General features: G+C 61.9%; 81 protein-coding genes, 1 tRNA gene and 3 pseudogenes. 61 read left to right on the forward strand and 24 right to left on the reverse strand.

What is annotated here, in order from left to right:
- Window positions 1-179: 179 nt before the first annotated feature.
- Complete coding sequence (locus tag CAY82_RS21925; protein WP_087503038.1) at window positions 180-1,370, reverse strand: glycosyltransferase family 1 protein; 1,191 nt, start codon at window positions 1,368-1,370, stop codon at window positions 180-182.
- A gap of 177 nt (window positions 1,371-1,547) precedes the next feature.
- Between CAY82_RS21925 and CAY82_RS21930 the strand changes: the two genes are divergently transcribed.
- Window positions 1,548-2,864 carry a PAS domain-containing methyl-accepting chemotaxis protein gene (locus CAY82_RS21930; RefSeq protein WP_087503039.1) on the forward strand — a complete coding sequence of 439 codons (1,317 nt, stop codon included), beginning with the start codon at window positions 1,548-1,550 and terminating at the stop codon, window positions 2,862-2,864.
- Window positions 2,865-2,957: 93 nt separating this feature from the next.
- Here CAY82_RS21930 and cysZ read toward each other — a convergent pair whose 3' ends face one another.
- Window positions 2,958-3,686: a sulfate transporter CysZ gene (gene cysZ / locus CAY82_RS21935; protein WP_087503040.1), complete on the reverse strand. Its 729-nt coding sequence runs from the start codon at window positions 3,684-3,686 to the stop codon at window positions 2,958-2,960.
- 331 nt (window positions 3,687-4,017) lie between these two features.
- Here cysZ and trxB point away from each other — a divergent pair, with 331 nt between their 5' ends.
- Complete coding sequence (trxB, locus tag CAY82_RS21940; protein WP_025337720.1) at window positions 4,018-4,980, forward strand: thioredoxin-disulfide reductase; 963 nt, start codon at window positions 4,018-4,020, stop codon at window positions 4,978-4,980.
- A gap of 78 nt (window positions 4,981-5,058) precedes the next feature.
- Here trxB and nadC read toward each other — a convergent pair whose 3' ends face one another.
- Window positions 5,059-5,907, reverse strand: a complete 849-nt coding sequence (gene nadC, locus CAY82_RS21945; protein ID WP_025337721.1) for a carboxylating nicotinate-nucleotide diphosphorylase — start codon at window positions 5,905-5,907, stop codon at window positions 5,059-5,061.
- A gap of 242 nt (window positions 5,908-6,149) precedes the next feature.
- Here nadC and CAY82_RS21950 point away from each other — a divergent pair, with 242 nt between their 5' ends.
- The 3 genes from CAY82_RS21950 (at window position 6,150) to ampE (ending at window position 9,958) form a co-directional block, all read left to right on the forward strand.
- The gene (locus CAY82_RS21950; RefSeq protein WP_087503041.1) at window positions 6,150-8,297 is read left to right on the forward strand and encodes a DUF1631 domain-containing protein; all 2,148 of its coding nucleotides are present in this window, start codon (window positions 6,150-6,152) and stop codon (window positions 8,295-8,297) included.
- A 261-nt stretch (window positions 8,298-8,558) separates the two neighbouring features.
- The gene (ampD, locus tag CAY82_RS21960) at window positions 8,559-9,131 is read left to right on the forward strand and encodes a 1,6-anhydro-N-acetylmuramyl-L-alanine amidase AmpD (RefSeq protein WP_087503042.1); all 573 of its coding nucleotides are present in this window, start codon (window positions 8,559-8,561) and stop codon (window positions 9,129-9,131) included.
- Window positions 9,128-9,958 (forward strand): regulatory signaling modulator protein AmpE, encoded by an 831-nt coding sequence (ampE, locus tag CAY82_RS21965; RefSeq protein WP_087503043.1) that lies wholly within the window; start codon window positions 9,128-9,130, stop codon window positions 9,956-9,958. Before ampD ends, ampE begins: the two co-directional genes overlap by 4 nt.
- Before the next feature lie 156 nt (window positions 9,959-10,114).
- Here the strand turns inward: ampE and CAY82_RS21970 are convergent, their stop codons facing one another.
- Window positions 10,115-10,891, reverse strand: coding sequence for a TatD family hydrolase (locus CAY82_RS21970; protein WP_087503044.1), 777 nt, complete (start codon window positions 10,889-10,891; stop codon window positions 10,115-10,117).
- A 2-nt stretch (window positions 10,892-10,893) separates the two neighbouring features.
- Window positions 10,894-11,889 carry a catabolite repressor/activator gene (cra, locus tag CAY82_RS21975; protein WP_087503045.1) on the reverse strand — a complete coding sequence of 332 codons (996 nt, stop codon included), beginning with the start codon at window positions 11,887-11,889 and terminating at the stop codon, window positions 10,894-10,896.
- Between the two features lie 284 nt (window positions 11,890-12,173).
- Between cra and ptsP the strand changes: the two genes are divergently transcribed.
- The 3 genes from ptsP to CAY82_RS21990 are packed head-to-tail and all read left to right on the forward strand — an operon-like array spanning window position 12,174 to window position 17,710.
- Window positions 12,174-15,026 carry a phosphoenolpyruvate--protein phosphotransferase gene (gene ptsP / locus CAY82_RS21980; RefSeq protein ID WP_087503046.1) on the forward strand — a complete coding sequence of 951 codons (2,853 nt, stop codon included), beginning with the start codon at window positions 12,174-12,176 and terminating at the stop codon, window positions 15,024-15,026.
- Window positions 15,027-15,974 (forward strand): 1-phosphofructokinase, encoded by a 948-nt coding sequence (gene pfkB, locus CAY82_RS21985; protein ID WP_087503047.1) that lies wholly within the window; start codon window positions 15,027-15,029, stop codon window positions 15,972-15,974.
- Window positions 15,971-17,710 carry a PTS fructose-like transporter subunit IIB gene (locus CAY82_RS21990; RefSeq protein ID WP_087503048.1) on the forward strand — a complete coding sequence of 580 codons (1,740 nt, stop codon included), beginning with the start codon at window positions 15,971-15,973 and terminating at the stop codon, window positions 17,708-17,710. Before pfkB ends, CAY82_RS21990 begins: the two co-directional genes overlap by 4 nt.
- A gap of 121 nt (window positions 17,711-17,831) precedes the next feature.
- Here the strand turns inward: CAY82_RS21990 and CAY82_RS21995 are convergent, their stop codons facing one another.
- The gene (locus CAY82_RS21995) at window positions 17,832-18,053 is read right to left on the reverse strand and encodes a DUF3820 family protein (RefSeq protein WP_015268980.1); all 222 of its coding nucleotides are present in this window, start codon (window positions 18,051-18,053) and stop codon (window positions 17,832-17,834) included.
- Window positions 18,054-18,256: 203 nt separating this feature from the next.
- Here CAY82_RS21995 and CAY82_RS22000 point away from each other — a divergent pair, with 203 nt between their 5' ends.
- Window positions 18,257-18,727, forward strand: coding sequence for a PA2169 family four-helix-bundle protein (locus CAY82_RS22000; protein ID WP_087503049.1), 471 nt, complete (start codon window positions 18,257-18,259; stop codon window positions 18,725-18,727).
- Here CAY82_RS22000 and CAY82_RS22005 read toward each other — a convergent pair.
- The 8 genes and pseudogenes from CAY82_RS22005 to norR form a co-directional block, all read right to left on the reverse strand.
- On the reverse strand, window positions 18,724-20,214 hold the full coding sequence (locus CAY82_RS22005; RefSeq protein ID WP_087503050.1) for a sensor domain-containing diguanylate cyclase: 1,491 nt from the start codon (window positions 20,212-20,214) through the stop codon (window positions 18,724-18,726). The genes CAY82_RS22000 and CAY82_RS22005 overlap by 4 nt on opposite strands.
- Window positions 20,215-20,390: 176 nt before the next feature.
- A complete protein-coding gene (locus CAY82_RS22010; RefSeq protein WP_087503051.1) occupies window positions 20,391-21,725 on the reverse strand; it encodes an OprD family porin in 1,335 nt (444 codons plus the stop codon).
- 205 nt (window positions 21,726-21,930) lie between these two features.
- Window positions 21,931-22,155 (reverse strand): hypothetical protein, encoded by a 225-nt coding sequence (locus CAY82_RS22015; protein ID WP_087503052.1) that lies wholly within the window; start codon window positions 22,153-22,155, stop codon window positions 21,931-21,933.
- A gap of 306 nt (window positions 22,156-22,461) precedes the next feature.
- Complete coding sequence (locus tag CAY82_RS22020) at window positions 22,462-23,196, reverse strand: YkgJ family cysteine cluster protein (protein WP_087503053.1); 735 nt, start codon at window positions 23,194-23,196, stop codon at window positions 22,462-22,464.
- Between the two features lie 167 nt (window positions 23,197-23,363).
- Window positions 23,364-24,263: a chemotaxis protein gene (locus CAY82_RS22025; RefSeq protein WP_087503054.1), complete on the reverse strand. Its 900-nt coding sequence runs from the start codon at window positions 24,261-24,263 to the stop codon at window positions 23,364-23,366.
- A gap of 378 nt (window positions 24,264-24,641) precedes the next feature.
- On the reverse strand, window positions 24,642-25,727 hold the full coding sequence (locus CAY82_RS22030; RefSeq protein ID WP_087503055.1) for an RHS repeat-associated core domain-containing protein: 1,086 nt from the start codon (window positions 25,725-25,727) through the stop codon (window positions 24,642-24,644).
- Between the two features lie 92 nt (window positions 25,728-25,819).
- Window positions 25,820-25,963, reverse strand: a pseudogene (locus CAY82_RS26345) (chemotaxis protein CheV); the annotation flags it as partial.
- 83 nt (window positions 25,964-26,046) lie between these two features.
- Entirely contained in the window at window positions 26,047-27,600 is a 1,554-nt protein-coding gene (norR, locus tag CAY82_RS22035; RefSeq protein ID WP_087503056.1) for a nitric oxide reductase transcriptional regulator NorR, read from the reverse strand.
- Window positions 27,601-27,754: 154 nt separating this feature from the next.
- Between norR and hmpA the strand changes: the two genes are divergently transcribed.
- The 13 genes from hmpA (at window position 27,755) to CAY82_RS22105 (ending at window position 40,924) form a co-directional block, all read left to right on the forward strand.
- Complete coding sequence (hmpA, locus tag CAY82_RS22040) at window positions 27,755-28,933, forward strand: NO-inducible flavohemoprotein (protein ID WP_087503057.1); 1,179 nt, start codon at window positions 27,755-27,757, stop codon at window positions 28,931-28,933.
- A 460-nt stretch (window positions 28,934-29,393) separates the two neighbouring features.
- The gene (locus CAY82_RS22045) at window positions 29,394-29,900 is read left to right on the forward strand and encodes a disulfide bond formation protein B (protein WP_039613829.1); all 507 of its coding nucleotides are present in this window, start codon (window positions 29,394-29,396) and stop codon (window positions 29,898-29,900) included.
- A gap of 559 nt (window positions 29,901-30,459) precedes the next feature.
- Entirely contained in the window at window positions 30,460-31,404 is a 945-nt protein-coding gene (gene cyoA / locus CAY82_RS22055; RefSeq protein ID WP_087503058.1) for a ubiquinol oxidase subunit II, read from the forward strand.
- A 3-nt stretch (window positions 31,405-31,407) separates the two neighbouring features.
- Complete coding sequence (gene cyoB / locus CAY82_RS22060) at window positions 31,408-33,426, forward strand: cytochrome o ubiquinol oxidase subunit I (RefSeq protein ID WP_087503059.1); 2,019 nt, start codon at window positions 31,408-31,410, stop codon at window positions 33,424-33,426.
- Between the two features lie 3 nt (window positions 33,427-33,429).
- Window positions 33,430-34,053, forward strand: coding sequence for a cytochrome o ubiquinol oxidase subunit III (gene cyoC, locus CAY82_RS22065; RefSeq protein WP_063911281.1), 624 nt, complete (start codon window positions 33,430-33,432; stop codon window positions 34,051-34,053).
- Window positions 34,053-34,385 (forward strand): cytochrome o ubiquinol oxidase subunit IV, encoded by a 333-nt coding sequence (cyoD, locus tag CAY82_RS22070; RefSeq protein WP_003259128.1) that lies wholly within the window; start codon window positions 34,053-34,055, stop codon window positions 34,383-34,385. Before cyoC ends, cyoD begins: the two co-directional genes overlap by 1 nt.
- Before the next feature lie 11 nt (window positions 34,386-34,396).
- Window positions 34,397-35,284, forward strand: coding sequence for a heme o synthase (gene cyoE / locus CAY82_RS22075; protein WP_016484944.1), 888 nt, complete (start codon window positions 34,397-34,399; stop codon window positions 35,282-35,284).
- Window positions 35,285-35,618: 334 nt separating this feature from the next.
- Entirely contained in the window at window positions 35,619-36,827 is a 1,209-nt protein-coding gene (gene alaC, locus CAY82_RS22080) for an alanine transaminase (protein ID WP_087503060.1), read from the forward strand.
- Between the two features lie 113 nt (window positions 36,828-36,940).
- The gene (locus tag CAY82_RS22085) at window positions 36,941-38,068 is read left to right on the forward strand and encodes a hypothetical protein (protein WP_087503061.1); all 1,128 of its coding nucleotides are present in this window, start codon (window positions 36,941-36,943) and stop codon (window positions 38,066-38,068) included.
- Between the two features lie 159 nt (window positions 38,069-38,227).
- Window positions 38,228-38,611 (forward strand): YkgJ family cysteine cluster protein, encoded by a 384-nt coding sequence (locus tag CAY82_RS22090; protein ID WP_087503062.1) that lies wholly within the window; start codon window positions 38,228-38,230, stop codon window positions 38,609-38,611.
- A 357-nt stretch (window positions 38,612-38,968) separates the two neighbouring features.
- Window positions 38,969-39,220 (forward strand): DUF3077 domain-containing protein, encoded by a 252-nt coding sequence (locus tag CAY82_RS22095; protein WP_087503097.1) that lies wholly within the window; start codon window positions 38,969-38,971, stop codon window positions 39,218-39,220.
- A gap of 588 nt (window positions 39,221-39,808) precedes the next feature.
- Window positions 39,809-40,372, forward strand: coding sequence for a GNAT family N-acetyltransferase (locus tag CAY82_RS22100; protein WP_087503063.1), 564 nt, complete (start codon window positions 39,809-39,811; stop codon window positions 40,370-40,372).
- Window positions 40,373-40,384: 12 nt separating this feature from the next.
- Entirely contained in the window at window positions 40,385-40,924 is a 540-nt protein-coding gene (locus tag CAY82_RS22105) for a hypothetical protein (RefSeq protein ID WP_087503064.1), read from the forward strand.
- Between the two features lie 325 nt (window positions 40,925-41,249).
- Here the strand turns inward: CAY82_RS22105 and mnmH are convergent, their stop codons facing one another.
- Together mnmH and selD are read right to left on the reverse strand one after the other, a co-directional pair.
- On the reverse strand, window positions 41,250-42,362 hold the full coding sequence (mnmH, locus tag CAY82_RS22110; RefSeq protein WP_087503065.1) for a tRNA 2-selenouridine(34) synthase MnmH: 1,113 nt from the start codon (window positions 42,360-42,362) through the stop codon (window positions 41,250-41,252).
- Window positions 42,362-43,396: a selenide, water dikinase SelD gene (gene selD / locus CAY82_RS22115; RefSeq protein WP_087503066.1), complete on the reverse strand. Its 1,035-nt coding sequence runs from the start codon at window positions 43,394-43,396 to the stop codon at window positions 42,362-42,364. Before selD ends, mnmH begins: the two co-directional genes overlap by 1 nt.
- A gap of 126 nt (window positions 43,397-43,522) precedes the next feature.
- Between selD and CAY82_RS22120 the strand changes: the two genes are divergently transcribed.
- From CAY82_RS22120 to phnE, 4 genes are read left to right on the forward strand one after another with little or no spacing between them, the layout of a single operon-like run.
- Window positions 43,523-44,377, forward strand: a complete 855-nt coding sequence (locus CAY82_RS22120) for a putative selenate ABC transporter substrate-binding protein (protein WP_087503067.1) — start codon at window positions 43,523-43,525, stop codon at window positions 44,375-44,377.
- A gap of 20 nt (window positions 44,378-44,397) precedes the next feature.
- The gene (locus tag CAY82_RS22125; RefSeq protein WP_087503098.1) at window positions 44,398-45,192 is read left to right on the forward strand and encodes a phosphonate ABC transporter ATP-binding protein; all 795 of its coding nucleotides are present in this window, start codon (window positions 44,398-44,400) and stop codon (window positions 45,190-45,192) included.
- Window positions 45,186-46,013, forward strand: a complete 828-nt coding sequence (locus tag CAY82_RS22130; RefSeq protein ID WP_087503068.1) for an ABC transporter permease — start codon at window positions 45,186-45,188, stop codon at window positions 46,011-46,013. The genes CAY82_RS22125 and CAY82_RS22130 overlap by 7 nt, the downstream gene beginning before the upstream one ends.
- Window positions 46,010-46,777, forward strand: coding sequence for a phosphonate ABC transporter, permease protein PhnE (phnE, locus tag CAY82_RS22135; protein WP_087503069.1), 768 nt, complete (start codon window positions 46,010-46,012; stop codon window positions 46,775-46,777). The genes CAY82_RS22130 and phnE overlap by 4 nt, the downstream gene beginning before the upstream one ends.
- 140 nt (window positions 46,778-46,917) lie before the next feature.
- Here the strand turns inward: phnE and CAY82_RS22140 are convergent.
- The 3 genes and pseudogenes from CAY82_RS22140 to CAY82_RS22150 form a co-directional block, all read right to left on the reverse strand.
- Window positions 46,918-47,172 (reverse strand): annotated as a pseudogene (locus CAY82_RS22140) (bestrophin family ion channel); the annotation flags it as partial.
- A 36-nt stretch (window positions 47,173-47,208) separates the two neighbouring features.
- The gene (locus CAY82_RS22145; protein ID WP_087503070.1) at window positions 47,209-47,697 is read right to left on the reverse strand and encodes a GNAT family N-acetyltransferase; all 489 of its coding nucleotides are present in this window, start codon (window positions 47,695-47,697) and stop codon (window positions 47,209-47,211) included.
- Window positions 47,698-47,804: 107 nt separating this feature from the next.
- Window positions 47,805-48,914, reverse strand: a complete 1,110-nt coding sequence (locus CAY82_RS22150) for a GlxA family transcriptional regulator (protein ID WP_087503071.1) — start codon at window positions 48,912-48,914, stop codon at window positions 47,805-47,807.
- A gap of 99 nt (window positions 48,915-49,013) precedes the next feature.
- On the opposite strand from CAY82_RS22150, the gene CAY82_RS22155 reads away from it, so the two are divergent.
- From CAY82_RS22155 to CAY82_RS27160, 6 genes and pseudogenes are all read left to right on the forward strand, one after another.
- Window positions 49,014-49,886: an ABC transporter substrate-binding protein gene (locus CAY82_RS22155; RefSeq protein WP_087503072.1), complete on the forward strand. Its 873-nt coding sequence runs from the start codon at window positions 49,014-49,016 to the stop codon at window positions 49,884-49,886.
- Between the two features lie 77 nt (window positions 49,887-49,963).
- Complete coding sequence (locus CAY82_RS22160; protein WP_087503073.1) at window positions 49,964-50,752, forward strand: amino acid ABC transporter ATP-binding protein; 789 nt, start codon at window positions 49,964-49,966, stop codon at window positions 50,750-50,752.
- Window positions 50,752-51,408 (forward strand): amino acid ABC transporter permease, encoded by a 657-nt coding sequence (locus tag CAY82_RS22165; RefSeq protein WP_013971001.1) that lies wholly within the window; start codon window positions 50,752-50,754, stop codon window positions 51,406-51,408. The genes CAY82_RS22160 and CAY82_RS22165 overlap by 1 nt, the downstream gene beginning before the upstream one ends.
- Window positions 51,405-52,088 carry an amino acid ABC transporter permease gene (locus CAY82_RS22170; RefSeq protein WP_087503074.1) on the forward strand — a complete coding sequence of 228 codons (684 nt, stop codon included), beginning with the start codon at window positions 51,405-51,407 and terminating at the stop codon, window positions 52,086-52,088. Before CAY82_RS22165 ends, CAY82_RS22170 begins: the two co-directional genes overlap by 4 nt.
- 4 nt (window positions 52,089-52,092) lie before the next feature.
- Window positions 52,093-53,520 (forward strand): amidase, encoded by a 1,428-nt coding sequence (locus CAY82_RS22175; protein WP_087503075.1) that lies wholly within the window; start codon window positions 52,093-52,095, stop codon window positions 53,518-53,520.
- Window positions 53,521-53,826: 306 nt separating this feature from the next.
- A pseudogene (locus CAY82_RS27160) lies at window positions 53,827-54,560 on the forward strand (alanine racemase); the annotation flags it as partial.
- 121 nt (window positions 54,561-54,681) lie between these two features.
- On the opposite strand, the gene CAY82_RS22185 reads toward CAY82_RS27160, so the two are convergent.
- The 3 genes from CAY82_RS22185 to CAY82_RS22195 are packed head-to-tail and all read right to left on the reverse strand — an operon-like array spanning window position 54,682 to window position 57,276.
- Window positions 54,682-55,584 (reverse strand): transporter substrate-binding domain-containing protein, encoded by a 903-nt coding sequence (locus CAY82_RS22185; RefSeq protein ID WP_087503076.1) that lies wholly within the window; start codon window positions 55,582-55,584, stop codon window positions 54,682-54,684.
- 27 nt (window positions 55,585-55,611) lie between these two features.
- The gene (locus CAY82_RS22190; RefSeq protein ID WP_087503077.1) at window positions 55,612-55,962 is read right to left on the reverse strand and encodes a RidA family protein; all 351 of its coding nucleotides are present in this window, start codon (window positions 55,960-55,962) and stop codon (window positions 55,612-55,614) included.
- Window positions 55,963-55,989: 27 nt separating this feature from the next.
- Window positions 55,990-57,276 carry a D-amino acid dehydrogenase gene (locus tag CAY82_RS22195; RefSeq protein WP_368681559.1) on the reverse strand — a complete coding sequence of 429 codons (1,287 nt, stop codon included), beginning with the start codon at window positions 57,274-57,276 and terminating at the stop codon, window positions 55,990-55,992.
- Window positions 57,277-57,338: 62 nt separating this feature from the next.
- Between CAY82_RS22195 and CAY82_RS22200 the strand changes: the two genes are divergently transcribed.
- Window positions 57,339-58,244 carry a LysR family transcriptional regulator gene (locus CAY82_RS22200; RefSeq protein WP_087503079.1) on the forward strand — a complete coding sequence of 302 codons (906 nt, stop codon included), beginning with the start codon at window positions 57,339-57,341 and terminating at the stop codon, window positions 58,242-58,244.
- A 342-nt stretch (window positions 58,245-58,586) separates the two neighbouring features.
- On the opposite strand, the gene CAY82_RS22205 is transcribed toward CAY82_RS22200, so the two are convergent.
- Window positions 58,587-58,671 (reverse strand) — tRNA-Leu (locus CAY82_RS22205).
- A gap of 107 nt (window positions 58,672-58,778) precedes the next feature.
- Here CAY82_RS22205 and queA point away from each other — a divergent pair.
- The 6 genes from queA (at window position 58,779) to CAY82_RS22235 (ending at window position 64,843) form a co-directional block, all read left to right on the forward strand.
- On the forward strand, window positions 58,779-59,828 hold the full coding sequence (queA, locus tag CAY82_RS22210) for a tRNA preQ1(34) S-adenosylmethionine ribosyltransferase-isomerase QueA (RefSeq protein ID WP_087503080.1): 1,050 nt from the start codon (window positions 58,779-58,781) through the stop codon (window positions 59,826-59,828).
- 14 nt (window positions 59,829-59,842) lie between these two features.
- The gene (tgt, locus tag CAY82_RS22215) at window positions 59,843-60,958 is read left to right on the forward strand and encodes a tRNA guanosine(34) transglycosylase Tgt (protein WP_013971009.1); all 1,116 of its coding nucleotides are present in this window, start codon (window positions 59,843-59,845) and stop codon (window positions 60,956-60,958) included.
- Between the two features lie 42 nt (window positions 60,959-61,000).
- Window positions 61,001-61,336 (forward strand): preprotein translocase subunit YajC, encoded by a 336-nt coding sequence (gene yajC / locus CAY82_RS22220; protein WP_003259111.1) that lies wholly within the window; start codon window positions 61,001-61,003, stop codon window positions 61,334-61,336.
- A gap of 63 nt (window positions 61,337-61,399) precedes the next feature.
- Complete coding sequence (secD, locus tag CAY82_RS22225) at window positions 61,400-63,262, forward strand: protein translocase subunit SecD (protein ID WP_087503081.1); 1,863 nt, start codon at window positions 61,400-61,402, stop codon at window positions 63,260-63,262.
- Window positions 63,263-63,272: 10 nt separating this feature from the next.
- Window positions 63,273-64,181: a protein translocase subunit SecF gene (gene secF, locus CAY82_RS22230; protein WP_087503082.1), complete on the forward strand. Its 909-nt coding sequence runs from the start codon at window positions 63,273-63,275 to the stop codon at window positions 64,179-64,181.
- A gap of 119 nt (window positions 64,182-64,300) precedes the next feature.
- On the forward strand, window positions 64,301-64,843 hold the full coding sequence (locus tag CAY82_RS22235) for a glycine zipper 2TM domain-containing protein (protein ID WP_087503083.1): 543 nt from the start codon (window positions 64,301-64,303) through the stop codon (window positions 64,841-64,843).
- Between the two features lie 186 nt (window positions 64,844-65,029).
- On the opposite strand, the gene suhB is transcribed toward CAY82_RS22235, so the two are convergent.
- Complete coding sequence (suhB, locus tag CAY82_RS22240; RefSeq protein WP_003257850.1) at window positions 65,030-65,848, reverse strand: inositol-phosphate phosphatase; 819 nt, start codon at window positions 65,846-65,848, stop codon at window positions 65,030-65,032.
- 151 nt (window positions 65,849-65,999) lie between these two features.
- Here suhB and trmJ point away from each other — a divergent pair, with 151 nt between their 5' ends.
- From trmJ to CAY82_RS22350, 22 genes are all read left to right on the forward strand, one after another.
- Window positions 66,000-66,755 carry a tRNA (cytosine(32)/uridine(32)-2'-O)-methyltransferase TrmJ gene (gene trmJ / locus CAY82_RS22245; protein WP_087503099.1) on the forward strand — a complete coding sequence of 252 codons (756 nt, stop codon included), beginning with the start codon at window positions 66,000-66,002 and terminating at the stop codon, window positions 66,753-66,755.
- Window positions 66,756-66,758: 3 nt separating this feature from the next.
- Window positions 66,759-67,544, forward strand: a complete 786-nt coding sequence (gene cysE / locus CAY82_RS22250) for a serine O-acetyltransferase (protein ID WP_087503084.1) — start codon at window positions 66,759-66,761, stop codon at window positions 67,542-67,544.
- Window positions 67,545-67,723: 179 nt separating this feature from the next.
- Complete coding sequence (gene iscR / locus CAY82_RS22255) at window positions 67,724-68,215, forward strand: Fe-S cluster assembly transcriptional regulator IscR (RefSeq protein WP_008092572.1); 492 nt, start codon at window positions 67,724-67,726, stop codon at window positions 68,213-68,215.
- 46 nt (window positions 68,216-68,261) lie between these two features.
- Window positions 68,262-69,476: an IscS subfamily cysteine desulfurase gene (locus tag CAY82_RS22260; RefSeq protein WP_087503085.1), complete on the forward strand. Its 1,215-nt coding sequence runs from the start codon at window positions 68,262-68,264 to the stop codon at window positions 69,474-69,476.
- A gap of 46 nt (window positions 69,477-69,522) precedes the next feature.
- Entirely contained in the window at window positions 69,523-69,909 is a 387-nt protein-coding gene (iscU, locus tag CAY82_RS22265; RefSeq protein ID WP_003248539.1) for a Fe-S cluster assembly scaffold IscU, read from the forward strand.
- A 28-nt stretch (window positions 69,910-69,937) separates the two neighbouring features.
- Window positions 69,938-70,261, forward strand: coding sequence for an iron-sulfur cluster assembly protein IscA (gene iscA, locus CAY82_RS22270; RefSeq protein ID WP_003257854.1), 324 nt, complete (start codon window positions 69,938-69,940; stop codon window positions 70,259-70,261).
- Between the two features lie 8 nt (window positions 70,262-70,269).
- Entirely contained in the window at window positions 70,270-70,791 is a 522-nt protein-coding gene (gene hscB / locus CAY82_RS22275) for a co-chaperone HscB (RefSeq protein ID WP_087503086.1), read from the forward strand.
- 42 nt (window positions 70,792-70,833) lie between these two features.
- Window positions 70,834-72,696 carry a Fe-S protein assembly chaperone HscA gene (gene hscA / locus CAY82_RS22280; RefSeq protein ID WP_087503087.1) on the forward strand — a complete coding sequence of 621 codons (1,863 nt, stop codon included), beginning with the start codon at window positions 70,834-70,836 and terminating at the stop codon, window positions 72,694-72,696.
- Window positions 72,697-72,699: 3 nt separating this feature from the next.
- Window positions 72,700-73,041 carry an ISC system 2Fe-2S type ferredoxin gene (gene fdx, locus CAY82_RS22285; protein WP_063911316.1) on the forward strand — a complete coding sequence of 114 codons (342 nt, stop codon included), beginning with the start codon at window positions 72,700-72,702 and terminating at the stop codon, window positions 73,039-73,041.
- 10 nt (window positions 73,042-73,051) lie between these two features.
- Window positions 73,052-73,252 (forward strand): Fe-S cluster assembly protein IscX, encoded by a 201-nt coding sequence (gene iscX, locus CAY82_RS22290; protein ID WP_023382209.1) that lies wholly within the window; start codon window positions 73,052-73,054, stop codon window positions 73,250-73,252.
- A gap of 88 nt (window positions 73,253-73,340) precedes the next feature.
- Window positions 73,341-73,772, forward strand: a complete 432-nt coding sequence (gene ndk, locus CAY82_RS22295) for a nucleoside-diphosphate kinase (RefSeq protein ID WP_023382208.1) — start codon at window positions 73,341-73,343, stop codon at window positions 73,770-73,772.
- Between the two features lie 24 nt (window positions 73,773-73,796).
- Window positions 73,797-74,942: a 23S rRNA (adenine(2503)-C(2))-methyltransferase RlmN gene (gene rlmN, locus CAY82_RS22300; protein ID WP_087503088.1), complete on the forward strand. Its 1,146-nt coding sequence runs from the start codon at window positions 73,797-73,799 to the stop codon at window positions 74,940-74,942.
- A gap of 14 nt (window positions 74,943-74,956) precedes the next feature.
- Window positions 74,957-75,718, forward strand: coding sequence for a type IV pilus biogenesis/stability protein PilW (gene pilW / locus CAY82_RS22305; protein WP_087503089.1), 762 nt, complete (start codon window positions 74,957-74,959; stop codon window positions 75,716-75,718).
- Entirely contained in the window at window positions 75,715-76,764 is a 1,050-nt protein-coding gene (locus tag CAY82_RS22310) for a RodZ family helix-turn-helix domain-containing protein (protein WP_087503090.1), read from the forward strand. Before pilW ends, CAY82_RS22310 begins: the two co-directional genes overlap by 4 nt.
- 3 nt (window positions 76,765-76,767) lie before the next feature.
- Window positions 76,768-77,877: a flavodoxin-dependent (E)-4-hydroxy-3-methylbut-2-enyl-diphosphate synthase gene (gene ispG / locus CAY82_RS22315; protein WP_003257869.1), complete on the forward strand. Its 1,110-nt coding sequence runs from the start codon at window positions 76,768-76,770 to the stop codon at window positions 77,875-77,877.
- Between the two features lie 25 nt (window positions 77,878-77,902).
- Window positions 77,903-79,192: a histidine--tRNA ligase gene (gene hisS, locus CAY82_RS22320; RefSeq protein ID WP_075043833.1), complete on the forward strand. Its 1,290-nt coding sequence runs from the start codon at window positions 77,903-77,905 to the stop codon at window positions 79,190-79,192.
- Window positions 79,193-79,231: 39 nt separating this feature from the next.
- On the forward strand, window positions 79,232-79,870 hold the full coding sequence (locus CAY82_RS22325; protein WP_087503091.1) for a tetratricopeptide repeat protein: 639 nt from the start codon (window positions 79,232-79,234) through the stop codon (window positions 79,868-79,870).
- Window positions 79,871-81,013: an outer membrane protein assembly factor BamB gene (gene bamB, locus CAY82_RS22330; protein WP_087503092.1), complete on the forward strand. Its 1,143-nt coding sequence runs from the start codon at window positions 79,871-79,873 to the stop codon at window positions 81,011-81,013. It abuts the gene before it with no gap.
- A 117-nt stretch (window positions 81,014-81,130) separates the two neighbouring features.
- On the forward strand, window positions 81,131-82,594 hold the full coding sequence (gene der, locus CAY82_RS22335) for a ribosome biogenesis GTPase Der (protein WP_087503093.1): 1,464 nt from the start codon (window positions 81,131-81,133) through the stop codon (window positions 82,592-82,594).
- A gap of 295 nt (window positions 82,595-82,889) precedes the next feature.
- On the forward strand, window positions 82,890-83,912 hold the full coding sequence (locus CAY82_RS22340; RefSeq protein WP_087503094.1) for an RHS repeat-associated core domain-containing protein: 1,023 nt from the start codon (window positions 82,890-82,892) through the stop codon (window positions 83,910-83,912).
- A gap of 171 nt (window positions 83,913-84,083) precedes the next feature.
- Window positions 84,084-85,232, forward strand: coding sequence for a pyridoxal phosphate-dependent aminotransferase (locus tag CAY82_RS22345; RefSeq protein WP_087503095.1), 1,149 nt, complete (start codon window positions 84,084-84,086; stop codon window positions 85,230-85,232).
- Window positions 85,220-86,011 carry an amidohydrolase gene (locus CAY82_RS22350; RefSeq protein ID WP_087503096.1) on the forward strand — a complete coding sequence of 264 codons (792 nt, stop codon included), beginning with the start codon at window positions 85,220-85,222 and terminating at the stop codon, window positions 86,009-86,011. The genes CAY82_RS22345 and CAY82_RS22350 overlap by 13 nt, the downstream gene beginning before the upstream one ends.
- Window positions 86,012-86,211: the final 200 nt, after the last annotated feature.

Consider the following 86,211-nt stretch of genomic DNA (forward strand, 5'->3'; position numbering starts at 1 on the left):
CCACCTTGCGAAAGCCCCGGTTGCCCTCTAGGTAAGCGGTGATAGCCGTGAGCTTGAACTGCTCTGTGTATTTACCCATAGATCCCCCACGGGTTGGATTGGTGTCCAACTTCTTGGGGGCAGTCCAAAATGTGGGAGCGGGCTTGTCCCGCGAAGCGCCGCGCGGGCGGCGCTCGGTCTTACAGGCGCTGCACATATTGCGTCGAACGCTCAGCCGCCCCCCCGCTTTGCCGACAGGCACTGTACAGATACCCCTCGAACTGCTCGACAATCCCTGGCCAGCCCTGGCGGCTGGCATGCTGACGCGCATTCAGCCGCACCCGGCGTAACGTCTCCTCTTCTTCCAGCAGCCAGCAGGCAGCGTCGATGAACGCCGCCTGATCCCCCGGCATGGCCAGTGCGCCGCTATGACCATGGCGAAGGTGTTGCGCAGCGGCCGCCTCGTCGTACGCGACCACCGCCAACCCCGAGGCCATGGCTTCGAGCACCACATTGCCAAAGGTTTCGGTCAGGCTCGGAAACAGGAACAGGTCACCGCTGGCATAGTGTTCGGCCAGCACCTCGCCACGCTGAGCACCGCAGAAAACGGCATCCGGCACCTGCTGTTCGAGGGCGGTACGCTGCGGGCCGTCACCCACCATGATCAGGCGCAGGCGCTTGTGTGGATAAGTCTTCTGCAGAGCCTCCAGGCTTGGGCGCAGCAAGCCCAGGTTCTTTTCCGCCGCCAGCCGCCCGACATGCAGCACGGCGATGTCATCCGGGCCAAGCCCCCAGCTTTTCCGTAATGCGGGGCTGCGCCGTGCCGGGTTGAACAGGCAGGCATCGACCCCTCGGGCCAGTAGTTCCAGGCGTTCGAAGCCGCGGCGTTCAAGCTCCAGGCGCTGGCTGAGGCTAGGTACCAGGGTGATCGCCGTGCGCCGATGGAACCAGCGTAGGTAGTGGGTGAGCAGGCGCGTCAGCAGGCCCAGCCCGTACTGGCCGGAATACTGCGGGAAGTTGGTGTGGAAGCCGCTGACCACCGCTACCCCCAGGCGCCGGGCCGCGCGCAGTGCACTGAGCCCCAGTGGCCCCTCGGTGGCGATGTACAGCACATCCGGACGTTGCCGGCGCCAGCGGCGCAACAGCTTGTGCATCGACACCTCGCCCCACTGCAAGCCCGGGTAGCCGGGCAGGGGCCAGCCACGACACAGCATGAGGTTCGGTTCGTTGTGCGCCGGTACTTCACCAGCCTGGCGCGGGCGCACCAATTCGATCTCATGGCCGCGTTGGCGCAACCCTTCGCTCAGGCGGCCAAGGGTATTGGCCACGCCGTTGATTTCGGGTGGGAAGGTTTCGCTGACCAAGGTGATGCGTAGGGCGGGTGTATTCATGACAAAAAGTTTCCGCCTGCTGGGTTGCGCCAATGTGACTGCCATGTGACGTAAAGATGACACCTGATCGCCGACGCTTTTTGCTCTGTGAATTTTTCCTTGCAGGCCGCTCAAGAGGGGCCACCGACAGCCGATGCAGATGCATTCGACTACCTGATGCGCTCCAGGAGAGCGGTGATGTTCAACAACAAGCTCAAGCAAGAAATCCGGCAGCTACGCGAAGACCTGATGTCCATCGAGCAGGTCAAGAGTAGCCTCGACAGCGAGATGCTGGTACTGCAACTCGATCCCCAGGGGCGGATCGAGATGGTCAACGGCAACTTCGAGAGCGAGATGCTCTACCGTGCCGAACAATTGCTTGGACGCAACATCGAGGACATCGTCCCTGCCCATGTGAAGACGCTGGATTTCTACCAGCGCATGAAAGGCGCGATCAGCCGCGGTGAACACCTGAACGGTGCATTCCGACTGCTGCGCGGCAATGGCCAGGAAGCCTGGTTAAGGTCGATCCTGCAGCCGGTCAAGAACAGCGAGGGGCAGATCAAGTATTTCACGCTGCACTCCAGCGACCTTACCCGCACCATCGAGACCTCCCGTGAGCACGAAAGCCTGATCAAGGCGCTGATGCGCTCCACCGCCGTGATCGAATTCGACCTTGATGGCATCATCCTTACCGCCAACGAACGGTTTCTGGCCACCGTCGGTTACCGCCTGGAGCAGATCCGTGGCAAGCATCACCGCATGTTCTGCGAGCCGGAGGAAGCCAACTCGGCCGGCTACCAGGCATTCTGGGACAAACTGCGCCGTGGCGAGTACGTTGCCGAACGCTTCAAGCGTATCGATGCCCATGGCCGGGTGGTCTGGCTGGAAGCTTCGTACAACCCGATCTTCGATGCCCATGACGTGCTGTACAAGGTGGTCAAGTTCGCCACCGTCATCACCGAGCAAGTCAATCAGGAGCAGGCGGTGGCCGAGGCGGCGGATGTCGCCTACAGCACCTCACTAGGTACCGATGCCAGCGCCCGCAAGGCCACCGATGTGGTCACCCAGAGCGTCAGCGTGATGCGCGGGCTGGAAGCTTCGATGCAAGAGGCGGCAGAGGGCATCCAGGCGCTGGATACCCAATCGCGGGTGATCGGCTCGATCATCAAGACCATCAGCGACATTGCCGGGCAGACCAACCTGCTGGCGCTCAACGCGGCCATCGAAGCGGCCCGCGCCGGCGAGCAGGGGCGGGGGTTTGCCGTGGTTGCCGATGAAGTACGCCAGCTGGCCTCGCGTACCAGCACCGCCACCGAGGAAATCGCACGGGTGGTGCAACAGAACGAGCAACTGGCCCAGGCTGCAGTGGCGATCATCGACACCAGCAAGCGCCAGGCCGAGCAGGGGCTGGCACTGGCGGACGAGACAGGGAGCGTGATTGTCGAGATCCAGGACGGGGCAAAGCGGGTGGTGGATGTGGTGGGGCAGTTTTCCAGCCGGTTGGGGCAGTAAGACCAAGATCAGACGCGGTCTGCTTTTTGTGGGAGCGGCCTTGTGTCGCGAAAGGGCCGCTCCTGCAGGGGACCGCGCAAGGTCCGAGAGGGATCAGTTCCGCTCCCGCACCCAGAACAACGTAGCCCCCGCCACCGCCGCCGGCATCATCAGCACGTTCACCAGCGGAATCATCAACGCCAGGTAGGTAATGCCGCCAAAGCCCAGCGACTGCCAGCGCTTCTGGCGCAGCCAGGCGAGCATGTCCTGCCAGCTCATCTTGTTGTTGTCCGCCGGGTAGTCGATGTACTGGATCGCCATCATCCACACCCCGAAGATCAGCCAAAGCGGCGCCGCTACCACGTTGACCACCGGGATCAGCGACAGAATGAACAGACCGATGGCTCGCGGCAGGAAGTAGCCCAGCTTGCGCATTTCGCGGCTGAATGTGCGCGGCACCATGGCTACCAGCTCACCCCAGCTGAAGGCCGGGAAGTTGTCTTCGCCACGCACCACCACCTCGACCTTTTCCGCCAGAAAGCCGTTGAACGGTGCGGCAATGATGTTGGCTACCAACGTGAAGGTGAAGAACACCATCAGTACCAGCAAGGCAACGAACAGCGGCCAGAGGATGTAGCTGAGGAAGCTCAACCAGTCAGGCAACGTTGGCATCAGGGCGTCGAGCCACAGGCTGAACTGGTGGCCAGCGAAGTAGATCAGGCCACCGAACAGCAGCAGGTTGACCGCCAGTGGCAGCAGCACGAACAACCTCAGGTTGGGGCTCAGCACCAGTTTCAGGCCTTCGCGCAGGTACTGGGGGCCAGAGAGGACAGGGGCTTGCATCAAGACACTCCGCAGAGAAAGAAAACGCGTCGACCTTACCGAGTTTGGCGCGCCGACGAAAGGCGGCTGGCAAATGGGAAATCGGACGTAACAAAAGCTTGGCAGTCGTGGCTATCGATAAAATCGCTGGATAGGCGATGCCTATGAGGTGGATTGTCTAAGGATATTTCCTTAATCTTTGCGACCTCGCTACAGTGCGCTCAACTTTCCACTTTTCGGGCCTGCGCGTTGTAGCCTTCCCCAAGTGCTGCGTGGGCCCTTTTTAATTTTCCAGCTGGCGCAGCCGGTATACCGAAGCCGGCCCCTGCGGCCCGCTCGACAGGAGTTCGACATGTCTGAAGTACGTCATTCGCGCGTCATCATTCTCGGTTCCGGCCCTGCCGGTTACAGCGCCGCGGTGTATGCCGCCCGTGCCAACCTCAAGCCACTGCTGATCACCGGCATGCAGGCTGGCGGCCAGCTGACTACCACCACCGAAGTCGACAACTGGCCGGGTGACCCCCACGGCCTGACCGGCCCGGCCCTGATGCAGCGCATGCAGGAGCACGCCGAGCGTTTCGAAACCGAAATCGTCTTCGACCACATCAACGCCGTCGACCTGGCCAACAAGCCGTTCACCCTGCAGGGTGACAGTGGCAAGTACACCTGCGACGCGCTGATCATCGCTACTGGCGCCAGCGCCCGCTATCTGGGCCTGCCGTCGGAAGAAACCTTCATGGGCAAGGGCGTTTCGGCCTGTGCCACGTGCGACGGTTTCTTCTACCGCAACAAGCCGGTTGCCGTGGTTGGCGGCGGCAATACTGCCGTGGAAGAAGCGCTGTACCTGGCCAACATCGCCAGCAAAGTGACCTTGGTGCACCGTCGCGATACCTTCCGTGCCGAGAAGATTCTGGTCGACAAGCTGCACGCCCGTGTGGCCGAAGGCAAGATCGAGCTCAAGCTCAACGCCACCCTGGACGAAGTGCTGGGTGACAACATGGGCGTGACCGGTGCTCGCCTGAAGAACAACGACGGCAGCAGTGACGAAATCAAGGTCGACGGCGTGTTCATCGCCATTGGCCATACCCCGAACACCTCGCTGTTCGAAGGCCAGCTGACTCTCAAGGACGGCTACCTGGTGGTCAACGGCGGCCGTGAAGGGAATGCCACCGCCACCAACGTCGAGGGCGTGTTCGCCGCCGGTGACGTGGCTGACCACGTTTACCGCCAGGCCATTACCTCGGCGGGTGCCGGCTGCATGGCGGCATTGGACGTGGAGCGTTACCTGGACGGGCTGGCCAACGCCTCGTTCTGATCCAAGAGCGTCGGGGGCGCAAAGCGCCCTCAATAAAAAACCGGCTATGAAGCCGGTTTTTTTGTGCCCGCAATCAGCTCACAGGCTCAAGCGCATCGACAGGTCCACCGCCTTCACATCCTTGGTCATGGCACCAATCGAGATGTAGTCCACCCCGGTCTCGGCAATCACTCGCAAGGTCGTCTCGTTGACACCGCCACTGGCTTCCAGCTTGGCCTTGCCCGCGGTAATGCGCACTGCTTCGCGCATCTCTTCAAGGTTCAACTCGTCGAGCATGATGATGTCGGCACCAGCGGCCAGTGCCTGGCGCAGTTCGTCCAGGCTTTCCACTTCGATTTCCACCGGCTTGCCCGGCGCAATGCGGTGCGCCGCCGCCACTGCTTCGGCTACACCGCCGCTGGCGGCGATGTGGTTTTCCTTGATCAGGAAGGCGTCGTACAGGCCGATGCGGTGGTTGTCGCAACCGCCGCAGGTCACTGCATATTTCTGCGCCAGACGCAGGCCCGGAAGGGTCTTGCGGGTGTCCAGCAGGCGCACCTGGGTGCCTTCCACCAGGTCGGCCAGGAAGCGCGCACGGGTAGCGACACCCGATAGCATCTGCAGGAAGTTCAGTGCACTGCGCTCACCACTGAGCAGCGAACGTGCGGGGCCCTCCAGATGGAACAGCGGCTGGTTGGCCGTGGCGCGCTCGCCATCGGCCACCTGCCAGTGTACTGCCACGCGCGGGTCGAGTTGGCGGAATACGGCATCGACCCAGGCGGTGCCGGCGATCACACAGTCTTCGCGAGTGATGATTGTCGCCTTGGCCAGGCGCTCGGCCGGGATCAGCTGCGCGGTGATATCGCCACTGCCGATGTCCTCCAACAGCGCGCGGCGCACATTGGCTTCGATTTCAGCGGTCAGGTCGGCAAGGCGTAGGTTCGGCATGGTCGGCTCCACAAGCTAGATGCCCGCGATTATAGGGCAGGGGGCCAGTGTGTACAGCCGCCTTGGCGATGACCTTTGGTCGGTCGGTGTGAGCAACCAGGATAAATCAGAGTCACTAGCCAGCCCGTGAAACGACGCTGGCAGCTGTGCGGATTTTTACCGATAATGGCGACCAGTATTTGGCGTCATGACTTTGACGATCTTCAGCCCCTTCGGGCGAGACACCCTGCAAGGAGTACAGGATGCAAAAAGAAGGCAAGGTGGTGCCCTTGGCGGCAGCCATCGATCGAGGCGGGCGTGCGCCTCTGCCTTGCCTTCCGGTGTTGCTCCTGCAGGTGCGCGACAAGGCCGCCTTGCAATTGCGTCAGGGCCTGCAGGGCTTGTTCGACAATGCCGACGACACCCTCTTCGAGATGGCCGACAAGGCCTTCGATCGCAGTGACCAGAACCTGTACTTCGAGGCCATGCGCGACCTGCGCCTGAAGCGCAAGAGCATCGAGCGCGGTTTTCTCGACACGTTCCATGATGCCTTTGCCCGTATCGGCCAGGTCGACCTGCTGGCGCACCTGGTCGAGCTGGGTAACCTGCGCAGCAAGGCCCAGGTGGAGCGGGCCGCCGCGATCGAAGGCATGGTCGCGCGGGTGCTGTCACGCGACGGCATTGCCCTGCAGCAACTGGGCCTGCGCTTGCAAGCACTACTCGACCGCCCCCTGCATGAGCAGCACAATCCGCTGGGGCCCGCTGCGCTGTGCGGCTACTTCCTTGACGCCGGCCGCAACCTGGGGGTTGGCCTGCGGGTCAAACTGGTCCTGCTCAAACTGTTCGAGCGCTATGTGCTGCGCGATGCCGATGTGATCTATGGCGAAGCCAACCAGTTGCTGGCTGCCGCCGGTGTGCTGCCCGAGTTGCCACCGGCACCGCGCCGACGAGCCGAAGACCGGCGTATGAGCGCAGGACGCGGGCCGGCGAAGCTGGGACACGAGGTGGGCGCGGACGCAGCAGGGCAGGCTTTCTTTGCCTCGTTGCAAACACTGCTGGCCCCGGCGCGTGGGCAGTTTGCGCCTCGTTTGCAGGCGGTGGCCACCGCCCAGCCAATCAGCACCGCCGACCTGCTGCGCCTGCTTTCGCATTTGCAGCACTACGTGCCCGCTACCCATGAGGCCGACGATTTCGAGCTTGGCCAACAGCTTGAACAATTGCTGCTGCGGGTCAGTGTACGCAGCGGCACACGCCGGCGCATCGATGTGGCCGACGAGGACATGATCAACCTGGTTGGCCTGTTGTTCGACTTCATCCAGAACGACGACAACTTGCCGGCCAGCCTGCGCGCGCTGATCGCTCGCCTGCACATTCCGCTATTGAAAGTGGCCCTGCTGGACAAGGGGCTGTTCAGCCGGGCCAGCCACCCGGCCCGCCGGCTGCTCAACGAAATGGCCGGCGCGGCCATCGGCTGGGAATGCGCCGGCGATGGCCTGCGCGACAGCCTGCACCTGCGGGTGGAGCGCATCGTCCAGCGCCTGCTCAATGATTTTGCCGAAGATGCCAGTCTCTTCGCCGAACTGCTCGAAGACTTCCTCGCTTTCAACCAGGATGAGCGGCGGCGCAACGAGTTGCTCGAGCAACGCACCCGCGACGCCGAAGAAGGGCGCGCCCGGGCCCGGCAGGCCAGGCAGCAGGTGCAGCACGCGCTTAACCAGCGTCTGCGCGGCCGGATATTGCCGCAGGTGGTGGTGCAGATGCTGGTGCAGGCCTGGAGCCAGGTGCTGCTGCTGGCCTTGCTCAAGCAGGGTGAGGCGTCCCAGGCCTGGCGGGATGCCTTGCAGACGATGGACACGCTGCTGGCCAGCATCACCCCGCCGCATGAGCCGCAAGCCTTGCTGCAGCAAGTGCCGGGTTTACTCAAGGCGCTGCGCGATGGTCTGGCCAGCGTGGCCCTGGACTCGGCGGCGACCCGCGAGTTTTTCCTGCAACTGGAGCAGTTGCACTTGCGTGCCTGCACGGGTACCACAGTGCAGCCCGGCAGCGGGGGCCAGCCCCTGAGCGACGTACTGGTAGCCGAGGACATCGTGCTGGCGATTGCCGAAGAGCCCGCATGCGCGCCGTTACAGGTTGCCGACGTGCAGACTGCAGCGCTGTGCCAGGTGCAGCGTCTGCGTATCGGAACCTGGGTCGAAGTGCTGGACGAGGACGAACTGCTGCGCTGCAAACTGGTGGCGCGCATCGACAGTAGCGACCGGCTGGTGTTCGCCAACCGCACCGGCATGAAAGTGCGCGAATGGAACAGTGCCAGCCTGGCCCAGGCACTGCGTCGGGGCGACGTGCGGGTGCTGGATGACGGGCTGTTGTTCGAGCGGGCGCTGGAGGCAGTGCTCGACGGGCTGCGGCGGTAGGCGGAACTGTCTTGCGCAATATCTGCAAGCAGGCACGATCCCTGTGGGAGCGGGTTCACCCGCGAAGAATCCAACGCGGTGCATGGCACCGGCTGCGCCGGTGTTCGCGGGTGAACCCGCTCCCACAGGTGCCCTGCTGAATCAATGAGTTATGTGCAGCTCTATGAGAGCTGCTGCCGGTATTACATTCATTCACATGCAAACGCTGTTGGCCGCAGGGCATACTGTCAACCTGTTCACGGCGCTTTCAGGATCTGCCCCATGCAATTGGACCGTGCCACTGGCTGGTTCCACGGAATCGGAATCACCCACTGCCCCTCGCCGAATTTCAATTCCCGCCCCGAAGGCGAATCGATTTCCCTGCTGGTGATTCACAACATCAGCTTGCCCCCGGCCTGCTTCGGTACCGGCAAGGTCCAGCAATTCTTCCAGAACCGCCTGGATCCCGACGAACATCCGTACTTCGCCAGCATCAACCACCTGACCGTGTCGGCACACCTGTTCGTCGAGCGTGACGGTGCGGTGACCCAGTTCGTGTCACTGCTCGACCGCGCCTGGCACGCCGGTGTGTCGTGCTTCGACGGGCGTGAAGGCTGTAACGATTTTTCCATCGGCATCGAGCTGGAAGGCACCGATGACCTGCCCTATACCGATGCCCAGTACGCGGTACTGGAGCAACTTACCCGGCATATCCGCGGTGCCTGGCCGGCCATCGTCCTGGACCGCATCAAGGGCCATAGCGATATTGCCCCGCAGCGCAAGACCGACCCCGGCCCGGCCTTCGACTGGCCGCGCTACCGCGAAGCACTGCAGCAAAACGAGGACAAGGCATGAGTTTTCTGGTGTTGTTGCTGGCGCTGTGGGTCGAGAAGTTCTCGGCCTTGCGCCATCAGGTGCAGCGCGATGGGTTCTTCCTTGGCGAACTGGTACGCCTGGAGCGCAGCGGCAAGGTGCACCCGTGGTGGACGCTGGCCATCCTGGTGTTGGCACCGGTAGCACTGCTGGTGTTGCTGCTGCATGTGCTGGACCCGGTGGCGTATGGCTTGCTGGCGCTGCCGGTGCACCTGCTGGTGCTGATCTACAGCCTGGGGCGCGGCGATGCCAAGGCATCGCTGGGGCCGTTCCGGGATGCCTGGCGGCGCGGTGATGACCAGGCCGCGCTGCACGTGGCCGAACGCGACCTGGGGCTGGTGGCCGATGAGCCGCACAGCCTGTTGGTACGGGTGCAGGGCAACCTGCTGTGGCAGGTGTACCAGGGCTTTTTCGCGGTGATCTTCTGGTACTTCGTGCTGGGCCCAGGCGCAGCGCTGGCCTACCGCCTGCTGGCGTTGTGTGGCGAGCATGGCAAGCAACCGACATTGAAGGCCCGTGCCGAGCAGCTGAGGCATATCATGGACTGGCTGCCGGTGCGGGTGTTGGCCTTGAGTTTTGCCCTTGTCGGCAATTTCCTCGCGGTCACCCGGGTAATGCTGCACGAGGTGCTCAACTGGCACATCAGCGCCGGCCACCTGGTGGCGCGGGTGGGGCGCATTGCCGATGACATTCCCGAGGAAGAAGACAGCCAGCGCGGGCTGGGGCGGCTGGACAGCCTGTGGGAACTGCTGCTGCGCTGTGCGGTGCTGTGGTATGCCGGGTTTGCGCTGTGGACGGTGCTTGTCTGAAGCCAGGCGCATTCTTTTGTGGGAGCGGCCTTGTGTCGCGAAAGGGCCGCAAAGCGGCCCCAGCAATTCGTGCGGTGGGGTTGAAAGTCCGGGGCTGCTACGCAGCCTTTTCGCGACACAAGGCCGCTCCCACAAAAATCGCGGTCACCTTGAAACTTACCAGCCAAACAACTCGCAAGCATTGCGGGTGCTGGCTTCAGCCAGCTCCGCGACATCCACACCCATCACCTGCGCCAGCGCCCCGGTAATCTCCGGCAGGTGTTCCGGGCTGTTCCTCACCCCGGGGAACATAACCGGCGCCATGTCCGGCGCATCGGTCTCCAGCACCACGCTGTCCAGCGGCAACCGCGTCAGGGTCTTGCGCAGCCGCAGCGCCTGCGGCCAGGTAGCCGCACCGCCAAGCCCAAGCCGGAATCCCAGCTTGATGTACTCGCGGGCCTCTTCATAGCTGCCGGCAAACGCATGTATCACCCCCGCCCGCGTCGGCTTGTAGCGCTTGAGCGTGGCGATCACCTGGGCATGGCTGCGGCGTACGTGCAGCAGGGCGGGCAGTTCGAAGTCGCAGGCCATCTGCAGTTGCGCTTCGAACAGCTCCTGCTGACGGGCCTTGTCCAGATCCTCGAGGTAATAGTCCAGGCCAAACTCGCCCACGGCACACAGCCGTGGGTCGCTGTGCAGGCGCTCCAGCCAATCGCGCAGCTGCGCCAGGTGCTCCGGGCGATGCTGGTCGAGGTAGATCGGGTGCAGGCCGAGCGCTGCGAACAGGCGCTGATCGGCGCAAGCCAGGTCCCACACCCGCTGGAAATTCGCCTGGTACACCCCCAGCACCACCATCCGCTCCACCCCGCGCGCCGCCGCGTTGGCCAGCAGGCGCGGGCGGTCGGCGTCGAAGTCGGGGAAGTCCAGGTGGGTGTGGGTATCGATCAGGCGCATGCTCAGGCTGCTGTAATGCGTTGCTTGAACGTTCGACCGACGGCGTGCACGCCAGGTTCGTAGCGTTTGTCCTCGATCGCGGCCAGTGCCAGCTCCAGGGCGGTGGCGGCAATCAGGCCATGCTGCTGGGCCATGGCATTCACCGGCAGTGGCAGGAAGTCGAGCAACTGGTTGTCGCCGAAGGTACCCAGCTGCAGCTGGCGCGAGTCGGCAGGGTGCGCCTGCAGGGTGTCGAACACCCCTTGCAGCAGCACGTAGGAGGTGGTCACCAGGGCATCCGGCAGGCCGCCGAGGTCATCGATCAGCTGCTGCATCAGGCGCTGGCCGCACTCACGGCTGAACGCTTCGCCCTGATAGCGACGAACTTCGCCGGCATAGCCCTGCAGGGCTTCGTCGAAGCCGCCGGCACGTGCCTGGCTGACCGACAGCTCTGGGCGTGCGCCAATCAGCGCGATGCTGCGCGGGGCAGCGCTCAGCAGGCTGGCGGCCAGTTGGCGGCTGGCGTCGCGGTCGTCGCTAATCACCGAGCAGAAGTGTGCAGGGTCCAGGCGGCGGTCGATGGCAATCACCGGCAGGCCTTTGTCCTGCAGCTCGCGGTAGCTGTCATCTTCCGGCGGCAGGCAGCTGGCGACGAACAGCGCGTCACACCGGCGGGCGCGGAACAGCTGCTGCAACTGGCGCTCGCTATCGGGCTGGTCGTCGCTGCTGGCGATCAGCAACTGGTAGCCGCGGGCGCGGGCACCTTGTTCGAGCTGCTTGGCGATGCGGGCATAGCTGGGGTTCTCCAGATCCGGGAGAATGAAGCCCAGGGTGCGGGTATGCCGACTGCGCAGACCTGCGGCCTGCGGGTTGGGGGTGAAGCCGTGGGCTTCGACCACCGCGCGTACCCGCTCGACAGTGCTGTTGCTGATGCGCTGCTGTTCGGCCTTGCCATTGATGACGTAGCTGGCAGTGGTCACGGACACACCGGCCAGACGGGCGATATCGCTGAGTTTCACCGAATTTTCCTTGTTATTACCGGGGCTGGCTGTGAGGCCTGACCGGGTAGTTTGACCCGGCGAGGGCGCCACGCGCAGACGACCATTGTCGCAATTGTCCGACAGGATGGGGCTTTTTCCTCGGCAGATTATCGAGTAACGTGGCCGCCTGGTCAGATTAATCGTTTCAGCCGCCGAATTTTCTGCCTCGGCTGCCATCTGTGCAAGGCTGTTGAACTGGCCGTTCATGTGAATTTCACAACAATACTCCAGTACCCGACCGGGAACTGCAAAAGGAGAAGGTCATGCTCGAGCTCGCCAAGGAGCAGATAGCCATGGGCCAGAAGGCCGCCGACAAGGCCGAGGCATTGCGCCTGCTGGCCGACCGGCTGGTCGCTGACGGCCTGGTCGCCGAGGGTTACCTGCAAGGGCTTCAGGCCCGTGAGGTACAAGGGTCCACCTTCCTTGGGCAGGGCATTGCCATCCCCCATGGCACGCCGCAGACTCGTGACCTGGTGTACGCCACCGGCGTGCGTCTGTTGCAGTTTCCCGAAGGCGTGGACTGGGGTGATGGCCAGATGGTCTACCTTGCCATCGGAATCGCCGCCCGTTCCGACGAGCACCTGCGCCTGCTGCAACTGTTGACTCGCGCCCTGGGCGAGACCGACCTGGCCGAAGCACTGCGCCGCGCAGGTTCCGCCGAGGCGTTGCTGAAACTGTTGCAGGGCGCGCCACAGGAACTGGCGCTGGATGCGCAGCTGGTCGGCCTGAACCTGCCGGCCGAAGACTTCGATGAACTGGCCTGGCGTGGCGCCCGCCTGTTGCAGCGTGCCGATTGTGTCGACAGTGGTTTTGCCGCCGTGCTGCAGCAGGCAGAACCGCTGCCGCTGGGCGAGGGTCTGTGGTGGCTGCACAGTGAGCGCCAGGTGCGCCAGCCGGGCCTGGCGTTCATCACCCCGCAACAGCCGCTGCGTTACCGCGACCAGCCGCTCAACGGCCTGTTCTGCCTGGCCAGCCTCGGTGCTGCCCACCAGGCGTTGCTCGAGCGCCTGTGCGAAGTGCTGATCGAAGGCCGCGGACAGACGCTTTACCAGGCCTCCAGCAGCCGTGCGGTACTGGAAGTGCTGGGTGGCGAGGTGCCGGCGGACTGGCCTAGCGTGCGCGTCGTGCTGGCCAATCCGCACGGTTTGCATGCCCGCCCGGCAAAGGTATTGGCGCAACTGGCCAAAAGTTTCGAGGGGGAAATCCGTGTACGCCTGGCCGATAGCGTGCAGCCGGGGGTGTCGGTAAAGAGCCTGAGCAAGTTGCTCAGCCTAGGCGCCCAACGTGGCCAGACGCTGGAACTGGTGGCTGAGCCAGGCATCGCCGCCGATGCCTTGCCGGTGTTGCTGGCCGCCATCGAACAAGGCCTGGGCGAAGAAGTGGAACCACTGCTGCAGAGCACGGCGGCCGTCGCAAGCGCAGCGGCCGAAGTGCTGCAAGCGCCCGAAGCCGGTAGCCGCATCCACGGCGTGGGTGCGGCGCCTGGTATTGCCAGTGGCCCGGCGCATGTGTGTGTCGAGCGTGAGTTTGACTACCCCCTGCGTGGCGAGTCGTGTGCCCTGGAGCGGCAGAAGCTGCGTGAAGCCGTGGCGACTGTGAATGGTGAGCTGCAGGCCTTGGCCCAGCGCAGCGACAAGGCCATTGGCGAAATCTTCGTCACCCATCAGGAAATGCTCGCCGACCCGGCCCTGACCGACGATGTCGAGCTACGCCTGGGCCAAGGCGAAAGCGCTGCGGCAGCGTGGATGGCGGTGATCGAGGCGGCGGCACGCCAGCAGGAGTCGCTGCACGATGCCTTGCTCGCCGAACGTGCTGCCGACCTGCGTGACATCGGCCGCCGCGTGTTGGCGCAGTTGTGCGGCGTGCAGGACCAGGCTGAACCCGAGCAACCCTACGTGCTGGTGATGACCGAAGTCGGCCCGTCTGATGTCGCCCGGCTGGACCCGAGCCGCGTTGCCGGTATCGTCACCGCCCAGGGCGGCGCCACCGCCCACAGCGCCATCGTCGCCCGTGCCCTGGGCATCCCGGCGGTGGTGGGCGCGGGGGCGTCGATACTGCTGTTGGACAGTGGCACGCCGTTGCTGCTCGATGGCCAGCGTGGTGTGGTCAGCGTGGCGCCGGCGGCGGATGAACTGCAGCGGGCCCTGGCCGAGCGCGACCAGCGCGAACAACGCTTGCAGGCTGCCTGGGCCAACCGCTTCGAACCGGCGGTCACCCGCGATGGTCACGCCGTCGAGGTGTTCGCCAACATCGGCGAGAGCAACGGTATTGCCAAGGTGGTGGAGCAGGGCGCCGAAGGCGTGGGCCTGCTGCGCACCGAGCTGATTTTCATGGCCCACCCCCAGGCCCCGGACGTGGCTACCCAGGAAGCCGAGTACCGCCGCGTGCTCGATGGCCTCGATGGACGGCCGCTGGTGGTGCGCACCCTCGATGTCGGTGGCGACAAGCCGCTGCCGTACTGGCCGATCGCTGCCGAGGAAAACCCGTTCCTCGGCGTGCGTGGGGTACGTCTGACCCTGCAGCGCCCGCAGGTGATGGAAGACCAGTTGCGCGCCTTGCTGCGCGCTGCTGACCAACGCCCGCTGCGCATCATGTTCCCGATGGTCGGCCAAGTGCACGAATGGCGCGAAGCGCGGGCCATGGTCGAGCGCCTGCGCGCCGAGATCCCGGTAGCCGACCTGCAACTGGGCATCATGGTCGAAGTGCCCTCGGCAGCGCTGTTGGCACCACAGCTGGCGCGTGAAGTGGACTTCTTCAGCATCGGCACCAATGACCTGACCCAATACACCCTGGCCATCGACCGTGGCCACCCCAGCCTCTCGGCCCAGGCCGACGGCCTGCACCCGGCGGTGCTTAGCCTGATCGACATGACCGTACGCGCCGCCCACGCCCATGGCAAGTGGGTGGGCGTATGCGGCGAACTGGCGGCTGACCCGCAGGCGGTGGCTGTGCTACTGGGCCTGGATGTGGACGAACTCAGCGTCGCCGCGCGCAGCATTGCCGAAGTCAAGGCCCTGGTCCGCCAGGCCGATCACCAGACGGCCCGCGCCCTGGCGCGCGAGGCCCTGCAACAGGACAGCGCCGCAGCGGTTCGCGCGCTGGTGGAGCGTTACTGAATGGCCAAGATCCTCACTCTCACCCTGAACCCGGCGCTGGATATCACCATCGGCCTGGATACCCTGCGCCCGGGGCAGGTCAACCGCAGCCAGGTGCAGCAGAGCCACGCCGCAGGCAAGGGACTGAACGTTGCCCAGGTACTGGCCGACCTGGGGCACAACGTCACTGTTGGCGGCTTCCTCGGGTGCGATAACCTGCAGCCGTTCGAGGCACTGATCGACTGGCGCGGCTTCGCCGACTGCTTTGTCCGCGTGCCGGGCGAAACCCGCAGCAACATCAAACTGGTCGAGGCCGATGGTCGTGTCACCGACATCAACGGCCAAGGTCCGGAAGTCGACGAAGCGGCACGCAGTGCATTGCTGTGCCGTCTGGCGCAGATTGCCCCGGGCCATGATGCGGTAGTGGTGGCTGGTAGCCTGCCGCGTGGCGTCAGTGCCGACTGGTTCCGCCAGTTGCTCGAGCAGCTCAAGGCGCTAGGCCTCAAGGTGGTCCTGGACAGCAGCGGCGAAGCCCTGCGTGCGGGCCTGCAGAGCGCGCCCTGGCTGGTCAAACCCAATACCGAAGAGCTGGGCGAGGTGCTTGGCCTGGCTGTGGATAACCCGGCGCAGCAGCGCGCCGCTGCCGAGCGCCTGCTGGCCAGCGGCGTCGAACACGTGGTGGTGTCGGCGGGCGAACAGGGCGTCAGCTGGTTTGCCCGCGACCTGGCCGTGCATGCTTGCCCGCCCAAGGTACAGGTCGCCAGCACGGTGGGCGCAGGTGATTCACTGGTGGCCGGCATGGTCCATGGGCTGCTGCAGGGCGAAGCTCCTGCGCAGACCTTGACCCGTGCCACCGCGATTGCCGCCCAGGCTGTTACTCAGGTTGGTTTCGGCATCCGTGACCGTGAGCAACTGGCGCTTCTGGAAGCCGCCGTGCAACTGACAGAACAACAAGAGGGTTGCCGATGAACATTGCCATTGTCACTGCCTGTCCCAACGGCCAGGTGTCGAGCGTGCTGAGCGCGCGCTTGCTGTCCGCCGCTGCCCAGCGGCGGGGCTGGAGCACCAGCGTCGAGGTGCAGGATGCCGGCCACCCCGAGCGGCAACTGAGCGCCGCACAGATCGCGGAGGCCGACTGGGTGTTGGTGGTCAGCACCGGCCCGGTGGACCTGGCCCGTTTCGTCGGCAAGCGCGTGTATCAGAGCACGCCGTCCCAGGCTTTGGCCGACCGCGAGGGCTTCCTCGATGAAGCGGCGGCCAGCGCCCAACTGTTAGCCACAGTGCCAGGTAGCCCGGCCGAAGCTGGCAGCGCTGGTGCACGCATCGTCGCCGTCACTGCTTGCCCGACTGGCGTCGCGCATACATTCATGGCCGCGGAAGCCCTGCAGCAGGCCGCGCAGCAACTGGGATACCAGTTCACCGTCGAGACCCAGGGCTCGGTCGGTGCGCGCAACCCCTTGTCTGCCGAAGCCATCGCCGCCGCCGATGTAGTACTGCTGGCCGCTGACATCGAAGTGCCCACAGCGCGCTTCGCCGGCAAGCGCATCTACCGTTGTGGCACCGGTATCGCCCTCAAGCAAGCCCGTGCCACCCTGGACAAGGCCCTGGCCGAAGCCAAAGTTGAAAACAGCAGCGATGCCGCAGCGACGACCACCTCAGCCAAGGGCGAGAAGACCGGCGTATACAAGCACCTGCTCACCGGCGTCTCGTTCATGCTGCCCATGGTGGTGGCTGGCGGCCTGCTGATTGCCCTGTCGTTCGTATTTGGTATCGAGGCTTATAAAGAAGCGGGCACCTTGCCGGCCGCGTTGATGCAGATCGGCGGCGAAGCTGCGTTCAAGCTGATGGTGCCGCTGCTGGCGGGCTATATCGCCTGGTCCATCGCCGACCGCCCGGGGCTGGCCCCGGGCATGATCGGCGGTCTGCTGGCCAGCACCCTGGGTGCCGGTTTCATCGGTGGTATCGTTGCCGGTTTCCTCGCCGGTTACAGTGCCAAGGCCATTGCCCGCTGGGCGCGCCTGCCCAGCAGCCTGGAAGCACTCAAGCCGATCCTGATCATTCCGCTGCTGGCCAGCCTGTTCACCGGCCTGGTGATGATCTACGTGGTCGGCCAGCCAGTGGCGGCGATGCTGGAAGGCCTGACGCACTTTCTTGACAGCATGGGCACCACCAATGCCATCCTGCTGGGCCTGTTGCTGGGTGGCATGATGTGCGTCGACCTGGGTGGGCCGATCAACAAGGCCGCCTATGCCTTCTCGGTGGGGCTGCTGGCCTCGTCGAGCTATGCGCCGATGGCGGCAACCATGGCCGCCGGCATGGTGCCGCCGATCGGCCTGGGTATCGCCAGCTTCCTGGCCCGACGCAAGTTCGCCCAGAGTGAGCGCGAGGCTGGCAAGGCGGCCCTGGCGTTGGGCCTGTGTTTCATCTCTGAAGGGGCGATCCCGTTTGCCGCCAAGGACCCGCTGCGGGTGATCCCGGCCAGCGTGGCCGGTGGGGCACTGACCGGGGCTTTGTCGATGTACTTCGGTTGCAAGCTGATGGCGCCGCATGGTGGCCTGTTCGTGCTGCTGATCCCCAATGCGATCAATCATGCGCTGCTGTACTTGTTGGCGATCGTGGCGGGTAGCCTGCTGACGGCGGTGGTGTATGCGGTGATCAAGAAGAGCGAGCGGGTGGAGCTGGCGGTAGCGCCGGTGAAGGGCTAGAGATTTCAGTTGGCCTCACTGGCCTCTTCGCGGGTGAACCCGCTCCCACAGGTACTGCACAGGCATCAGGTCCGGCGTTTCCCTGTGGGAGCGGGTTCACCCGCGAAGGGGCCGGAACAGGTCAACGCCCGTGCTTCTGCCGCAACGGCACCAGCAGATCACCCAGCCCGTTGTGGTCGATCTCATGCATCAACGCCAGCAACCCACCCAGTTCCCCCGCCGGAAAACCTTTGCGCGCAAACCAGGCCAGATAATCCCCCGGCAGGTCGGCAATGATCCGTCCCTGGTACTTGCCAAACGGCATGGTGCGGGTCACCAGCAGTTCGAGGGTTTCCGGCTTCATCATCGGCGCACCTGGTTGTTGAAAAACGCCGACCATACTGCAATCTGCACGAACGCCCAAGCGGCAATCATGCAGAACGCCGTATTCGGGCTTCGCTCTAATATCTACATCTATTTGATTTAAAAGAATTTTACTGAATTTGTAGGCTTGGCACGAACGCTGCTCCGTTACAGATGACTATCACCTGCCAAGGAGTTCGTGCCATGAGCAATCCCAACAAAGACGTGATCGACGTGCTCAACGACCTGATCGAGTACAGCAAGGATGGCGAGAAAGGCTTCAAGGCCTCGGCCGATGATGTGAAGAACCCCGAGCTGAAAGCGTTCTTCGTCCAGCGTGCCGGTGAGTGTGCCAATGCTGCCGGCGAACTGCAGAGCGAGGTGCGTCGCCTGGGGGGCGACCCGGAAACCTCCACCAGCATCAGCGGTGACCTGCATCGGGGTTGGGTCAACCTGAAGGCGATGGTTACCGGCAAGGATGAAGAAGCGGTGCTGAACGAGGTGGAGCGGGGAGAGGACCATGCCCTCAAAGCCTACAAGGAAGCCCGCGAGAAACTGGTGAAGCTGGGCCGCACTGCCAGTGACCAGACCTACGCCCTGGTGGAAAAACAGCTGCAAGGTGTGCAGCGCAATCATGACCAGGTCAGGGCCCTGCGCAACGCCGCCCGCGCCTAGTCGGCAGGCCCCTCTACCCGGTTGCGGCCTTTGGCCTTGGCCCGGTAGAGCGCTTCATCCGCAGCACCCAGCACCCCAGCCAGGTCGTGCTGGGTGCCCGACAGCCCGATGCCGATGCTCACCGTGACCGAGTGGGCATCATCGGCAAACGGCGCCAGCGCCTCGACACTGGCGCGGATGCGCTCGGCCAGCAGTTGCGCACCGGCCAGGTCGGTTTCCGGCAGCACCACCTGGAATTCCTCACCACCATAGCGCGCCGCCAGATCGGCCGGTCGACGGATGCACGCCTCGATGGTTCTGGCCACTTCGCGCAAGGCATGGTCGCCACCGGCGTGGCCATGGCGCTGGTTGAACGCCTTGAAATGGTCCACATCCACCATCAGCACCGCCAACGGTTTGCGGTTGCGCTGGGCGCGCGCCCATTCCTGACGTAGTACCTGGTCCAGGCGACGGCGGTTGGCCAGGCCGGTCAGGCTGTCGGTCGCAGCCAAGGCCGCCAGGCCGTGTTCGGCTTCTTGCCGGCGGCGCAATTCGCGGCCCAGCAACAGGGTCAGCCAGAGGATTCCTACGCACAATACTCCAGTGGCAACGCTGACCAGGATCGCCGTGCGGCGCCAGGACTGGAACACCTCGTCGGCGGAGTGTGCTACCAGCACGATCAGTGGCAGTTTCGGGACCCGGGCAAAGGTATACATGCGTAGCTTTGCGCTACTGCCGGAGCGGGCGGTGAAGCTGCCGCCCTGTTCGTTGAGAATGCGCTTGAAGTTGGCACGATTGGCGTAGTTGGTGCCGATAAGCGGATCCTGTGGCCGTGATGGCTGGCGGACGAGCAGTTGCCCGTCGGTGTTGAACAGGCTGATGTTACTGTCATCACCGATATCCAGGCGCCGGAACAGGTCGCTGAAGTAAGACAGGCGCAGCGCACCCACTGCCAGGCCAGCGAACTCGCCATTGGGGCCGGAGATGCGCCGGCTGAAACTGATGCACCAGTCCAGGTCGCCGAGCTTGGCCTTGAACGGCGGACCCACCAGCAAGCCAAGGTTGGCATTGCGCAGGTGCGCCTGGAACACCCCGGTGTCGCCGAAGTTGGCTTTGCGTGGCACGCTGCTGATGGAATCACCCACCACGTTGCCTTGCTTGTCCAGCCATAGCACGTCACCACGCTTGCGGTCGACGAAGGCTTCATTGAACAGCAGGCGTTGGCGCACCGGGCCGGGAATTTCCGGCAGTTCCTTGCGCCCGACCGCCCAGGTCAGGCCCTGCAGTGACTGGTCGTAGAGTTCGACGTTGCGCAGGATGTCGCTCTCGATCAGCTGGACGATGTTATTGGACGAGCGGATCGCCGACAGCTCGACACTCTCGCGCTCGCGGGCCAGCAGGTAGCTGACGATGGCCACGATGGCGAGCACGGCAAGGCAACTGCCCAGATTGAGGATCAGCTCGGGGTGCGACTTGTAGAGTGCGAAACGCGGTGATCGGGGGGTCATGCTCGCTACTGCGTGGGCAGGGCCATTCGCGGCGGCGACATTCTAGGGAAGCGGGGATTGTCGAACAAGATTTGTCCGACGGAATCACAGGGTGCTGTCTTTCGGATTCGCGACGAACCCTGTGGGAGCGGGCATCCCCGCTCCCACAGGTTATGTGTCTAGCTTGCGATCCTGGATCAGAACACGTTCAACGGGTAATCCACGATTACCCGCAGTTCATCGTTGTCGCTGTTGCTGTCGATCGACGCATAACCCTGGCTGCCACGGTGGGTGGCATAGCGCACCAGCACCGACAGGTCCTTGAGGTCTCCTTCCTGGAACACGTACTTCACATCCAGGTCGCGTTCCCAGTGCATGGCGTTCTTGCCATCGGCACGGTAATAGTCGTAGTGGGTGGTGTCCTGGGTGGCCTTGGTCAGGTCCGCTTCACCGCGCGAGTACGACAGTGCCGTGGTCAGGCCAGGTATGCCTACACCAGTGAAGTCATAGTTGTACTGCAGCTTCCACGAACGTTCGTTGGGCGCGTTGAAGTCCGAGTACATGCGCGAGTTGTCCAGGTAGATGCTGTCGCCCAGGTTGATGTAGTCGAACGGCGTGTTGCCATTGACCCGCTGGTAGGCGGTGGTGACGCTGTGGAACCCGGCGTTGACGGTGAAGTGCAGGCTGTAGGTGTTGTTGTCGATCTTGCCCAGCAAGGCCTGGCCGGTGTCCTGGGTGTGATAGAAGTGCACGCCCGGGTTCAGGCTGACCAGGTCGTTGACCACGTAGGTGTAGTCGAAATCGGCGTAGTACTGGTTCCAGATGTCCTTCAGCTCGGCCGCATACAGGTTGGCGGTGATGTTCGGGGTACCGCTCCACGACGCGCCGGCCCAGTTCAGGTGCTTGCTCTTGTCATGCTCGCCCAGCGAACCGTAGTAGGTGTCGATGCGGCGGTGACCGCTCTGGTTGTAAGGCTTGGTGAAGCTCACCTGGCCACCTTCGAGCAGCAGGCCGTCGATGCTGGTGTTGGTCAGGCTCACACCACGGAAGGTCTGCGGCAGCATGCGGGATTCGCCGCCGGCGATCACCGGGTTGGTCAGGAACAGGTCACCGGCTTTCAGCTCGGTGTCGAACGCCTTGAGCTTGACTGCGGCACCGGCAGTGGAAAACGAGTGCGGGGCAGCACCCAGTTCGTCTTCGTTCTTCTGGTGGGTCGGCAGGATACTGGTGCCAGCATGGCCGCCACCGCCGTCGAGTTTCAGGCCCAGCATGGCGTGGGCGTCCAGGCCAAAGCCGACTACACCCGGGGTATAGCCCGACTCGAAGCGGGCAACCGCGCCTTGGCCCCACTCTCGGGTGTCGCGCACGCCGGCGTTGTGGTTGTCGCGGTTGAAGTAGGCATTACGGAAATGCAGGTTGAAGGACGAGCCTTCGATGAAGCCATCAGCCTTGTCTTCATCTGCCTGGGCGGCGAAAGGGATCGTTGCAGTCAACGCAATGAACAGCGGGGTAAAACGAAACGCGGAAGGCACCGGTACTAGCTCCTTTGGTCTGACGGTGGGGCAGTTTTTATTTTCGAATGTGCGTCTTTTTTATAGGTGAACGTTACAGCTGGGCTGATAGTTAAAGCACATAAAAAAAGCCGCTGATCGGCAGCGGCTTTAAAAGGCTAACATATCGGCACCGGTGGTGCCCATGGCGTAGCCAAGGGAAAACGGGCGCAGCGACAGCGCTTGATCAGCTGTCGGCATTGGCATCTACAGAAACCTTGGAAGCTGTCTGTTTTGCGTCTTTTACGGCGTCCATCTGCTGTGCGGCTACGGCTTCGCGAGCCTCTTGGTGGACTGCGGCGAACTCGGCATTACGGGTGACGAAAGCCTGGGACTCTTCGGCCATGGCCAAGGGGGACAACAACAGGGAAGACAGGATGAAGATGCTGGCAATACCCATACTGTTGGACATTTGAAACTACCTTCTTGCAGTGCAAGTGCTAATGAGGACGGGGATAAAGTTAGTCTCATCAATGCACTTGAAACAGAGCGAAGTGCGATAAGGACTGTTGCGAAAAAGGTAAGTATCGCAGGAGAAGCAATTGGGCTTTCGCCGCAAACCACTACGCTAGACAGCCTGCGCGGTTCCCTGTGAGAGCGAACACCGGCGCAGCCGATGCCACCCTCCGCGTTGGATTCTTCGCGGCTGAAGCCGCTCCACAGGGATTGCGCCAGTTTGCAGGACTTTGCACAAGGCAGTTGTCTCACAAGGGCCTGGTCAGAAGCTGATGAAGGCGTAATACACCGGCGGCTCGTTGGTGGTACGCAAGCCGTGCCCCTGCAAGCTCGCCGTCAGCGCCGCGTCCTCCACATGCAGGGTCCACTCTGCCCGGTCATCCTCCGGTACCTGCGCGAGAACCGCGGCAAAGGCCCCCATGTCCGGCAGGTAGGCAGTAAACCCGTTGCCTTTGAGCGCACTGGTGGTCATGCCCAGCGCCTGGCACACCGCTACCTTGGCGCCGATGTCTTCGCGGTCGGCCTGGCGTGAGGCCTGCACCAGCGCCTCTAGCCCGACATCGACCAGTTGCGTGCCGTGAATCAGCTCCGGCCCCTGCTGCCAGGCTTCTGGCGGGCAGTCCTTGCTGTCCGGCCGCAGCGGGATATGCGGGTTGATTTCCACCGGGTAGATGCGGCAGACCAGCGGGCGCTGGTCATAGATGGTGCACAGGTCGTTGTCGTCGAGGTTGCGGCAGCGCCCGGGGTTGAACGCGGCAAAGGTCACCGACACGCGTACTTCACCGTGTCCGCAGGGCACGGGGTGGGAACGACGCAACACATGATCACGCTGTTCTACCGGCATGCCAGGGCCGTCCACCACGAAGGCTTCGATCAGCACCACCACCTGGCCGGCGTTGTTCGCCCAGTGGCGCGCTTCGGCCAGGGTCAAGGGCACGTGGTGGCCGGTGCAGCACTTGCCGCAGCCGGTACAGGCGAAGCGCAGGTTGTCGCTCACTAGGCTCCAGGGCTCCATTCGTTGACGAAGGCGCGTTGGTGCTTGAACACCTGCTGGCACTGCTCGTGGAGAAACTTCATACGCGATTCCGGCAAGTTACTTGCGAGGGGCGCGAATTATGCCCGACTCGGTCCCGACGGCAAGCCGGGAGTTTGTCTGCGAATGTATCAGCGCTCGGCGAACATCACGGCGCGCGCAGCCACTACAAGACAATCGGTCAGTTCCGGCGAGGAGAACTTGGTAAGAATGGCATTGGCCCCTGCCAGGGTCGCCTTTTCGCTGCTCATGGCGCTGTCCAGCGAGGTGTGCAGCAGTATGTACAGGTGCTGGAAATCGGGCGTTTCGCGCAGGGTGCGGGTGAAGGCGTAGCCGTCCATTTCGCTCATTTCGATGTCGGAGACGATCACGTTGATCTCCTGTGCGGTGCCTTGCAGTTCCAGCAGCACGTTGATGGCGTCCTTGGCACTGCGCGCGGTGTGGCATTCGATGCCGAGGTTGCGCAAGGTGTGCACCGACTGCTGCAGGGCTACCTGGCTGTCGTCCACCACCAGGATGTTGGCGGCGGCCAGCAGGCTGACGTCTTCCTCGCTCAAGCTCCGGTGAGGCGGTTCGGGTAGCGGCGGGGCGATGGCATGGATGACTTTTTCGATGTCCAGCACTTGCACCAGGGTGTTGTCGACCCGGGTCACGCCGGTGATGAACGAGCGGCTGCCTGAGCCGTAGGGTGGCGGTTTGATGTCGGTGCTCAGGCAATGCACGATGCGGCTGACCGCCTGCACATGCAGACCCTGGCGCGAGCGGCTTATCTCGGTGACGATCAGGCAACCGCTGTCCGGGTCGGCCAGCGGCCGTTCGCCAATTGCGCGGGAGAGGTCGATGACCGACAGCGAGTTGCCGCGCAGGGTCGCCACGCCTTTCACGTGGGGGTGCGATTCGGGCAGCTTGGTCAGCGGCGGGCAGGGGATGATCTCGCTGACCTTGAGCAGGTTGATTGCCATCAACTTGCCGCTGCGCAGGGTGAACAGCAGCAGGGACAGCGAGTCCGCGCGGGCATTTTGCGTGGCCATGGTGACCTTCGTGGGGAACAGGGAGTAACCGGTTATCGGCCTGTTCGGGCTTGGCTTTAGTCATTTTGCACAGAGCCTGGGAACGCTCGGGACCCTGTGAGAGCGCGCCGGGCATTGTTAGAAGCGGATGAAGGCGTAATACACCGCGGGCTTGTTGATGGTGCGCAAAGCATGTTCCTGCAAGCTGGCCACCAGCGCCGCTTCCCCTACATCCTGGGTCCACGGCGCCCCGTCATCTTCCTGCCTTGCGCCGAACCGCGGCAAACGCCCCGGTATCCGGCAGGTAAGCGGTAACAACGGTAATAGGTGTCTTACCCTCCGGTATGCAGCAGGGTTTGTGCGTTGTGGCTCGGTCCTTATTTGAAAGGGGACTATTGCTCAGGCAGTGGTGCGTCGGAAGTTAAAATTAACCAATGCCCCGTAGTATTCTCTGCTCTTGCTCGCGGCTGCCTCTTTGTCTCTGATGCTGGATGCGGCGTCCCTGAAGATTCTATAGTATTTGTGGCCTGCACCGCCGGTAAGCCCTAAGCTTTCGGCATGGGCATGGATTCGATTATAAGATCGCGCGCTCATAGTGGTTGGCGATATCTCGGGAGAGTATTTGGCGTAGGACATTCGTTTCGGAATGATCTGAATTTCAGCCCAGAGCCCATTTGGTGTCGGTAAGACAGCATTTATCCCGGTATATCCGAGAGGGTCTGTCGAAGAATCGATATATTTATACTTTCCGCCCATTTGTTCAATGGCGCTTACGATTTCAGGTATGACCTTTTTTTTGGCGACAAGTGTATTTCTAGCAATATCTTTAAGACGTGTTGGATCTCCCGCATACTTGCTTTGGGTTTTTTCCCATGCACGATTCCATGTCTTCTGAGGCGCAGGGAGCCAGCTGGCTCCATAGGTTTTACCAAGGGTTTGCGCAACGTTGTCGATATAAATGTTTGCCGCATTGGCTTTGGTAAACATTGTTCGCAGTTTGGCTCGTGCCGTCCACGCATTTATTTTCAGCATTATCGCTTCGCTGAAACGGCCACTGGGGTCGAACAGGTTTACAGGATCACCTAGCCCATAAGCAAAAGAGTTTATTCCTCCTGGGCCCGTGGGGCTGTAGCTGTCTGGCCTTAAAAATTTCATGAGGGCTGGGCTGAAAGCGCGATAGCCACGGCCAAGCAGATAAAAACCTGAGTGTTCAAGGCGCTCGCCATTGAACGCTAATAGATACTGCTCCGCGAATGGAGAGTAGCCATAAGGTGTATATGCTCTGCATTTTGTTTCGTGGGAATATATCTCGAAAAGAATGGTGTCTGATCTGTCTGTGCTGAAAAGTACTGTACTTTTCTCTGAGGTATCTTGGCGTTGAGTCGCAAGTGGCAAGCTTTCGTATCGGACGTAGACGATTTTCCCAAACGAAGTGAGCTCGGTGACAAGATGATCGTTTGCATAGAAACGTATGTTTTTGGCCATTGTCAGCGTCCGTAGTAGGCGTATACCTCATTTTGGCCGGTGATACTTTTGCGTCAATCTGGTAGATCTAGCAGTTGACAACTTCTGCAGCTCTAATCTGAGGGCGCCATGGCGTGCGCCGCCACCACCAAGCAGTCGGTCGGCTCCGGCGAGGAGAACTTGGTAAGAATGGCATTGGCCGCGGCCTGGGTCGCCTTCTCACTGCTCTTGGCGCTGTCCAGCGAAGTGTGCCGCAGGCAACCCCAATCAAGCCGGAAAACGTTAACTGACCGGCATTAGGGCTTGCCCCGCTCCCACAGGTACCCCCGCTGGTTTCAACTCAACGCAGCCCCAGCCGACGGGCGAGGCGGCTGAGGTTGGCGCGGTCCAGGCCCAGCTCCCGCGCAGCGGCCGCCCAGTTTTCCTGGTGCCGTTGCAGGCAGGCTTCGATCATCTGGCGCTGGTAGACGTCGACGGCTTCGCGCAGCCCACCCTCGGGTAGCAGTGCCGCTTGCAAGGGCGCGGCAGGGGAGGGCGGGGGGGCGGGCGTTGCCATTGGACGCAGGTCCAGGTCGATGGCTTCAAGGGTGAGGATGCGTGGCCTGTTGGGGTGTTGGCCCAGCGCCTTGAGCGCCGAACGACCGATCAGGTGTTCCAGTTCACGCACGTTGCCTGGCCAGCTGTAGGCCAGCAGCGCGGCCTGGGCTCCGCTGCTCAGGCGCAGGCTGTTCAGGCCCAGGCGTGAACGGTTCTGTTCGAGGAAGTAGCCAGCCAATAGCAGCACATCACGCCCCCGCTCGCGCAACGGCGGCACGTGCAGCGGGTACACGCTGAGGCGGTGATAGAAGTCGGCGCGGAAGTTGCCTGTGCGTACTTCTTCTGCCAGGTCGCGGTTGGTGGCTGCGATCAGGCGTACGTCCACACGGTGCTCGCGGTCCGAGCCCAGGCGCTGCAACTGACCGCTCTGCAGTACGCGCAACAGCTTGGCTTGCACTGTCAGCGGCAGTTCACCCACTTCGTCGAGGAACAGCGTGCCGCCATTGGCCAGCTCGAACTTGCCGCGTCGCTCGCCATGGGCGCCGGTGAAGGCACCGCGAACATGGCCGAACAGTTCGCTTTCCACCAGCGTGTCGGGCAGGGCGGCGCAGTTGAGGCTGACCAGCGGTTTGTCGGCGCGGTTGCTGGCCTTGTGCAGGGCCTGGGCCACCAGCTCCTTGCCGACGCCGGTCTCACCGGTGATCAGTACGGTCAGGTCGCTGCCTCCGACCAGGCGGATTTCCTCCACCAGGCGCTTGTGCGCCGGGCTCTGGCCAATCAGCTCCTTATCCTGGCCGCTGGCCTGGCGGTAGATCTCCGCGCGATGGTGCTCGTCTTCCGCGCGCAGGGCCAGGTTCTCGATGCGCTCGGCCACGGTGACCGTGGCGGCGGCCAGGCTGGCAAAGGCCTGCAGGGCGTCCAGCTCCAGGCTCTGGAACTGCCCGGGGGTGAGTGCGTCCAGGGTGACCAGGCCCCAAGGGCGCTCGTCGACCATCAACGGGCAGCCCATGCAGTCATGTACTTCCAGGTTGGCATCGGGGGTGTTGACCAGGCCGTCGTAAGGGTCTGGCAGCTCGGAGTCGCTGGCGAAGCGGGTGGGTTCCGGGCGGCTGAGCAGGATCTGGAAGCGTGGATGCTCGCTAACCCGAAAGCGTCGGCCCAGGGTATCGGGGCTCAGGCCGTCCACTGCCAGCGGCACCAGCCACTCGCCGTCCAGGCGCAGCAGCGCGGCGGCATCGCAGGGCAGCAACCCACGCATGGCCTGCAGCAAGCGGCGGTAGCGTTCCTGGTCGGGCAAGTCGCGGGACAGGTCGCTGACCAAAGGTAGCAGGGTGGTGAGCAGCGGCTTTGCAGTCATATGGACTCCTGTAGGTCGATATGACTATACGCCGGGTTGAGTCGTTTTGACATGATTGGTGTCAAGCCCTTGATTTTTCTGGAGATAAAAGTTGGCACGATTGATGTAGTAGCCGGTGCAGTCATTCGAAGCCACAGGCTCAGGAGTTGTTGCAATGCTCAATGCCGAACAACGTGCAATCATCAAGGCCACTGTCCCCCTGCTGGAAAGCGGCGGCGAAGCGCTGACCACCCACTTCTACAAGATGATGCTCAGCGAGTACCCGCAAGTGCGTCCGCTGTTCAACCAGGCCCACCAGGCCAGCGGTGACCAGCCGCGAGCCCTGGCTAACGGCGTGCTGATGTATGCCCGCCACATCGACCAGCTGGAGCAGCTTGGCGGCCTGGTCGGCCAGATCATCAACAAGCACGTTGCCCTGCAGATTTTGCCGGAGCACTACCCGATCGTCGGCAACTGCCTGCTGCGTGCCATCGAAGAAGTGCTGGGCAAGGAAATCGCCACCCCCGCCGTGATCGACGCCTGGGGTGCGGCCTATGGCCAGTTGGCCGACATCCTGATCGGTGCGGAAGAAAACCTCTATAAGCAGAAGGAAGAGGCAGAAGGCGGCTGGCGCGGTACCCGCGAATTCCGCCTGGTACGCCGTGAGCAGGAAAGCAGCGAAATCGTTTCGTTCTACTTTGCCCCGGTGGATGGCAAGCCGGTGCTCAAGGCCGAGCCTGGCCAGTACATCGGCCTGAAGCTGGATATCGACGGTGCCGAGCAGCGTCGCAACTATTCCCTGTCGGCACTGTGCGACGGCAAGGAATACCGCATCAGCGTCAAGCGCGAGGAGAGCGGCAAGGTCTCCAGCTACCTGCACGACGTACTGGCGGTGGGGGATACCCTGCAGCTGTTCCCGCCGGCGGGCGATTTCACCCTGGTGGCAAGCGAAAAGCCGCTGGTGCTGATCAGCGGTGGCGTGGGTATTACCCCGACCCTGCCAATGCTGCAGGCGGCACTGCAAACTCAGCGGGAGGTGCATTTCATTCACTGCGCGCGTAACGGCGCCGTGCATGCCTTCCGCGACTGGATCGACGACCTGGCCGAGCGTCATCCGCAGCTCAAGCGCTTCTACTGCTATGCCGAGCCGCAGGGTGGCGCTTCGGCTGATGCCGTGGGCCTGCTGAGCGAGGACTTGCTGGCCGAATGGCTGCCGCAAGCGCGTGATGTGGATGCCTACTTCCTCGGGCCCAAGGGCTTCATGGCGGCAGTCAAGCGCCAGCTGAAGGGCCTGGGCGTGCCAGAGCAGCAGAGCCGCTACGAGTTCTTCGGGCCGGCGGCTGCGCTGGAGTGATGTAGCGCCTGTACCGGCCCTTTCGCGGGTAAACCCGCTCCCACAGTGATCGCACAGGTTTTAAACCTTGTGGGGGCCCTGTGGGAGCGGGTTTACCCGCGAAGAGGCCGGTACAAGCTTACAGAATATTTATCCCGGCCGTTGGGCCGCACCTCACCTTCCTCCCTATATATAAGGAGACATGAAAGCGGCTGTGCAGCTTTCATCTTTAATCCTCCTTTAATCACGGTATCCTTCACTCCCGGGTGTCGAGGGGCTTGCTCCTGCGCGGCACCCGGGCAGCCGCTTTTTTGCCGCCCGGCGTTGAACCGACGTCGTTGCGGCCGGTCTCAGCCACACTGGATAGCCTTGCGCAGCGCTATCACGCCGCTTCCTCGGCACGCTCAAAGGCCCTGCCCAGCGTGTAGACTTGCGCCAGGCAGGCGGATCACGCTGCCATTATCCATCGAAGGAACCGGCAATGAACGAACAAACATCGCGCCTGAATCGGGAACGGCGCTTTCTGGTACTGTTGGGCCTGATCTGCATTTCGCTGATCGGTGGCGCCCTTTACATGCAGATTGTCCTGGGCGAGGCACCATGCCCGTTGTGCATCCTGCAGCGTTATGCGCTGCTGTTCATCGCCGTGTTCGCCTTCATCGCCGCGGCTATGCCCGGGCGCCGCAGCCTGACCTTCTTTGAGGCACTGGTGGTGCTCAGCGCCATTGGCGGAATCGTTGCGGCCGGCAACCATGTGTATATACTCGCCAACCCCATGGTCAGTTGTGGCATCGACACCCTTCAGCCGATCGTGGACGACCTGCCGCTGGCCAAGCTCTGGCCGCTGGTGTTCCAGGTCGACGGCTTCTGCAGCACGCCGTACCCGCCGATCCTCGGCTTGTCGCTGGCGCAATGGGCGCTGGTGGCATTCGTGCTGACGGCTGTTCTGGTTCCGCTCGGGATCTATCGCAACCGACGCCAGGCTTAGACAAAAGTCCCGAATTGCATGGGGGCTTTTACGCCGCATGAGAAGAGGGAAAATTTGTTCCCCGCTTGATCCAGATCAACCCGTAGGCCTTGCAGAATGCGGCTTTGGGGCCTATCAAGCGGGGTGCGACAAACTGTCGCGAAGTTGAATTTTCGAGCGGTATTGTTACGTATTCTGTAAAAGACTGTTGCTCAATAAGTCATAGTCAAGGGTTGGCGACCTATCTACAATCGCCCCCAATTTCCGTTCGGCACTGCTTGCAAGTCGCAGGATTGAAGGAAGCCCCAGCGCTCCTTTTTGCTGACTTCGTCAAGTTTCGCCCAACGGCGATACCGGGCGGACCCCCCTCCGCGTTTTCCCGCACCAAATGGACTTGGTCTGAAGTACAGGCCTGTTGCCTACGAAACCATAAGCACCGCTAACTCGCTTCACGCCTAGGTCCTGCAGTCGGACCCCGGGCAGGAGCGAGTACGGGCGCGAAATGCCGCACTTGGCAGGACGAAGTGTTGGCTACCAAAACACAAATTGCATTGAAGCAAGCTGATCTAGAGGTCGTGAGATGAGTAAAAAGCGTTACCCCAGACTGTTTGGCATATTGCCCTTTTTAGGCATGCTTTTACTCAGTGGGTGCAACTGGACCCTGCTCGACCCGAAGGGCCAGGTCGGCATTGAGCAAAAGAACCTGATCCTGATCGCTACCGGCCTGATGCTGCTGGTGGTGATTCCGGTCATTATCATGACCGTGGTTTTCGCCTGGAAGTACCGTGCTTCCAACAAGGCCGCCACCTACACCCCCGACTGGTCGCACTCGACCAAGATCGAAGCCGCAGTGTGGATCATCCCGATCCTGATCATCATCGCCCTGGGCTACTTCACCTACCACTCCACCCACAAGCTGGACCCGTACCGTCCGCTGGATTCCGACGTCAAGCCGATCCAGATCGACGTGGTCGCGCTGGACTGGAAGTGGCTGTTCATCTACCCGGAGCAGGGCATCGCCACGGTCAACAAGATCGTCTTCCCGGCTAACACCCCGGTCAACTTCCGCGTCACTTCCGATGCCGTGATGAACTCGTTCTTCATCCCGGGCCTGGGTGGCCAGATCTACGCCATGGCCGGCATGACCACCAAGCTGCACCTGATCGCCAATGAAAACGGCGAGTTCGACGGTATCAGCGCCAACTACAGCGGTGCTGGCTTCACCGGCATGAAATTCAAGGCTACTGCCACCTCCCAGGAAGACTTCGACAAGTGGGTCGCCGAGGTCAAGCAGTCGCCGAAGAAGCTGGACAAGGCCGAATACGACGCCTTGGCCAAACCAAGCGAAAACAACCCAGTCGCGCTGTATAGCGAGGCTTCGCCTGACCAGTTCCAGCTGATCGTCGACAAGTACGAAGGCATGAACCGCGGTCGTCCGAGCCACGAAGAAGCAGGCAGCAAAGATCTGGCCACTACCAAGGGTGTGGAATCGAGTATGCAACCAGCTGCCGGTGCAGAGGAGTAAGAGATGTTCGGTAAATTAAGCCTGGAGGCGATACCCTATCACGAGCCGATAGTCATGGTGACACTCGCCATTATCGCGCTCGGTGGTATCGCTTTGGTCGGTGCTATCACCTATTTCCGCAAGTGGACCTACTTGTGGAGCGAGTGGTTGACGACTGTCGACCACAAGAAAATCGGGGTGATGTACATCATCGTCGCGATGGTCATGCTGCTGCGCGGCTTTGCCGACGCCATCATGATGCGTACCCAGCTGGCTGCCGCTACCGGTGGCTCCGAAGGCTACCTGCCGCCTGAACACTATGACCAGATCTTCACCGCTCACGGTGTGATCATGATCATCTTCATGGCGATGCCGTTCTTCACTGGCCTGATGAACCTGGCGGTTCCTCTGCAGATCGGTGCACGTGACGTTGCCTTCCCGTTCCTGAACTCCCTGAGCTTCTACCTGCTGCTGGCAGGCGTGCTGCTGGTCAACATCTCGCTGGGCGTTGGTGAATTCGCCAAGACCGGCTGGGTTGCCTATCCGCCGCTCGCGGGCATTCAGTACAGCCCTGGGGTAGGTGTCGACTACTACATCTGGGCGCTACAGCTCTCGGGCCTGGGTACGACGCTTACCGGCGTGAACTTCCTCGTCACCGTGATGAAGATGCGCGCACCTGGCATGAAGCTGATGGACATGCCGATCTTCACCTGGACCTGCACCTGGGCCAACGTGCTGATCGTGGCTTCCTTCCCGATCCTGACCGCTGCACTCGCTCTGCTGACTGTTGACCGTTATCTGGACTTCCACATCTTCACCAACGAGCTTGGTGGGAACCCGATGATGTACGTCAACCTGTTCTGGGCGTGGGGTCACCCTGAGGTCTACATCCTGATCCTGCCGGCCTTCGGCGTGTTCTCGGAAGTTACCTCCACCTTCGCAGGCAAGCGCCTGTTCGGCCACCACTCGATGATCTACGCATCGGGCGCCATCGCCGTGCTGGGCTTCGCTGTATGGCTGCACCACTTCTTCACCATGGGTGCCGGCGCCAGCGTCAACACCTTCTTCGGCCTGGCGACGATGCTGATCTCCATTCCGACTGGTGTGAAGCTGTTCAACTGGCTGTTCACCATCTACCAGGGCCGTCTGCGCTTCACCGCGCCGATCATGTGGACCCTGGGCTTCATGATCACCTTCTCCATCGGTGGCATGACTGGTGTTCTGCTGGCTGTTCCAGGTGCTGACTTCGTGCTGCACAACAGCCTGTTCGTAATTGCTCACTTCCACAACGTGATCATCGGTGGTGCGGTATTCGGCTACATCGCCGGCTTCGCCTACTGGTTCCCGAAAGCCTTCGGTTTCACCCTGAACGAGAAGTGGGGCAAGGCTGCCTTCTGGTTCTGGATCTCGGGCTTCTACGTTGCGTTCATGCCGCTGTACGCCCTGGGCTTCATGGGCATGACCCGTCGTCTGAACCACTCCGACAACCCACTGTGGGAACCCTACCTGTACGTAGCCGTTGTCGGCGCCGTGCTGATCCTGTTCGGTATCGCCTGCCAGCTGATCCAGCTGTACGTATCGGTTCGCGACCGCAACCAGAACCTGGACGTGACCGGCGACCCATGGGGCGGCCGTACCCTGGAATGGTCGACTTCGTCGCCACCTCCGTTCTACAACTTCGCCCACATGCCTGAGAAGGTTGGCCTGGATGCCTGGCACGAAGCCAAGGAAGCCGGTGTCGCCTACAAGCCTGCGGCCAAGTACGAAGCGATCCACATGCCGAGCAACACCTCCACCGGTTTGTTCATGGGCCTGTTCCTGACCGTCTTCGGCTTCGCCTTCATCTGGCACATCTGGTGGCTGGTTGGCGCGAGCCTGGTTGCAACCATCGCTGTCTTCGTTCGCCACGCTGCGCGTGACGACCAAGGCTACATGGTTCCGGCCGAAGAAGTGGCGCGCATCGAAGGCGAGCGCATGAAAGCGCTGGCCAAAGCAGGTGCTCTGCCTGCCGGCGCACGTGTCGAATCGTTTGAGCGGGTGTAATCAATGTCCAGTCAAGTAATGCACGGTGCTGCTCATGGTCACGACCATGGGCATGACGACCACCACCACGACTCGGGCCAGATGACCGTACTCGGTTTCTGGCTGTACCTGATGACCGACTGCATCCTGTTTGCGTCGCTCTTCGCCACCTACGCGGTGCTGTCCGGCAGTTTTGCCGGCGGCCCGTCGGGTCATGACATCTTCCAGCTCGATTTCGTAGCTGTCGAAACGCTGTTCCTGCTGCTGTCCTCGATCACCTTCGGCTTCGCCATGCTGAAGATGTTCGATGGCAAGAAAGCTGGCGTACTGGGCTGGTTGGCTGTGACCTTCCTGTTCGGTGCAGGCTTCATCGCGATGGAAATCTATGAATTCCATCACCTGATCGGCGAAGGCTTCGGCCCGAACCGCAGTGGCTTCCTGTCGGGCTTCTTCGCCCTGGTAGGTACCCACGGCCTGCACGTGACCGCCGGCCTGATCTGGATGGCAGTCATGATGTACCAGATCAACAAGCACGGCATCACGCCGACCGCCAAGACCCGCATGAGCTGCCTGAGCCTGTTCTGGCACTTCCTGGACGTGGTCTGGATCTGCGTATTCACCGTCGTCTACCTGCTGGGAGTTCTGTAATGGCTAACGCACACGACACTCATCACGAAGGTAACCACGGCAGCGTCAAGTCGTACATGATCGGCTTCATCCTGTCGATCATCCTGACTGCGATCCCGTTCGGCCTGGCCATGTCGCCAAGCCTGCCGAAGAACCTGACCGTTCTGATCATTGTTGCCATGGCCGTGATCCAGGTAGTAGTGCACCTGGTGTACTTCCTGCACATGGACCGCTCGAAAGAGCAGCGCAACAACGTTTCGACGTTCCTGTTCACCACCTTGGTAATCGCTCTGCTTGTCGGCCTGTCGCTGTGGATCATGTTCAGCATCCACTTCGAAATGTTGGCCAAGTGAGGTAAGACTGCATGTCCGTGAAGCACTTTATCCAAATCACCAAACCGGGGATCATTTTCGGTAACGTGCTTTCCGTGGCAGGCGGTTTCTTCCTTGCCTCGAAGGGCCATGTGGATTTCGCCCTGTTCCTGGCAGTGGTGATCGGTACTTCGCTGGTGGTCGCGTCCGGATGCGTGTTCAACAACTGCATCGACCGTGACATCGACCACAAGATGGAGCGCACCAAGAACCGCGTCATGGTCCAGGGCGGTATGTCGCTGCCCCTCGCGCTGATCTACGCCACCCTGCTCGGGGTGGCGGGTTTCAGCCTGCTGTATGTCCAGGCCAACCCGCTGTCGGCGTTCTGCGCAGCTGTAGGCTTTATCGTCTACGTCGGTTTCTACAGCCTGTGGCTGAAGCGTAAATCGGTGCACGGCACCTTGGTCGGCAGCCTGTCTGGTGCCATGCCTCCGGTGATCGGCTATTGCGCCGTGAGCAACAGCTTCGACCTGGCTGCGGTCACCCTGCTGGTGATGTTCAGCCTGTGGCAGATGCCGCACAGCTTCGCCATCGCGATCTTCCGCTTCAAAGATTACAGCGCTGCCAACATTCCGGTCCTGCCGGTGGCTCGCGGCATCCTCGCGGCGAAGAAGCAGATCGTGCTGTACGTGCTGGCCTTCGTGCTCGCAACCCTGATGCTTACCCTCGGCGGTTACGCCGGCCTCGGCTACCTGGCCGTGGCAGCAGCCATGGGCCTGTACTGGCTGTACATGGCTTGGGGTGGCTACAAGGCCGAGGACGACAGCAAGTGGGCCCGCAAGGTGTTCGGTTTCTCCATCCTCACCGTCACTGCCTTGAGCGTGATGATGGGTGTGGACAGCCAGACCGCTGCGGACGTGCTGATGACTTACGCACGCTGATACTGCTGCCTGTTACACGAAAACCCCGGCCATTGTGCCGGGTTTTTTTATGGGTGTTTTCCTGTGCTGGCCCTTTCGCGGGTGAACCCGCTCCCACAGGTTCGTGCACAGGATTTGAGCTTGGTGCGTCCCCTGTGGGAGCGGGTTTATCCGCGAAGAGGCCGGACCTGAAATATAAATTTGAAATTTTCAAAAAATACATCTGAAAAATTCTAACAAAACAGGAAATTGTCCTTTACAGTCATCCTGTTTCGGCACTATCTTCTGATCCAGGCCGCCACATCGGCCAACGTCGCTCGGACGGTTCCGGGCGCTTACGTACTCAGAGGAAACCATGGCCAACCCAGGTTCGCCGCGCCGCTTTGCGCGCATCGATCGTCTCCCCCCTTACGTTTTCAACATCACTGCCGAGCTCAAGATGGCTGCCCGCCGCCGTGGCGAGGACATCATCGACCTGAGCATGGGCAACCCCGATGGCGCTACCCCACCGCACATCGTTGAGAAGCTGGTGCAGGTCGCCCAGCGTGAAGACACCCACGGCTACTCCACCTCCCGCGGCATCCCGCGCCTGCGTAGGGCCATCTCCAACTGGTACAAGGAACGCTACGAGGTCGACATCGACCCGGAAAGCGAAGCCATCGTCACCATCGGCTCGAAGGAAGGCCTGGCGCACCTGATGCTGGCCACCCTCGACCAGGGCGACACAGTGCTGGTACCCAACCCCAGCTACCCGATCCATATCTACGGGGCGGTGATCGCCGGAGCCCAGGTGCGTTCGGTGCCGTTGGTGCCGGGAGTGGACTTCTTCAACGAACTCGAGCGGGCCATCCGTGAGTCGATCCCCAAGCCGAAGATGATGATCCTCGGCTTCCCGTCCAACCCTACCGCCCAGTGCGTGGAGTTGGACTTCTTCGAGCGCGTGGTGGCTTTGGCCAAGCAGTACAACGTGCTGGTGGTGCATGACCTGGCCTATGCCGACATCGTCTACGACGGCTGGAAAGCACCATCGATCATGCAGGTGCCGGGGGCCAAGGACATCGCGGTGGAGTTCTTCACCCTGTCCAAGAGCTACAACATGGCCGGCTGGCGGATCGGCTTCATGGTCGGCAACCCCGAGTTGGTCAGCGCCCTGGCGCGGATCAAGAGCTACCACGACTATGGCACCTTCACCCCGCTGCAAGTGGCCGCCATTGCCGCACTGGAAGGTGACCAGCAGTGCGTGCGCGACATTGCCGAGCAATACCGCCAGCGCCGCAACCTGCTGGTGAAAGGGCTGCACGAACTGGGCTGGATGGTCGAGAACCCCAAGGCCTCGATGTACGTGTGGGCGAAGATCCCGCCGGAGTATGCGCACCTGGGCTCGCTGGAGTTTTCCAAGAAGCTGCTGGCCGAGGCCAAGGTGTGTGTGTCGCCGGGGATTGGCTTTGGTGACTATGGTGACGACCATGTGCGCTTTGCCCTGATCGAGAACCAGGACCGTATTCGCCAGGCGATTCGCGGGATCCGGCAGATGTTCCGGGCTGATGGTTTGACCCGCAAGTAAACCATTGGGGCTGCAAAGCAGCCCCGACTGACTCAAAGGCGAGTTTTCCGCCTGCATCCCGCCGATTGATCTACCTATTTTCTGCACTCATTTATCAACACAGAGAGCCTAAAATGAGTGTCTTCACCGCCTATTTCTGCGGCACCGGTTCCCACCGCTTCGACGACGCCAACCCCAATTTCTGGAATGGCGAGCTGGTCTCGACCCTGGCCAGCAACGACCAAGGCCGCGAGTTCGCCCACTGGATCGCCGTTGACGGCCCCGGTAGCGGCAACCTCCAGGACGACAACCTGTTCGTCGAGCCCGGCGGCTACTTCAACTGGACTGGCCAGTTGTTCGGTCGTGGCTGGGAAGAGAACGTCAACCATGTGCTGCAGGTGATAAAAGGCGAGAGCAGCTGGCAGCGCACCAAGCTGAGCGAAGAAGAATACGAGCGGCTGAAGAACGCTGGCGTACCTATCCCGGATGCTTCCTCCACGGCTTCCTGGTTCTGGCGCACCTATGACTACGGCGAGCGCCACCCAACTCCACAGGAGCTGCAGGAACGCATCATCAAGCTGTTCCGTAAGCCGCGCCTGCCGACCCAGGTGAATCTGGTGGGCTGGAGCAGGGGAGGGATCAGTTGCCACATGCTGGGCAACGCCATGGCGCAGGACCCTGTATTGCGGGGCATACCAGTCAATATCTTCGCCATCGACCCGGTGCCAGGCATCGGCAACCTGCAAAGCCAGCGGGTAACCCTGGCGGGCAATGTCCGCGAGTACGTGGGTTTCTATTCGCGGGACGAGCGATCCAAAGGCTTTGCCTGTGTGATCCCGTCGGTCGAGCCAGATACGCGGATCTGCATCTACCCCATGCCAGGCCGCCATGCCACGCTGGTGGGTAACGCCTCGGTCGACGGTGCGGGTGACGGCAAGATACTGGTGGAGCCGGGGTTGATCGTTCGGCATTTTGCCGAGGTCTGCCTGACCCGGTGGGGTGTGCAGCTGGACAAGCGCCTGTCCCTGAGCGACAACCAGTTGATGCAGTATCACAGGGTCATGGCTGCTGCCGAAGGGCAGTACAAGGCCATGCGCAGCGAGTCCTATACCGTACTGACCGAGGGCGAAAAGGACGACCGGCTGGTGCATTGCGGCGAGGCTCGCACACACTTCAGCAAGGTATGTGGTGATGGCTATGACCCGACCGAAGGCCTTGGCTTGCAGCGCTGGGATGTCACTTCCTACAAGGCATTACGCTAACTTGAACGGGCGGCCGGCGAAGGCGCTGGTCGTCCATGCTCAATTGCCGGATCAGCGGCAAATATTTTTGCATTCCCCCTCTATCCAGACGCCCCGGCTTGGATTGAAAATGGCGCCGCGGGCCAGGCCCGATAACAACAACCTTCCCTCCGTGCCATCATGTCCGAATATAACCCTTGCCTTGACTGCGGCGCCTGCTGCGGGTACTTCCGTGTGTCCTTTTTCTGGGGCGAATGCCAGTCTGCCGGGGGCGTTGTGCCGGACGACCTGGTGGTACAGATCAACCCCACCCGTGTTGCCATGATCGGTACCGATGCCAAGCCCTGCCGCTGCGTCAGCCTTGATGGCGAGATCGGTAAAGAGGTGGCTTGTACCATTTACGCCAACCGTTCCAGCCCTTGCCGCGAGTTCGAGGCGTCGTGGGTGGGTGGGGTGCATAACCCCAGCTGCGACGATGCGCGGGCGGCGTATGGCCTGCCACCGCTGACCCCGCCGGGGGCTAATGAGCCGCATTGGCCGGATGATGGGGCTGAGGTGGCCTGATTCTTCCAAGGTTGTCTGTGCCGGCCTCTTCGCGGGCATCAGCTGTAAGAAGATTCTGAACCTGAAACCAAATGCTTCAGGTGGCCGGGCATTGGGAATTATCCTACGAGCTCAGTCGGATGCCGTCTGATAGGCAGGGAAATACCACAGCGTTAACTTCACCGTTCGCCCAGAAGGCGAGCGAGTGTGAGAACTCGTTGTTGGTAGTCCCTTGTCAGCTTATGGCAGCTGTGCGCGTGCAGGCTTTGGCCTGACCGTGGTGACTCCAACACGGGCTTCTCACCTCGCGCACGGCTGCCGCCCAAATCTGTGAGAAGGATCGAGGTGGTTGCCTCCAGCACACATTTGGAGTTCATCATGATCAATCACCTCAAATCCCGCACCACCGCAGGCGTGGAGAAGTTCCTCGAGTTGTACCGGGTAGAACCGGGCGTACCGCTTGACCTGGCATTCGATGAATTGTCGGTCCTGATCGGCTGCATCAAGCATCTGAACGAAGAGGCCGAGATGGAGGGCGACAAGATCGCCGGCAGCGCGGCACGGATTCTCAGTGCCATGGCCAAGGCGCTGATCAATGACATGGAAGTGGGGTTGAACCGCGGAGATTGAGTAATGGCCTGATGTGCCTGTCGGGCTGGCCAGTAGCGGCTGACAGCTGCATGCCGAAAGGTTTGCGGTGGTTTTGAGACCGAGCGCCGCCCGCGCGGCGCTTCGCGGGACAAGCCCGCTCCCACATTTGTTGCAACGTGCCGAACCTGTCAGGCCATGGTTGCCAGCCTTGGTGGGCTGACTGGATTTCTGGGTTGGCATTGCTGCCGCCCCACCTGCCTCAAGTCCTGTACAAAGGCTGACAACGCCTCTCCCACAGGCATGGCCACGTTGCAACAAATGTGGGAGCGGGCTTGTCCCGCGAAGCGCCGCGCGGGCGGCGCTCGATTTCCGCACCACCACCAAACCCAAGGCAGTCACCTCTCAAATACAACCCCAAACCCAAGGCAGGCACCTCTCAAATACAACCCCAAACCCAAGGCAGGTACCTCTCAAATACAACCCCAAACCCAAGGCAGGCACCTCTCAAATACAACCCCAAACCCAAGGCAGGCCCCCCTCAAACACACCCCAAAACCCAAGACATGCCCCACCCACCCCACATGAAGTTAAACTGTCATCTCCCCAGCAATGGACAGGAGATCCGGCGTGACCCCACCCCGCAGTTTCCCCAGTGACCTCTGCCTCGACAGCCCGCGTCTGCAATTGCGCCCCATGCGCCATGCCGATGCCGCGCAATGGCTGGCGATCATGGCCGACCCCGAGGTCATGCGCTATTGGCATCATGCCCCCTGGCAAGATCTGGCCGAAGCCGAAAGCGCCCTGGCCGCCGACCGCGAAGCCTATGCCAATGGTGACCAGCTCAAGCTTGGCATGTACCGCCGTGACAGCGGAGAACTGATCGGCATGGTTCAGCTGTTCAACATCGACGACGTTTCCCGCCGTGGCGAGATCGGCTACTGCCTGGCCAGCGCGGTGCAGGGCAGGGGCTACATGGACGAAGCACTGACCTGCTTCATCGACTACCTCGCCCACACCTTGCACATGCGCCGTCTGGAAGGCGAGATCGACCCGCGTAACCAAGGGTCGGCACGCACCCTGGAGCGCCAGGGTTTTGTGCTGGAAGGTACCCTGCGTGCGCGTTGGTGCGTTGCCGGCGAGTTGTCCGATTCGGGTATTTATGGCCTTCTGCTAGAGCCCCCGGTTGCCTAGGAAATAAATCTTTTGCCAGTTTTCTACCTGAGCGTCAGCCTGCTGCTTTACCTGCTCGCACTGTTCTTCGATGGCGCGCTGATGAGCGGCGACCGCCACATGCCGGCCCTGCAAATGCTGTTGTACGGTCCCTGGGGCGTGCCCTTCGGCTTGTACCAATGGTTTGCCAACCCGCTACTGGCCTTGGCGATCCTTGCCCATAGACGTTTTCGCCGGCTGGCATTGCTGGTTGGGCTGGTGGCTGTGTACCTGGCTGCCAGCAGTTTCGGCATTGACCGTTTGCCGGACAACCAGAGCTATGAGTTTCATGACCTGACCGGCCTTGGTGCCGGTTTCTACCTGTGGCTGGCGGCGATGGTGGTGTTTTGCGTGGGGCAGGCCTGGCATTGCTGGAGGGCGCGCAGCGCCGGCGACATGCCAGGCTGGAGTTGGCTGGATGTGCTGTTGATTGCGGCGCTTGGCGTGGCGCTGTATGCGGCAACGCAGATGCCGTCGCTGCGCTTCGAGCCGGGCAAGGTGCTGATGCCGCCGGAACAGCCGCAGACGCTTTGAAGTCCATAAGGAGGGCGCATGGGTAAGCATTACCTGACGGGCCCCGGCACTGGTCTGTGTGCTGTCGCTGGCAGGTCCATGTACAAGCCAGTGGCGGGACCATGGCGCAGCTGGAAGGTGGGGCCTGTGTGATGGACATGACCCGCGACCGGGTGGCGGAGCTGGAGCGGGTGCTTAGTCCCGGGCAGTAAGGTTGTCTATACGGGCCTCTTCGCGGGTAAACCCGCTCCCACAGGTATTTCGCAAGCTTTGAGATCACGCTGTACCTGTGGGAGCGGGTTTACCCGCGAACACCGGCAACGCCGGTGCCATCCACCGCACGTTTCTACTTGCGCGGTTCGCGTAGCGCCCGGGCCTTGAGGTACTCGCGCACTTCCACGGCATCCCCGGCAAACTCGATACGTTCAGCCTTGGCCGCGCGCTGGTAGGCATACATCGGGTCGTAATATTCGTTCAGCAACCCTTCGATCCAGCCACGGTGCAGGTCCACCGCGCCGCTGCGCTGCTGTTCTTCCAGGGCCTGGCGCAGGACTTCCGACAGCCGCTGATAGCGCTCCCCCCCCAAGCGTTTGTAGATGTTGGCCATGCTCTGCAACATGCGCTCTGCGAACAGCCGGGGGCCGTCTTCTTCACCATGCACACTGACGAACTCGGCGCTGAGGTTGATCACGTAGTCGCGCAGAATGCGTTCTACCCGGTTGGCGAAGCTGTCTTCCAGCCACACCAGCGGATACTGCTGCATGCCTTGGTACAGCTCCAGCGGCACCGTGCAACTGCCCACGATGCGGCCTTCATCCTCCAGTACGAACTGCTCGATGCCACGGGCGCGCTTCTTCAGCACGTCGATGGCCAACCTGTTTTCGAAGTCGATCTGTGCCGGCTGCGCAGTGGCGCGCTTGCCGAAGCTGGAACCACGGTGGTTGGCATGGCCTTCCAGGTCGAGCACGTTATCCAGTTGGTGCAGCACGTCAGTCTTGCCGGTGCCGGTCAGGCCCCCCACCAGCACGAAATCGCATTGCTCCACCGCCTGCTCGGTAGTCTCCAGCAGGAACGTACGCATGGCCTTGTAGCCACCTTTGACGCGAGGGTACTGGATGCCAGCTTCATCGCGCAGCCAGCCCTGCACGATCTGCGAGCGCAGGCCGCCACGGAAGCAGTATAAGTAGCCTTCCGGATGGGCCTTGGCGAATGCTGCCCAAGCCTCCAGGCGTGCCTGCTTGGTGGCGCCGCTGACCAGTTGGTGGCCCAGGGCGATAGCGGCGGCCTGGCCCTGCTGCTTGTAGCAGGTGCCCACCCTCTGCCGCTCCTGGTCGTTCATCAGCGGCAGGTTGACGGCACCGGGAAAGGCGCCCTTGGCAAATTCGACAGGTGCGCGCATGTCCATCATCGGCACGTCGTCGAGGAACAGCTGGCGGAAGTCGGTGCAGTCGGGGCGCATCAGATCACCTCGACCGCATGGCTCTGTCGCTCGACCAGCTTGCCGATCGGCGCCAGTTGCAGGCCCAGTTCGGCGGCCGCCGCCAGGAATTCGGCTTCACCTTCCGGGGTAACCGCCACCAGCAGGCCACCGCTGGTCTGCGGGTCGCACAGCAGGTGCTTCTGGTCGTCGCTCAGGGCGCCGATCTTGTGCCCGTAGCTGTCAAAGTTGCGCAGGGTACCGCCGGGGATGCAGCCCTCGGCCAGGTAGTGGTCGACGCTGGGCAGCCGCGGTACGGCGGCATAGTCCAGGTGCGCGGTAAGGCCACTGCCTTCGGCCAGTTCCACCAGGTGGCCGAGCAGGCCGAAACCGGTGACGTCGGTCATGGCCTTGACACCGTCAAGCTTGCCGAAACGGCTGCCGGGAGTGTTGAGGGTGCACATCCAGTCGCGGGCCAGGCCCTGGTCCTGCGCGCGCAGCTTGGCCTTCTTCTCGGCGGTGGTCAGGATGCCGATGCCCAGTGGCTTGGTCAGGTACAGGCGGCAGCCTGCGCTGGCAGTGTCGTTGCGCTTGAGGTGGCGCTTGCTGACCACGCCGGTGACCGCCAGGCCGAAGATCGGCTCGGGGGCGTCGATGGAGTGGCCACCGGCCAGTGGGATGCCGGCTTCGGCGCATACCGCACGGCCTCCGCGGATCACTTCCCGGGCCACTTCCGGCGGCAGTACGTTGACCGGCCAGCCGAGGATGGCAATGGCCATCAGCGGGTCGCCGCCCATGGCGTAGATGTCACTGATGGCATTGGTGGCGGCGATACGGCCGAAGTCATACGGGTCATCGACGATCGGCATGAAGAAGTCGGTGGTCGAGACCACGCCGCGCTCGTCGTCCAGCGCGTACACGGCAGCGTCGTCACGCGAGGCGTTGCCCACCCACAGTTTCGGGTCCAGGGCCTGGGCGCCGCTTTCGGCGAGGATCACATCCAGCACCTTCGGGGAGATCTTGCAGCCACAGCCGGCACCATGGCTGTACTGGGTCAGGCGAATCGGCTCGCTCATGTGTACCTCAGGAGGTCAATTTGTTGCGCGATTGTAGCAAAGCTGGCCTTTGCGCCTGCGCCTCTTATAATTCCCGTTGCCGGCGCATAGGCCGGCCTTTCCCCGCTATTGAACCGGAGAACACCCATGCTCAAACGCCCTCTGGCGCTCGCCGCCGGCCTCGTGCTGTCTTGTTGTGCCGTTGTCGCCCAGGCTGCTGACACCCTGCGGGTCAGCGCCATCCCTGACGAAGCACCGACCGAACTGCAGCGCAAGTTCAAGCCGCTGGGCGAGTATCTGGCCAAGCAACTGGGCATGGAGGTGAAGTTCGTACCGGTTGCAGACTACCCGGCGGTGGTCGAGTCACTGGCCTCCGATCGCCTCGATCTGGCCTGGCTGGGCGGCTTTACCTTCGTCCAGGTGCACCTGAAGGACCCGACCGCCACGCCGCTGGTGCAGCGTGAACAGGATGCGCAGTTCACCTCCAAGTTCATCACCGCCAACCCCGACGTGAAGAGCCTGGCCGACCTCAAGGGCAAATCGTTTGCCTTCGGTTCCATCTCGTCCACCTCGGGCAGCCTGATGCCGCGTTACTTCATGCTCAAGCAGGACAACATCAAGCCTGAAGACTACTTCAGCCGCGTTGCCTACTCCGGTGCCCACGATGCCACCGTAGCCTGGGTGCAGGCCGGCAAGGTCGATGGTGGCGTGCTCAACGCCAGCGTGTGGCAGAAGCTGGTGGATGCCGGCAAGGTCGATACCGCCAAGGTGAAGGTGTTCGCCACCACCCCGACCTACTTCGACTACAACTGGACCGTGCGCGGTAACATGGACCCGGCGCTGAAAGAGAAGATCAAGAAAGCCTTCCTGGACCTCGATCCGGCCAACCCGGAGCACAAGGCGATTCTCGACCTGCAGGCCGCCAGCCGCTTCATCGAGACCAAGCCTGAGAACTACGTGGGCACCGAGCAGGCTGCACGTGAGGCTGGCCTGCTCAAGTGACATCTACAGTGGCTTCCAAGGTGGCTATTCATCTGCACGGGGTCGGGCTGCGCCATGGCCAGGTGCGTGCGCTTGACGCCGTGAGCCTGCGCATCGGCCAGGGTGAGCGCGTCGCCATCATCGGGCCTTCGGGGGCGGGAAAGTCCAGCTTGCTGCACCTGATGGCGACCGCCATCCAGCCCAACAGCGGGCGCCTGGAGTTGCTCGGCGAGCAGCCCTGGGCATTGTCCGTCAGGGCGCGTCAGCGCCTGCGTGCGCGGGTCGGCCTGGTGCACCAGGCGCCGCCCTTGCCGCCGCGCCAGCGGGTGGTGACGGCGGTTCTGGCCGGCCGCCTGGGGCAGTGGGGCGTACTGCGAGGCTTACTCAACCTGCTGTACCCCAGCGATGTGCCGGGGGCGCGCCAGGTACTGGCCGAGCTGGGACTGGCCGACAAGCTGTTCGTGCAGTGCGGGCAATTGTCCGGTGGCCAGTTGCAGCGAGTGGGCATTGCCCGGGCGCTATACCAGCAGCCGGAGGTGTTACTGACCGACGAGCCGGTGTCAGCCATGGACCCGGTGCTGGCCGACCACAGCCTGGCCTTGCTTAACCGCCACGCCCAGGCCAATGGCGTGACCCTGGTGGCGAGTCTGCATGCCGTGGACCTGGCACTGGCGCACTTCCCGAGGGTGATTGGTATCCGCGAAGGGCAGGTGGTGTTCGACTGCCCGGCGCAAGCGGTGACCGAGCAGTTGCTGGATGCACTGTACGCCAACGAACAACTGGCGTCGTCGCCAATCCAGGGGCCGACCCTGACCGTGCAGATTCCGCGATGCTGAAGCTTGATGCCCACGACCCGGCGCTGTTGCCGCGCTTGCTGCTGGCCCTGCTGGCGGTGGTGGTACTGTGGCCTGGCATCCGGTTGAGCGAACTGAACCCCGGGGTACTGCTGCAGGCGGAGAACCGTGAGCAGATCGCCAGCTTCACCAGCGCCTTCTGGCCGCCGGCACACGATGCCGACTTCCTTTCGCTGCTGTATGAAGCCACGTTGCAGACGTTGGCTGTGGCCACCACTGGCATGGCTTTAGCGTTGCTGCTGGCGGTCCCCGCCGGGCTGTTGGCGAGCCGTGCCCTGTCGTTGCGCGCCGCCTCCCGTGGCGGTCGCGCCGGGTTGTGGTCGCGCCTGCTGCGCCTGCCGGTGCGCTGGTTGCTGATTTTCCTGCGCAGTGTCCCGGAAATCGTCTGGGCGTTGCTGTTCGTGCGGGCCGTAGGGCTGGGGCCAACGGCGGGTGTGCTGGCCATCGCCATCACCTACAGCGGCATGCTCGGCAAGGTCTATGCCGAGATTTTCGAGTCGGTCGACCAGCGCCCGGCCCATGCCTTGCTGCAGGCGGGTAGTGGCCGGCTGTCGGCATTTCTCTATGGCATCCTGCCAAGTGCGGTGTCCGAAGTGGTGTCGTATACCGTGTACCGCTGGGAGTGCGCGGTACGCGCCTCGGTGGTGATGGGCTTTGTCGGTGCTGGCGGGCTGGGGCAGCAGATCGACCTGTCGATGCGCATGTTCGCCGGTGCGGAGGTGGCGAGCATGCTGCTGACGTTCCTGGTCCTGGTGATGCTGGCCGACCTGCTCAGCCGCTTCCTGCGCTGGAGGCTGGCATGAACCGGGTGATCAACTTGCTGGTGCTAGGCGCCATCGTGGCTGCGGTAATGAGCTCGTTCGCATATCTGGAGCTGGACTTGCAAGCGCTGGTCGGCAACGGCGGGCTGGGGCAGATGGGGGAGTATGCCGGGCGTTTCCTGCACCCGGACCTGTCTGTCGGGCACCTGCGCGCGGTTGCGCATGGGGCGCTGGAAACCCTGGCCATGTCGGGCCTGGGCACCTTGTTGGCCATGGTGCTGGGCATACTGCTGGCGCTGCCGGCTGCTGGGCGATTCGGTTGGCCGTTGCAGGCCTGTGCGCGGTTGCTGCTGAATGCCCTGCGGGCCATCCCGGAACTGGTGTGGGCTGCGCTGACGGTACTGGCGGCCGGGCTTGGGCCGAATGCCGGTACCCTGGCGTTGGCGCTGCATACTGCCGGCGTGCTGGGGCGGCTGTTTGCCGAGGCGCTGGAGAATGCACCGCCGGAGCCGGCGGCGGCCATCCGCTTGCAGGGCGGTAGCCAAGTGGCGGCATTCTGCTTTGGCACCTTGCCGAACCTGTGGCCGCAGTTGCTGGCCTATAGCCTGTACCGCTGGGAGAACAACATCCGCATGGCCAGCGTGCTGGGGTTTGTCGGTGCTGGCGGGTTGGGGCAGATGCTGTATACCACCCTGAGCCTGTTCCAGGAGGCACAGGCCAGCACGGTGATCATGGGGATGCTGGTGCTGGTGTTGCTGGTGGATGCGTTGAGTGATGTGTTGCGCCAGCGTTATGTGCGGGCTTGATCGATAGCCGGGGCCGCGTTGCGGCCCTTTCGCGACACAAGGCCGCTCCCACAGGTAGAGCACAGCGTTTGAGGCCTGTGCCGTAACTGTGGGAGCGGCCTTGCGTCGCGATGGGCTGCAAAGCAGCCCCCAAAAGTCGCTCAGGCACCACCAACTTCGGCACACTGCGCCTCCCGCTGCATCGACTCCAGGTTGCGCTCGATCGTCTCGCAAATGCTGTCCATCTGGATCTGGTGCTCACTGAGCCTGAACGGGCTTTGCAGGTCCGTCCCGATCCGCTCGATAGCCAGCAACATGAAGCCCACCACCGTCGAAGCCAGCGGTGTGAACCAGCCCAGCGACTCCACCAGCCCCACCGGCACGATCAAACAGAACAGTGTGATGAACAACCGCGGATCTTCTCGTCCAGCCCCATGCAGTGCCTCGCTGACTCAGCCGGGTTGGATCAACTCTTGTTTCATCTGCACCAATGCCACCCGCGAGCCATCCCACCCCTGCCGTTCCTCGATGCCGAACGGCACGAAGCCCAGCTGTGGATAAAGCAGCAGGCCCGCTGTGTTGTGGTTGAAGCACGACACCCAGACCTCCCGGGCTGCGAACTGTTGGCGGGCCAGTTCGATCATGGCAGTTACCAGGTAGCGCGCTACGCCGTGGCCGCGTGCGGCGTGGGCCACGACCACGTTGCCCAGGGCGCACACGCCACCGTGTTCGGCCTTGTAGAAGTTGGCGAATGCCAGCACCGTGCCGTTGCCTTCCACCACCGTGGAGCTGCTGCGCTGGGCGATGGCATCGTTCAGCTGGGCGGGGGAGAGAGGGTACTTGGCTTTGGGGAACATGTAGAACAGTTCGGCCGGGCTTTGCGGGAAGCTGCAGATTCCAGGGATATCGTCGGGCCGTACGGGGCGGTGGGTCAGGTGCATAGCAAGTCCTTGTGTGCTGGCTGGTCGGGCCACTTCGCGGGCAAGCCCGCCCCCACAAGGGGCGGGGGAAGTCATATTCTGCCCCGCGACGGGTCAATGCTCACTATTCATGAAGCTGTTTCCCCCTTGGTCGGGGTCGCGTTTCGCATCAGCTCTTTGCGCAATTTGCCGGGGGACATGCCGAACAGGTTCTGGAAATGCCGAATGAAATGGGGAGCATCGGCAAAACCGCATTCGAAAGCGATTTCTCCGATATGTCGATCCGAGCTGATGAGCAGCCAGCGGCCAAACCTGAGTCGAACCTGGCGATAGAACTGGGCCGGAGTGCTACTGGTTTCGGCGACAAACAGACGCTCCAGTTGCCGTTTACTGGTACCGACAAGGTTCGCGATCGCGTCGATATCCAAAGGCTCGGTCATGTGCTTTTCCATCAGCATCACGGCTTCGTGCAGGCGCCTGTTCGAAGAGCTGGCGTAGCCAAGGGCCTTGCGTCGATCGACGAAACTGCCAGAGCTGCTTTTCGCAACGGTCATCTGGTGAACGACCTTGCCGGCCCGATCCGGGCCGCAATGCATCCCGATAAGATGGATGGCCAACTCGATCACCGAGATACCACCTGCGCAGGTGATCCGATCCTTGTCGATGAGGAAGTCACTGTTGCTGACAAAGCGCAATCGTGGGAACAGACGTTTCCAGTCATCGCAATGGTAGGCATGCACACAGGCAGTACGTCCCTCCATCAGGCCATGTCGCGCGAGTACGAAGCTGCCTGTGCATAGGCCGATCAATGGCACGTCAGCGGCGGCTGCCTGATGCAGGAATGCCGGATAAGTCTTCGGCGCTGCCTCCAGGTAATCCAGTAGCCCACCAATCACCACGATGTAATCGAATTGATGAGGGTCGGTGAGTTCACTGTCGATGGGTACATCCAGCCCGCAACTGGAAATGACTCTTTGCCCAGGGGTACCGAGGACTTTCCATTGGCATCGTATCGGGCGGCTCTGATCGCCGGTATCGGCAGCATGTCGCAACGCATCGGTCAGCCCCGAGAGTGACAGCAAGGGGAAGCGCGGCCATAGCACGATACCTATAGACAACTCGGTGGCGCCGCGTCGGCTTGGCGGATGTCGTGCCTGACCCTTGTCAAGCGCTTCCACGAGGCTTGCGCTGGAGGTGTTGGGCAGTGCATCTCCGAAATGTCGCAAATGTTCAATCATTCCTGCAAAGCATCCAACCAGTTATCCCGATGATCACCATACGATGAGCTCCTGCCTAACACCATGCTGTTCATAAAAAAAGCAATCTAGGAGCACGTGATGAAGAAGCCCAACGTTCGACGTTTTGCCGGTATCTACGCGGGTTTGCTGGTATCCATGCTGGCCTCGGTGCCGGCATTCGCACTGGAAACGGTAGAGCCTGGAAGCCTGACTATCGCGTTCACTGGCGATATGCCGGGGACCGGTTATCAAGACAGCCGGATGGTCGGCTATGACGGTGAAATCCTTCAACAAATATCTGAGAAGCTGGGCTTGAAAGTCAAGCCTGCCTTGATGGACTGGGCCAGCACCATCGCCTCGGTACAAGCTAACCGCGTGGATGTCATGGCCGGCACCATGGGCTGGACCGAGCAGCGCGCGAAGATCATGACCGTGAGTGACCCGATTCACTATTTCAAGAACGGCATCACCCAGACCGACAAGACCAACTGGAGCAGCCTCAAAGATTTGCAGGGCAAGAAGGTCGGCACCATCACCGGTTTCTCGTTCATCCCAGAGATGCGCAAGATCGAAGGGTTGCAAGTTGCTTTGTACGACACCTCCGATGCCGCGGTGCGCGATCTTCTCGCCGGACGCATCGATGCAGTGATCGGTGATCCTCCAGTCATGCAATACGCCATTTTTCGCAACGAGCAGTGGCACCTGCGTTTCAACGCCTTCACCGACAACGATCCGAATTTCCCACTGCTGACGGGGTTAGGTCAGGTGGTTTACGGCTTCAACAAAGAGGCCAGCCCGCAGTTGGTGGCTGCCGTGAACGAACAGATCCAGACCCTCTGGAAAAGCTGTGAAATGCGCAAGATCGGTGCCCGCTACGGCCTGACTCAGGATGTCTGGTATGTGCCGGAAGGCAAGGACCTGAGGCAGGGGGTCGACCGTCCGGCGGACTGGAAACTGCCCGGCTGCAAGTAAGCGCTTGAGCGGATGAATCGGCCTGGTAGCCGGTGCCGGTTCATCGCCATGTCTATAAAAAAAAGAGGTTAACCAAGATGTCGACTCCGTCCGAACCTGCGTTGCTGCGAGTGCATGACCTGCACAAAAGTTATGGTGATCTGGAAGTACTCAAAGGGATCAACCTGGAGTTGAAAGCCGGTGAAACCCTGTCGTTGATCGGCCCCAGCGGGTCGGGAAAGTCCACGTGCCTGCGTTGCATCAATTACCTGGAAAAACCCACTCGAGGTGATATCTGGCTGGGGGATGAGTTGATCGGCCAGGTCAAGGACGGTAAACGCATACGTCTGATGAGTGATCGGGAAATGGCTCCGCAGCGTCGCGAGATCGCGATGGTGTTCCAGCTCTTTTACCTCTGGCCACACTTGAGCGTACGCGACAACGTCGCGCTGGGGCCGATCAAGGCACAGGGTATGCCGCGAAAGCTGGCCTATGAGCTGGCCGATGCCATGTTGGAAAAAGTCCATCTGCGGCATAAGGCCGAGGTCTACCCCGAGCAGTTGTCCGGTGGACAACAACAGCGAGTCGCTATCGCCCGCGCGTTGGCCCAACAACCGAAGGTCATCCTGTTCGACGAGCCGACCTCGGCACTGGACCCCGAACTGGTGGGGGAGGTACTGGCCGTGATTCGTGAGCTGGCGCAAGAGGGCCGCACCATGATCATGGTGACCCATGAAGTGCGCTTCGCTCGGGATGTGGCGGATCGGGTGATCTTCATGGATGGCGGACACATAATCGAGCAAGGGCCTTCGGCGCATGTAATCGACAACCCAAGCCATGAGCGCACCCGCAGTTTTCTTGGGCGCATGGCCATGGAGGGCGCTTGATGGCGAACTTCGAGGTCTTTGTCGGGCTACTGCCTCTGTTGTTCAAAGGCGCGCTCACCGCCCTGGAAATCGCGCTATGTACCTTGCTGCTGGCGAGTGTCGGAGGGGTAGTGCTGGCGGTGTTGCTGACGTTCAGTCGATCACGGGTGTTGCATGGGGTGATCGGCTGTTTCATTGAGTGGATGCGCAATGTTCCTGCGCTGGCGCATTTGTTCCTGATCTATTTCGGTCTCTCCTACCTTGGCATCAACTTGCCCGCGTGGCTGGCCGCCATCGTTGGATTGAGTCTGGTGGGCAGCGCGGTGTTGGCCGATATTTTCCGTAGCGGCTTGCAGTCGCTGCATGTCGGTCAGCATGAAGCCGGGTTGGCTGTGGGGCTGAGCCGGATGCAGATTTTGCGCTGCATTCTCTTGCCCCAGGCCCTGCGCGTGACGTTGCCAGCGTTCGCCAACTACGTCACGCAATTGATCAAGGACACGTCCATCGCCTCGGCCATTGCCGTGCCGGAAATCATGTTCCTGGCGCGCAATCTGGTGACGTCCACCTTCCAGACTTCACTGATCTATTTGGCTGTGATGTGTATCTACGCCGCGATGATTCTACCGATCGGTGTGGGATTCATTCGCCTCGAACGTCATTTTGGGAGCGCGCGATGATCAGCTTTTTTCAACAGTACCCGGAGTACTGGAGCGACTGGAGTGCTCGCCTGTTGCTCGGGGCACGGATCACTGCCGAATTGTCCCTGGTGGGGTTCGCCCTGGCAGTCGTGCTGGGGGCGTTGTTGGTCTGGGCGATGAGAAGTCCGAGTGTCATCCTGAAACGGCTGGCAGCGTTCTTTATTCAGAGCATGCGCGCTGTGCCTCTTCTGGCGTTGCTGCTGGCCCTGTATTTCGCATTGCCCAGCCTGGGGTTGACGTTGTCCGGCTACTGGGCCGGGGCCATCGGTCTGGGGTTGCAGGGTGCCGCTTACGTTGCGGAAATCCTTCGTGGCGGCCTGGACTCGCTGCATCGCGGCCAGCGCGAAGCCGCTATCGCCATCGGACTGACGCCGCTCAGAGCGTTTACTACCGTCATCCTGCCGCAAGTGTTTCGCGTCATACTGCCACCACTGCTTAACGCCTACGTGTCGATCCTCAAGGACAGCTCATTGTGCGCTCTGATCGCCACCGATGAGTTGATGCTGGCGGCGCGGGCCATCGCTTCGGAAACCTTCCTGCCAATGCATGTCTTCCTGCTGGTAGGACTCTTCTATTTTGTTATCGCCTTCCCTCTTTCAATGCTGTCGCGCGTGCTTGAAAAGCACTTTTCACGCGGGCGCAAAACCGTGCGAGGTTGAACATATGAGCATCATGGATCGAGTTACTTCCCACAGCATTGCCCAGTTGCAGCAGGCACTGCAGGCGGGATCGCTGACTAGCGAAGCGCTGGTTCGTGCGCAACTGGCGCGCATCGAGCACTTTGACGAGCAGCTCAATGCCTATGTCGAGACCTATCCCTCGCGTGCTTTGAGCGCAGCCATCGCCGCTGATCGCCAGCGTGCGTCCGGTATACACCTGGGACCGCTGCATGGCATTCCTCTGGCTATCAAGGACTTGTTCGAGATCGATGGCCAGGCCATCACGGGCGGGTCAGTGGCACAGCAACCGCGTGTTTCGAGGGTGACCGCCACTGCAGTGCAACGCCTGGAGCGTGCTGGTGCAATCATTCTTGGCAAGACCCATACCGTCGAATTCGCCTTCGGCGGCTGGGGCACCAATGCGGTGATGGGCACGCCATGGAACCCATGGGACCGTAACGTGCATCACGCTCCGGGGGGCTCAAGCAGCGGTTCGGCAGTGGCCGTGGCCAGTGGATTGGCGAGCGCTGCGTTGGGCACCGATACCGGCGGTTCGGTACGGATTCCGGCGGGCATGTGCGGCCTGGTCGGGCTGAAAACCACGCGTGGGCTTATCAGTCGCCATGGCTTGATCGAACTGTGTCCTTCGCTGGATTCGGTAGGGCCTATCACTCATACCGTTGAAGATGCGGCGTGGATGCTGGATGCATTGCTGGGGCCAGACCCGCTGGATCCGGTTTCGGCCCAGGCGCCTGTATTCAGCGCCGCTGCCGGTCTCAATAAGCCGGTAGCCGGTTTGCGCATCTGGGTGTTGCCACAGGCCGAACGAGCGCATGTCGCGCCCGGGGTGCTGAAGGCTTACGATTTGGGGCTCGAGCAGCTGGCCGCGTTGGGCGTGCAACTGATAGAGCAACCGCTACCCACCTCGTTGGAACAGTGCATGCGCATCGCTGGTGGACTGATGAGCGCCGAAGGTTATGCCAGCCTGGGTAGCTTGTTCGAGCGCGACGATCTGCGTTTCGATCCCCATGTTCAACGTCGCATACTCAGTGGTCGCGACATCGACGCAGCGTCGTACATCCAGTTGCACAATCAGCGCCGCGCCGCTCGGCATGCCATGCAGGAGGCCATGACCAACATAGACGCCTGCGTTTTCCCGACCAACGCTATTGGCAGTGTGCCGCTGGATCAGGTCGATGAATATGGCACACCGCTGGCCTTGCTGGGGCGGTTCGCCAACTTGCTGAACCTGTGTTCGGTGGCGGTGCCCATCGGGTTCGATGAGAAAGGCATGCCGGTCTCGATGCAGATTGTGGGGCGGGCATTCGCCGAACCGCTGATTCTGCGCATTGGCCATGCTTATCAACAGGTCAGTGACTGGCACACGCTACGGCCTGAGGGCTGGGCGTTGGCAGACAAAGCGGTTGCGTGATCCATGTGACGGTTTGACATATCCCTGGGTATCACCTTGGCAGCATTGCAAGTTGGGGGCGTTTCAATAACGCTTTTGCCTTGTGCTTAGTTTTATTTTGTCGTTTTCAGTAGTGTTTCTTGCTGCACGTCAAGTCAAGCCATTTTCTTGCTTGGTTAGTAGCTTGCGCAGGAAATACATGACTGTAAGCTTCGCCGCCCTCATCAGCTGTATAGTGTACCAGGACTTGTATTGTATGACTTTAACACGGACTGTTATTGCTCTTTCCTTGGCGACGATTATAGGGCAAGGGTATGTTCAGGCTGCTATGGTCATGGTGTCGCTTTATTGATGCCGTCTGTGCTGAAAATGGAGGTGCCCTGCGTTGGCGTTGCCAGCAATGAAGAGGCTCGAGTTGTACGTGAAAGTGGGTTCAAGGGAGAGCTTGTCCGCGTACGCACAGCGACGTTGGCCGAGGTGGAAGGGGCATTCCCGTACAAGATGGAGGAGCTGGTCAGTAGCCTCGATTATGCTCGACAAATGGCCGCTATTGCTGAAAAACATGGGCAGCGACTGAAGGTCCACCTGGCCTTGAGCGCAGGTGGCATGAGCCGTAACGGCCTTGAAATGGGCACTGAGCAAGGTCGGCAAGAAGCCTTGGCAATCACGCGTTTGGCGCCTCTTTAGCTGGTCGGCATCATGACGCATTTCGCAGTGCAGGATAAGGATGATGTTCGGCAAGGGCTCAGCGCTTTCAATGAGCAAACAGCGCTTTCAATGAGCAAACGGCTTGGCTGATAAAGGCTGCCGGCATTGACAGAAGCGATGGGCAGCGTGCTCCAGTGGTAGGGAAAGTATCCATGAATACAGTCATGGTGGACGTGACAGATATCCCTGCTGTGCGCGCTGGCGATCAAGTGGTGCTCTTTGGTAAACAAGGAGACAGCGAAATTACCCAGAGTGAACTTGAAGAACTCAGCGGCACTTTGCTGGTGGACCTTGCTACCGTTTGGGGGAGTAGCAATCCTCAAACCCTGGTGACGGATAAAGCTTCCGACTAACCAGTGAGGGGTTGGTCGCTACTGTGGTGGTAACGCTCACGCAGTAGCGACTTTTGGCAGTGACGCGCTCGCAGGTCACTGCCGACCCGTAATCTTCATGGGTATGAGCGGGGAGCAGAAGCTACTGCACCGGATCACTCACCGGCTTGGCAATGATGGCCTTGAGTTCGCTGGTCATCGGGAACTCCAGGTTCAAGCCTTTAGGCGGAATCGGCTGTTCGAACCAGCGCTGGTAGATCCCGTTGATTTCCCCTGAGCTGTACAGCTCGCCCAGTGACGCGTTCACCAGCGCGAGGAACTGCGGGTCATCCTTGCGCACCATGCAGCTGTAGATTTCCCGCGACTGCTCTTCCCCGACCACCACCCAGTTGTGCGGATCGCGAGCCTTGGCGCGTTCGCCGTAGAGCAGCGCATCGTCCATGTAGAACGCCGCCGCCCGGCCGGACTGCAACATCTGGAAGGCTTCACCATGGTCCTTGGCGCTGATCACGTACATGTCCATCTTGTTATCGACGTTGTAGCTTTTCAGATAGCGTTCGTTCGTGGTGCCAGCGGTGGTTACCACATTCTTGCCGCGCAGGTCGGTGAAACTCTTGATTCCGCTGTCTTTGGCCGTCAGTAATTGACCTTTGACATAGATGAACCCATAGGAAAACGCCACCTGCTTCTGGCGCTCTGCGGTGACGCCGGTAGAGCCGCACTCCAGGTCGACGGTACCGTTCTGCACCAGCGGAATGCGGGTTTGAGATGTCACCAGGTTGTACTTCACCTTGAGCTGGGGCAGCGCCAGCTTCTGCCGCACCCGCTCGACGATCTTGCTCGCCAGGTCTACCGAGTAGCCCATGGGTTGGCCCGAATGATCGCCCACGTAGGAGAACGGCACTGAAGCATCGCGATAGCCCAGGGTAATGCTGTTGGCTCTGGCAATCTTGCTCAGGGTAGGCCCCAGCGCTGCTTCGTCAGCATGGGCCTGGGTGCCTAGCAACAGGCCAAGGGTGCAGCCGATCAACGTGATTTTTCGCATTGTTATTCTCCGTTGCAGGTGAGGGGGTTAGCGACGTGCCGCAATGACGGTTATTTCCACCAACACCTGCGGACGCGCCAGTTCGGCCTGCAAGGTAGTGCGACTTGGTGCCTGGCCGGGCGACAGCCAGGCAGACCACACGTCATTCATCGCTGCGAAATCTTTGCCGATGTCCTTCAGGTAAATGGTGGCGCTGAGCAAGTGATCCTTGTCGCTGCCCGCCTCGGCCAATAATGCGTCGATCTTTTCCAGTACTTGGCGAGTCTGGCCGCCGACATCGGTGGCGTCGTCCGGCACCTGGCCGGAGAGAAACACCAGGTCGCCGAAGGTCACGGCGCCGGACAAGCGTGGGTTGGGCTGGATACGGTTAATGGTCATCGGGTGGTCCTTCTAAGGAGTAAGCGTTCAAGCCGCACGGGGCGTAAAGCCCTGCAGGTCGATGGAGGGGCGGCGCTGGCCGATCAGTTCACTGAGCAATCGTGCACTGGCGCAGGCCAGGGTGAAGCCCAGCGCACCGTGGCCGAGGTTCAGCCACAGATTGCGATACGCCGTTGCGCCCAGCAGCGGCACGCCGCTAGGGGTCGCCGGCCGCATGCCGGCCCATTCGATGGCGTAGTCGTAGTCACCGGCATTGGCGAAGGTTTCGCGGGCCTGGCGTTTTAGCAGGGCCAGGCGCTTGGGGTCCAGCGACGGATCGAACCCGACAATGTCGACCATCGCCGCCACCCGCAACTGTTCGCCGATCCGGGCGTAGACGATCTTGCGGTCGTAGTCGGTGATGCTCAGGTCCGGCGCCCGGTTCTGGGCGCCGATCGGCACTGTCAGGCTATAACCCTTGAGCGGATACAGCGGCAGGTCGATGCCCGGCAGTGCCAGCAACGCACTGCGATGGCCGGCTGCAACGACCAAGTGCTCCACCGGCAGCACTTCGTCGTCCAGTTCAATCGCATTCACCATGCCACGCGCATGGCGAATTCCGGACACCGCCCGGCCCAGGCGGAATTTGCAGCGTCCCGACGCCTGCAAGCGCGCCGCCAGTTGCTGGCAAAAGCCGTGGCAATCGCCGACTTCTTCATCCGGGGTATAGATGGCGCCGACAAAAGGTGCCTCTGCCAGTGCCGGGTCCAGACGGGTGCAGTCGGCGTGCGACAGCACCTGTTGTTGCTGGGGGTCGGCAAGGTTCTTGCGCGCATGTTCGAAGCTGCTGGCCTGACGGAAGGTGACCAGCTTGCCGTTGCGCCGCCAGTTGAAACCATCCAGGCCATCCTCTTCTCGCCAGGCTTGCAAGGTCGACTGGCTAAACAGCGCGAGGCGCAACAGATGGCCTGCGTTGGCGCGGTTGACCGAGGAGCGGCAAGCACCGAGGAATGCTGCCATCCAGCGCCACTGTGCACGATCGAAGCGCGGGCGCAATCGCAGCGGCGAGTCACCGCGCAGCATCCAGCCAATGGCCTGCAATGGCACGCCGGCGTCGGCCAGGGGTGCCACGTAGCGATAGGACAGCTGGCCGCCGTTGGCGAAGCTGGTTTCACTGCCCAGCGAATCGCGAGCCTCGATCAGCGTCACGTCAAAGCCGTCGCGTACCAGTGCGTAAGCGGTTGACAGGCCAATGACGCCACCGCCGATGATGCATACATGCTGAGCCATGTCAGTCCTTGGTCGTTGTAGAAACGAGCCTGAGGTTAGGGCCAGGTGACAGGTGGCGAAAAATGAATAAAGATCGCTGAGCCATAAACAAAGGTTATGGACTTACCATGCGCCTTCGCCATATCGAGATTTTCCAGGCTATCCGCCAGACCGGCTCGGTCAGCGGTGCCGCACAGTTGCTGCACGTTTCTCAACCTGCCGTGACCAAGGTTCTGCAGCACGCCGAGCAGCAACTGGGCTTTCCGTTGTTCCTGCGGGTGCGCGGCAAGCTTCAGCCCACGCCCGAAGCGCTGGAACTGGAGCGTGAGGTCGACAAGGTCACGGAGAGCCTGCAAGGGGTGCGACGCCTGGCGCAAAGCCTGCGTCGCGCGCCGGGCCACAGCCTGCGGATCGGTGCGACCCCGGCACTGGCCCTGTCGCTGCTGCCGCCGGCCATTCATGAGTGGACCCAGCGTTATCCGGACATCGCCTGCGAGCTGTCCAGCGCCCACAGTCGCGAACTGGTGCAGAACCTGTTGATGCGGGAGATCGATGTCGCCCTGACCCTGCAACAGCCAGATCACCCTGCGCTCAAGGCTCAGGCGCTGGCCAGCGGGGTGTTGGTGGCATTGGCACCAGCAGGTTATTGGCCGCTGGAAGATGAAGGCAAGCCGCTGCCGTTGACGGCACTGGCCGGTGCGTCCCTGATCGGGCTGTCCAGCGCCGACCCGCTGTCGGTGCGCCTCGACAGCTACCTCAAGGCGGTGGAGCCACCGCCACGGGTGAGCATTGCGGTGCAGACCTATTCACTGGCCAGGGCGATGGTCGAATCCGGTGCTGGGCTGGCGGTCATCGACCCCTTCACAGCCCTTGGCGCGGCGCCTGGGGCGACCGCGATTCGTCCGCTGGCCCCGGCATTGCCGATCACCTTGTATGCGGTGACCCGTACTGCCGAACCGTCACCGCATACACTGAGCGAGCTGCTGACGATTTTCAGCAGCCGAGCACAGGGGCAACTGGATCGTTGGCGCTGATTGCAGATATGCCCGGAAAGCGCATCAATGTCAGCCCGGACTCTCATGGAACTGCACATAACTCATTGAATTAGCACCGACCGTGTGGGAGCGGCTTTAGCCGCGAACACCGGCGCAGCCGGTGCCATGCACCGCGTTGGATTCTTCGCGGCTAAAGCCGCTCCCACAGGGTACGCGGGCCGCTTGCAAATTCAGTTCTCTACGCGACAGCGCAGCCCAAAGGGCTGGGCGATCTCCCACAAGGGAATATGACACGCTCTCGAACATTGTTCCCTGTGCGACAGCGCAGCCCAGATCGCAGGCGAAAAAAAACCGACCATAAGGTCGGTTTTTTCAGGATCTTGGTGCCCCGAGGGAGACTCGAACTCCCACTCCTTTCGAAAACGGATTTTGAATCCGCCGCGTCTACCAATTCCGCCATCAGGGCATGTGGCGCGCAGTATAGAGAGCCGCCGCTGGTCGGTCAATCGGCTTTCATGGTCAATTTTCACACATTGGGCTAAACTTCCCGGCCCTGCCGAACCGAACATCATCATGCGCGTCGCCGATTTTTCCTTCGAACTCCCTGATTCCCTGATCGCCCGCCACCCGTTGGCCGAGCGCCATGGCAGCCGTCTGCTGGTGCTCGATGGGCCAACCGGCGCGCTGGCGCACCGGCAATTCCCCGACCTGCTCGAGTACCTGCGCCCCGGCGACCTGATGGTGTTCAACAACACCCGGGTCATCCCGGCGCGGCTGTTCGGCCAGAAAGCCTCCGGCGGCAAGCTGGAAGTGCTGGTCGAGCGCGTGCTCGACAGCCATCGGGTGCTGGCCCATGTGCGCGCCAGCAAGGCGCCCAAGGTAGGCGCGGTCATCCTCATCGATGGCGGCGGCGAGGCCGAAATGGTCGCGCGCCATGACACGCTGTTCGAGCTGCGCTTCACCGAAGAGGTGCTGCCACTGCTCGACCGCGTCGGCCATATGCCGCTGCCGCCCTACATCGACCGCCCGGACGAGGGCGCCGACCGTGAGCGCTACCAGACCGTGTACGCCGAACGTGCCGGTGCGGTCGCCGCGCCCACCGCAGGTCTGCACTTCGACGAAGCGCTGCTGGAAAAGATCGCCGCCAAAGGCGTCGAACGGGCTTTCGTTACCTTGCACGTGGGGGCAGGCACCTTCCAGCCGGTGCGGGTCGACAAGATCGAAGACCACCACATGCATAAAGAGTGGCTCGAGGTGGGCCAGGATGTGGTCGATGCCGTCGAGGCCTGCCGCGCCCGTGGCGGCCGGGTGATCGCGGTCGGCACCACCAGCGTGCGTTCGCTGGAGAGCGCGGCGCGCGATGGCGTGCTCAAGGCCTTCAGCGGCGACACTGACATCTTCATTTATCCGGGGCGGCCGTTCCATGTGGTCGACGCGCTGGTCACCAATTTCCACCTGCCGGAGTCCACGCTGCTGATGCTGGTCTCGGCCTTCGCCGGCTACCCCGAGACCATGGCCGCCTACGCGGCGGCGGTCGAGCAGGGGTACCGCTTCTTCAGTTACGGTGATGCCATGTTCATCACCCGCAATCCGGCGCCACGCGGGCCCGAGGATCAAGCATGAGTCGCACCTGTCGAATGTCCTTCGAACTGCTGGCCACCGACGGCAAGGCCCGTCGTGGCCGCATCACCTTCCCACGGGGCACCGTGGAAACCCCGGCGTTCATGCCGGTGGGCACCTATGGCACGGTCAAGGGCATGCTGCCACGCGACATCGAGGCCATCGGCGCCGAGATGATCCTGGGCAACACCTTCCACCTGTGGCTGCGCCCGGGCACCGAGGTGATCAAGAAGCACAACGGCCTGCACGACTTCATGCAGTGGAAAGGCCCGATCCTCACCGACTCCGGTGGCTTCCAGGTGTTCAGCCTGGGCGCCATGCGCAAGATCAAGGAAGAGGGCGTGACCTTCGCTTCGCCGGTCGATGGCGCCAAGGTGTTCATGGGCCCGGAAGAGTCGATGCAGGTGCAGCGTGACCTGGGTTCGGACGTGGTGATGATCTTCGACGAGTGCACCCCGTACCCGGCCGAGCACGATGTGGCGCGCGCGTCCATGGAGCTGTCGCTGCGCTGGGCCCAACGCTCGAAGAACGCTCACGCCGACAACACCGCGGCGCTGTTCGGTATCGTCCAGGGCGGCATGTACCAGGACCTGCGCATGCGCTCGCTGGAAGGCCTGGAAAACATCGGCTTCGACGGCCTGGCCATCGGCGGCCTGTCGGTGGGCGAGCCCAAGCACGAAATGATCAAGGTGCTGGACTACCTGCCTGGCCAGATGCCTGCTGACAAACCTCGTTACCTTATGGGGGTAGGCAAACCGGAAGATCTCGTTGAGGGTGTGCGCCGCGGCGTCGACATGTTCGACTGCGTGATGCCGACGCGTAACGCGCGCAACGGTCATCTGTTCGTCGATACAGGGGTGATCAAGATCCGCAATGCGTTCCATCGCCACGATGATTCGCCGCTGGATCCGACCTGTGACTGCTACACCTGCACCAACTTCTCGCGCGCCTATCTGCATCACCTGGACAAGTGCGGCGAAATGCTGAGCAGCATGCTGAATACCATCCATAACTTGCGCCATTACCAGCGCTTGATGGCCGGTTTACGCGAGGCTATTCAACAAGGTAAATTGGCCGCCTTTGTCGACGCCTTCTACGCCAAGCGCGGGCTGCCGGTGCCGCCCTTGGACTGACTGTCCGCATCCATTATTAAAAAATTACATTAGGAGTGCCCAATGAGCTTCTTGATCCCCGCCGCATACGCGGACGCTGCAGCACCTGCCGCCGGCCCAGCCGGTACCGGCTTCGAGTGGATTTTCCTGGTCGGTTTCCTGGTCATCTTCTACCTGATGATCTGGCGCCCGCAGGCCAAGCGTGCAAAAGAGCAGAAGAACCTGCTGAGCAACTTGCAGAAGGGTGACGAAGTTGTCACCAACGGCGGCATCGCCGGCAAGATCGTCAAGGTTTCCGATGATTTCGTGGTACTGGAAGTTTCCGACAACGTCGAGCTGAAGTTCCAGAAGGGTGCCATCGCGGCCACCCTGCCAAAAGGTACGCTCAAGGCTATCTGAGTTACCGGTTTTTCTTTCCAGTCGGGGCGCGCAACGCGCCCCGCGTCTTGAACGGGCGGCGTGATGCTGAACAAATACCCTCTGTGGAAATATGCACTGATCGTGCTGGTACTGGTGGTCGGTTTCATTTATTCCGCTCCCAACCTCTACCCGGATGATCCGGCGGTACAGATCAGTGGTGCCAGCTCGGCGCTGCAGGTGAGCCAGGCCGACCTCGATCGCGTCAGCAAGGCGCTGGGCGATGCCAAGATCGCCGTCAAGGGCGCGAGCCTGGGTGAAAAGGGCAGCGGGCTGATCCGCCTGACCAATCAGGAAGACCAGCTGCCAGCCAAGGATGTAGTGCGCAAGGCACTGGGCGATGATTATGTCGTGGCCCTGAACCTGGCCCAGACTACCCCGCAATGGTTGCGCAACCTGGGCGCAAGCCCGATGAAGCTGGGCCTGGACCTGTCCGGTGGTGTGCACTTCCTGCTGGAAGTGGACATGGACAAGGCCATGAACGCCCGCATGAAAGTCTACGAAGGCGAGGTCAAGACCTTGCTGCGCAAAGAGCGCATCCGCTACCGCAGCCTGCCTCAGCAGGATGGCGGCATCATGCTGGGCTTCGCTGACGATGCCACCCGCGAGCAGGCACGTGCCCTGATTCGCAAGAATTTCAATGATTTCGACCTGACCACCACCGAGCGTAACGAGCTCGCCGTGCTGCGTCTGGCGCTGACCCAGGCGAAAGTCGCCGAGATCCGCGAATACTCGATCAAGCAGAACCTCACCACCGTTCGCAACCGGGTCAACGAGCTGGGCGTGGCCGAGCCGCTGGTACAGCGCCAGGGCGCCAACCGCATCGTGGTCGAGCTGCCAGGCGTGCAGGACACTGCCGAAGCCAAGCGCATTCTCGGTAAAACCGCCAACCTGGAGTTCCGCTTCGGTGCCGAGCCTGGGGCGTCCAAGGCCACTACCGAAGTGTTCGAGTTCCGTGAAGGCGGTCGTTCCGCTGCGGTCGAGCGCGGCCTGATCATCACTGGTGACCAGGTGACTGACGCCCAGGCCAGCTTCGACGAGCAAGGCCGCCCGCAGGTGAACATCCGCCTGGATGGCCATGGTGGCGAGCTGATGACTCGTGCTACCCGCAGCAACGTCGGTCGCAGCATGGCGGTGATCTTCATCGAGCAGAAGCCGGTCACCCGCTACGTCAAGCAGACCGTCGACGGCGTCGAGAAGGACGTTGCCGTACAGAGCTTCCAGGAAGAGAAGAAGATCATCAGCCTGGCGACCATCCAGTCGCCGCTGGGCAGCCAGTTCCGCATCACCGGCCTGAACGGCCAGGGCGAATCGTCCGAACTGGCCCTGCTGTTGCGTGCCGGTGGCCTGGCCGCGCCGATGTACTTCGCTGAAGAGCGTACCATCGGCCCAAGCCTGGGTGCCGACAACATCACCAAGGGTATCGATGCGTCGCTGTGGGGCATGCTGTTCGTCTCGCTGTTCATCATCGCCATCTACCGCGCCTTCGGCGTGCTGGCCACCATCGCCCTGGCCGGCAACATGGTGTTGCTGCTGGCGCTGATGTCTCTGCTTGGGGCCACCCTGACCCTGCCGGGTATCGCCGGTATCGTGTTGACCATGGGCATGGCGGTGGACGCCAACGTGCTGATCTTCTCGCGTATCCGTGAAGAACTGGCGGCAGGCATGTCCGTGCAGCGGGCCATTCATGAAGGCTTCAATCGCGCCTACTCGGCAATCGTCGATGCCAACCTGACCACCTTGCTTGTAGGCGGCATCCTGTTTGCCATGGGTACCGGTCCGGTCAAGGGCTTTGCGGTCACCATGTCCCTCGGGATTTTCACATCGATGTTCACTGCCGTGATGGTGACCCGTGCGTTGGTCAACCTGACCTGTGGCGGGCGTGACATCAAGAAGCTGTGGGTTTGAGGGAGCTGCGATGAAAACCATCAATTTCATGGGCGTGCGCAAGGTTGCGTTCGCCATTACCGTGCTCCTGACCGTGCTGGCGCTGTTCAGTTGGTGGCAGAAGGGCCTGAACTTCGGCCTGGACTTCACTGGCGGTACGCTGATCGAGCTGACTTACGAGCGCCCGGCTGACCTCAAGGTGGTGCGTGCCGAGCTGGTCAACTCCGGCTTCCACGAGGCCGTGGTGCAGAGCTTCGGCTCTACCACCGACCTCTTGGTGCGCATGCCGGGCGATGACCCGCAGCTGGGCAACAAGGTGGCTGAAGTCCTGCAGAAGGCTGGCGGCGACAATCCGGCCAAGGTCAAGCGTGTCGAGTTCGTTGGCCCGCAGGTGGGTGAAGAGCTGCGCGACCAGGGTGGCATCGGCATGCTCCTGGCTCTGGGCGGCATCCTCATCTACCTGGCTTTCCGCTTCCAGTGGAAGTTCGCTGTGGGCGCGATCATCTCGCTGATCCACGACGTGGTGGTGACCCTGGGTATCCTGTCGTTCTTCCAGATCACCTTCGACCTGACGGTGCTGGCAGCAGTGCTGGCGATCATCGGCTACTCGCTGAACGACACCATCGTCGTGTTCGACCGGGTGCGCGAGAACTTCCGCGTCATGCGCAAGGCCTCGCTGATCGAGAACATCAACGTTTCCACTACCCAGACCCTGCTGCGGACCATCGCCACGTCGGTATCGACTTTGCTGGCCATTGCCGCGCTGCTGTTCTTTGGTGGCGACAACCTGTTCGGCTTCTCGCTGGCCCTGTTCATCGGCGTCATGGCCGGTACCTATTCGTCGATCTATATCGCCAACGTGGTACTGATCTGGCTGAACCTGAGCAGTGAAGACCTGATCCCGCCAGCCAAGACCGACGGTGTGGACGATCGCCCGTAAGGCGTGTTCCATGCCGTTTGGCGGCCAGAAAGGCGCGAGTGTTGAACTCGCGCCTTTTTTTTTACTCCAAGGCTGGGAGAAGGCGGGTTGGACCCGCGGGTTATGATCAGGAGGTTCATGTGAACAAATCAATGCTTGTGGGTGCGGTGCTGGGTGCTGTCGGTGTGACTGCCGGAGGTGCTGTCGCAACCTACAGCTTGGTCAACAAGGGGCCTGAGTATGCGCAGGTCACCGACGTGCAACCGATCAAACAACAGATAAAAACCCCCCGTGAGGTCTGCAAGGACGTCACCGTGACGCGTCAGGCGCCGGTCAAGGACCAGCACCAGATCGCCGGTACCGTGGTAGGCGCCATTGCCGGTGGCCTGCTGGGTAACCAGATCGGTGGTGGTAGCGGCAAGAAGATCGCCACCGTGGCTGGTGCGGTCGGTGGTGGTTATGCCGGTAACAAGGTGCAGGAAGGCATGCAGGAGCGTGACACCTACACCACGACGCAAACCCGCTGCAACACGGTCAACGACATCAGTGAGAAAGTGGTGGGCTACAACGTGAAGTACACCATTGGCGACAAGGTAGGGCAGGTGAAGATGGACCACGAGCCCGGGTCGACCATTCCGCTGGACAAGAATGGCAAGCTGATCCTCAGCGAAGCTGGCCAGTGATTGATGTTGCCTGAACTGGCCTCTTCGCGGGTAAACCCGCTCCCACAGGTACAGCAATCTCCTTGAGGTTGTCGCTATCACTGTGAGAGCGGGTTTACCCGCGAAGAGGCCAGCACAGGCAGTACAAAACTGGCAGGCAAACAAAAAGCACCCCGAGGGGTGCTTTTTTGTGCCGGCAATCCGCGCTTAGCGCTTCATGTTCTCTGGCAGGTGCGGCTGGATAGCAGTCAGCACGGCCTTGAAGCACTTGATGTTGCCCGCAACGATATGGCCCTTCTCGAGGAAGTCATGGCCACCGTTGAAGTCGCTCACCAGGCCGCCCGCTTCCTGGATCAGCAGTACGCCGGCTGCCATGTCCCATTCGGACAGGCCCGACTCCCAGAAGGCGTCGAAACGGCCAGCAGCCACGTAGGCCAGGTCCAGGCTGGCGGAGCCGGCGCGGCGGATGCCGGCAGTCTGGCCAGTCAGGGCGCGGAACATGCCCAGGTAGTTGTCCAGGTCAGCCATCTGGCTGTCACGGAACGGGAAGCCGGTACCCAGCAGGGCGCCTTCCAGGCTGGTGCGCGAGCTGACACGCAGGCGGCGACCGTTGAGCTGGGCGCCACGGCCACGGCTGGCGGTGAATTCTTCCTGGCGAACCGGGTCGACGATCACGGCGTGCTCAAGGCGGCCACGGTATTTGCAGGCGATGCTGACCGCGAAGTGGGGGATGCCACGCAGGAAGTTGGTGGTGCCGTCCAGCGGGTCGATGATCCACAGGTAATCCTTGCCTTCTTCGCCGCTACCCGCGTGCAGGCCGGTTTCCTCGCCCTGGATGGAGTGGTTCGGGTAGGCCTTGCGCAGGGCGTTGACGATGCTCTGCTCGGCGGCGCGATCGACTTCGGAAACGTAGTCCTTGGCCTCTTTCTCATCGACCTTGATGCTATCCAGGCGTTCGATGGAGCGGAAAATCAGTTCACTGGCGCTGCGAGCGGCGCGCAGGGCGATATTCAGCATAGGCTGCATGGGCGGGTCACCTGGAGATGTTAAAGAAGAAAGCCGATCATTCTAGCAGAAAACTTTGGCGGCAGAAGTGTCACATTTGCTTTCGTGGCGTTACGTCTGTCGGTTCTGTAAGATCGAAGGCCCTGATTTCTGCATCTGTGAGCACAACACCTTGCTGCAAAATATTCGTGTTGTTCTGGTCAATACCAGCCACCCCGGCAACATCGGCGGCGCTGCGCGAGCCATGAAAAACATGGGCTTGTCGCGTCTGGTGCTGGTGCAGCCGAAAGAGTTTCCCGCCGTGGATGCCAGTGCCCGGGCCTCGGGTGCCGACGATGTGCTGGACAGCGCCCAGGTGGTCGACAGCCTCGAGCAGGCGCTGGTTGGCTGCAATCTGGTGATGGGCACCAGCGCCCGCGAGCGGAGCATCCCCTGGCCGCTGATCGGCCCGCGCGAGTGCGGGGCCAAGGCGGTGGAACATGCCGAGGGTGGCGAAGAGATCGCCCTGGTGTTCGGTCGCGAACACGCTGGCCTGACCAACGAAGAACTGCAGCGATGTCACTTCCACGTGCACATTCCCTCCAATCCCGACTTCAGCTCGCTGAACCTGGCGGCCGCTGTCCAGGTGCTCTCTTACGAGGTGCGCATGGCCTGGCTGGCCGCCGGTGCCGCGCCCGGCAAGGTCGAGAAGGTTGACGCCAGCGAGCTGGCGACCATGGACGAAATGGAGCTGTTCTACGACCACCTGGAAAAGACCCTGGTCGGTATCGGCTTCCTTGACCCCGAAAAGCCCAAGCACCTGATGCCGCGGCTGCGCCGGCTGTATGGGCGGGTCGCGGTCGAACGTTCGGAAATGAGCATTTTGCGCGGCATCCTCACCGAGACTCAGAAAGTGGTCCGGGGTGAGCCGCATAAACGGAAGGACTGACAGATGTTCGAACGCCTGCGTGAAGATATTCAAAGCGTATTCCACCGTGACCCGGCTGCGCGCAACGCCTTCGAGGTGCTGACCTGCTATCCGGGCATGCATGCCATCTGGCTGCACCGCCTGGGCAATGCCCTGTGGAAGCGTGATTTCAAGTGGCTGGCCCGCCTGGTGTCGAACTTCGGTCGCTGGCTGACCGGCATCGAGATCCACCCCGGCGCCACCATCGGCCGGCGCTTCTTCATCGATCATGGTATGGGCATCGTCATCGGCGAAACCGCCGAAATCGGCGATGATGTCACCCTTTACCAAGGCGTGACCCTGGGTGGCACCAGCTGGAACAAAGGCAAGCGCCACCCCACTCTGGAGAACGGCGTGGTGGTAGGGGCGGGGGCCAAGGTGCTGGGCCCGTTCACTGTCGGGGCCGGGGCCAAGATCGGTTCCAATGCGGTGGTGACCAAGGCAGTACCGGCCGGCGCCACCGCGGTCGGCATTCCTGGGCGCATTATCGTCAAGAGCGAAGACAATGAGATCGAGGCCAAGCGCAAGGCCATGGCCGAGAAGATCGGCTTCGATGCCTATGGTGTCAGTGGTGACATGCCCGACCCGGTGGCCCGTGCCATCGGCCAGATGCTCGACCACCTGCAGGCAGTCGACGAGCGGCTGGAAGGCATGTGCGGCGCCCTGACCAAGATGGGCAGCGATTACTGCGCCAAGGAACTGCCAGCCCTGCCGGAAGATGACTTCAAGGACGTTACCCAGGTGGCTCAGCGCGACACTCAGCCGCATTGATTGCGCCGCGCTGAAATCACGATGACATACGGGGCGTGTGCTCACGCCCCCTGTCTGCTACAATCGCGCCCGCCTCCCCGATGCAAACCCGACTAAAGCACTAGGTCTAATAGTTGACTTAAATGCTCGGGAATCGCATACTCGCTCACATCCTGTAACTCCCGTGGTACCCAATAGCCATGCGACTGACTACCAAAGGCCGATACGCCGTGACCGCCATGCTCGACCTGGCGTTGCACGCGCAGCATGGGCCGGTGTCTTTGGCCGACATTTCCGAGCGCCAGGGCATTTCCCTCTCTTATCTGGAACAGCTGTTCGCCAAGCTGCGCCGCAGCAGCCTGGTCTCCAGCGTGCGTGGTCCAGGCGGTGGCTACCAGCTGTCGCGAGGCATGGAAACCATCCAGGTGGCCCAGGTCATCGATGCGGTCAACGAATCGGTCGATGCCACCCGCTGCCAGGGCCTCGGGGACTGCCATGCCGGTGACACCTGCCTGACCCACCACCTGTGGTGCGACCTCAGCCAGCAAATCCATGAATTCCTCAGCGGTATAAGCCTGGCCGACCTCGTCATGCGCCGTGAGGTGCAGGAAGTCGCCCAGCGCCAGGACCTGCGTCGTGTCGCAGGCCGAACCGCCCAGCTGGACAAGATTGAGACGTCCGCCGTCGATTGATCCCGCCGGGACGACGAGCGACGCCACCGCCTGATAGGAGAGACAAATGAAGTTGCCGATCTACCTCGATTACTCCGCGACCACCCCGGTCGATCCACGCGTGGCCCAGAAGATGGCCGACTGCCTGCTGGTCGACGGGAACTTCGGTAACCCGGCTTCGCGCTCCCACGTCTTTGGCTGGAAAGCCGAGGAAGCGGTCGAGAACGGTCGTCGCCAGGTTGCCGAGCTGATCAACGCCGATCCGCGCGAAATCGTCTGGACCAGCGGTGCCACCGAGTCCGACAACCTCGCACTCAAGGGCGTCGCGCACTTCTATCAGACCAAGGGCAAGCACATCATCACCTCCAAGATCGAGCACAAGGCGGTCCTGGACACCGCTCGCCAGCTGGAGCGTGAAGGTTTCGAAGTTACCTATCTCGAGCCCGGCGAAGACGGCATCGTCACCCCGGCCATGGTCGAGGCGGCGCTGCGCGACGACACCATCCTGGTTTCGCTGATGCACGTGAACAACGAAGTCGGCTCGATCAACGATATCGCCGCCATCGGTGAACTGACCCGTTCGCGCGGCGTGCTGTTCCACGTGGATGCCGCGCAGTCGGCCGGCAAGGTCGAAATCGACCTGCAAAAGCTGAAAGTCGACCTGATGTCGTTCTCGGCGCACAAGGTCTACGGGCCGAAAGGCATTGGCGCGCTGTACGTCAGCCGCAAGCCGCGTGTACGCCTGGAGGCCATCATCCACGGTGGTGGCCATGAGCGCGGCATGCGTTCGGGCACCTTGCCGACCCACCAGATCGTCGGCATGGGCGAAGCCTTCGCCATCGCCAAGCAGGAAATGGCCGCGGAGAACGTGCGCATCAAGGCCCTGAGCGACCGCTTCTTCAAGCAGGTCTCGGGCCTCGAAGAGCTGTACGTCAACGGCAGCAAGACTGCCCGCGTACCCCACAACCTGAACCTGAGCTTCAACTACGTCGAAGGCGAATCGCTGCTGATGTCGCTGAAGGACATCGCCGTATCGTCCGGTTCGGCCTGCACCTCCGCGTCGCTCGAGCCGTCCTACGTACTGCGCGCCCTGGGCCGCAACGACGAGCTGGCACACAGCTCGATCCGCTTCTCCTTCGGCCGCTTCACCACCGAAGAAGAAGTCGACTACGCCGCGCAGAAAGTCTGCGAGGCCGTAAACAAGCTGCGTGAGCTGTCGCCGCTGTGGGACATGTACAAAGACGGCGTTGACATCTCCAAGATCGAGTGGGCCGCCCACTAAGCAGTCGCCGGCAAGAGCGGCTCCCTGATGAGGAAGGAATTGCACCATGGCATACAGTGAAAAGGTCATCGACCACTACGAAAACCCGCGTAACGTCGGCAAGATGAACGCCGAAGACCCGGACGTCGGTACCGGCATGGTCGGCGCACCGGCCTGCGGTGACGTGATGCGCCTGCAGATCAAGGTCAACGAGCAGGGCGTGATCGAAGACGCCAAGTTCAAGACCTACGGCTGCGGTTCGGCCATCGCGTCCAGTTCCCTCGCCACCGAGTGGATGAAGGGCAAGACCCTGGACGAAGCCGAAACCATCAAGAACACCCAGCTGGCCGAAGAACTGGCGCTGCCGCCGGTCAAGATCCACTGCTCGGTACTCGCCGAAGATGCCATCAAGGCAGCTGTACGCGATTACAAGCAGAAGAAAGGCTTGATCTAAATCGCCTGTTGCGAGGTAAGGAGTCCTGATGGCTATCAGCATGACAGAAGCCGCCGCCAACCACGTGCGGCGTTCCCTGGAAGGGCGCGGCAAGGGCGAAGGCATTCGCCTGGGCGTGCGCACCACCGGTTGCTCGGGCCTGGCCTACGTGCTGGAGTTCGTCGACGAACTGGCGGACGAAGACCAGGTCTTCGAGAACCATGGCGTCAAGGTGATCATTGATCCCAAGAGCCTGGTGTACCTCGATGGCACCGAGCTGGACTTCGTCAAGGAAGGGTTGAACGAAGGCTTCAAGTTCAACAACCCCAACGTGCGCGGTGAGTGTGGCTGCGGCGAAAGCTTCAACGTTTGAGGCTGGCTGTGGGTACTCCTTGTCATTTCGCATTGTTTGACCTCAAGCCAAGCTTCCGCCTGGATCTCGACAAGCTGGCCACTCGCTATCGCGAGCTGGCCCGCGAAGTCCATCCCGACCGCTTTGCCGACGCCTCCGAGCGCGAGCAGCGCGTGGCGCTGGAAAAGTCCGCGGCCCTCAACGACGCCTACCAGACACTGCGCAGTGCGCCGCGTCGTGCCCGCTACCTGCTGGCCATCGGCGGCCACGAAGTGCCCCAGGAGGTCACGGTCCACGACCCGGACTTCCTGTTGCAGCAGATGCAGTGGCGTGAAGAGCTCGAAGAGCTGCAGGACGAAGCCGACCTCGATGGCGTGGCCGTGTTCAAGAAGCGCCTGAAGGTCGCCCAGGACACGCTGAACGAGGACTTTGCCGCCTGCTGGGACGCCCCAGGCGAGCGCGACAAGGCCGAACGCCTGATGCGCCGCATGCAGTTCCTCGACAAGCTCGCCCAAGAAGTGCGCCAACTGGAAGAGCGCCTCGACGATTAACCCGGTGCTGCCCGTGATGGCACCTAAGGTATTCAGATAAGCATGGCCCTACTGCAGATTGCCGAACCCGGTCAAAGCCCTCAGCCGCACCAGCGCCGCCTGGCGGTGGGGATCGACCTGGGTACCACCAACTCCCTGGTCGCCGCCCTGCGCAGCGGCCGTAGCGAGCCCCTGCCCGACGCGCAGGGCAACGTCATTCTGCCGTCCGCGGTGCGCTACCTCGAAGGGCGCAACGAAGTGGGGCAGGCTGCACGCGATGCCGCCTCCAGTGACCCGCTGAACACTGTGCTCTCGGTCAAGCGTCTGATGGGGCGCGGCCTGGCCGACGTCAAGCAACTGGGCGAGCAGCTGCCTTACCGCTTCGTTGGCGGTGAGTCGCACATGCCGTTCATCGACACCGTGCAGGGACCGAAAAGCCCGGTGGAAGTGTCCGCCGATATCCTCAAGGTACTGCGCGAGCGTGCCGAAGCCACCCTCGGCGGTGAGCTGGTGGGGGCGGTGATCACCGTGCCGGCCTATTTCGACGATGCCCAGCGCCAGGCCACCAAGGATGCTGCGCGCCTGGCCGGTCTGAACGTGCTGCGCCTGCTCAACGAGCCGACTGCCGCTGCCGTGGCTTACGGCCTGGACCAGAACGCCGAAGGCGTGGTGGCCATCTATGACCTGGGCGGCGGTACCTTCGACATTTCCATCCTGCGCCTGACTGCCGGCGTGTTCGAAGTGCTGGCCACCGGTGGTGATACTGCCTTGGGCGGTGACGACTTCGATCACGCCATTGCCGGCTGGATCATCGAACAGGCCGGGCTGTCATCCGACCTGGACCCGGCCACCCAGCGCGCGCTGCTGCAAACCGCCTGCGCCGCCAAGGAAGCCCTGACCGACACCGACGTGGTCAGCGTCAGCCATGGCGCCTGGCAGGGCCAACTGAGCCGCGCCGGCTTCGAAGCCATGATCGAGCCCATGGTCGCCCGCAGCCTCAAGGCCTGCCGCCGCGCCGTGCGCGACAGCGGTATCGAGCTTGAAGAAGTCAGCGCCGTGGTCATGGTCGGTGGTTCGACTCGCGTCCCGCGTGTGCGTGAAGCCGTCGGTGCGCTGTTCGGGCGCACCCCGCTGACCTCGATCGACCCCGACCAGGTGGTGGCCATCGGTGCTGCCATCCAGGCCGATACCTTGGCCGGCAACCGCCGCGAAGGTGGCGAACTGCTGCTGCTGGATGTCATCCCGCTGTCGCTTGGTCTTGAGACCATGGGCGGGCTGATGGAGAAGGTAATCCCGCGCAACACCACTATCCCGGTAGCGCGTGCCCAGGAGTTCACCACTTATAAAGATGGCCAGACGGCCATGATGATCCACGTGCTGCAGGGCGAGCGCGAGCTGATCAGCGACTGCCGCTCGCTGGCGCGCTTCGAGCTGCGTGGCATCCCGGCCATGGTCGCCGGTGCGGCGAAAATCCGCGTCACCTTCCAGGTCGACGCCGACGGCCTGCTCAGCGTCGCCGCCCGCGAGCTGGGCTCGGGCGTGGAGGCCAGCATCCAGGTCAAGCCGTCCTACGGCCTGACCGACGGCGAAATCGCCCGCATGCTCAAGGACTCCTTCGAACACGCAGGTTCCGACAAGCAGGCCCGCCAGTTGCGCGAGCACCAGGTGGACGGCGAGCGCCTGCTCGAAGCGGTACAGGGCGCCCTGGACGCCGACGGTGAGCGGCTGCTCAGCAGTGACGAGCGCGACGCCATCGAATTCCAGATGCAAGAACTACGTGATTTGCTGGCCGGCACCGATGGCGCTGCCATCGAGCAACAGACCAAGCGTCTGTCGCAGGTGACCGACGCATTTGCCGCCCGTCGCCTTGATTCGACGGTCAAAGCCGCACTGGCCGGGCGCAACCTGAATGAGATCGAGGAGTAACCGATGCCGCTGGTGACATTCCTGCCGCACGAGAAGTTCTGCCCCGAAGGGCTGACCGTGGAAGTCGAACCCGGGACCAACATCCTGGAGCTGGCCCACGACCATCACATCGAGATGGAAAGCGCCTGCGGCGGCGTCAAGGCCTGCACCACCTGCCACTGCATCATCCGCAAGGGTTTCGACTCGCTGGAAGAAGCCGACGAGCTGGAAGAAGACATGCTGGACAAGGCCTGGGGCCTGGAGGCTCAGTCGCGCCTCGGTTGCCAGGTGGTTGTCGCTGACCAGGACCTGGTCATCGAGATCCCCAAGTATTCGCTCAACCACGCCGCCGAAGCGCCGCACTGAGGTTTGCCCCATGAGCCTGAAATGGATTGATGTACTTGAGATCGCCATCCAGCTTGCAGAAAGCAAGCCGGACGTCGATCCTCGTTATGTGAATTTCGTCGATCTGCACCGCTGGGTGCTGGCCTTGCCAGAATTCAGCGACGATCCGTCACGCGGCGGTGAGAAAGTGCTCGAGGCCATCCAGGCGGCCTGGATCGAAGAAGCCGACTGAACGCATCCTGCAGGTTAGGCAATCCCCTGGAACCCGCGTATAATTCGCGGGTTTAATTTTTCGCAACACTCATTTTCTGGAGTTTTCCATGGCTGTTCAACGTACTTTCTCCATCATCAAGCCTGACGCCGTTGCCAAGAACGTCATCGGCGAGATCACCACTCGTTTCGAGAAAGCCGGCCTGCGCGTCGTCGCTTCGAAAATGAAGCAACTGTCCAAAGCCGAAGCCGAAGGCTTCTACGCCGAACACAAAGAGCGCGGCTTCTTCGCTGACCTGGTTGCTTTCATGACTTCCGGTCCGGTCATCGTTCAGGTTCTGGAAGGCGAAAACGCCGTTCTGGCCAACCGCGAGCTGATGGGCGCCACCAACCCGAAAGAAGCTGCTGCCGGCACCATCCGTGCTGACTTCGCCGTTTCCATCGACGAAAACGCTGTTCACGGTTCCGACTCGGAAGCTTCGGCTGCCCGCGAAATCGCTTACTTCTTCTCCGCTACCGAGCTGTGCGACCGCATTCGCTAAGCGAAGCAGGTCTTGGGTGATTCCATGAGTGACATGACTGGCAAGATCAACCTGTTGGGCCTGACCCTGCAGGAAATGGAAAAATTCTTCGAGTCGATCGGAGAGAAGCGTTTTCGTGCCGGTCAGGTCATGAAATGGATTCACCACTTTGGCGTCGACGATTTCGCCGCCATGACCAATGTCGGCAAGGCCTTGCGCGAAAAGCTCGAGGCCGTTGCCGAGATTCGGGGCCCGGAAGTGGTCAGTGAAGACATTTCCGCCGACGGTACCCGCAAGTGGGTGGTCCGCGTTGCCTCCGGCAGCTGCGTCGAAACCGTCTACATCCCCACCGACGATCGCGGCACCCTGTGCGTGTCGTCGCAAGCCGGCTGTGCCCTGGACTGCAGCTTCTGCTCCACCGGCAAGCAAGGCTTCAACAGCAACCTCACCGCCGCCGAAGTGATCGGCCAGGTGTGGCTTGCCAACAAATCCTTCGGGACCGTTCCGGCCAAGATCGACCGCGCCATCACCAACGTGGTCATGATGGGCATGGGCGAACCCCTGCTGAATTTCGACAATGTCATCGCCGCCATGAAGATCATGATGGAAGATCTGGGCTATGGCATTTCCAAGCGACGCGTCACCCTGTCCACCTCGGGCGTGGTGCCGATGATCGACGAGCTGGCCAAGCACATCGACGTTTCGCTGGCGCTGTCGCTGCATGCACCGAACGACGAACTGCGCAACAAGCTGGTACCGATCAACAAGAAGTACCCGCTGAAGATGCTGCTGGAATCGTGCATGGGCTATATGTCCACCCTGGGTGGCAAGCGTGTGCTGACCATCGAGTACACCCTGCTCAAGGACGTCAACGACCAGCCTGAGCATGCTGCGCAGATGATCGAGCTGCTGCGCGATGTGCCATGCAAGATCAACCTGATCCCGTTCAACCCTTTCCCGCACTCGGGCTACGAGCGGCCGAGCAACAACGCCATTCGCCGCTTCCAGGACCTGTTGCACCACGGTGGCTTCAACGTCACAACCCGCACCACCCGTGGTGATGACATCGACGCCGCCTGTGGCCAGCTGGTCGGCCAGGTCAACGACCGCACCCGCCGCAGTGAGCGCTATATCGCTGTGCGCCAGCTGTCTGCGGACGTCGAGCTGCAAGACAGCCCCGCCAGTCACTGACCGGGACCTTGCCCATGAGCCTGCGCGCCGCGCTGTCGATCCTTGCGCTTTCGCTGCTGGCCGGCTGCGTGTCGGACGGCGCGGGCGACCCCCTGGCCAGCCGCCAGGGCAGGGCAGAGGCAGGGCGGGCCTATGTGCAACTTGGGTTGGGTTATTTGCAACAGGGTTTGACCGAACAGGCCAAGGCGCCGCTGGGCAAGGCCCTGGCCCTGGATGGCGATGATGCCGACGCGCACGCTGCCCTGGCGCTGGTGTTCCAGGCCGAAGGCGAGCCGGCGCTGGCCGAAACGCAGTTTCGCAGGGCGCTGCAGGCACGCAAGGGCGACACGCGAATTCGCAACAATTACGGCAGTTTCCTTTATGCTCAGGGGCGATTTGCCGAGGCCGAGCAGATGTTTCGCCTGGCCAGTGCCGATACCCTGTATCCTGAGCGCTCACGCGTGTACGAGAACCTGGGCCTGACCGCCCTGAAGCTCGAGCGCCGCGACCAGGCGCATGCGTATCTGCTGAAAGCTTTGCAACTCAACCAGCGGCAACCGAAAGCGTTGCTGGAAATGGCTGAGTTGTCCTACGAAAACAGGCATTATGTGCCGGCCCGGGACTACTACGATCGTTTCAGCCAGTTGAGCGACCATGATGCCCGTAGCCTGCTGCTGGGCAGCCGCCTTGCCCGGGTGTTCGACGAGCAGGGCACACTGGCCGAGCTGGGCCAGCAATTACAACGACTTTATCCCGGTACGCCGGAATATCAGCAATACCTGTCGGAGCAACGATGAACGCCGCGCATCCCGAAGTAGCAGTAGCGCCTGGCCAGAACCCCGGTGAGCTTTTGCGTCAGGCCCGTGAGAACCGGGGCTGGTCACAAGCCGAGGTGGCCCGCAAGCTCAACCTCACTGTCAGTTCGTTGAACCACGTGGAAACCGGCGCCTTCGACAAGCTGCCGGGGCATACCTTCGCCCGTGGTTATATCCGCGCCTATGCCAAGCTGATGGACCTTGACCAGGCCGCCCTGGTGGAGGCCTTCGACCGTTACACCGGCACCCACGCCAAAGGCAGCGACGTGCACTCGCTGGGTCGTATCGAAGAGCCGGTACGCCTGTCGCACAACATCCTGCGTGGCGTCAGCCTGCTGCTGCTGGTGGCGGTGGTCGGCGGCGGCTTCGTCTGGTGGCAGGACCAGGGCAGCCTGCGTGGCAAGGACCTGGCCAAGATCGCCCTGGAGCACGTCGAAGTCGAAAGCGCCGACGGCACCACCCAGATTCACCCGCTCGATGAGCCTGAAGACCAAGCAGTTTCCGCTGGTCAGCAGCCCGAGAGCGCGCCGCTGCCGCTGGAGCAGGGCGCTGCCGAGCAGCCTGCCGCCACCGAACAGGCACCGGCAAGCCCGGCACCTGCCGCTACCACTACCGCGGTGCCAGCACCGGCCCAGCAGGCGCCTGTGGCACCTGCCGCCAGCGCCCCTGCTGTCGCGCCTGCGCCGGTAGCACCGGTTGCCCCGGCCCCGGCGGCCGTTGCACCTGCTACGCCTGTAGCGGCCGTGGCAGCCGCCGAGCCTGTAGCGCCCGCCGTAGTGCCGGCGGGCAGCGCCAAGGTCGCCATCCAGTTCGTCGCCGATTGCTGGACCCAGGTCACCGACGGCAACGGCAAGGTGCTGTTCAGCGCCATCAAGCGCAAGGGGGACAACCTCGAGCTGACTGGCAAGCCGCCATTCTCGGTACGCCTGGGCTTCGCCCGTGGCGCCCAGGTCAGCTACAACGGCCAGGCCGTTGATGTTGCCCCGTTCACCAGTGGCGAGACTGCTCGCCTGAAGTTGGGACAGTAAGTCATGCACGGCGAATCTCCGATCAAACGTCGCGAATCCCGCAAAATCTGGGTCGGCAATGTGCCGGTGGGTGGCGATGCCCCCATCGCGGTGCAGAGCATGACCAACACCGACACCAACGATGTGGCCGCCACCGTGGCGCAAATCCAGCGCCTGGTCGATGCCGGTGTGGACATCGTGCGCGTCTCGGTGCCGGACATGGACGCCGCCGAGGCGTTCGGCCGTATCAAGCAGCAGGTCAGCGTGCCGCTGGTTGCCGATATCCATTTCGACTACAAGATCGCCCTGCGTGTGGCCGAACTGGGCGTCGATTGCCTGCGTATCAACCCGGGCAACATCGGACGTGAAGACCGTGTGCGCGCGGTGGTCGATGCCGCCCGCGACCGGGGCATCCCGATCCGTATCGGCGTCAACGCCGGCTCCCTGGAAAAGGACCTGCAGAAGAAGTACGGCGAGCCGACCCCGGCGGCACTGGTCGAGTCGGCCCTGCGCCATGTCGAGCACCTCGACCGCCTGGACTTCCAGGACTTCAAGGTCAGCGTCAAGGCCTCCGATGTGTTCATGGCCGTCGAAGCCTACCGCCTGCTGGCCAAGCAGATCGTGCAGCCGCTGCACCTGGGCATCACCGAAGCCGGTGGCCTGCGTTCGGGGACGGTGAAATCCGCAGTCGGCCTCGGTATGCTGCTGGCCGAAGGCATTGGCGATACCATCCGTATCTCGCTGGCGGCCGACCCGGTCGAAGAAGTGAAAGTCGGCTACGACATCCTCAAGTCGCTGCACCTGCGTTCGCGCGGTATCAACTTCATCGCCTGCCCGAGCTGCTCGCGGCAGAACTTCGATGTGGTCAAGACCATGAACGAGCTGGAAGGGCGCCTGGAAGACCTGCTGGTGCCGCTGGACGTGGCGGTGATCGGTTGCGTGGTCAACGGCCCGGGCGAAGCCAAGGAGGCTCATGTCGGCCTGACTGGCGGTACGCCGAACCTGATCTACATCGACGGCAAGCCGGCGCAGAAACTGACCAACGACAACCTGGTCGATGAGCTGGAAAAACTCATCCGCCAGAAAGCGGCCGAAAAGGCCGAAGCCGACGCGGCGCTGATCGTCCGTGGCTGACACACAGAATTCGTAAGGACTTTTCGTGAGCAAATCGCTGCAAGCCATCCGTGGCATGAACGACATCCTGCCAGAACAGTCGCCGCTGTGGCGCTACTTCGAAGGCACCGTGGCCGGCCTGCTGGACACCTACGGGTACAGCCAGATCCGCACGCCGATCGTCGAGTTCACCGAGCTGTTCAAGCGCTCCATCGGTGAAGTGACCGACATCGTCGAAAAAGAGATGTATACCTTCGAGGATCGTAACGGCGATTCGCTGACCCTGCGCCCCGAAGGCACCGCCGCCTGCGTGCGTGCCGTGCTCGAGCATGGCATCACCGGTAACGGCCAGGTGCAGAAACTGTGGTACATCGGCCAGATGTTCCGCCACGAGCGCCCGCAGAAGGGCCGCTACCGCCAGTTCCACCAGATTGGCGTGGAAGTGTTCAACCTGGATGGCCCGGACATCGACGCCGAGCTGATCATGCTGACCTGGCGCCTGTGGGGTCTGCTGGGCATCCAGGATGCGGTCAAGCTGGAACTCAACAGCCTGGGCACCAGCGAAGCCCGTGCGCGCTACCGTGATGCGCTGGTCGAGTTCCTCTCGGCGCGCCTGGAGCAACTGGACGAAGACAGCCAGCGCCGCCTGAAGAGCAACCCGCTGCGCATCCTCGACAGCAAGGACCAGAACACCCAGGCGGTGCTGGTCGGCGCGCCGAAGCTGGAAGACTACCTGGACGAAGAATCGCGCGTGCACTTCGAGGGCCTCAAGGCCCGCCTGGACGCTGCCGGCATCCCGTTCGTGATCAATACCAAGCTGGTGCGTGGCCTGGACTACTACAGCAAGACCGTGTTCGAGTGGGTCACCGACAAGCTCGGCGCCCAGGGCACTGTCTGCGCCGGTGGCCGCTACGACGGCCTGGTCGAGCAGATGGGCGGCAAGCCGACCCCGGGCGTCGGTTTCGCCATGGGCATCGAGCGCCTGATCCTGCTGTTGGAAACCCTGGGCAAGGTGCCCGAGTCCATCAGCCGCCAGATCGATGTCTACCTGTGCGCCTTTGGCGAACAGGCGGAGCTGGCCGGCCTGCGCCTCTCCGAAGGCTTGCGCGACCGCCTGCCGGGCCTGCGCCTGGCTGTCAACGCCGGTGGTGGCAGCTTCAAGAGCCAGTTCAAGAAAGCCGACAAGAGCGGCGCGCTGTTTGCCCTGATCCTCGGCGATGACGAGCTGGCCAAGCAAGAGATCGGCTTCAAGCCCCTGCGTGGTCAGGGCGAACAACAGAACATTGCCTGGGATGCTCTGGCTGAGCACCTGGAAACCGCGATCGCGCAGGCGTAACGCGGTTCAACAAGCGAATAGGCGAAAAGGAGTATTGGGGTGTCGAGTACCGATGATGAACTGGCAGGGGTCAAGGACTGGTGGAACCGCAACGGCAAGCCGCTGCTGACCGGTGCCCTGCTGGCTGGCGTGGTGGTGTTGGGCTGGAATACCTGGCACAAGTACCAGAACAATCAGTCGCAAGGTGCCTCGCAGCTGTACCAGGCCTTGCTGGAGACCAGCCTGACGCCGACTGGCCAGCCTGACGCGACCAAGGTCGCGGAACTGGCCGGCAAGCTCAAGAGCGAGTTCGGCGGTACCGCCTACGCCCAGTACGGTAGCCTGTTCGTAGCCAAGGTTGCGGTCGAGAGCGGCAAGCTCGACGACGCTGCTGCCGAGCTGAAGAGCGTGCTGGACAAACCTGCCGATACCACCCTGGGCGAAATTTCGCGCCAGCGCCTGGCACGTGTGCTGGCCGCCCAGAACAAGGCCGAGGACGCCCTCAAGCTGCTCGACGGCGACGCCGACAAAGCCTTCCTGGCCAGCCGCGAAGAGTTGAAAGGTGACCTGCTGGTACAACTGGGGCGCGCCGATGACGCGCACAGCGCTTACGAGAAAGCCAAGGCTGCGCTGTCCGATGAGGCGGCGGTCGGTGGCCTGCAATTGAAGCTGGATGACTTGGCCAAAGGGGACGCGTAAGTGATCGGTTGGAAACATGCAGCAGTGCTGACCCTGGCCGTACTGGCCGCAGGTTGCAGCAGCAACAGCAAGAAGGAACTGCCCCCGGCCGAGCTGACCAAGTTCACCGAGGAAGTGGTGCTGAAGAAGCAGTGGAGCCGTTCGATCGGTGATGGCCAGGGCGAGACCTACAACACCCTGGTGCCGGCCATCGAAAACGACCGTATCTATGCTTCCGACGTCAACGGCGAAGTCTTCGCACTCGACCGCATCAACGGCGACGTGGTGTGGAAGAAGGACCTCGAGCTGCCGGTATCCGGCGCTGTCGGCGTGGGCTACGGCCTGGTCATGATCGGCACCCTCAAGGGTGAAGTCATCGCCCTGGACTCCAGCACTGGTGAGGAGCGCTGGCGCTCCCGCGTGACCAGCGAAGTGCTGGCCCCGCCTGCCAACAACGGTGACGTGGTTGTGGTGCAGACCCAGGACGACCGCCTGATCGGCCTGGATGCCGCCACTGGCGACCGCCGCTGGATCTACGAAAACACCCCGGCCGTGCTGACCCTGCGTGGTACCGGCGCACCGATCGCCACCAATCGCCTGGCCGTCGCCGGCCTGTCCACCGGTAAGGTGGTGGCGGTGGACATCAACAACGGCGTGCCGGTGTGGGAAAGCCGTGTGGCGATTCCGCAGGGCCGTTCCGAGCTGGACCGTGTGGTCGATATCGACGGCGGTCTTCTGCTGTCGGGTGGTACCCTGTACGTCAGTACCTACCAGGGCCGCGTCGCGGGCCTGGACCTGGAAAGCGGCCGTGTGCTGTGGCAGCGCGATGCCTCCAGCTATGTGGGTGTCGCCCAAGGCTTCGGCAACGTCTACGTCAGCGAAGCTTCGGGTACTGTCGAAAGCGTCGACGAGCGCTCGTCCAGCGCCCTGTGGACCAACGACACCATGGCTCGCCGCCAGCTGACTGCACCTGAGGTGTTCTCCAGCTACGTGGCGGTGGGTGACTTCGAGGGTTACCTGCACCTGCTGAGCCAGGTCGATGGCCGTTTCGTCGGCCGTGAACGTATCGACAGCGATGGCCTGCGTGCCCGCCCACTTGTGGTCGGCGACACCATCTACGTCTTCGGCAACAGCGGCAAGCTCGAGGCACTGACCATCCGCTGAAGCTATGCTTGAAGCCTTGGCGGGCTTCAGGCCGCGGCGCAGGACACGCCGCCCGAACTCCGGCCGCTGCCTTGCAGCGGCCTTTGCATTTTCAAGAATTCAAGAGTGGAGAGCCGAATGGTTCCCGTAATCGCCCTGGTGGGCCGCCCGAACGTCGGCAAATCCACCATGTTCAACCGCCTGACCAAGACCCGCGATGCCATCGTCGGTGACCTGTCGGGCCTGACCCGTGACCGCCAGTATGGTGATGCCACCTGGCAGGGTCGTTCCTTCATCCTGATCGACACCGGCGGTATCACCGGTGACGAAGTGGGCATGGACGAGAAAATGGCCGAGCAGTCGCTCATGGCCATCGAAGAAGCCGACTATGTACTGTTCCTGGTCGATGCCCGCGCCGGCATGACCGCCGCCGACCAGATGATCGCCGAGCACCTGCGCAAGCGGAACAAGGAAGCGATCCTGGTTGCCAACAAGATCGACAACATCGACGCCGACGTCGCCCGCGCCGAGTTCTCGCCGCTGGGCATGGGCAACGCCATCCCGGTGGCCGGCTCCCAGGGCCGTGGCATCAACGCGCTGATGGAGGCCGTGCTCGGCCACCTGCCGCGCGACCAGGTCGAGGAAGCGCTGGACGCCGAAGTCGCCGAAGGCGAAGAAGCGGTGCGCATCCCGGGCCCGAGCGAGAAGGATGGCATCAAGATTGCCATCATCGGCCGCCCCAACGTCGGCAAGTCGACTCTGGTCAACCGCATGCTTGGCGAAGAGCGCGTGGTGGTGTACGACCAGCCGGGCACCACCCGCGACAGTATCTATATTCCGTTCGAGCGCGATAACGAGAAGTACACCTTTATCGACACCGCTGGCGTGCGCAAGCGCGGCAAGATCCACGAGGAAGTCGAGAAGTTCTCGGTGGTGAAGACGCTGCAGGCGATCAAGGACGCTAACGTGGTGATCTTCGTCATGGACGCCCGCGAAGGCGTGGTGGACCACGACCTGAACCTGCTGGGCTTCGCCCTAGAAGCCGGCCGCGCCATCGTCATCGCCCTGAACAAGTGGGACGGCATGGAGCCGGGCGAGCGTGACTACGTGAAGACCGAGCTGGAGCGCCGGCTGTTCTTCGTCGATTTCGCCGACATCCACTTCATCTCCGCCCTGCACGGCACCGGCGTGGGCCACCTGTACAAGTCGGTGCAGGCCGCGTTCAAGTCGGCGGTAACCCGCTGGCCAACCAGCCGCCTGACGCAAATCCTCGAAGATGCCGTGAGCGAGCACCAGCCGCCGCTGGTCAACGGCCGCCGCATCAAGCTGCGCTATGCCCACCTCGGCGGTGCCAACCCGCCGCTGATCGTGATCCACGGCAACCAGACCGACAAGATTCCGAAGTCGTACTCGCGTTACCTGGAGAACACTTACCGCCGCGTGCTGAAGCTGGTCGGTACGCCGATCCGCATCGAGTACAAGGGCGGTGAGAACCCGTACGAGGGCAAGAAGAACACCCTCACCGATCGCCAGGTCAACAAGAAGCGTCGCCTGATGTCGCACCATAAGAAGGCCGAGAAGAAGCGTCGCGACAAGCGCTGATTCCGCGTCGACTTCTTCGCGGGTGAACCCGATTCTACAGGTCCCCACAGTTTTCGTATTCTGTGAGTACCTGTGGGAGCGGGTTTACCCGCGAAGAGGCCCTTGAACCAGTATAACTTCCACCATCTTCAATCCTCCCCCGACAGCTCGATTCGCTATGCTCGAGCTCTTCTTCTATTGCCTCATCACGCCCATAGGCAGGGGCTGCTGGTCCTGCCTGGTAAAAATGCTAGTTGTCCGTTGCTGTAGTCTTTGAAAGACTTGGATTAAGTTGTCTGTCAATCAGGGGCTAAGTATGGAACTTCAGCGTAAAGCTTTGAGGCTGTTTTATTGTGATCGTAATGTGCATGCGATCCTTCGTGATCAAGGTAGTGGTACTGTTTTTCGGGTCGGAGGGCAATTATTGGCCGAGTCGAGGAACAGTGCTGTAGATAGCATTGCCCTATTATCGGTTGATAACTCTGGCTCTGTAGTTGGCGTGGCGCATGAGAGTGGTCGGGAGACGTTTGATTATACCGCTTATGGCCATTGTTCCTCCCTTTCTTCGGGGCGCTCCTCGCTAGGGTTCAATGGTGAGTATTATGATGATTTTCTTCAAGGGTACATGCTGGGGAATGGCTACAGATTATTTAATGGTATGAGATTCAACTCCCCGGACAGTTTTGCGCCTTTCAGAGTCTTGAATGCATATGGTTACTGCGATGGGGATCCCGTTAATTATTCCGACCCTAGTGGACACGCCCCCTGGTGGCCTCCTACCCGCAAATCTTATTTCGAAATGAGGGGCGTGGTCAGGAAAGCTATGGATTTGGCCGATAGAATGGACAAGAAGGGGTGGAAATCCTTTGATCCGCTTTTATCTCCCACTGACGTTAATAGAAAGATCGAAACCAGTATGAGAGCCATTCAGGATATCGGAGGTCAGCTGGAACTCGTACGGCTGAAAAAAGGGAGTCGCGCGTTTTCTGCGCTTTCCTCCAAATATAATGTGGAGAAAGTGGCAGCTAATTTTAGTCGCTCGGTGGAGAGCTACAAGACCAGGGTGAATGAACTTAAGTATCAGCATTCAATTGATTATCGTGAATTTGTAAAGCGCGCCACGCACAACGGGCCGATTAACTCGAAAATTTTATTGCTCCAAAAAAAAGTGCAAGAGGAGAAACAACAAATGGTGCGTGGAAACAAATTCGACAGTGATCTATCGGACGTTAAGCTTAGACAGGTCGAGGCGGAGCGGGCTCGTCGTAATGCACCCTACACAACCCAAATTAATGTTTTAGAGCAGCAAATTTCCAAGTTGCGCTCACAACTGTGGTGAGTTTGAAACGAGGTAATTAGGTATACGAGTATCCCAGTTGCGAAGACCCTTTCCCATCTGCTCAGGCGCCGAAACCCGTTGCTGTTGAGGCGCTCTGCTTTTTCCTGACCGCTCGATCCGCTATGCTCGGACTCCACCCCGTGCCGGATACCCCCCAGGAAAGAGGGCTCCATGATCCGCAGCAAACTGCCGAATGTCGGCACGACCATCTTCACTACCATGTCCCAGCTCGCCGTGCAGACTGGCGCGCTCAACCTGTCGCAAGGTTTCCCCGACTTCAATGGCCCGCAGGCGCTGCTCGATGCAGTCGGCCGGCATGTGGCCGCCGGGCATAACCAGTATTCGCCGATGACCGGCCTGCCGACCCTGCGCCAGCAGGTGGCGGCCAAGGTCGCGCGGCTGTATGGCGCGCAGCTGGATGCCGACCAGGAAGTGACCATCACCCCCGGCGCCACCGAGGCGATCTTCTGCGCCATCCAGGCAGTGGTGCATGCCGGTGACGAGGTGATTGTCTTCGACCCTTGCTACGACAGCTACGAGCCGTCCGTGGAACTGGCCGGTGGCCGCTGCGTGCATGTACAGCTGAGCGACGGCGATTTCCGCATCGACTGGCAGAAGTTCAGCGATGCCCTCAGCCCGCGTACGCGCATGGTCATCCTCAATTCGCCACACAATCCCAGCGGCGCGCTGATTACCCGAGAAGACCTCGACCAGTTGGCCCGGCTTATCGCTGATCGCGATATCTACCTGGTCAGCGACGAGGTCTACGAGCACCTGGTGTATGACGGTGTGCGCCATGCCAGCGTGCTGGCCCACGAGCAGCTGTACCCGCGTGCCTTCGTGGTCAGCTCGTTCGGCAAGACTTACCACGTTACCGGCTGGAAGACCGGCTACGTGATTGCCCCGCCGGCGCTGAGCGCCGAGCTGCGCAAGGTGCACCAGTACGTGAACTTCTGCGGCGTGACCCCGCTGCAGTGCGCCTTGGCCGATTTCATGGCCGAGCACCCCGAGCATATCGATGAACTGCCGGCCTTCTACCAGGCCAAGCGTGACCTGTTCTGCGGCTTGCTGGAGGGCTCGCGGTTCCGTTTCAGCCGCACGGCGGGTACCTATTTCCAGCTGGTGGACTATTCGCAGATCCGCCCGGACCTGAACGATGTCGACATGTCGCTGTGGCTGACCCGTGAGCACGGCGTGGCGACCATTCCGGTGTCGGTGTTCTACCAGCAACCCATCCCCGAGCAACGCCTGGTCCGCCTGTGCTTTGCCAAACGAGAGGAGACGCTGCGTCAGGCAGCGGAAAGACTATGCGCGATCTGAGCACACTGCCAAACCTGAAAGTCGCCCTGGTGCAGACCACCCTGGCCTGGCACGACCGCGAGGCCAACTATGCGCACTTCGAGGTGCTGCTGGAGCAGGTGGGCGAAGTGGACCTGGTGATCCTGCCGGAAATGTTTACCACTGGTTTTTCCATGCAATCGGAAAGCCTGTGCGAGCCGGAAAACGGCCCGACCTACAAATGGCTGAAGGCCCAGGCGAAGAAGTACGACACGGTGATTACCGGCAGCGTGATCATCCAGGCCGCTGATGGCAGCCACCGCAACCGCCTGCTGTGGGCGCGGCCGGATGGCGAGATCCTGCATTACGACAAGCGCCACCTGTTCCGCATGGCCGGTGAGCACAAGCATTACACCCCTGGCGAGCGCCAGGTGCAGTTCGAGCTCAAGGGCTGGCGGATTCGCCCGTTGATCTGCTACGACCTGCGCTTCCCGGTGTGGAGCCGCGATGCCCAGGACACCGACCTGTTGCTGTACACCGCCAACTGGCCGGCTGCGCGCCGCCAGCACTGGAACCGCCTGTTGCCGGCGCGGGGTATCGAGAATCTGTGCTATGTGGCGGCGGTGAACCGGGTGGGCACCGACGGCAAGGGCTTTGCCTACTCCGGCGACAGCCAGGTGCTGGACTTCCAGGGTGAGAGCCTGCTCAGTGCCGGGGAGGCCGATGGGGTGTTCACCGCGGTGTTGAGCGCGGCGGAGCTGGCGGCCTACCGGGCCAAGTTCCCGGCCAACCTGGATGCCGACACCTTCGAGCTGCACTGACAGCCTGTACCGGCCTCTTCGCGGGTAAACCCGCTCCCACAGGTAGCGCACAGTACTCAAAATCTGTGAGGACCCTGTGGGAGCGGGTTTGTTCTGGTCAAGTATTTCCGGACACCGGTTACGGTGATCAAGCCGCCTGCTGCTCCATAGCTATTGGTGACAGGTAGTCGTTGTAGCTGTGGAGCCTGATTCGGTTGTAG

It is taken from the genome of Pseudomonas sp. SID14000 (assembly GCF_002165135.1).
GTDB lineage: Bacteria > Pseudomonadota > Gammaproteobacteria > Pseudomonadales > Pseudomonadaceae > Aquipseudomonas.

Excerpts from the sequence above, each read along its gene's own strand:
- CAY82_RS21925 (WP_087503038.1), bottom strand. The coding sequence starts at position 1,370 with ATGAATACACCCGCCCTACGCATCACCTTGGTCAGCGAAACCTTCCCA.
- CAY82_RS21930 (WP_087503039.1), top strand. The coding sequence starts at position 1,548 with ATGTTCAACAACAAGCTCAAGCAAGAAATCCGGCAGCTACGCGAAGAC.
- cysZ (WP_087503040.1), bottom strand. The coding sequence starts at position 3,686 with ATGCAAGCCCCTGTCCTCTCTGGCCCCCAGTACCTGCGCGAAGGCCTG.
- trxB (WP_025337720.1), top strand. The coding sequence starts at position 4,018 with ATGTCTGAAGTACGTCATTCGCGCGTCATCATTCTCGGTTCCGGCCCT.
- nadC (WP_025337721.1), bottom strand. The coding sequence starts at position 5,907 with ATGCCGAACCTACGCCTTGCCGACCTGACCGCTGAAATCGAAGCCAAT.
- CAY82_RS21950 (WP_087503041.1), top strand. The coding sequence starts at position 6,150 with ATGCAAAAAGAAGGCAAGGTGGTGCCCTTGGCGGCAGCCATCGATCGA.
- ampD (WP_087503042.1), top strand. The coding sequence starts at position 8,559 with ATGCAATTGGACCGTGCCACTGGCTGGTTCCACGGAATCGGAATCACC.
- ampE (WP_087503043.1), top strand. The coding sequence starts at position 9,128 with ATGAGTTTTCTGGTGTTGTTGCTGGCGCTGTGGGTCGAGAAGTTCTCG.
- CAY82_RS21970 (WP_087503044.1), bottom strand. The coding sequence starts at position 10,891 with ATGCGCCTGATCGATACCCACACCCACCTGGACTTCCCCGACTTCGAC.
- ptsP (WP_087503046.1), top strand. The coding sequence starts at position 12,174 with ATGCTCGAGCTCGCCAAGGAGCAGATAGCCATGGGCCAGAAGGCCGCC.
- pfkB (WP_087503047.1), top strand. The coding sequence starts at position 15,027 with ATGGCCAAGATCCTCACTCTCACCCTGAACCCGGCGCTGGATATCACC.
- CAY82_RS21990 (WP_087503048.1), top strand. The coding sequence starts at position 15,971 with ATGAACATTGCCATTGTCACTGCCTGTCCCAACGGCCAGGTGTCGAGC.
- CAY82_RS21995 (WP_015268980.1), bottom strand. The coding sequence starts at position 18,053 with ATGAAGCCGGAAACCCTCGAACTGCTGGTGACCCGCACCATGCCGTTT.
- CAY82_RS22000 (WP_087503049.1), top strand. The coding sequence starts at position 18,257 with ATGAGCAATCCCAACAAAGACGTGATCGACGTGCTCAACGACCTGATC.
- CAY82_RS22005 (WP_087503050.1), bottom strand. The coding sequence starts at position 20,214 with ATGACCCCCCGATCACCGCGTTTCGCACTCTACAAGTCGCACCCCGAG.
- CAY82_RS22015 (WP_087503052.1), bottom strand. The coding sequence starts at position 22,155 with ATGTCCAACAGTATGGGTATTGCCAGCATCTTCATCCTGTCTTCCCTG.
- CAY82_RS22025 (WP_087503054.1), bottom strand. The coding sequence starts at position 24,263 with ATGGCCACGCAAAATGCCCGCGCGGACTCGCTGTCCCTGCTGCTGTTC.
- CAY82_RS22030 (WP_087503055.1), bottom strand. The coding sequence starts at position 25,727 with ATGGCCAAAAACATACGTTTCTATGCAAACGATCATCTTGTCACCGAG.
- norR (WP_087503056.1), bottom strand. The coding sequence starts at position 27,600 with ATGACTGCAAAGCCGCTGCTCACCACCCTGCTACCTTTGGTCAGCGAC.
- hmpA (WP_087503057.1), top strand. The coding sequence starts at position 27,755 with ATGCTCAATGCCGAACAACGTGCAATCATCAAGGCCACTGTCCCCCTG.
- CAY82_RS22045 (WP_039613829.1), top strand. The coding sequence starts at position 29,394 with ATGAACGAACAAACATCGCGCCTGAATCGGGAACGGCGCTTTCTGGTA.
- cyoA (WP_087503058.1), top strand. The coding sequence starts at position 30,460 with ATGAGTAAAAAGCGTTACCCCAGACTGTTTGGCATATTGCCCTTTTTA.
- cyoB (WP_087503059.1), top strand. The coding sequence starts at position 31,408 with ATGTTCGGTAAATTAAGCCTGGAGGCGATACCCTATCACGAGCCGATA.
- cyoC (WP_063911281.1), top strand. The coding sequence starts at position 33,430 with ATGTCCAGTCAAGTAATGCACGGTGCTGCTCATGGTCACGACCATGGG.
- cyoD (WP_003259128.1), top strand. The coding sequence starts at position 34,053 with ATGGCTAACGCACACGACACTCATCACGAAGGTAACCACGGCAGCGTC.
- cyoE (WP_016484944.1), top strand. The coding sequence starts at position 34,397 with ATGTCCGTGAAGCACTTTATCCAAATCACCAAACCGGGGATCATTTTC.
- alaC (WP_087503060.1), top strand. The coding sequence starts at position 35,619 with ATGGCCAACCCAGGTTCGCCGCGCCGCTTTGCGCGCATCGATCGTCTC.
- CAY82_RS22085 (WP_087503061.1), top strand. The coding sequence starts at position 36,941 with ATGAGTGTCTTCACCGCCTATTTCTGCGGCACCGGTTCCCACCGCTTC.
- CAY82_RS22090 (WP_087503062.1), top strand. The coding sequence starts at position 38,228 with ATGTCCGAATATAACCCTTGCCTTGACTGCGGCGCCTGCTGCGGGTAC.
- CAY82_RS22095 (WP_087503097.1), top strand. The coding sequence starts at position 38,969 with ATGATCAATCACCTCAAATCCCGCACCACCGCAGGCGTGGAGAAGTTC.
- mnmH (WP_087503065.1), bottom strand. The coding sequence starts at position 42,362 with ATGCGCCCCGACTGCACCGACTTCCGCCAGCTGTTCCTCGACGACGTG.
- selD (WP_087503066.1), bottom strand. The coding sequence starts at position 43,396 with ATGAGCGAGCCGATTCGCCTGACCCAGTACAGCCATGGTGCCGGCTGT.
- CAY82_RS22120 (WP_087503067.1), top strand. The coding sequence starts at position 43,523 with ATGCTCAAACGCCCTCTGGCGCTCGCCGCCGGCCTCGTGCTGTCTTGT.
- CAY82_RS22130 (WP_087503068.1), top strand. The coding sequence starts at position 45,186 with ATGCTGAAGCTTGATGCCCACGACCCGGCGCTGTTGCCGCGCTTGCTG.
- phnE (WP_087503069.1), top strand. The coding sequence starts at position 46,010 with ATGAACCGGGTGATCAACTTGCTGGTGCTAGGCGCCATCGTGGCTGCG.
- CAY82_RS22145 (WP_087503070.1), bottom strand. The coding sequence starts at position 47,697 with ATGCACCTGACCCACCGCCCCGTACGGCCCGACGATATCCCTGGAATC.
- CAY82_RS22150 (WP_087503071.1), bottom strand. The coding sequence starts at position 48,914 with ATGATTGAACATTTGCGACATTTCGGAGATGCACTGCCCAACACCTCC.
- CAY82_RS22155 (WP_087503072.1), top strand. The coding sequence starts at position 49,014 with ATGAAGAAGCCCAACGTTCGACGTTTTGCCGGTATCTACGCGGGTTTG.
- CAY82_RS22160 (WP_087503073.1), top strand. The coding sequence starts at position 49,964 with ATGTCGACTCCGTCCGAACCTGCGTTGCTGCGAGTGCATGACCTGCAC.
- CAY82_RS22165 (WP_013971001.1), top strand. The coding sequence starts at position 50,752 with ATGGCGAACTTCGAGGTCTTTGTCGGGCTACTGCCTCTGTTGTTCAAA.
- CAY82_RS22170 (WP_087503074.1), top strand. The coding sequence starts at position 51,405 with ATGATCAGCTTTTTTCAACAGTACCCGGAGTACTGGAGCGACTGGAGT.
- CAY82_RS22175 (WP_087503075.1), top strand. The coding sequence starts at position 52,093 with ATGAGCATCATGGATCGAGTTACTTCCCACAGCATTGCCCAGTTGCAG.
- CAY82_RS22185 (WP_087503076.1), bottom strand. The coding sequence starts at position 55,584 with ATGCGAAAAATCACGTTGATCGGCTGCACCCTTGGCCTGTTGCTAGGC.
- CAY82_RS22190 (WP_087503077.1), bottom strand. The coding sequence starts at position 55,962 with ATGACCATTAACCGTATCCAGCCCAACCCACGCTTGTCCGGCGCCGTG.
- CAY82_RS22200 (WP_087503079.1), top strand. The coding sequence starts at position 57,339 with ATGCGCCTTCGCCATATCGAGATTTTCCAGGCTATCCGCCAGACCGGC.
- queA (WP_087503080.1), top strand. The coding sequence starts at position 58,779 with ATGCGCGTCGCCGATTTTTCCTTCGAACTCCCTGATTCCCTGATCGCC.
- tgt (WP_013971009.1), top strand. The coding sequence starts at position 59,843 with ATGTCCTTCGAACTGCTGGCCACCGACGGCAAGGCCCGTCGTGGCCGC.
- yajC (WP_003259111.1), top strand. The coding sequence starts at position 61,001 with ATGAGCTTCTTGATCCCCGCCGCATACGCGGACGCTGCAGCACCTGCC.
- secD (WP_087503081.1), top strand. The coding sequence starts at position 61,400 with ATGCTGAACAAATACCCTCTGTGGAAATATGCACTGATCGTGCTGGTA.
- secF (WP_087503082.1), top strand. The coding sequence starts at position 63,273 with ATGAAAACCATCAATTTCATGGGCGTGCGCAAGGTTGCGTTCGCCATT.
- suhB (WP_003257850.1), bottom strand. The coding sequence starts at position 65,848 with ATGCAGCCTATGCTGAATATCGCCCTGCGCGCCGCTCGCAGCGCCAGT.
- cysE (WP_087503084.1), top strand. The coding sequence starts at position 66,759 with ATGTTCGAACGCCTGCGTGAAGATATTCAAAGCGTATTCCACCGTGAC.
- iscR (WP_008092572.1), top strand. The coding sequence starts at position 67,724 with ATGCGACTGACTACCAAAGGCCGATACGCCGTGACCGCCATGCTCGAC.
- CAY82_RS22260 (WP_087503085.1), top strand. The coding sequence starts at position 68,262 with ATGAAGTTGCCGATCTACCTCGATTACTCCGCGACCACCCCGGTCGAT.
- iscU (WP_003248539.1), top strand. The coding sequence starts at position 69,523 with ATGGCATACAGTGAAAAGGTCATCGACCACTACGAAAACCCGCGTAAC.
- iscA (WP_003257854.1), top strand. The coding sequence starts at position 69,938 with ATGGCTATCAGCATGACAGAAGCCGCCGCCAACCACGTGCGGCGTTCC.
- hscA (WP_087503087.1), top strand. The coding sequence starts at position 70,834 with ATGGCCCTACTGCAGATTGCCGAACCCGGTCAAAGCCCTCAGCCGCAC.
- fdx (WP_063911316.1), top strand. The coding sequence starts at position 72,700 with ATGCCGCTGGTGACATTCCTGCCGCACGAGAAGTTCTGCCCCGAAGGG.
- iscX (WP_023382209.1), top strand. The coding sequence starts at position 73,052 with ATGAGCCTGAAATGGATTGATGTACTTGAGATCGCCATCCAGCTTGCA.
- ndk (WP_023382208.1), top strand. The coding sequence starts at position 73,341 with ATGGCTGTTCAACGTACTTTCTCCATCATCAAGCCTGACGCCGTTGCC.
- rlmN (WP_087503088.1), top strand. The coding sequence starts at position 73,797 with ATGAGTGACATGACTGGCAAGATCAACCTGTTGGGCCTGACCCTGCAG.
- pilW (WP_087503089.1), top strand. The coding sequence starts at position 74,957 with ATGAGCCTGCGCGCCGCGCTGTCGATCCTTGCGCTTTCGCTGCTGGCC.
- CAY82_RS22310 (WP_087503090.1), top strand. The coding sequence starts at position 75,715 with ATGAACGCCGCGCATCCCGAAGTAGCAGTAGCGCCTGGCCAGAACCCC.
- ispG (WP_003257869.1), top strand. The coding sequence starts at position 76,768 with ATGCACGGCGAATCTCCGATCAAACGTCGCGAATCCCGCAAAATCTGG.
- der (WP_087503093.1), top strand. The coding sequence starts at position 81,131 with ATGGTTCCCGTAATCGCCCTGGTGGGCCGCCCGAACGTCGGCAAATCC.
- CAY82_RS22340 (WP_087503094.1), top strand. The coding sequence starts at position 82,890 with ATGGAACTTCAGCGTAAAGCTTTGAGGCTGTTTTATTGTGATCGTAAT.
- CAY82_RS22345 (WP_087503095.1), top strand. The coding sequence starts at position 84,084 with ATGATCCGCAGCAAACTGCCGAATGTCGGCACGACCATCTTCACTACC.
- CAY82_RS22350 (WP_087503096.1), top strand. The coding sequence starts at position 85,220 with ATGCGCGATCTGAGCACACTGCCAAACCTGAAAGTCGCCCTGGTGCAG.